Annotated in this window: 54 protein-coding genes (1 of these 54 only partly in view); 14 read left to right on the plus strand and 40 right to left on the minus strand. The window is 55.4% G+C overall.

Translation table 11 applies throughout. The features are described 5' to 3' along the window. The 5 genes from nagA to KVT38_RS02345 all read right to left on the minus strand — a co-directional run. Positions 1–674: the 5' portion of an N-acetylglucosamine-6-phosphate deacetylase gene (nagA, locus tag KVT38_RS02325; RefSeq protein WP_217592078.1), read on the minus strand. It extends 484 nt beyond the left edge of the window; 674 of the gene's 1158 nt are visible here — the first part of the coding sequence; it begins with the start codon at positions 672–674; its stop codon lies beyond the left edge, outside the window. Between the two features lie 28 nt (positions 675–702). Beyond that, positions 703–2148, minus strand: a complete 1446-nt coding sequence (gene nagE / locus KVT38_RS02330; protein WP_217592079.1) for an N-acetylglucosamine-specific PTS transporter subunit IIBC — start codon at positions 2146–2148, stop codon at positions 703–705. Positions 2149–2427: 279 nt separating this feature from the next. After that, the gene (locus KVT38_RS02335; protein WP_217592080.1) at positions 2428–3423 is read right to left on the minus strand and encodes a hypothetical protein; all 996 of its coding nucleotides are present in this window, start codon (positions 3421–3423) and stop codon (positions 2428–2430) included. A 20-nt stretch (positions 3424–3443) separates the two neighbouring features. After that, on the minus strand, positions 3444–4175 hold the full coding sequence (locus KVT38_RS02340) for an MBL fold metallo-hydrolase (RefSeq protein ID WP_217592081.1): 732 nt from the start codon (positions 4173–4175) through the stop codon (positions 3444–3446). Between the two features lie 174 nt (positions 4176–4349). Then, entirely contained in the window at positions 4350–5171 is an 822-nt protein-coding gene (locus KVT38_RS02345) for a copper amine oxidase N-terminal domain-containing protein (protein WP_217592082.1), read from the minus strand. Between the two features lie 229 nt (positions 5172–5400). On the opposite strand from KVT38_RS02345, the gene KVT38_RS02350 reads away from it, so the two are divergent. Next, entirely contained in the window at positions 5401–5733 is a 333-nt protein-coding gene (locus KVT38_RS02350) for a hypothetical protein (RefSeq protein WP_217592083.1), read from the plus strand. A gap of 71 nt (positions 5734–5804) precedes the next feature. Here the strand turns inward: KVT38_RS02350 and KVT38_RS02355 are convergent, their stop codons facing one another. Beyond that, entirely contained in the window at positions 5805–15524 is a 9720-nt protein-coding gene (locus tag KVT38_RS02355; protein ID WP_217592084.1) for an S-layer homology domain-containing protein, read from the minus strand. A gap of 770 nt (positions 15525–16294) precedes the next feature. On the opposite strand from KVT38_RS02355, the gene KVT38_RS02360 reads away from it, so the two are divergent. The 5 genes from KVT38_RS02360 to KVT38_RS02380 all read left to right on the plus strand — a co-directional run bounded on the left by KVT38_RS02360 (position 16295) and on the right by KVT38_RS02380 (position 21554). Further along, positions 16295–16978 (plus strand): FadR/GntR family transcriptional regulator, encoded by a 684-nt coding sequence (locus tag KVT38_RS02360; protein ID WP_217592085.1) that lies wholly within the window; start codon positions 16295–16297, stop codon positions 16976–16978. A gap of 184 nt (positions 16979–17162) precedes the next feature. Then, positions 17163–18524 carry an ABC transporter substrate-binding protein gene (locus KVT38_RS02365; RefSeq protein WP_217592086.1) on the plus strand — a complete coding sequence of 454 codons (1362 nt, stop codon included), beginning with the start codon at positions 17163–17165 and terminating at the stop codon, positions 18522–18524. Between the two features lie 92 nt (positions 18525–18616). Then, a complete protein-coding gene (locus tag KVT38_RS02370) occupies positions 18617–19492 on the plus strand; it encodes a carbohydrate ABC transporter permease (protein WP_254638918.1) in 876 nt (291 codons plus the stop codon). Then, positions 19492–20322: a carbohydrate ABC transporter permease gene (locus KVT38_RS02375; protein WP_217592087.1), complete on the plus strand. Its 831-nt coding sequence runs from the start codon at positions 19492–19494 to the stop codon at positions 20320–20322. Before KVT38_RS02370 ends, KVT38_RS02375 begins: the two co-directional genes overlap by 1 nt. Positions 20323–20354: 32 nt before the next feature. Next, positions 20355–21554 (plus strand): trans-sulfuration enzyme family protein, encoded by a 1200-nt coding sequence (locus tag KVT38_RS02380; protein WP_217592088.1) that lies wholly within the window; start codon positions 20355–20357, stop codon positions 21552–21554. An 88-nt stretch (positions 21555–21642) separates the two neighbouring features. Here KVT38_RS02380 and KVT38_RS02385 read toward each other — a convergent pair whose 3' ends face one another. Next, the gene (locus KVT38_RS02385) at positions 21643–22491 is read right to left on the minus strand and encodes a helix-turn-helix domain-containing protein (RefSeq protein ID WP_217592089.1); all 849 of its coding nucleotides are present in this window, start codon (positions 22489–22491) and stop codon (positions 21643–21645) included. A gap of 105 nt (positions 22492–22596) precedes the next feature. On the opposite strand from KVT38_RS02385, the gene KVT38_RS02390 reads away from it, so the two are divergent. Beyond that, positions 22597–23739, plus strand: coding sequence for an epoxide hydrolase family protein (locus tag KVT38_RS02390; RefSeq protein WP_217592090.1), 1143 nt, complete (start codon positions 22597–22599; stop codon positions 23737–23739). A gap of 333 nt (positions 23740–24072) precedes the next feature. Continuing rightward, on the plus strand, positions 24073–25008 hold the full coding sequence (locus KVT38_RS02395; RefSeq protein ID WP_217592091.1) for a cation diffusion facilitator family transporter: 936 nt from the start codon (positions 24073–24075) through the stop codon (positions 25006–25008). An 83-nt stretch (positions 25009–25091) separates the two neighbouring features. Here KVT38_RS02395 and KVT38_RS02400 read toward each other — a convergent pair whose 3' ends face one another. From KVT38_RS02400 to allC, 12 genes are all read right to left on the minus strand, one after another. Then, positions 25092–26168, minus strand: coding sequence for an alpha/beta hydrolase family protein (locus tag KVT38_RS02400; RefSeq protein ID WP_217592092.1), 1077 nt, complete (start codon positions 26166–26168; stop codon positions 25092–25094). Positions 26169–26211: 43 nt separating this feature from the next. Further along, entirely contained in the window at positions 26212–28326 is a 2115-nt protein-coding gene (locus KVT38_RS35330; protein ID WP_217592093.1) for a beta-galactosidase, read from the minus strand. Between the two features lie 89 nt (positions 28327–28415). Continuing rightward, positions 28416–29249, minus strand: a complete 834-nt coding sequence (locus tag KVT38_RS02410) for a carbohydrate ABC transporter permease (protein ID WP_217592094.1) — start codon at positions 29247–29249, stop codon at positions 28416–28418. Positions 29250–29261: 12 nt separating this feature from the next. Next, entirely contained in the window at positions 29262–31178 is a 1917-nt protein-coding gene (locus KVT38_RS02415) for an ABC transporter permease subunit (protein WP_217592095.1), read from the minus strand. Positions 31179–31293: 115 nt separating this feature from the next. Then, positions 31294–32931: an ABC transporter substrate-binding protein gene (locus KVT38_RS02420; RefSeq protein WP_217592096.1), complete on the minus strand. Its 1638-nt coding sequence runs from the start codon at positions 32929–32931 to the stop codon at positions 31294–31296. A gap of 245 nt (positions 32932–33176) precedes the next feature. Next, a complete protein-coding gene (locus KVT38_RS02425) occupies positions 33177–34280 on the minus strand; it encodes a GntR family transcriptional regulator (RefSeq protein WP_217592097.1) in 1104 nt (367 codons plus the stop codon). A gap of 113 nt (positions 34281–34393) precedes the next feature. Next, entirely contained in the window at positions 34394–36778 is a 2385-nt protein-coding gene (locus KVT38_RS02430) for an alpha-L-rhamnosidase-related protein (RefSeq protein WP_217592098.1), read from the minus strand. A 211-nt stretch (positions 36779–36989) separates the two neighbouring features. After that, the gene (locus tag KVT38_RS02435) at positions 36990–45401 is read right to left on the minus strand and encodes an S-layer homology domain-containing protein (protein ID WP_217592099.1); all 8412 of its coding nucleotides are present in this window, start codon (positions 45399–45401) and stop codon (positions 36990–36992) included. Between the two features lie 248 nt (positions 45402–45649). Beyond that, on the minus strand, positions 45650–46192 hold the full coding sequence (chrA, locus tag KVT38_RS02440) for a chromate efflux transporter ChrA (protein WP_217592100.1): 543 nt from the start codon (positions 46190–46192) through the stop codon (positions 45650–45652). Further along, the gene (gene chrB, locus KVT38_RS02445; RefSeq protein WP_368859043.1) at positions 46189–46773 is read right to left on the minus strand and encodes a chromate efflux transporter ChrB; all 585 of its coding nucleotides are present in this window, start codon (positions 46771–46773) and stop codon (positions 46189–46191) included. Before chrB ends, chrA begins: the two co-directional genes overlap by 4 nt. A gap of 18 nt (positions 46774–46791) precedes the next feature. Continuing rightward, on the minus strand, positions 46792–48021 hold the full coding sequence (locus KVT38_RS02450; protein ID WP_217592101.1) for a pyridoxal-phosphate-dependent aminotransferase family protein: 1230 nt from the start codon (positions 48019–48021) through the stop codon (positions 46792–46794). Then, positions 48022–49269 carry an allantoate deiminase gene (allC, locus tag KVT38_RS02455; RefSeq protein WP_217592102.1) on the minus strand — a complete coding sequence of 416 codons (1248 nt, stop codon included), beginning with the start codon at positions 49267–49269 and terminating at the stop codon, positions 48022–48024. 195 nt (positions 49270–49464) lie between these two features. Here allC and KVT38_RS02460 point away from each other — a divergent pair, with 195 nt between their 5' ends. Both KVT38_RS02460 and ggt read left to right on the plus strand, forming a co-directional pair. Beyond that, positions 49465–51102, plus strand: a complete 1638-nt coding sequence (locus KVT38_RS02460; protein ID WP_217592103.1) for a PucR family transcriptional regulator — start codon at positions 49465–49467, stop codon at positions 51100–51102. Positions 51103–51276: 174 nt separating this feature from the next. After that, positions 51277–52881 carry a gamma-glutamyltransferase gene (ggt, locus tag KVT38_RS02465; RefSeq protein ID WP_217592104.1) on the plus strand — a complete coding sequence of 535 codons (1605 nt, stop codon included), beginning with the start codon at positions 51277–51279 and terminating at the stop codon, positions 52879–52881. A gap of 15 nt (positions 52882–52896) precedes the next feature. On the opposite strand, the gene KVT38_RS02470 is transcribed toward ggt, so the two are convergent. Further along, on the minus strand, positions 52897–54711 hold the full coding sequence (locus KVT38_RS02470) for a family 43 glycosylhydrolase (RefSeq protein ID WP_217592105.1): 1815 nt from the start codon (positions 54709–54711) through the stop codon (positions 52897–52899). A 228-nt stretch (positions 54712–54939) separates the two neighbouring features. Here KVT38_RS02470 and KVT38_RS02475 point away from each other — a divergent pair, with 228 nt between their 5' ends. Together KVT38_RS02475 and KVT38_RS02480 are read left to right on the plus strand one after the other, a co-directional pair. Further along, positions 54940–55845, plus strand: coding sequence for an AraC family transcriptional regulator (locus tag KVT38_RS02475; RefSeq protein WP_217592106.1), 906 nt, complete (start codon positions 54940–54942; stop codon positions 55843–55845). 105 nt (positions 55846–55950) lie between these two features. Continuing rightward, positions 55951–56784 carry a phytanoyl-CoA dioxygenase family protein gene (locus tag KVT38_RS02480; RefSeq protein WP_217592107.1) on the plus strand — a complete coding sequence of 278 codons (834 nt, stop codon included), beginning with the start codon at positions 55951–55953 and terminating at the stop codon, positions 56782–56784. Between the two features lie 80 nt (positions 56785–56864). Here the strand turns inward: KVT38_RS02480 and KVT38_RS02485 are convergent, their stop codons facing one another. From KVT38_RS02485 to KVT38_RS02495, 3 genes are read right to left on the minus strand one after another with little or no spacing between them, the layout of a single operon-like run. Then, the gene (locus tag KVT38_RS02485) at positions 56865–57521 is read right to left on the minus strand and encodes a cysteine hydrolase family protein (RefSeq protein WP_217592108.1); all 657 of its coding nucleotides are present in this window, start codon (positions 57519–57521) and stop codon (positions 56865–56867) included. A 30-nt stretch (positions 57522–57551) separates the two neighbouring features. Continuing rightward, positions 57552–58919 carry a uracil-xanthine permease family protein gene (locus tag KVT38_RS02490; protein ID WP_217592109.1) on the minus strand — a complete coding sequence of 456 codons (1368 nt, stop codon included), beginning with the start codon at positions 58917–58919 and terminating at the stop codon, positions 57552–57554. A 21-nt stretch (positions 58920–58940) separates the two neighbouring features. Then, the gene (locus KVT38_RS02495) at positions 58941–59612 is read right to left on the minus strand and encodes a FadR/GntR family transcriptional regulator (protein ID WP_254638919.1); all 672 of its coding nucleotides are present in this window, start codon (positions 59610–59612) and stop codon (positions 58941–58943) included. A gap of 299 nt (positions 59613–59911) precedes the next feature. Between KVT38_RS02495 and KVT38_RS02500 the strand changes: the two genes are divergently transcribed. Beyond that, positions 59912–61165: an MFS transporter gene (locus tag KVT38_RS02500; RefSeq protein ID WP_217592111.1), complete on the plus strand. Its 1254-nt coding sequence runs from the start codon at positions 59912–59914 to the stop codon at positions 61163–61165. A 59-nt stretch (positions 61166–61224) separates the two neighbouring features. On the opposite strand, the gene KVT38_RS02505 is transcribed toward KVT38_RS02500, so the two are convergent. The 3 genes from KVT38_RS02505 to KVT38_RS02515 form a co-directional block, all read right to left on the minus strand. Then, entirely contained in the window at positions 61225–61713 is a 489-nt protein-coding gene (locus KVT38_RS02505) for an SRPBCC family protein (RefSeq protein WP_217592112.1), read from the minus strand. Between the two features lie 316 nt (positions 61714–62029). Next, entirely contained in the window at positions 62030–62740 is a 711-nt protein-coding gene (locus KVT38_RS02510; protein WP_254638920.1) for an SIR2 family NAD-dependent protein deacylase, read from the minus strand. Positions 62741–62770: 30 nt separating this feature from the next. Beyond that, complete coding sequence (locus tag KVT38_RS02515; protein ID WP_217592113.1) at positions 62771–62965, minus strand: hypothetical protein; 195 nt, start codon at positions 62963–62965, stop codon at positions 62771–62773. Positions 62966–63090: 125 nt separating this feature from the next. On the opposite strand from KVT38_RS02515, the gene KVT38_RS02520 reads away from it, so the two are divergent. Next, a complete protein-coding gene (locus KVT38_RS02520; protein ID WP_217592114.1) occupies positions 63091–63849 on the plus strand; it encodes an ankyrin repeat domain-containing protein in 759 nt (252 codons plus the stop codon). On the opposite strand, the gene KVT38_RS02525 is transcribed toward KVT38_RS02520, so the two are convergent. The 14 genes from KVT38_RS02525 to KVT38_RS02590 all read right to left on the minus strand — a co-directional run. Continuing rightward, positions 63850–64824, minus strand: a complete 975-nt coding sequence (locus KVT38_RS02525; RefSeq protein WP_217592115.1) for a helix-turn-helix transcriptional regulator — start codon at positions 64822–64824, stop codon at positions 63850–63852. 29 nt (positions 64825–64853) lie between these two features. Further along, positions 64854–65756 (minus strand): hypothetical protein, encoded by a 903-nt coding sequence (locus KVT38_RS02530; protein WP_217592116.1) that lies wholly within the window; start codon positions 65754–65756, stop codon positions 64854–64856. Between the two features lie 303 nt (positions 65757–66059). After that, complete coding sequence (locus KVT38_RS35500) at positions 66060–66188, minus strand: helix-turn-helix transcriptional regulator (RefSeq protein ID WP_217592133.1); 129 nt, start codon at positions 66186–66188, stop codon at positions 66060–66062. A gap of 279 nt (positions 66189–66467) precedes the next feature. Further along, positions 66468–68102, minus strand: a complete 1635-nt coding sequence (locus KVT38_RS02540) for a hypothetical protein (RefSeq protein WP_217592117.1) — start codon at positions 68100–68102, stop codon at positions 66468–66470. Between the two features lie 197 nt (positions 68103–68299). Continuing rightward, positions 68300–70108: a UvrD-helicase domain-containing protein gene (locus tag KVT38_RS02545; protein ID WP_217592118.1), complete on the minus strand. Its 1809-nt coding sequence runs from the start codon at positions 70106–70108 to the stop codon at positions 68300–68302. Continuing rightward, the gene (locus KVT38_RS02550) at positions 70109–72067 is read right to left on the minus strand and encodes an ATP-dependent nuclease (RefSeq protein ID WP_217592119.1); all 1959 of its coding nucleotides are present in this window, start codon (positions 72065–72067) and stop codon (positions 70109–70111) included. Positions 72068–72195: 128 nt separating this feature from the next. Further along, positions 72196–72534: a hypothetical protein gene (locus tag KVT38_RS02555; protein WP_217592120.1), complete on the minus strand. Its 339-nt coding sequence runs from the start codon at positions 72532–72534 to the stop codon at positions 72196–72198. Positions 72535–72918: 384 nt separating this feature from the next. Beyond that, positions 72919–74433, minus strand: coding sequence for an ABC transporter substrate-binding protein (locus tag KVT38_RS02560; RefSeq protein WP_217592121.1), 1515 nt, complete (start codon positions 74431–74433; stop codon positions 72919–72921). Positions 74434–74472: 39 nt separating this feature from the next. Further along, positions 74473–75372, minus strand: coding sequence for a carbohydrate ABC transporter permease (locus KVT38_RS02565; protein ID WP_217592122.1), 900 nt, complete (start codon positions 75370–75372; stop codon positions 74473–74475). Positions 75373–75388: 16 nt separating this feature from the next. Further along, positions 75389–76348 carry an ABC transporter permease gene (locus KVT38_RS02570; protein ID WP_217592123.1) on the minus strand — a complete coding sequence of 320 codons (960 nt, stop codon included), beginning with the start codon at positions 76346–76348 and terminating at the stop codon, positions 75389–75391. A gap of 221 nt (positions 76349–76569) precedes the next feature. Beyond that, the gene (locus tag KVT38_RS02575) at positions 76570–80364 is read right to left on the minus strand and encodes an Ig-like domain-containing protein (protein ID WP_217592124.1); all 3795 of its coding nucleotides are present in this window, start codon (positions 80362–80364) and stop codon (positions 76570–76572) included. A gap of 141 nt (positions 80365–80505) precedes the next feature. Next, a complete protein-coding gene (locus tag KVT38_RS02580; protein ID WP_217592125.1) occupies positions 80506–82878 on the minus strand; it encodes an AraC family transcriptional regulator in 2373 nt (790 codons plus the stop codon). 200 nt (positions 82879–83078) lie between these two features. Next, on the minus strand, positions 83079–83519 hold the full coding sequence (locus tag KVT38_RS02585; protein ID WP_217592126.1) for a carboxymuconolactone decarboxylase family protein: 441 nt from the start codon (positions 83517–83519) through the stop codon (positions 83079–83081). A gap of 54 nt (positions 83520–83573) precedes the next feature. Then, positions 83574–84404 (minus strand): sigma factor-like helix-turn-helix DNA-binding protein (locus tag KVT38_RS02590; protein WP_217592127.1); only part of this gene is annotated, 831 nt, incomplete at its 5' end.

Genomic DNA, 84404 nt, shown 5'->3' on the forward strand with positions numbered 1-84404 from the left:
ATGCCGTTGAAGCAATGCGTAATATGGCTCGCTCCTGCGGCAAATGCCGTTTTGGCCTGCTCATAGGTAGCGTCGGAATGGGCAACCGCGACGACAATGCCTTTGGCGACCAGCCTCTCGATCATTTCCAGCCCGCCAGGCAGCTCGGGCGCCAGCGTTACCATTTTTAATTGGTCACCGGTAGTCGCGAGGATCGTCTCCAGCTCATTCAGGTCGGGATGGCGTAAATACGCCTCGTTTTGCATCCCTTTGCGCTTCGGATGAAGGTAAGGCCCTTCCATATGGATGCCCGCAATCGCCGCGCCGGGCTCGCGTCCGGCTACCTCCCCTACGCTTTTGGCCATTCCGAGGAATTGCTCCAGCGTAGAGCTGACGGAGGTGGCCAGGAAGGAGGTACAGCCCGTCTCCACGCACGCCCGGGATACTTCCTCCACGCTTCGGGTCGAACCGTCCATCATATCGAAGCCCTTGGCGCCGTGTATATGCACGTCGATCATCCCGGGAATGAGCAGCTGTCCTTGACCGTCCAGATGCTGCAGGGCGGAAGAAGCTGCGCCGCCTTCCATTTTTTCCGAAATGCCGACGATTTTTCCGTCCTCGATCAGCACCTCCGCGTCTTCGACGATTCGGTCGCGCAGGACGGCCCTCACATTCGAAATCAGCCATGTCGTCATTTTCGTTTCCTCTCCTTCATCTTGGGCGCTATATGATTTTTTTGATTTCATCCTTCAACATTTCGGACTGCACGCCGAACACAATTTGCACGGCGCCCTGCCCCAGCCGCATCACGCCGCTTGCTCCCAGTCCCTTTAGCTTGCGGTCGTCGACGGCCTTCTCGTCCTTCACCACAAGGCGCAGCCGCGTAATGCAGGCATCGATCGCATGAAGGTTGTCCGCCCCGCCCACGGAAGCCAATACGTCGACCGCTTTAGCCTGCAAACTTCCCGCGGCCGTATCCCGCGGTTCGGATTGTTCCTCGGCGTTCTCGCGTCCGGGCGTCTTCAAGTCGAATTTTACGATGATAAAGCGGAACATCGCATAATACACCAGTCCGAAAGCGATTCCGACGGGCAGGATAAGAATCGGCTTTGTGCCGAGCGGGAAATTGATGAGGTAATCGATCAGCCCTTGGGAGAATCCCGCTCCGAGCTTCACGCCCAGGGCTGCCATAATAAGTCCGCTGACCCCGGTCAGGATGGCATGGATCACGAACAAAAACGGTGCTGCAAACATAAAGGCAAACTCGATGGGCTCCGTAATCCCAGTGAGGAAGGACACGAGTGCGGCCCCTCCGAAGACGGAAGCGATATCTTTCCTTCGCTCCGGCCTGGCCGTGTGAATAATCGCCAATGCGGCGCCCGGGAGCGCAAACATCATGATCGGGAAGAAACCCGTAATAAACATGCCTGCCGTCTTGTCGCCGGCAAAGAACCGCGTCAGATCGCCATGGACGACATTGCCAGCCGCATCCGTATAGGAGCCGATTTGAAACCATGCAATGGAGTTCAGAATATGATGGAGACCGAATGGAATGAGCAGACGGTTCGAAGTCAAATAGATCATGGATCCGATGCCGCCCAAATCGACGACCCATCTGCCGAAGACGTCCAGGCCTTGTTGAATCGGGATCCAGATGACGCCCAATACGAGACCGACGATCACCATGACGAACGAAGTCACGATGGGCACGAACCGTTTGCCGCTGAAAAATCCGAGCCAGTCGGGCAGCTTGATTTTGTGATACCGGGCGTACAGGAAGGCGGATACAAGACCTGCTACAATACCGCCGATCACCCCCATATTAATATCGGCATCTTCGCCAACGAATGAGAAAGCTACAGGCACGGCCTTTAGTACATTCGCCAGCACTTGATAAGCAATGACCGCCGCCAGCGCGGCGACGGCGTCCCCCGCTAGTCCGATCGCCACGCCGATGGCGAAGATCAGCGGAAGATTCCCGAAGATCGCCGAGCCTCCGGCATTAAGGAATGGCGCAAGATAATGGTTCAACCATCCCCCGACATTGCTGCCCAGACCCAGATCCTTGACGTAGTCGATATTTCCGAACCTCAGCAAGAGCGAAGCTGCAGGCAATGAAGCGATGGGAAGCATAAGGGCCTTTCCGATTTTCTGCAAAAACACCAGCACGTTCTTTCATCCCCTTTCCCCGATCTGTCATCCGATTTCTCTATCTTGTTCGTGTCTTCGGCCTCGTGCCGACACGGATCTCCAGCGTCCCCTCTCTCATCAATCCCCCATGCAGGAAACAAAAAAAGCCAAAGACCCAAATCCCCCGGAGGAGATTCGATCCTTGGCTCATGCCCGTAAAACGGTAACACGCCGATGCGTTTATAATTAATATTACTATATCTTATCTCATTTAACGTAGTCAATACAATTTTGGATCGCACTTGTTATCTTTCCGATCTACTTGCCAAGATTGAAGTTCGTCACTTGCAGCGAATTCGTGCCCTGGAAAGCGTTAAAGTTCCAGTCCCTCACAACGTTGTTTTTTACGGTTATGCCCGCAAAATAACCGGCGGACGCGGCAGGAGCCTTAAATGTCGTTTTGGAAAGCACTTTAAAATTTTCGTCTATGGCTTGAATGGAAAAAGGATCGCTGTATTCGCGAGCGTAGAATCTTCCGCTGTCATAAAATGAAATCCCCCGATAGATCCAATCGTATCCCCGCGCATCGTATTGCATGTCTTTTTTCTTGATATTGAAGACGGTTGTAACGGTCGGGCTGGCGAAAATAAGACGGTCTCGTTTGGAGGTCAAAACGAATTCCGAGCCGATGTTGTGTTTGATCTTATTTTTTGGATCGTCTATCTTTAAAGGCTTCGAAAGCTCACCCTCAAAGACAATCTCGTATTTCCCCTTTTCAGTTTCATAGATGACGCCTGAACGGTCGTTCGTTTCGATCGGGAAAAACTTCCTCGTCGTGGCATAGGAACTTGCAGGCTTATCCCAGACATGCAGCGTTTTTTGGCTAGTGAGCTGACCATCTTCCAGATTAATCGTTGCGACTTGAAGGCTCTTTTTATCGCCGAAAAAAATATAGTTGTTCGCGAAAACGATCGTTTTCGATGGACTGTCGCCGGCTTTACTAAAGGTAAGCACCTCTTTCCCGCGGAAGAGCCACTTATTATTTTTCGCCACGCTCATATAGATATGCTGACCGTCGGGCGAGTATATTTTCGACCAGGTCACGATGGTGTAGTCGCCTTTTTCCTGTACTTTTAACTCCGTGTTATTCTCTTGGAACGTCCGCTCGGGATCAAAAGGCGCCCCGCCGAACTGACGGCTTGTCGAAGAGGACTTGATAACCGCGGATTGAGCCGCATATCCATTGGCGCTTGCCGCTAACGAAATAAAGAAACAGATCAATAGCAGTATCAGGGTTCTTGGACGGGTCTTCATGCGTTTCTTCTCCTTCACGTCTAATAGCGACTTGCCAAATCCCTCAAAGCCTCCTGTACGTCCCCTTGGAAGCATCCGCCATGGTAACAGATCAGCGTATCGATCTCATAAGACATGAGCCGTCGCACCGATGCGACCGCTTCTTCCAAGTCTAGGGTGTACTGCGGATTGGCAATGCGAAGCTCGCCTTCTTCGATCACGACGGCATCGCCCGCGATCATCGTCCTGCTAGCAGGCAAATAGAGCGAGATATGGCCCGACATATGACCGGGCGTATGAACGACCTCGACGCCGCCGCACCACGGCAGCACATCGCCATGACGAACCTGGCGATCGACCGCCGCCTTCTCGACGGATGCGAGCAACGCGATGAATTGCTCTGCCCCGGGCACCGCCTCCCGAGGCAGTTCATGCAGCGTCGATTCTGCTTGGGCTTGTCGTTGAGACTTAAGCGTCCCCTCGAGATAAGGAGCTTCGATTTCATGCGCGATAATGTCGGCGTTAGGCAACATTCGCTTTAATGCCCCGAGCGACCCGATGTGGTCGATGTCATGATGCGTCGCTATGATCTTCGTAATGCGTTCCAACGTGAATCCGGCGTCCGCCACCGCTTGTGCAAGCTGGGGAATGGAATCCGGGTACCCGCAATCGACAAGAATACATTCATTGCCGTCCTGCAGTAATACAGGTGTAATCATTTGACTCGCGCCGTAAGTGATTACTTCAATCGACAATAGGTGACAGCCGTGCATGATTTTCCCTCCTGAATTTTGATTCATCTTTGTCTGTAGTTAATGATAGATAGAGCGAAAACAATCATACGCAACGCCAAGCGCAGCGAACTCCTTCCGTTAAAATAACCGCTGGCGAGTGTCGACCTCGCCAGCGGCTCTCTGTCATTGACGCCGTTCATTCTTTACGGGGTCTTAGCGGTCCAACAAACGACCTTTCACGAGCAAATAATTCACGTCTTCCCCGATCGCTCCGTTCTGGATGCTCTCCGTGACGATACCGTCCTTTTTGACGGCCGGCCTTTCCCGCTTCGGGTTCAGGAACTGAACGCCCGCGTCGGTGACAAGGTAAGCGGCTACGTCTGCCTCGCCCTTCGGCACATCGGTACCCGTGATGTTCTTGGCTTTAATCGTGAAGCTGTCCTTTTTATCGTCGTACGTGTAGGAGACGGGCGCAAACGCGTTGTTGCTCGCAATTTTGCCCGGAGGCGTGACCATCGCACCGGTCTCGGTGTCTTCGAGCGCGTATTTGATCATATCGGTCTGCATGAGGTTATCGCCCGTCATCGAATAAATCTTGGTCTTCGGATCGATGCTGCTCTTGATGCCGAGATGTTTGGACAGCACGCTGACCGGGATAAAGATCGAACCCTTGTCCAATACCGGCACGGTATCCATCTGAGCGGAACTGCCGTCGACCGTGACCGTCTTGGAGCCGATCGTAAATTGAACCGTCTTGCCGTTTAGAACGATGGTCGCCTTTTTGGCCTTGGCCTCATAGCCCACCTTGGCGCCGACTAACTCGCTGATCGAGCGCAGCGGGATCATGATGCGCGACTGCTTGTCCACATACGGCGCCTTCGGCGACGTGTAAAGCACGTAATAATCATTGATCTTAAGCAGAGCCGGATACGTTTTGGCCGCCGCCTGAGCCGGTTTCGATTGAATGCCCGCAGCGCTTCCTACCGCCAACAACGCCGCAAGTCCGAGTGTCAAGAGCTTCGTTTTCTTTTTCACGATGATACCTCCCATGATGAATTTCAACTCTTAGACGTACCTGCATATTAAAATGTTCCATATTTTAAAATATTTTCTTTTCCTATATACTGAATCAAAACGTTGTGCGACATCGTTTTTTTAAGTACCTTAATCGTACTGAGCAAGGCAGAAAAAGGTCAACGGACTATAAGTATCATTAGGCAGATTCGCAAACTTTTCATATCAATAATTAGCGAGGTTGATGATCGTGAGGCATTTTCTTTCCATCCTGCTAGTGATCGCTACAATTGCCGGGATTGCGTTCATGTGGTCAATTTTCGCGGCGTTTTTAAAGGAAGCGAATATCCCCGACATTAACGAATCGGAATATCGGCAGCTGCAGAAAGGAATGACCCTAGAAGATGTGACCGAAGTGGTCGGCAAGAAGCCGGAGCTGCTCTCCCAGCGCAATATTCACAACACGCGGTATCAGGTATTTTTGTATAAAGAACGGTTTCGTCTCTTTAAAGAAGAGGCGAGCGTCCATCTCTACTTCTTCTCGGGACGTCTGATTCTGGTTAATCTGAACGGCAGTTTCTAGGGCGATTGGGTTCTGTCCAAGCCCATGAAGAAGCCTGCGGCACCATATCCGGTCCGCAGGCTTTTCGTTTCTTAATGCTTTATCAGCAGGCCAAGCGCGTCGAGCTTCCGCGCGATCACCGCCGCCGCTTCCGCCCTTGTGGCGGTCGAAGCCGGCTTCAGCAGCCCGCCGCTCCCCCGAAGCGTGCCGCTCTCGACTTCGTAAGCGACCGCTTCGCGGGCCCACGCGGACACCTTGGAGCCGTCCCGATATTGGCTCAGCGGAGCCGTGTCCGGATTTGCGGCGCCGCCAGGAACGCTCGCGCGGTAGAGCATAACGGCCATTTCTTCGCGCGTAATCGAGTCGTTCGGTCTGAACTTGCCGCCGTTGCCGACGACGATACCCGCCGCTCTCGCCCGGGCGACCGCTTCGGCATACCAGGCATCCGCCGGTACGTCGTCGAACGATCCGGATGCCGCGGACGGATTCGCATCGATGAGCGAAGCAAGCAGCTTCACGAACTCGGCGCGCGTGACGCTGCCGTTCGGGCGGAACGTTCCGCCCGGATCGCCGGTCACGATGCCATGGGCGGCCAGCGCTTCGATATCGGCGCGTCCCCAATGGGCATTCAGATCGCTGAAGCTGTACTCGGCGATCAGGACCGCATACACGCCCGGCTGAGCCGTCGCAAGCTCCACGGCGCCTCCTCCTGCGTCTACGATGCCGCCCGCATAACGCCAGACGGCGCTCGCTTGGTCCAGCCGATAGACGCCCAGCTTGCGCGGATCGCCCGAGCCGAGCGCGGCCTTGTCGTACGTCAGCGACAGCCGTCCCGGCTTCGCCAGCGCGCCGCCGTTGTCGAGCTTCCACTCATATGCATCCGACAGCAGGCGCAGCCGCTTGTCGCTCGGCTTTGCAGGGTCGGCGATGCGCAAGGCCGTCAGCTTGCGCGCGGTTCCGGCGCTGCCCGCCGGCAGCTCGAATCGAAGCTTGCCGTCGAACAGGCTGAAGGATGCCGCCTCTGTGCCGAGCGCCGCGTCATCGGCATCCGGGTCGCCGACAGGGCCGGTCGGGCCGTTAGGACCGGTTGGGCCTGGGCCTGGCGGGTCCGTCGGGCCCGGCGGTTCTGTCGGGCCCGGCGGGTCTGTCGGGCCCGGCGGGTCTGTCGGGCCCGGCGGTTCTGTCGGGCCCGGCGGATCTGTTGGGCCCGGCGGATCTGTTGGGCCGCCTCCGCCATTCCTCGTCATAATGACCAGCGTTTCCGCAGTGGAGGCATTGCCGTTCGCGTCGACCGTCCAATGACGAATCTCGTATTTGGTGGACGGGGCCAACCCCGTTATCGCGTACCGGCCTACGCCTTTCTTCACTTCGGCGGGTTCGCCTTCGAACGGCTGCCCTGCCTTCGTCCATTGCAGCCTCACGGCGGCAAGATCCGGATCCTCCGGGTCGCTCCAGGTCAATTCCACTCCTGTGGAGGCGAGCTCCGCAGCCAGCTCCCGAATACCGTCAGGGGGCGTCCTATCCGGTCCGACGTTCCCCGGACTGCCCGTGCCTGCGGTGATTTCCGCCGTACTATAGTTGCCCGCCGCATCGTAAGCGCGAAGCTGGAATACATATTTCGTCGATTCGTTCAGCCCCTCGATCAGCGCGTATGACTGCCCGTCTGGAATCTCGAACGTCGTCCCCTCGCCCGAAACGGCTTGCTCCTTGTAGCGCAATTCTACCTTCGCAAGCTCCGGATCCCTGGGCAACCGCCAGGTCAGCAGCGCCCGCTCCGCGTCGGCTTCAGCCCGCAGCCCTTCAACCCGGACCGGCGGCGCCGTATCCTCGGCGGTCACGGTAACTTCGGCTTCGTAGCGCTCGCCCATCGGCACGCCGGCGTACGATTGCAGCGCCGCCTCCGCCGTCACGCGATAGACCGCGCCAATCGCCAGCGGCTCGTCCGGCGTAAACCGGAGCCTTGCGGAAGCCTGCGTCCCGTTTGCGTCGACCGGCTCCAGCGCCTGCCATTCGCCCGCCGCTTCCTCGCCCGAGTCCGCAGATACGACCGCCAGCAGACCGCTCTCCGCCGCGTCGATTCGCACGGGACGGTCGAACAGCAGCTCGATTCCCTCCCCGCCCGGCGCGGCCGATACCTTGATCGGCTTCGCCGGAAGCGTGGATATCATCGCGATGTTGACGTCGAAGTGCGGCGGCAGCACGACGAGCTCCTCGCTCTCGGCCGGCAGATAGCCTTCCTTTTCGTAGAGCACCTTCCATTTGCCTTCCGGCACATCCCAGGCATAGCGCCCCTGCGGATCGGTATATAGCGGATTCGCCTGCCCGTAGGGTCCGGCATCCCAGACGTTCCAGCGCTTCGCCGCCTCATCCCAGCGCAGCACGGTCGTTTTAACGCCTTCGATCCGGTTGTCTTCCGTCACCTCGTACGCATACCCGCTAGGATCGTAGATCCACTCCGGATCGGCAAGCGGCTTCTTCGGCTTCTTCTCGATCTCGCATATCTCGTTTACGTTCGCATCCAGCTTGGCGATAGAACCCGCCACTGAAGCGTCCAGCACCTTGCCCATCATATTCGTCGCGAGGAACAGACCGACCGTGCTCAACCCGAACGTGGCGGGACCGAATACCGCGCCGGCGACCATCATGCCTGCCTTCAGCAGCTCCGCAACGATAAGCTTGTTCCGGATGTTCATGACCCAATCCAGATAAATCGGGACAAGCTCGGGACGGCAGTTCAACGCGATCTTGTCCATCAGCTTCTCGAGATCCGCCAGCGTGTCGTTGACGCCCATCCCGTCGACCAAGCTATAGGCGGCGTCGATCGTTTTCCACGTATTTTCGCCGGCTGCCGAACGCATCGCGAGATTCACGGTCACTTTGACTGCCTGCATCGCGTTGGCAACCGACAGCGCGCCGACCTCTCCTTTCGAAGCTTTGCCGGACGATGGCATGGGAACGGCGTTCAGCTCCGCCGCCGCCATCAGATCCGCGATCGCTCTTCTCGCATCCAGCCCGTGACCGAACCGGTCGGCCGGCAGGTAACCCGTCAACTCGGCACGCAGCACCCCGTTGCTGAAGTCCACGCTGTTCGTAAAGCCGTAGAGGGGGATGCCCGTACGCTCGGCCTGATCCAGGTCGGCCTGGGTCGGCGTATACTTCATCTCCTCCAGCGTCGCATGAATATCCATTCGCGCGTCACCGTTCGGATTCGGGAGCGTGCCGTTGTACGAAGCCGACTGCTTCGTCCCGTTATTCTGTCGCGGCGAGATGGAGATGTCGCCGGTCACGGCGTCCCTGAAGCTGGGCGGCAGCTGCTCCCTGATCTCCTCCGGCGGCGGAGGCGGAGCGTCGATGCTGTCCATCGACTCCTTCTCCGTATAATCGAGCCCGATCGGACCGCCCTTTGTTTGAACAGGGATCACCGCTTGGTAAACGCCGTCCTGCAGGCTCGCCGGGATGCGCTGCTCGCCGAACAGGAATGCGACATCGCTCACCAGCTGCGGATCGGTGAACGCGACCGTCAGCGTAAACGGCATGCCCGGCACGAACACGTAGGGGAATCTGGCTTCGCCGCCTCTCGGATCCAAGGTCATGAGGCGCCCGTCCGCCTGACGCATCGTGAACGAGACCGGCTCAGGCAGTCCCTTGTCGTAGCGGACGCCGACGACGCTGCTGCTCCACCTTCCCGCCTCGCTCTCCGCATCGGCGCGGAGCCGCCAGACGGCGGTCGAGCCTTCGCCCGGAATATGAACGCTAACGTCCCATTGCCCGGTCGGGGACGCTTCCGTCTCGCCGAGGACGACGCCGCCCTCATACAAGGCGACATGGCTGCCCGGCGGCGCCGTGCCGGTGACGGTCAAATCGCGCCGGCCCGTCCGGCCGGGGGCCTTCATCGTCACCGGCGTCAGATCGGCCTCTGCCCGCCCGATCGTCTCCTCCCTTTCAGCGCCGCCCAGCTTATAGCCAATCGACGGCTCGAACGTCATTTTTTCCGCCTTGGGAGCGGCGGCGATGCGCAGCTTATACTGCAGCGAGCCCCCTTTCCCGCCCCCGATCGTGCCGAGCTGCACGGTATAGCGTCCATCCTGAAGCTCGGGCTCGACCGCCGCTCCGTTCACAATGACCGTGCCCGGGATCAGCTCCGCATCCGCCGGCACATTCAGCACGGCGACCGCGTCGCTTAGTTGATCGTCGCTCGAATTGGAATAGGTCGCGCGGACCTGAGTCGTGCCGCCGGCCATCGGATTGCCGCTGCCGAGCCAGACGACGTTGCCCGGCTTGCCGGCCAGAATGCCCGCCGCGCCGAGCGGCAGCGCACCGAGGTCCACGCGGCTGCCCGCCAGCGCCTCGAAGCGCCGCACGAAGCTCTGGCTGCCGTCCGGGCTTCTGACCTCCAGCTCATAGGCGGGGCTTCCCTTCACCTTCAGCGAAAACGCCGGGTTATAGAAGGAGCCCGACCGCTCGGCTCTTCGGCGGCCCTCATCCGTCACCTCGTAGAGGGTGTAGTCATACCGGTCGATGCCTTCCGGCAGGTTGGTCAGCCTGCCGCCGACGGTGGCTGCCGTATCCCGGAGCCTCAGCTCGACCGTTCCCCTACGATCTTCGCCGACGACCGTCTCCGCGCACGATTGCGAATAGCCTCCCTCATTCCCATCCGCACAAATGCGAACCTTCTCGCCGGGTTCGGCGACCAGCTGCATCGTGCCGTTTTCGGACTGCGACCAGATTGGCTTGTCGGCCTGGAGACGGAAGTGAATCCGTTCCGTCCAGTCCAGCGCGTAAGGTCCGACCCACGCATCGTCTCCGGATTGCGTATACAGGTCGACCTTGACGACCGCCGGCAGCTTCGCGCCGACTTGAATGTCGACCGTTTGCCGGCCGGGCACGATGCTTACCCACTGCGGCGCGGACGGAAACGCGCCGTCGGCCGCGGCCTGCACGTACGAAGCAAGACTCGGAACGCTAAGCGCGTACGCGCCTTCCCCGTCGGTTGCAGCCGTATACCTGGCCTCGCCCTGAACGACCGTGACGACGGCACCTTTAACGGGGCTCCCGTTCGCTTGATAGACTTTGCCTTCCAGCACGGCATTCATGGTCCGCGACAGTGTAATCTCCTGCCGATTGATCCCGGAAGCCAAGGGAACCGCGAGTTCCGCAGGCTCGTCGTATCCGTCCTGCCGTTCGACCCGAATAACCGCCGTCTTGCCGACCATGCCTCTTAAAATGCCGAGGTCCAGCTGGCCGCTCTCCGGCGTGACGCCGGACGCAAGCGGGCGCCCGCTTTTATCCGAGACCAGCACGTTCACGCCTCGAAGTCCCGTACCTTGCGGATTGACGACCTGGACGCTGAGGCTGGCGGGCTGCATCGGCTCCGCGTCGACCTCGGCCGCTTCTCCCCAGGATACGGCGATTGGCGGTACGCCGGCTTCCTCCAGCATGTCCGCGCCTTCCGCCGACAGCAATCGGAGCGAATAATCGTCGCCGGCAGGGAGACCGACGAACGTGAATTGCCGCGCCTCTCCGACCGTTGCCGTCTGATAGGCACGCTGTCCGGCGCTGCCGATCGTCAGCGTCGCGTCGCGTGGCAGCGCGAGATCGCCGCTCAAGGCAACCCGGACCGAGCCGCCGACCTGAATCGGCGCCTTCAGGCTGGATGCCTCCGCCGATTCGCCGTCGCGCTCCGCGAAGCCCCGGATCTGCAGCAGCCGGACGGCATGCGCGGGTATCGCCGCTTGGCCGGCGAACGTGTCTGCGCCCGGCTGGGCGGCCAGCTCGGCCTTCACCGTCGTCTCGCTGCCATCCTGCAGCTCAATCGAGAGCTCCGCTCGCGCCGCGTCGGCTCCTTTGGCTTTCATCGCGAGTCGCACCTGATCGCCGACCGCCGCGTATTTGCGGAAATAAAGCGGCAGGGTGTGGGAAAACGAATCGATGACGAAAGAAGACAGCGTAACGCTTCGTTCGACCGAATACGGCGACTCGGACCCGCCGGCGTCGAGCGCCAGAACGGCGTAGATGTACGACTTGCCCGGCTCCGCCGTTTCGTCCGTATAGGTTCGGACCGCAGGGTCCTTAATCGTAGCCAGCGCCTCGGCCGGCTCGTTCGCCGTTCTGCGAACGATGCGGAACCCGCGAATCTCGGCGGATCCGCCCGCGCGTTCTCCCCATACGAGAACCGCCTTGCTTCCCTGCTGCGTCACCGCAAGCTCGGCCAGATCGGTCGCCCCGGGCGTCGAGAACGGGACGGACGGTCCGTTCGTCGTCCACAAGTCGTCCTCGTCCATCGCCTCTACTTTAAAGAGGTAGTCCTTGCCCGGCGCCAGTCCCGTGATCGTCTTCTCGAGGACATCCGCATCCAGGTCGACAGGCGAGCCTGCACCCAAGATCCGGTACGCTTTGGCGCCGGTCGCAGACGTCCACGACAAGGTCACGAAATCGTCGCCGGAAGCCTTTACGGTCAATGCGCTGCCTGCCGGCCAGGAGGCCTGCGGCATTTTCTCGAGCGCCTTCTGCACGTAGAGACCGGGACGGTAGCGCTCCGTCCCGCGCACAAGATTGGCGGCGTTGCTGTCGTACGCGATCCACTTGCCGTCGCCGCTGATCCGCGCCCGGCTCGCAAAGTCGTTCGGAGCGACCGCCTGATCGTAGGCGCGGCTGGCCAGCCTCGTCGTTCCCTCGGTCCGGTCCCGGATAAAGATGCTTTGCGGCTGGCCATCGTGCTCCAATAGTCCCGGTTCGTCCGAATGGAAGGCAACGTACCTGCCGTCGCCGCTGATGTCCGCATCCGAGCTTAGCATCGAAGCCTGGCTGTCCGGCCGCACGACGCTGATCAGCTCGTACTTCGCATCGCCGGCCGCCTTGCGGTCGTAGACATAAACCTGCGTATACGGCCGGGCATTGCGATTGACGGTAAAGGCCACGTAACGGCCGCTGTCGTCGACGGCGGGACGCTCCGCGGAGGCATGGCCCAGCGCGCCCCGATCCGTCACCAGCTCAAGCGTGGACGCAGGCGTATCGCCCGACATGTCGCCTTCCGTATCGTATAGATAAATATCGTCGTCGCCGTTGTTGTCCTCCGGCAGCAGGTCGTCGTACGCGGTGAACACCGCCACCTTGCCGTCGCGGCTCAGCTCCAGCTCCTGCGCGGAAAGCGGCGTACCGTTCGGCAGCACGATCGGCGCCAACGCTCCCGTTTCCATATCGTAGCTGACGTTGTAAGCCGTGCTGTCCGGCGGCGCAGGAAGCAGGTTCGTGGCTCGTGTGAAAAACACGACCTTGCTTCCGTCGCCGCTGATATCCGGGCCGTAGCTGTAGCTGTCCGCTTGCTTGCCGTCCCAGGTCGTGCTGATTCGGCTGAGCGACGCTTCGCCCTCTTCGTCAAACACGCCATTGCCGTTCGTATCCCGGTCGTACAGGAAAACGTCGTACTGACCGTTCGTATCGGCGTCCGCCGTCAGATCGCTCGCGTTCGAAGTGAAAACGACGTAACGTCCGTCGCCGCTGATCGAGGCGTCCCGGCTCTCGCCGTCGCCGGCCGCTCCCGACGCCGTGCGGCTGACGAGCTGCGTCTTGCCGCCGAGCCGGTCGTACAGGAACAAGTCCCGCTTGCCGTTCGCGTCCGATGCGACAAGGTCGCTCGCGTTCGACAGAAACACCGTGTATCGTCCGTCATCGCTCATGTCTTCGATAAGGGCTTCTCCTGGCGCCGCGCGGCCGTCTTCCGCCCGGGTATCGATCCGGACGATCGCAGGCCCCTGCGGAATGACGACCGGCTGCCAGTCGCCGAGCGAGCGGTTCCCGTCGCCGTCGAATACCGCGACGGCCACCTCATAGCGCTCGCCGTTCATCGCGTTCGGGATCGTCGCCCCGGCGACGGAAGGCGGATACATGGCGGATTGACGCTCGGACTGCCCCGGCATTCGCCAGATCAGCCGCGCGCCGATGACGTCCGGATCGTCCGGCAGCTGCCAAGCCGCTTCGATCGCGCCGGGCAAGGCGGTCGCCGTCAGGCTCCCCCTGCCCGGCGGCGTCGTCTCCGGCTCCGCCAGCGTTCGCACGGCCGTCTCGTCCGACCAGTCGGACCAGCGGTAGTCCTCGCTTCCCGCCGCGACGCGATACGTATGCGCCGATCCCGGCAGCAGGCCCGCTGCGGCGAACCGCGGTTCCTTCGCGATGCCGGCCAGCTTGCCGTCCTGCAGCACCTTGTAGTACGCAGCGCCGGGAACCGCCGGCCAGCTCAGCGCGACATAAGCCGCGCCGGGCTCGGCAGCCGGGACGGTCGCGGCCGGCCACGCCGGCGCCGAACCGCCCGATCCATCCAACGCGGCGACATAGATATCGGAGAAGGCGTCGGCATCCGCCGTCTCCAGCAGGTTCGTCGCGTCGGATTCGAAGGCGATCGACCGCCCGTCCGCCGCGAGCGTCGCCCGTGCGCTCTCCCCGTTCGCGCTGCCGCCCCCATGCGCGAGGCTGACCCGCTTGGTCGTGCCGGTCAAGCGATCGCGCACATAGACGTCCGTCGCGTCCCCGGTATCGTCCTCTTCGTAAGCGCCGTTCGTATGAAACGACAAAAACCGCCCGTCGCCGCTAAGCGAAGCGCCGAACGCGTCGCCCTGCGCTTGCATGCCGTCGCTGCTCACGCTGCCGAGCTCCGTCGTACCTAGGACGCGGTCGTAGACATAAACGTCCAGCTTGCCGTTCGTATCCGCCGGTCCCAGATTGTCGGCCAGCGATTGATAGGCGACGAATTGCCCGTTCGCGCTGATGACCGGGTACTGGCTGTTCTCGCTCGCGCTCTCGCTTGCAGGCGAACGACTGATTCGCTTCAACTCGTCCAGCGCGGTATCGTACAAGAAAATATCGCGGTAATTTTCATGATAAGGACCGTAGTCGTCCAGCGTCAGCTCGCGCTGGAACGAATCAAACGCGAGGAATCTCGCATCCGCGCTCATCGAGATGCGCGCGCGCGAGTTGTCGTACAGGTAGGTCTGTGCCGCGACGACCTTGACCGTTCCCGTACGGAGATCCTTTAGCAAAATATCGTAGCCCGCGGTCTGGGCGCCGCGTGAGCCGACATACGCCGCATAACGGCCGTCCTCGCTGATCTGGTAGGGACTGCCTTGTCCCGCGTATTCGGAGCCGGGTACGCGCTCCGCGACAAGCCGGATCTGCTCCGTCGTAGCATCGTACAGGAACAGATCCTCCTGCAGATTCGTATCGCCGGCCACCAGATTCGTCGCCTTCGAGCTGAACAGCACGTACGTTCCGTCCATGCTGATCATCGGCGCGTAGCTGTCGCCGTTCGCCTGTTCGCCGAGGGCGCCCAGACTGATACGTTTCGTCGCGCCGGCTGCGCGATCCCTCACGAATATATCCTGGAAGCCGTTCGTATCGCCTTCCGCCAAAGAAGCAGACGCCGACGCGAAGGCGACATAACGGCCGTCGCCGCTCACCGAGGCTGCCCGGCTGTCGCCGCTTGCTTCGGCGCCGCTCCAGCCGACGCTGATCTTCTCAGCCTCGCGAAGCGCAAGCAACGCGGCCAAGCCGGCTTTTTCGGTCCCGTATACGGCCTCGGCAACGGTGTCCTTTTCCGGCGCATCGCCAGCCGTCTCCGGCAGCTCGCCGCTCGCGACAAGCTGCTCTATCATCGCTTGAAGCGAATGATCCAGTCCTTGTCCTCCCTCTTCAGTCGCCGACTCCGCAAATACGGACAACTGAAAGCTCGTGGCCAGCACCGCGAGCGTCAACAGCGCGGCAAGCTTTCGCCGCCATGAGGGCCGCTTCCGTCGATTCCATATTCCATTCCACCATTTCACGCGCTATTACTCCTTCCAGCATGCTATCCCTCCTACCTTAATAAAAGGCCGAAATCTCAACCAGAGACGTAGAGTCATCAAGCATGGACCTCTAGCGGCCAAAGACCCGGAATTGCGGCGGGAAGGAGCAAGAGAGCGCTGTCAAAGAAGACTTTCGCAGGATCATGTCGAAAAAATCACCCTAAATACCCGTTCGATTTTAGAAAAAAACAACTAAAGTCTTACGGCTTCAAGCATTATTTTTGTCTCTGATTGATTAAGGCGCCAACTTTATCGGAAAAACTGTCCCAGTCGCCTCCGTATCCCGCGCCCGGCCCCCATCCGACCGATTGGAGAGCGTCCCCCAGATCCTTCAGCTTTTTCCTGCGATCGCTGTCCAATGTCGGATTTGAAAAATCTGAAGACGTCGCATACTTCAGAAAAAGGTTGCTCAATTTCCACAGATCGTCTTCCTGGGATTTGGTTATGATTCCGATGGCCAATTGTTATTATTTTGCTCTTCGATCGCGGTTGCCAGTTGGACTAAATCGCCTTGCAGTCCAAAGGAGAGATTGGAATAAACGTTGGCCAGATGCCTGGATTGAAGATATCCGTAAGTAATCAAGACAAGGTTTAATAAAATCGAAACGATCAACGCTATTTTCTTCATCTGTCTACCCCTTCGCCATGGATATTCGCTTGTGTCGGTGCCCATTTTGTCATTGACATTAAACGGTCTTTTAACTATGATTGACCTGTCTGATAGGTGAATAGGGAAGAAGGAAAGGTTCATGAAAAAAATACAGAAAATCCATCTGTATGAGCAGGTGTCTGAGGAGCTTCAAAACTATATTCAGGAAAAAGAGCTGAAAGAAGGCGACAAGCTCCCTTCGGTAGAACGATTGACGGAAATGTTCGGCGTCGGCCGCTCCTCGCTTCGCGAAGCGCTTCGTTATCTGGAAGCGAACGAAGTGGTCCGAATCGAGAACGGCAAAGGCGTTTTCGTGAGAGACATGGATACGTTCCGTTTCTCGGGCAAGATCAAAATCGAAGTGGAGCGCAATTCGCTCCTCGCGACCCTCGACGTCCGCCGCGCGCTCGAAGGCAAGGCGATCGAATTGGCCGCGAAGCGTATAACGCCGAAGCAAATCAAAGAAATCGAAGCATGCCTGAACGAGTATCGCAGGTTAAAGGAACTAGGCGTAAGCACGTCCAAAATTGATTTTACCTTTCATCAGCTCGTCAATAAAGCGGCGGCGAATCCGATTCTGGAAAGCGTCTTAGAATCTTTTTCCGTTCTCTACAATAAATTTTTCGATATGCCGCTCGGGAATACGAAATTGTTCGATGCGACCTACCCCTTCCACTTTACGATGTTCGATGCCATCAAGGCCCACGACGTACCAGGAGCGCTGTCCGAATTCAACAAGCTGATGGATTCCCTGGAAGAGATTATTAAAAATTACGAAACCTAAAACGGCATGAACAGGCGCGTCAGCGATCGCAAAATTTTTTGTAAGAATTATTAACACACAGGTAACAAAAGTGTTGACAAAAAATAGGTCTGCACATACCATTATACCTATCATACAGGTTGATAGTTAGATAGTGAGACAGCTAGCCTGCCGGTATGATATCCATAGAGGGAGGGGAATTTAAATGTCTACGCAAAACGGAATGAAAACGATTTCAAAATTGGCAGTATCGTCGGTTGCGCTCGCTCTGGTGCTGTCCGCTTGCGGCGGCAATAACAACAACAATTCGTCGGGCGCTTCGGCCGGCGCTTCGGCGGGCAGTTCTGCCGGCGGAGAAAAGGTGAAGCTTCGCATGATCGAGAGCTTGACCTCGGACACCCGCACGGCTGAGCTTCAGAAGATGATCGACGCATTCAAGAAAGCCAATTCCAATATCGATGTTGAATTGCTCTCGCCTCCGTTCGACCATGTGGACAACAAGATCCGCACGATGCTCTCCGCCAAGGAAGATATCGACATCGTCGAGGCGCGCGACCTGAACGTAGCGGAGTTCGTCAACAACGGCTACCTTGAACCGCTCAACGAGTACACGAAAAACTGGAGCGAATTCTCCACGGTAACGAAAACGGCCCTCGACGTCGGCAGCATCGGCGACAAGCTGTACTTTATCTCCAACGGCCTGTATCAGCGTCAAATGTTCTACCGCGCCGATTGGCTGAAGGACGCAGGCATCGCGGTGCCGAAGACCTACCAGGAGCTGGTCGATGCCTCGATCAAGCTGACCGACAAGTCGAAAAACCGTTACGGCTTCTCGTTCCGCGGCGGCTCCGGCGCGAACTCCGTACCGGACACGATGGTGCTGGCTTACAACGGCGCCAACGTTAATACGAGCGATGCCATGTTCCTGAACGACGGCAAGTCGATCTACTCTTCTCCGGAAGCCAAGCAAGCGCTCGATCTGTACCTGAAGCTCTTCAAGGAAGGCTCGCCTGCCGACTCCGTCGCCTGGGGCTTCTCCGAGCAAGTACAAGCGTTCACATCCGGCGTGACGGCCTTCCTGCTTCAGGATCCCGACGTCATCAACACGCTGAAGGACAGCATGGAAGAAGGCACCTGGGCAACGGCGCCGATGCCGACCGGTCCGAGCGGCGTCGCGCTGATCAGCGCAGGCGGCGCAGGCTGGGGTATTACTTCCTTCTCCACTAAGAAGGAAGCGGCTTGGAAGCTGATCGAATTCCTGAGCTCCAACGAACAGAACATCGAATGGTCGAAGAGCTACGGCACGATTCCGATTCACAGCACCGCCACCCAAGACCCATACTTCAACGACGGTCCGTACAAGACGCTGCTGGATATGACGGCAGACGCCAAGACATTCGTCAACTACAAGCCTCCGTTCAACTACCCGGCGAACAGCAAGTTCGGCACGGTGTCCATGGAGACCGGTCAGCAAATGCTGCTCGGCAAGGCGACGGTAGAAGAAACGCTTGCGAAATGGGACAAGTTCTGGGTGGATGCCAAGGCAGAGCTTGGAGCGGCTAAATAAGAAACGGCCATGCATCGGTTAAACACAAGCGAATATGGCGGACAGCGCAGGCTGTCTGCCATGTTCCCTGCATCTAAAGGCGGTGAATCCGATTGAAACAGCGTACATTTATCTGGCTTAGCCTGTTCCCCGCTTTTCTGCTGCTTGCGGTCTTTACGTTTTACCCGTTTTTGCGGGGCGTCGTTATGGCGTTCCAGCATTACGAATTGTTTAACCTCAACGACACCTCATTCGTAGGCTTGGATAACTTCGAGGCCGCGTTCAAAGACAGCAAATTCCTCTCCGCCCTCGAGCACAGCGTCTACTGGGTATTTTTCTCGCTCATCTTTCAATTCATCATCGGACTTGCGCTCGCGCTCATGCTCAAAAAGCAGTTCCGCGGAAGAGGCGTCTATCAGGGCTTCGTGTTCTACTCCTGGGCGCTGTCCGGATTCCTGATCGGTCTGATCTGGAAGTGGTTGTTTAACTCCCAGTACGGCGTTATCAACGACTTGCTGCTCAGAATAGGCCTCATCGACGATCGAATCGGTTTTCTCTCCGACCCTTCCTGGGCGATGTTCTCGGTTATCGTCGCGAACGTCTGGTACGGCATCGCTTTCTTCGCCATCATGCTGCTGGCCGCGTTGCAGCCGGTGCCCGGCGAGCAGTACGAGGCGGCGGATATCGACGGCGCGAACGCGTTCCGCAAATTTTTCAATGTTACCTTGCCTTACATCATGCCGACGATCATCGCCACGACGCTGCTGCGGGTCATCTGGATCTTCAACGATCCGGCGCTCGTCTACGGCATGACCAACGGCGGACCTGCCGGCAGCACGCACGTCCTGTCCTCCCTCTTGATGGAAAGACTGCTCGCGGGCAACTACGGCGCAGCATCCTCGATCGGCGTCATCATGCTCGTCATTCTGATGCTGTACACCGTATTTTATCTGTTCGTGACGAAGTCCGAGAAAGTGGGTGACTTCTGATGGCCGCCAAAGCGACGCTTAAAGGCTTAAAAGTTTTGTATCTGACGCTCCACCTGGTCGTGATGGTGTTCCCGCTGTACTGGATCGTGATCACGGCGTTCAAGCCGAAGGGCGATATCTTCAAGCTGCCGATTTCGTACTGGCCGAGTCATTTTTCCTTGAGCAATTTCGACCGCATCTTTACGGTATCCAAGTTTCACGTATATATCATGAACAGCTTGATCGTATCCATCGTGTCCGCCGTCGCCGTCATTATCATCTCGATCTTGTGCGCGTACGTCATGGCGCGATTCACGTTCCGCGGTCACAAGCAGATCATGCTCGCCTTTTTCCTCACGCAGATGCTGCCGGGCTTCGTATCGCTGGCGCCGCTGTACCTGATGATGTCGAACATGGGGCTGACGAACACCCGACTGTCGCTCATCCTGCTGTACACGACCGGCTCCATCGCCTTTTCGACCATTATGCTCCGGGGCTTCTTCCAGCGCATACCGGCCAGTCTCGAGGAAGCGGCGATGATCGACGGCTGCTCGCGGATTACGTCGCTGTTCCGCATCATCATCCCGGTCATGCTGCCGGGCATCGCTTCGACATTTATTTTTGCCTTCGTTCAGAATTGGAACGAATTGTTCCAGGCGGTCATGTTTATCGATACGAATTCGCTTAAGACGCTTCCCGTCGGGATGAACTCCTTCGTCTTGAAGTTCGATATCGATTGGGGATCCATGTCGGCCGGAACCGTTATCTCCGTCATCCCTACGATCATCATGTTTGCCTTCGCCCAACGGTACATCGTTGAAGGCCTGACGCAAGGGGCAGAGAAAGGCTGAGCAAGTTTCTTGCGGGATAGGAGCAGGTAATCATGACAACTAGCGAAAGAGACAAAAATCGTTTTTATACGGAAGTATCGCACGACGCCGTCGACAGCCGCCATCAAGGCGCCATCTCGATGCCGGTCTACCAGAGCAGCCTGTTCGCGTTCGAGACGCATCAGAAGTTCGACGAAGCGATGAAGGATGTGCTCGCCGCCTCCGTCTACTCGCGGGGCAACAACCCGACGGTCATGTACCTGGAGGATAAAATCGCACGGCTCGAAGGCGGGGATAGCGCACGCTGCTTCGCCTCCGGCATGGGCGCCATCTCCGCCGTGATCTTCGCCCTGGCCGGCTCCGGCGATCACATCGTCTGCGTCGACCAGGCCTATGGACCGACCCGCGAGCTGCTCGCCGATCTGTCGGCGCGCTTCGGCGTCGAAGTCTCCTTCATCGACGGCAAGGATACGGAAGGCTTCGCGAACGCGATCCGTCCCAATACCAAGCTGTTCTACCTGGAGAGCCCGACCTCGGGTATGTTCGAAATGCAGGACATCCCGGCGCTTGCCTCCCTGGCCAAGGAACACGGCATTGTCACGGCGATCGACAACTCCTGGGCGACGCCGTACTTCCAGAAGCCGCTCGCGATGGGCATCGATCTGGTCATGCACTCGCTGACGAAATACTTCTCCGGCCACAGCGACAGCCTCGGCGGCGTCGTCGTCGGCAGCCGCGAGCTGATCGGCCTGATCGGCCACCGCAGCTACCTGAATCTCGGCGCCGCGATGGCGCCGCAGACTGCGGCACTGATCACGCGCGGCCTGCGCACGCTTCCCCTTAGACTCGAGCGTCACAATGCCAGCGCGCTCAAGATCGCGGCGCATCTGGCGTCCAAGCCGGACGTCGCCCGCGTCAACCATCCGGGGCTGGAGGGCTACCCGCAAAAGGAGTTGGCCGACCGCCTGCTGAGCGGGTACGGGGGATTGTTCTCGTTCGTGACGCGCCACAGCGTCGAGAAAATGAAGCAATGGGCGACCGACCTCGACTACTTCCGCATCGGCGTCAGCTGGGGTGGCTACGAAAGTCTCGTCACCGTCGGCTCCGCCCCCGCCAAAGATGTCGAAGAAGGCGTCGCGCTGGCGAGCGTGCGCCTCTATATCGGCATCGAGGACCCGGACGAGCTGCTCGCGGATATCGAGCGGAGCTGGGCCAAGCTGCACGAGCCTGTATTGGAAAGCCACTCTTTGTAAAGCACGCGTACAGCAAAAAACGGGATGAAGCAGAGTCGTTTCTGCTTCGTCCCGTTTTTGCGTTGTGCGCTTGCTCGCCCGCGACCGCTCATTGAACCTCGCTATATTGTCGCGACGATATCCGGTACGTCGTGGGCGACATCCCTATTTTAGCGGTAAAGTGCTTAATCAAATAGGTGTCATACTCATATCCCGTCGCTTGCGCAATCTCATTCAGACTCATATCCGTATGCGTAAGCATCTCGCTTGCCATCTTCACTCGATAAGACAGCAGGTACCCCATCGCCGTTTTTCCGCATCTTTCCTGAAACAACTTGTTCAGCGTCACCCGATTCAGATGCGCGCAGTTCGTCAAATCCTGGAGCGTTATTTTGCGCGCGTAATTGGTGTGAATATAATCCAGCACAGCCTCTACAGGCGAATGTTCATGCGTCCGACTCAGCTCCTCCAGCAGCCCCATAATTTGAATGAGGTACTTTTTGATCCGGCATGCCCATAGCGTGTCGCTTTGCGCCTGCACTTCGGTGCCCAGTATGAAGAACCATTCAAACAATAAAGGATAAGCTTTTCCCGTTACGCGCGGAATGCCGTCATGTTTCCCGTTGCGCTGAAACAGGGAAAGACCGATCTGTATGCGGGAGGCTGCGGAAAAGGGAGAATCGGTGAGCTTGTTCGACTTTAAAAAATCGTCATGAAAGCAGAAGGACTGCGCACATAGGTCGCTTGCATCCGTCACCTGCAGCCGATCTTCCCCGGTCAGGCAGAAAATAGCAGGGGCGTCGACGGCGATGGGCCGCCCGTTCAGTCTCCCCTTTAAGCTGCCGGAAGTGATATATGTCAGCGTATACCGTTCCGGATACGGAAAAAACCGAAACGCCTCCACGGGAACAAATTCAATGTTTACGACCCGCTTCTTGTGCCGATCCAGCTGCGGCATTCGATCACCCGTCAAATAGTATAGTTAACTGTTGCACATCTATCAGTGAAATTCAGAGGTGTTCACCTTAATATATCATTATAAATCGGATAGGAGGAAACGAAGATGCCTGTTGAAAGATTCCATATTCAGATCGCCGACGACATCCTTAACGACCTGAAAGCCAGACTTCAACGTACGCGTTGGCCGGATGCCATACTGGGTTCCGGCTGGGAACGAGGGACAGACATGGGCGAGCTGCAGTCGCTGCTCTCTTATTGGAAGGATCATTATAAATGGCGGGCGCAAGAGGCTGAGTTGAACCGTTTTTCTCAGTATCGGTGCAACATTGACGGCGTAGACATTCATTTCGTCCATGAGCGCGGCAAAGGTCCTAACCCGATCCCCATTCTTCTTACGCATGGGTGGCCCGACAGTTATCTTCGCTATCAAAAGTTGATTCCTTTGCTCGCGGATCCCGCGAAATATGGCGGTCGTCCGGAGGACGCTTTCGATGTGATCGTCCCTTCGATTCCGGGCTTTGGCTTCTCGGGTCGTCCCCTTCGTTCTGGCGTCAACAATTTAATCGTATCCGACATGTGGGCCAAACTCATGACAGCGGAATTGGGCTACAGCCGCTTTGTAGCAGCAGGCGGGGATCTCGGCTCCGGCGTTACCCGGTATTTGGCCTTTCGTCGCCCGGAGCTGCTGTACGGCATCCATCTGACGGATGTGGGCATTTTAAGGAGTTTGCTCTCCTCCAGCGAACCAGGAACCGATGAAGAGGAGCAATATAAAAAAGAAGTCTCGAAGTGGATCGCGCAAGAAGGAGGCTACATGTCGATTCAATCGACGAAGCCTCAAACGCTTGCTTATGGGCTTACCGATTCTCCGGCGGGTTTGGCCGGTTGGCTTCTGGAAAAATTCCATGCTTGGAGCGACTGTAAAGGCGATCTGTTCCAAAAGTATAGCAAGGACGAACTGGTAACTGCGATCATGCTGTATTGGGTAACGAATACGATCGGGTCCGCCAATCAAATTTATTATGAGAATACCCATACGCTGCCGCCGATCGGTCGAATCGAAGTTCCTACCGGCATCGCCATTTTTCCGGCCGATGTCGCGCTGCCGCCCAAATCATGGGTTATGCGCAATCTGAATGTCGTTCGCTGGAGTGAGATGTCTGCGGGCGGTCACTTCACGGCAATGGAAGAGCCCGAGCAGATGGCAGACGACATTCGTGAATTTTGCAGGCCCTTCAGAGAATAGCAGCAGCATTGTCACAATGCTATCCTGAGCAAGTTAACTCCTTCGCCTCGCGCGCGACACCGGAACCGCACAAAAAATGTGCGGTTTTCGTATGTTGTCCTCCGCGCTGCGACATCCTCGCTCCCTCGCCACGTCCGTGACGCGACGTCCTCGCTCCCATCGCCTCTCCCGGCCGCGCCTGCACTTCAGCCGCGGCCTACTTCGCCCTATTGATAATGAAAATCTTTTATAGGATCCATAAAATGTTCATTTGCGCGCAGGAACGAATCGTGATAAGTTTTAATTAATTATTAGATAATAATTATTCTAATGTAGAACGAAAGGAAGATGGGCATGAACCAATACGATTTCCATCACCTTGACCACGTCAAAGAGCAAAACACCTCCAAAAAGACGCTTTGGATTACGCTGACTTTGACTTTGTTTTTCACCATCGTAGAAATTGTGGGCGGGCTTGTGTCCAACTCCCTTGCCCTGCTCTCCGATTCGGCGCATATGATCTCGGACGTGCTGGCTCTGGGCCTCAGCATGGTCGCCATTTACATGGCCACCCGTAAGCCCAACCGGAAGTACACGTTCGGCTTCCTCCGGTTTGAGATTATCGCGTCGTTTCTGAACGGGCTGGCGCTCGCCATCATTGCCGCCGGCATTTTCGTGGAAGGGATCAAGCGCATCGTTCATCCTCAAACCGTCGATATGCCCATTATGTTAACGATCGCATCCATCGGCCTGGTCGTGAACGTCGTTCTGACGATCGTACTCAGCCGCAGCATGAAGGAAGAAGACAATCTGAACGTAAAAAGCGCGCTATGGCACTTTATCGGCGATCTGCTTAGCTCCGTCGGTATTATCGTTTCCGCGATCGTCATCCACTTTACCGGCTTCTTCCTGTTGGACCCGCTGATCAGCATGGTCGTGGGCGCGATTATTTTCACGGGAGGGTCCAGGATCATTCGCGAATCGTATCTCGTACTGATGGAATCGGTCCCCGACAAGTTCGATCTGGACGCCATTCGCCAAGATCTTAACGACCTGGACATCGTCGTGGACGTACACGAGCTTCATCTGTGGGCGGTGACGACGGAGCACTACTCGCTGACCGCGCATGTTTTCGTGAAGCAAGGGATCGAGCCCTTCTGCGCCATTTTGGCGATCAATGAGATTTTGAAAAATAAGTACGGAATCGAGCATTCGACGATCCAGATCGAACACCCGATCCTGCACGATCACGGAGAATACGGCAAAGCGTTTATGCTGAGGCAGGCCTAAGCCTGCCCGGTCACGCGAAATGGCCCGCCTGTCGGCGAGCCACGATTTACGATCTTGCGGAATGAGCCGACTTCGACTCCTCCTTATTCGCCGAGCCACCGATCCGCGAAAGCGTACGTTTTTTCGCCGTCCCACACATGCCCGCCTTTAAATACATGGTGAACGAATCGTTCCTCCGCCTCCATCAGTCTATAGGCCCCCGCAGCGATCTCGACCTGTTCGGTCACGTTATCCAATCCCCGTTCGCCGTTGAGCGGATCTTGATCTCCGGTCTCGATCAACAATGCGCGCGGGGCGATCAAGGCCGCAATATCGCCCATATCGACGTTTTCCCACAAGTGGGGCACGTAATTGCACGAGCAGTTGTATAGATTCAACAAAGCGTCCTTGTAGCCGTAAAAATAGCCGCTGACGACCGCGCAGCTCACCCGCTCGTCGAGAGCCGTCAGCCAGAGCGTTTGCAGTCCGCCACCCGACAAACCGCAACACCCGATTCGGTCCTGCGCGCAATCTTCGCGGGTCTCGATGTAGTCGATGAGACGCATCAAATCCCATGTCCACATCCCCGTAAGAGACAGTCCAAGACCGATCGCCATGACGTTCAAATGATTGCAGGTGCTGGAAATGAACACATCCTCCTCATCGCCTTGTCCCGACGATTCCCGGCGCTCCCCGAACCCCCGGGCGTCGGGGCAAAAAACGATATAACCCCTGCGTACAAATTGAACGCCGTAATCGTAACGATCGTTTTCGATCTTTTCTTTAAGAGCCGGTATATCCGTTCGGCCTGCCGGAGAAAATTTCCCGGCACTGCCGTGACCGTGCGCTGCGATCATGCAGCGTCTTTTCTCGTCCGGCTGCAGATCGTCCGGTATCAGCGTATAAAAAGGCATCCACACGCCCGGTTCCGTCTGGATGAGCCATTTCTCGCGACGATACCCGTCCAGCTGTACGGTTTCCAGCCGTTCAGGCTGCAAGTCGCACGTTTCCATCCTCGTCAGGCCGGTGATATCGCCAAGCTTGGATCGAACGCTCGTCTTCCAAGCTTCGTGCGCCTTCAGATCCGCGGCATTGTATCGCAGCTTGCGGGCAACCCGATCGAACCTGTCCGCCAAACTGGCCATGGCCGTATAGTACTTATCGATATGCGCTGTCTTCATGGTTTCCACCTCGAATGCTTGTGCTCGCTTCTTTTTTGAAGTCTTAATCTGTAGTTAAAGGCAAAGCGTAAAGCCTGCCCTCGCCGGGAGCGAGCGACGAAGTCAACATTCCCGTCGTTGCATTATAATCCGTACTCGTCTCCAAACCGGTCGATTTGGATACTTCGGCAACGTTGGCCGGTTTCGGCGATATCGCAAACGAGACGGTTCTCGCGTTCGCGTAATCCCGGTTGACGACCATCACATATTTCCTTCCGCTCGCGTTTTTAAAATAGCCGATAATCAACGGCTGCGTCGTATCGACGGGCCTCCAGAAAAAGTTCGCCGGCAGCGCCGATCCCGACGGCGGCAACGTTCCGGTATGATATACGGCCTGGGAGACGAGCGTCTTGAGCGTGGGGCCGAGTTTAAGCAAGCCCCCGTTTATCGTTTGCGCAGATGCGTATAAGGGGCCTTTGGAACCGTCGGGGAGAATGATTCCGTCATGGAACGACTCTCCCTGCCCGCTCGGCGTTTCGTACGTAAAATAATTGATTCCTTTTGCACCGTAAGCAAGGCTGGTATAGATCTGATACCTAAGCTCGTTCTCGGTCGGCAGACGCAGTGCCCCCGTTATCCCGACCGACTGGATATAGGTCCAGAAATCGATCGAAGCTGCCAGCGTTTGCCGCCGGATGATTTCCAGATTCGTATAGTATTCGTTGCTAAAACCGCTGCCTGCATCAAATGGATAATGATCGTAGATGAGAAAGTCGGGTTTCTTGCTCGCCCATCGGTATACGTAGTCTTCATAAGAGAAAGGGTTCAGGCTCTGATTCAGGGCGAACCAATAATCCCCGTTGATCGGGACGCCGGACGCGTAAGCGGTTACGTCCTTTTCCAATTTCACGCCGCCTGTGGTGCGAATGACCCAGCCAACGGAGTTGTCTCCTCCCCCGCCATGCGTCAACTCCCAGTAATATACCGTATTTGGACTGACCGCCGCATTAACCGTAAATATAGGAAAATTCGTTGACGAGCCCGATAAGGTACTCTGGCCCAAAAGCGTCGTTTTAGCTGGCGAATTCCATAGTTTAAGCGTCAACGGTTCATTGCTTCCCCACTGGCTCTTGTCGATATAAAGTTGAATCGTCGAAATATGAGTCGTACCTGAATTCGTCTTGAACGATTGACCCAAGGCGCTGCTTGTGGTGACGTAATCGCCGGCCTGGGCGCCGAAGCCGAGATTTGAAGCATAGGTCGGCAGCAAATTAACGTAAGTCAAATGATTCGGATCGGCCTGCCTGAACTTTTCCATCGTCCCTTGCAGTCCGACCATCGCCGCCGCGGAAGGTTCGTCCATGAGGCTGTAACCCAGCACACCCGGGTTCGCGGCGTAATGTGCCGCAATATCGTTTATTAACGTCGTCGAAGGCTGCGTGCCGCCGCTGTACATTTTCTGTCCATAGTTCAGCCTGAACCAGAAGTCGTAATTGGCCAGCGCCGTACCGTTCTGATACGCCGTTCCTCCGGCATATACGTTCGAGGTTTGGCCGACGACCCAGCCAATATTTGAAGCGTTATCGCTCGTCAGCTCGAAATAATAAGTCGTGCCGGGCGTGAGCCACTGATACAGCTTAAAAACGGGGTAATCGTCCGCTACCGGTCCCGTGATGGAGGATGAGCCGAGCAAATTGGTTTTGCTGGGCGAAGTATAGAGGCTCAATGTAAGTTTTCTCCCCGCCGTCCATTGTGTCCTGTCGATATAAAGCTGAATCGTATCGATCGCAATGTCCGGATCGGCGGGCGTCGTAAACGTCTGTCCCAGTGAATTGCCGCTGGAGACGTATTTGCCGTCGTTGCCGGCTGTTTGGCCGAACGTGAATTTATACGAGCCGAGCCTGTCGTCCTGGACGACGCACTTCAAGCCTTTTGCCGCGCATTGCGCAAGCGACGCATCGTTCTCCGCATAGGTGTCCACGCCGTTGGACAGCAGCACGAAGGTCGCGTTCATATCTTTAATCTCCTGGTACTTGGCGCTCGTCGTTTCCGTAGGGCCAGGCGACCAAAAAATTCCGATCGGAAACGGATCCACGGCGGGGACCGCGGCTTGTGCGGATGCCCCCCCTGCAATGCTGGCTAGCGCAACCGATAATAAGGCCATTTTCTTGATGTTCACGATCGCATCTCCCTTCGATTGTCAAAGCGGAAAAGCCCTTAAGCATGCCGGTTTGCTTCCATTTCATGTCGATCGGAACAAGAAAGCAGTTACATCTTCAGGGCGCCCTGCGTCATCCCCTGAATGTAGTACTTCATGCCGAAGGAGAAAATGAACAGCAGGGGAACGGATGAGATCGCATATGCCGCAAACCGCGTTCCGAGATCGGTAACCCCGAACTGCTTGGTGAAGAGCGTGAGGCCGACGGAGATGACCTGGAGATTGCTGTCGCGAATCGTGAGCAGCGGCCAGATGTAATCGTTATATACGCCTACGGATTGCATAATAAAAAGCGTGGCGAGAATGGGCAGCGAGAGCGGCACGACGATCTGAAGGAAGACCCGCCTCTCCGTCGCTCCGTCTATTCGAGCCGCTTCGAACAGCTCGCCCGGCAAGCCCGCCATATACGTTCGGCAGAGGAAGGTTCCGAAGATCTGCCCGCCCGCCGCGCTGGAGACAATGATTGCCCAGGGCGTATTTGTGAGACCCATGTTTTCGTACAGCACGTAAGAAGGAATGAGGGTCAGAATGCCCGGTATCATCATGATTGCGAGCATCATCAGAAAAAGCATTTCCTTGCCGGGAAACGTCTTTTTGGCGAACAGATAACCCGACACCGAAGACAGCAGCATAACGCAGACGCTGCCGGCGACCGCATAGCCGACCGTGTTCACGATGTAGCGCCAGACGACGCGGAATGCTTCGGCATAGTTGCCCCATCTCGCGGGGGACGGCATCCCCCAGAAGTTGCCGAGAATCTGAGCGTTGCTCTTCAGGGAGCTGATCATCATAAAGAGGATCGGCACAAGCGTAAGGAAAACCAGCAAAGCAAGTATCGCGATGATGCCTATCTGTCGAAAGTTGAGGTGCTGGCGAATATTCATCGTCGTGCCTCCCTAATCGCTCGCCGATTTGATGAGCTTCATATTGATGACGGTAATGACCAATATGACGGCGAACATGCTGACGCCGAGCGCCGACGCGTAGCCAAGATCGTTGAACTTCGTAGCGGCATAGTACATTTGCAGCGCGGGAACGTAGGTCGAATCCATGGGACCGCCGCCCGTGACGATCAAGATCCCGTTGAAGTCCTGGATGATGCCGATCAGGCCAAGAATAATCAGGAACTTGAACTGGCTGGACAGCATCGGCAGATGAATCGAGCGAATGATCCTCCACAATCCCGCACCGTCCATCTTAGCCGATTCGGTGAGTTCTCCCGGGATGGCCAGCAGGCCCGCATACAGAACAAGCAATTGAAGGATACCTACAAACGGAAAACCGATAAAGATCAGCGCCCAGAGCGCCGTATTCGGATCGCCCAACCACCCGTGCGTCCAGGAACCGAGCCCGATCAGCTCCAGGAAGTTGTTAAACAGTCCCGTGTTCGGATCATAGAAGTTCTGCCATATGAGCAACCCTGCGACCGAGGGAATGACCATCGAAGCCGTAAAGGCCGTCCGCGAGCCGTACTGGAGCCTTTTGCTTCTCAGGTGGTAGATCAGTTCGGCGACGACAAGCGGAGGAATGAGCGTCTTGATAAGTCCTGTCACGATCAGAATCAGCAGGTTGCCGAATCCTTTCGTTACATAAGGGTCGTCGATCATGCGCTTGAAGTTGTCCAGACCGATGAAGGTCGTCGTTCCGCCCGGCTGCCACTTGTACAGCGAGTGGAACAGTCCCGAGGACGCCGGGAAGTACAAGAACACGAAGAGGAGCAGGAAGCTCGGAGCGAGTCCCACATAAATCCATTTGGCTCGCCACATGTCTTTGAATATCCCCAGCCTATTGCGCTTCTTCATATAAAGCAGGAGCAGCAGAAAGGCCGCAACGACTGCAGCAGCCAACGCCGTCCACAGGATGTTTTTTAATCTCGCTTCGCTCTCCGCGCTTTTCACGACGCTGCCGACGTCCAGCTTCAGAACTCGGCCGACGTCCGTTCCCGCGTAGAGGGTCTTGCCGTCCGGGGCGAACTCCACGGCACGTCCAGCCTTGCCTTCCTTCGCTTCCCACAGTTTCTTGCCGCCACGGTTGTAAATATAGAAGTTGCCCGACAGATCCGCAGCCCCCACAAGCTCGCCGTCCTTCGAAAAGGTAACGGCAGAGACGCTGTCCCGCGTGTCGTAGGCTTTCGCCTTATTCCCATTCGCGTCGAATAGCTCGACATGGTCGGCGTTCGTCCCGACGGCCGTGTAGCCGTCGTTCGTCACGGCAATGGAAGCGATCTGACCATCGGCGCCGAACTTGCGCAGAACCTTCCCGTCCTTCGCGACCAGATGCACATATTGGTCCGCAGTCGCAACGGCGATCCATTCCCCATTCCCGGATATCCTGACCGTCTTCATAACCGTGCCGATCTCGGCCGTGCCCGTCGTCTCTCCGGTTAGCGCATTCACGAACAACAGATCGTTGCTCCGCTGAATGACGACGGCCAGGACCGAACCGTCGCTCGAGGCCGAGACGCTCTTCACCTGACGCTTCATATCGACGTCCCAACGAAGGCTGCCTTCGGCATCGTAGGCGTAAAGATGCCGATCGTCCGAAGCAACGTACAAGGTACCGTCATTTAGCAGCGAAACGTCGGTGACGACATTTTTCGCCAGCGTCTCATGCAGCAGCTTCCCCTCTTGATTGTAGACATTCGTCTTGGAGCCATGGGTGCCGACCGCTAACCGGCTTCCGTCCTCCGAGGCGCTGATGGATGTAATCCCTCCGGCACCTTCGATGGTCCATTCTGAATTCGCAGAGACGGCGCTCGGCACGAGTCCCAACAGGAGCAACAGCGTCAATAGGATCCAAGGGATTTTTCTCATCGTGCTCCTCCTTGCCTGTGCTTGGCCTTCCATGTTCATAAAAAGGGATGCTCCTTCGTCAACGTGCAAACTCAACCGCGCAGGCTCGGCGCCTGCGCGGTTGAAACTCATTGTCTTACTTGCGTTCGGGCGGTCTTCTCTCCGGCGTATCCAGATCGGACAGCTCCTTCTTGCTCTGCTTCAGCATCGGCTCGAGGTACTTGTCGATATTGGCTTGAAGCTCGCTCAGGTATTGCTCCGTCGTAAGCTTGCCCGCGAAGAAGCGCTGCACGCTGCCGACCCAATCCTGCACGGAAGGCTGGTAATCGTTGATGCCGCGCGCCAGATTGTTGCCCGGGCTCTCATAGCCTTCTGTATTGCCGATCGGTTCGAAGTTGGCGAACGCGGCGGTCATCTCGGCCGGAAGCGTGATGTCCTTTAGCGCCGGCGCTCCGGAGAGTGACGCGTCCTTACTGTTTTGAATGGCTTCGGCATAGACCTTGTACCCTTCGGGACTAGTCAGATACATCATAAAATCCATGCCGAGCGCGTTCTGCTCTGCATCTTTGCTTACAAGACCGTAGAAACCGATCGGAATCTGGATCGTGCGGGCCGGGGCGATGACGCCTTCGCCTTCCATCGACGGCATGTTGAAAAATCCATAGTCGAAAGCCTTGACGCCGCCAGTGGCGCCCGTCTTCGCCTCATCGGCGAAATCCTTCGGCAGCTGCCAGTAGGAAGCGGGCGTAGAGACCATCGTCGCCGCCTTGCCCGTCAGGAACATCTGGTATGCCTGGTCATCCTTTACGCCGAAGAATCCGTCCGGCGTATAGGAGAACAGCTTCTTCAAGTTATCCGCATAGGCCGTCCACGCCGGGTTGCCCGCGATCTTGTACGGTCCCGTCTTGTCTTGTACGGCTTTCCATTGGCGAAGCGGGTTCTTGGTGACGTTGCTGTTTGCATCGTTGAACGGATCCGTCGGGTCGTACTTCCAAATGCCGTCTACGCTCGGCAAATAGGTGTAATCCTGTTCTTGCGACCGAATGACATTAATATAATCGCGCAAGTATTGGTCGGCATAGATCCGCACGAGCCAGCCGGCCTGACCGCTCCACATCGAGTTAGCGTCCCCTGCCAGGGCAAGCGGCGTGTAGCCTGCGGCCTTGATCTTGTCAAAGTCCGCCGTCAGTTCGCTGAAGGTCTTGGGCACTTCCGAAATGCCAATCTTGTCGAAGATCTCCTTGTTGTACATCCAGACGATCTGCACAGATTCGAAATTCAGATTGTACAAGTGGTCTTCGGTTCCCACGCTATCCAGGTTGATGCCCATCGCGCCGAGATCGAGCGAATCCTTCCAGGGCTTGTTGGTATAAGGATTCACCTGGTCTAAGTACGGATAATAATCGACGAATTTCTTATCCGCCAACAGGTTCGCCACTTCGTTGTTCGTGACGAGGTCGGCATCCGGCGTCCCCGCCGCGAACTGGGCAGTCAGCCATTCTTTGTAGTTATCCGCCGGTTTGATGTCGACGTTAACCTTCACGCCGGGATTCTTTTTCATGTAGGCGTCTGCGACCGCGTTCCAAACGGCGGACGATCCGTTCGAAAGCGAGATGTTAAACGTGCCCGACAGCTGGGAAGCCGCCGATTCGGTCGAGCTTGCGGACGCACTCGACTCTGGCTCTGCCGCTTTGTTGTTGTTGCTGCATGCCGCCAGCACAGTCGCGGTTAACAGCGCGCTAGCGAGGATAGCCGAGCTTTTTTTAATGTTCATGTCAATCTCCTCTCTCATTTCAAACGTTTTGAAGCGCTGATTTCCCCCATTAAAAGGACTTTCTCGGCAAAGTATTATTATACTAAATTAATATACTTTACTTATCAAAGTATACAATAAATTCTCTCCGCCGTGCAATAGCCTTTTTGAAAAGTTGGCGAAAACACAAGAAAAGGCTGTCGTCTTGAGCCGACAGCCTTTCCTTTAATTAACGAATATAAAATCTCTTTTTATTGGTCCGGCCCTTACTTCACCACCGGTCCCGTGCTGTTCCGCAGCTTTAAGGTCGGTACGATCTCATCCTTAAGAAGCTGATTCTGTCCGTCCTTCAATTCAAACAGCAGGATCTCCGCAGCCCGCTGACCGAGCTTCTTCGTATTCTGATTGACGGTGGTAAGGGGCGGATACGTATACTGGCTCACCTGAATATCGTCAAAACCGATGATGCTGATGTCGTTCGGCACATTCAGCATCATCTTCCTGGCCGCCTCCATCGCACCGATTGCCTTGTAGTCGCTTGTGGCAAATACCGCGGTCGGCGGATGATCCAGGCTCATTAATCGCCGAAAGCCATCCGCGCCCATCTCGGTCCGCTCCTGACTTCCGCTCACAACGGCGACGAGCTCAGGCTCAAACGCGATCTGGTGCTGCGACAGCGCTAATCGGTACCCTTGCAGACGGAGAGAAAACTCCTGATTCATGTCTAGAACGGAGTTGCCCGTGAGGATGACTCCGATTCGCCTATGCCCCAGTGAAAGCAAATGCTGCGTAGCCAGATAACCCCCGGTCAGGTTGTCCACGATCACATACGGGATGCCCAAATGCGGATAATAAAAGTGAACCGTCGCAATCCGCCTGCGCTCTTGCTGCCATTTGCTCAGGCGCATTAGATCGAAGTCCTCCTGCCCTGTCAGAAGAATGATGCCTGCCTGAGGATCATCGGGAAGCACATAATCTTTGCCGATATTCCAAAGATAGAAGTCGACTCCGTTCTCCTCGCATACCTCTTTGATCCCGTCGAACATATCGTTAAAGAAAGGATGATTAAAGCTGTCGGTCTGAATCTGGTATACGAAATAAAGGGTGCGAATCGGTTTGACGCCGCCTTCCGCGTTCGCTTTCTCTTGAATGAAGCTCCCCTTGCCCCGGATTCGATAGACATATCCTTCCTGCACGAGCTCCGACATCGCCCGGCGGGATGTAATCTCGCTCGTGTTATATTCTTTTGCCAGTTCGATTTGCGTGGGCAGCGGATCGTGAGGCTTGAGCTCGCCTCTTTCGATCTTACGCCTGAGATCGTTCACGATATATTGGTACATGGGCATTTTGTCAAATTTGTCCGTATCCATATGAATCCACTCCCCTGAATGGATTAAGTATACTTAAGCTCGCGATTTTTCGCAACACAAAAAGGCGGCTCGCTTCCTTGAGAACCAGCCGCCAAAACAAAGGAATTATTACATTATACGGTTGTAATCCAAGCCGCCGCCGCATTCATTGCCGGCAGCGTACCTGTAATGCGAACGCCGTCTTCGTTCGCCGAAGCAGTCGCCGACTCTACGCTCGGCGCCGACCAGAAGATCCCTTTCGGCAGTTCCGCCTGGTAGCTGATCTCTCCATTCGACTGCCGCCCCCACCGGACGCGGATCTCTCCGCGCTTGGTGGGAACGACGCCTTCAGCCCAGTCGATCCCTTGGGCCGCGATCGGCTGCAGCACGACTCTGTTCGCTCCCATATGGGAGACATCGATGCCCAGCAGCTCTTTGCTTAACAAGTACGTAGGCGAGGCCCCCCATCCGTGGGACAGGCTGACCGGAATGAAATCCTGAAGATACGTAGGCGTATGGCCCATATATGGACTCGGCGTCGTCGAGAACGGCAGAGAAGGATCGAACGTTTCCCACCAAGTCGTCGCTCCCCGGTCCAGCATGGCTCCCCAATACGACCGAATAATGCGAATCGCGTCTGTCGCGTAGCCATTGTCAAATAGCGTCTCCAGCACGATATGGTAGAAGAAGGATCCGCGAATCGGAGGCAGCCTGCCGGCCAAAAACTCGCCCTCGACAAAGGCCATGACCTCGCTCTTCTCCATAATGCCGGACCAGGCTGCAGCGAAATTCGTCTGCGCGGTGATGCTGGACGATAAACCTTTGTCTGTCCGGCAATCGACGTACATTCCCTTATCCGGCTCCCGGAGCATTCTTCGGATCGATGCTTTCGTCCTTTCCGCTCTCTCCTGCAGCTCCTTCCCAAAGCCGGACTCTCCCGCAGTGTCGGCCAGGGACGCTGCCGTCACCAAAAATTTATAGTAGAAACAGGAGAGCGCCGTCACCCGGTCCTTCCGCTCGATATCGTCCGACCAATCGATGAAACACCACCAGCCGTCGCGGTCCGCCCTGGCGAACAGCCCGGTTTCGTCCTCCTGGTCGGCGAACCACCTGGCAAGGCGAACGATCGTCGGCCAGATTTCCTCCAAGAAGGACTTGTCATGGCTGTAATCGTAATACGCCTTCACGCCAAAAAGCCAATGCGCGCAAAAATCGGGCAGCATAAACGAGTTACGCACGGGGCCGTTGCCCGGAATCGAGCCATCCTCGTTCTGGATTCGCGCCCCTTGCAAGAGAGACTTGCGAACGAGGGCGGAGTCGTCGGAGACCTGATAGACGACCTTCGCCATAATCACGGCATCTGCGACCCACAAAGCCGCCTCGCGGTACGGACAATCCTCGAAGTGATGCTGGCTGTTCACGAACGTCGTATAGCGGCCCGTCTCCCATATTCGGTTTAGCCTCTCGTCGCTGCAGCGGAACGAGCCCGCCTCCGTAAACGGATAACGCACGAATTCCATCTCTAAGCGTTGAACGCGAAGCGGTACCGGCGTTGCCATCGCCGCCAGCTTCAGATAACGGAACGCGCGGCGGCCGAACGGTTCGAGGAGATTCTCCCCCGGGCGCAGCAGATACGTATCTGTCAGCGATACCTCCAGCGACTCTCCGCAATAAAGTTGAAGGACGCCCCCTTCCGGCGCTTCAACCCTAAGCTTCGGGTAGCCGACCACTTCCGCACCGAAGTCGTAGGTAACCTGCGGAAAGCTCCCCGGCTTCGAAGCATCCATCGTCAGCGCATTTTCAGGCGAATCCGTCAACACAGCTTCAGCGAACGCAAGCCCGCCAAGAAACGGCTCCGACGAGACGACCGAAGCAGGTCGGACGAGCGTGCGCCGCAGAAACGGAATCTCGCGCGGCAGCAGCCGCGGCCAGGGAGAGCCCGGTTCCTCCGCTCCGGCGACAACCTCGGCATCGGGCCAATCGGAATCGTCGTAATCGATCCGCTCCCAGCCATCCTCCCGAGCGACATCGAAGATCTCCCGGTAGCCGCCCCAGAGATGCAGCCGGCTCGCGTTCGCCTTCCAACGCGGAGAACGCCTGCACTTCCACTCGGTTCCGCTCGCGATCGTCTGCAACGGCTTCTTGTGCGCCGCTTCGGAATCGTACAGATCCAACTGGCAGATGAGCCCGCCGGGTCCTTGAAGCTGATTCGTCACGATTTCTCCCGCACCGAAGTTATTTGCCACGATCGCGAGCACATTCGACCCTCTGGAGAGGCGGTCCGCAACCTCATACGTGTCGAACGACATCCAAGCCAGGTCCGAGGGGGCAGGGCCCCTTCCCAATTCCTCGCCGTTCAAATAAAGCTTGTAGGCCTGGTTCGCAGAAATCCGAAGCCTCGCGCGCTTGATTGACGGTCCGACCTCGAAAACCTTTCTAGCCTCTGCGTAGACGTCGTTTAGATCCTTTGCTCCCGAGACCCATATCCACTTTGCCGTCCATTGTTGTTGTGAACGCATGCTCTTCTCCCCGCACTTGATTTGAATGAATGTTCTTTCGTTTATGGCAAATATAAAAGTATTCTTTCATTCTTTATATAATATACTTTATTAGAAAATACCACAACTAAATATACTTTTTATGCCTGAAACGAAAAGCCGCTCCTCCTCCCATTCAGGGAAGAGAAGCGGCTCCGTGCCGTCAATGCCGGCAGGGTATGATTGATCCGGCTTACCACTTATAAGACTTGCAGCCTTTGGCCTTCAGGGCCAGCTCGGGTTTACTCGGCGTGAAAAGATCGAGAATATTTTTGCCCAGATTCTCTTCCTTTCCTTTCACCGAAAATTTCTCTAACGGATTGAACAGGTCGGTCTTGAATGGCCCCGCTTCGAATTTTCCGATCGGCTCGACCTCCAAGCACCCGCCTTCCCATCGATCCTTCAGCTTGACGCCGACCGTCAGGGCCAACGGTCCTTTGACGATTTTGGCGGTCGCTTCGACCGACAATCCGTCTGCGGTCAAGCCCTCGAGCGGCGCAATATCCAGACCGCCCCCTACGCCAAAGCCTGCCTCCAGGCAGGAGGAAAAACCTTCGTTGTTAATACAAACGCGCCCGCCCCCGCCGATTCCGTCATAGGCGGTTGCCCCGATGCACATGGTCCCGCACGGATCGCGGTACTGCACCGGATTGTTGTTGACATAGGCATACAGATTCGCCTGGCCGCTCTCGAACAGAATTGGATCGCGCGCCGTCCACCTGCCCGACAGCGTATCAAGATCCCGCGCACCGAACCTTACAAGTCCCGTGCCCCTGTCCTCCAATCCGCCCGCATATCCGATCGCCAGCGCGAAGCCCGGATTCGAATCCGACAGCACGCCGCCATAACTGTCGTACTTCAGCCGCTTGACGACCTTCCCCTGAACGTCCAGCACCTGCTGCGGCGTCCCGACGCCGTCCGTGATCACATAATAGCGTACGTTGCCCCGCTCCAGCCCGATTAGCAGGCCGTCTTCGTCGTACAGATAATTCGTCAGCTCCCCGTTTTCGTTCACCGTGCTCGTCACCAGCTGCAGCGAGGTCGGGTCTCCGTAAAAATACTGGGTTGAATGCCCGGCGCCATCCTCGCGGTACGTTTGTCTGCCCAGCGCGTCGTACGCATAACTGTAAGTTACGCCGCTTACCGACGCTGTCAGCAGCTCCCCGCGAGCGCCGTACTTGAACGTGTCCGCGCCGCGCTGACGAAGATAGCCGTCTTCGTCGAAGCTGTACGCCGTACCGCCCACAGCCGTCAGTACGTCATGCGAGCCGTAGCTGCTAGCCATCCGTTCCGAACCCGTTACTTCGCGGACGATCCGGTTTTTGTTCGCATCGTATTCATACGTCTCCGCCGTCGCGCCTTCCGGACCGCTGCGCTGCGCATTCGTCAGCTGTCCGTCCAGATCGAACGTATAGACGGTCGTCTCCGTGCCTTCCGGCGTCGTCACCGTCAAGCGCGTGATGTTGCCGCTCAAATCGTATTCAGGCGCGATGCGGTAGACTTCCCTACCAGCCAGCGTATAGATCCGCTCCTTCTGCCGGCCCAGCTCGTCGTAGGTCTGCGTCACCTGCAGCTTGCCGTCGTTCATCCCCGCTACGCTTCCGTTCGGGCCGGTTCGGTCGAACGTGAACGGTCCGTACTTGACAAGCCGGCCCATGTCGTCCCTGCGCATATCGGTTGTCACGTTAGCCGTCTGCGACACGCCATAGACCATTCTGGTCACGGAAGTCTGGATCTTGGTCAGATTGGCCAATACGTCGTACGAGTAATCGTAAACGCCTTTTGCCTTGCCCGTGATCGTCTGCCTGCTCACCAGATCGCCGACATACGCGAACTCGTTGGTTTGCGGCAGCGATCCGGGGATTTGACCGACGCTTTCCAGTTTTTTCGCCCGGTCTGTATTGTCCGCATATTCGAACGTGCGCAGGATATCCGCATCGTTCATGCCGGCAATCCGCTTGCCGCCTCCTGTATCGTAGACATAGTCGATCTGACGGCCGCCGCGCAGCGTCGACCGCTCCAATTTGCCGCCGTCGCCATGCGCCAGGCTGATCCAATCCGGCCCTTCCGCGGACGCAAATCCATCAAACTGGCCCAGTTCATTGTAGCTTTGCCGGTAAGTCGTGCCGTCCGGCATCGTCAGACCGGTCAACTGCCCCAGCTCGTCGTACGAGCTGCCGTATACTTTGCCGCCCGGCGTCGTCGAGGAGATCAACCGGTCGGCTTCGTCATAAGCGAACGACCTTGTCCGTCCGGCCGCATCCGTCAATGCGGTGAGCCGATTCCGTTCGTCGTACGTATACTTGGCGAGCTGTTCCCCTTGCGTTGACTGGGCCAGCCGTCCTTTCTCGTCGTACGTGTATACGATTGGAGCAAGCTGCTGCCCTGGCCATTCCACCTGTACGACCCGGCCGTATTCATCGTAGGTGAAAACCTGCTTCAACCCGTCAGGCCCCGTCTCGGTCAATTGCCGCGTCGCCGCTTCGTACTTCGACTCGGTTACGGAAGTCCCCGTTTTGTTCGTATGCGTCAACGATTTCAAGCTGCCGTCCTCATTCCACTCCACCGCGCGGGATTCGTTGAAGGTCGCCTTCTTCCCGTCAGGCTGCGTCAGCGTCGCTTCCTTCATGACCGGGACATCCATATCCCAGCGCGGATCGCCCGTCATCGTCTTCGTCATGACGCTTCCGTCCGGAAGCTCGATCCGTTCGCTGCCCGGCCGTACCGCAGCGACCAGACGCGTGCCGTCCGGACCGGTCGTCGTCCGCTGCACGCCGCCTTCGATCCGCTTCGTCTCGTACACGGTCGCACGGCCCTCCGCATCGGTAAAGGTGACGATCGTCCCGTCGGCCGTGTCGGCGCGGCTCAGCGTCTGCACGCCTCCCGCCCCGTTCTCGGCACGAATCAGCAGTCCGTCTTCGTCATAAGCGTAGGTACTGGTCTGCTCCAGCGGATCGACGAAGGTTTGCAGCAGTCCGCCGGCATCGTACGTCATCCGATACGTTTCTCCGGCCGGACTTGTCACCGCAACCAGACGCCCTTGCTCATCCGTCGTCAGCTCCGTCCGCTGCCCGCCGGCTCCGATAATCGCCAACGGCTTGCCTGCGCTATCCCGTTCGATCGACATCTCGTTGCCGCTCCGGTCGGTAACTCGCACCAGACGGCCTTCCTCGTCATAATCCAGCTTGGTCAATACAGCACCCGTCAAGGCGTCCGTCGTTTGCGCATGCGTTTGGTCTCCGGCCTCGAACTCGTAGACGACCTGGCCGCCTTCGTCGGGCGTCTCAAGCAGGCTATCAGCCTCTTTCACCAGAAAATAGCCGACCCGATCATTCTGTGTTTCAACTACACGTCCGCCGTCGGCGGTAACGGCCGTCAGGTTAAACTTTTGCGTCGCCTGGTCCATGACCCATGACGGAGTCTCCAGCTTCTCCATAAGTCCGTCCTGCGCAACACGGTAAACGTCCCTGCCTCCGGCTCTGAAATAAAGCCGGTCCTGCGCGTCCAGGAAAAGCCTGCTAAGTCCGCCCGCATAGTAACTCGAAAGGAAGAAAAACTCGGCTTCCGTCGCCTTCATGCCATGAGCGGCCGGCCTGCTCCCAGGCTCATCGAGCAACACGCCCGCCACCCGGGACAAGGTGCCGTCCGGGCTTAGCTTGCGTATCCGCGTGAACGCGCGATAGTCGCCAAACAACGTAGCCGCATTCGTATCTGTCATATACAGAGAGCCGTCGCTGCCCATCCGGATCTGCTCCACCGCGCCGATCCCCGCCTTGTCGCCGGGACCGCTATCCTTGCCTTTGGCCGTATGATCCCCCAGCGTCTGGAGGATGCCGTCCGGACCGATCTTGTACAGGGTGGTTCGGTACGGAACCAAGTTTTGATCGCCCGGTCGAGTCGGGTAGGACGTGAAGTAGACGGAACCGTCCATACCCGCAGCCAGCTCGATGATGCCTGGCAGCGGTACGTTCTTCGCCTCCGCGCCGTCCGGCAACGGGGCTTGCGGACCTCCTCTGCCCGTGCCCGCTATAACCTCCCAGTCGGTCTGCCTCTTCGTTTTGCGAAGCAGCTGGTATTTATCAGGATTGTAGCAATAGATCGTCCCTTGCGCGTCAACCGCGATGACGTTCCAGTTGGACAGCGGAACATCCGCCACCTTGACGACTTTTCCGCTCGGATCGAGACCTAAAATCACTTTGCTCCGAGTGAAGAAGTTGACTGCGGCATAATAGATCCACCCGTCCATGCCGGTTGTCATTGTACCGTATTCTATGGTATGCCCTTCGAACGAGAAGTCCACTTCGCCACGCATCGACCTGGTCTTGGTCTGTGTCGTGCCGTCTCCCAGCAGCAGTCTCTTCGAGCCGTCATCGTAAATATGATGCGGATCAAGACTCCAGCCTGCAACGCCGGCGGATGCGTATGGATTCCGCGGACTCTCCAGCGCTCCGTGCCATTCCTGGCCCACGCTGACCTCGGAGGTGTCTCTCATCTGCCCGTATACGGAGGATGGAGCGGCCGAGATCCGGCCGAAGCTGCGCTCGAATTCGCCGTTTGACGGATAATACTGAGCCTTGTACACATAATCGACGCGGACCGTGTAAGGATGAGAGCCCGTCAGCTCGCGGCCGTAAGCGTCCTTGCCGTCCCACTCGAACGTATACGTCTTGTTCGGAGACGGGGCGAAGCTCGCCCGGTGCAGCTTGCCGCCGATCTGGATGCTCACGTTCATCCTCCGCAGCGAAGCCGGCAGCGGCTCGCCGTCGCTCACCGGAATTTCCAGCGTCGACTTCGCCTTGTAGCCTTCCTCCCGCTCGCTCATGTAGTTCAGCATATACGGCGTTCCTGCGATCGGAATCTGCTGTCCCAACGTCTGATTCTGGCAGCCGATGATCGAGCCCTTCTTCTTGCACGGATCGTCTTCCTTCTTGCGCTTCTCCCAGGGCTCCCGATCCGGCGGCGATTCGGCGTCTCCCGGAGGTCCGTACGGCCAGTTGTGGTCATATGGCGTGAAATGGGTGATCGGCACCCGCCACAGCGTTTTCCCCGGTTCATACAGCTCCGCGAGCTTGCGCAGCTCCTCCTCCGTCACGCCCAGCTTCGCCAACTGCTCCTCGCCGTCCGCCTCGCCGTCTCCGTCCGCATCGATCCCGGCCAGGCCGTTCTTCACCGAGACGATCTCGATCACCTTGCCGTTCGGCGCCGCGATCCATTGCCCTTTCTCCCGGTCATAGTATGCATTCGGCACCGCTTCCCCGACCGGGAAGCCAATGAAGTTGTCCAGGTAATGGTACACCTCCCGGTCGAAGGTCACCTCCGTCGCTCCCGCCTGCACCGCTTCGTCCGCCGACAGCTCCACCGCATACGTATACGCCACGTACGGCGGCAGCTCGCCCGGCATCGCCTTCGGTCCTTCCGGACCGGCCGTATACTCCGTCGAGCGGAAGCTGATGCTCGGCAACGGCTGCTGGGTCCCGTCCGGCAGCCTCATCGTCGCCGTCGTCCCCACCGGGAACAGCACCGTCGACTGGCGGGTTCCATCCTCATCCGTTACCGGCGTACCCTGCGCTGCCTGGATCTCCGTGCTGTCCTCCAGCTGCACCTGCGTCACCTTGCTGTCGTACGCCGTCAGCACGACGTCTTCCAGATGCTCGTAATCTCCCGGCGTCGCCTGCTTTTTCCGCTGCACGGTCATATATCCGTCCTTCTCGTATTGCAACGTCCAAATGCCGTCGCCGTTCACGGCCAGGTCGAACATCCCGTCCGCCCGGCTCAGCGTCTGCCCCCATTCCGGATGGTCCAACACTGTGATGCGTACGCCGCCGACCGGCGCCTGGGCCGTGTCCAGTACGCGCCCTCTCAGCACGCCTGCGCGCTCCGCTTCGATCGCGCCCGGCTGCACGCCCGTCTGAATCGGATTCGGTCCCGTGTACAGGAAGTCCGTCATCTCCTGGAAGCTCGCCTGGCCCGAGGCCGGCAGCTCCGTCGCTACGCTGCCCGGATCGGGCGGCAGATTGCTGCCGTCACCGGTCGGCGTCGCTTGCACCGCGCCCGACTTGGCCGACTCGTTGCCGCTCTCGTCGTAGGCCGATACGGCCAGCTCATAAGCGATGCCGCCCGTCAGGCCGGTCGCCGTGTAAGAGGCAGTTTTTCCGGCTTCAAGTGCCGCGCCCCACGAGCTTGCCCCTACCGCCCGAACGTAGACCCGGTAGCCAGCCAGATCGTCCTCCCCGTTCGCCGTCCAGTTCAGCGCGATCCGTCCTTCTCCCGCGCCGGCCGTCAGCCCGGCCGGCACGGCCGGCGGCGTCGTGTCCGGCTGCTCTTCTTCAAGCGGCGTCGCGCTGACGATCGCCGACATGTGAGAGCTATTGCCGCTCGTGTCGTACGCCGCAATGGCGAGCTCGTACGTCCGGTCATGCCAGACGTCAAGGACTGTATACGTCGTGTCCAGGCCGACGTCGACGCCTCCGCTCCACGTTTGGCTTCCCTGTACGCGGCTGTAGATCCGATAGCTGTCCAGATCGGCTTCGGTGTTGGCCGTCCAGCTCAGTTCAATTTTACGGACGCCCGGCTCTGCCTTCAGCCCGCTCGGCACGGCCGGAGGGTCACGATCCTGCGTCTGATCGTCCCGCGGCGTTTCGCGCCTCGTCTGGGATTTGGCCGACTCGTTGCCGCTCGCATCGTAGGCGGTCACGGCAAAATCGTACGTCGTGCCGTTCGTCAGTCCGGTAATCGTATATCCGCTCTCGCGTCCAGGCTTGTCGAATTGGCTCCAGGCCGCTCCGTCGGACACGCGCCAGTAGATTCGGTAGCCGGCCAGATCTTCCTCTGAACTCATATCCCAGGTCAGGATTACTTTGCCGTCCCCCGCCTCTGTCCTCACCCCGCCCGGAACCGCAGGCGGCGTCACGTCCGGCGGCGGAACGCCAGCTTTAGGCTTCGCCCTAACGAGCTCCGACCTCGCGGACGCATTGCCGCTTTTGTCGTAGGCCGCTACCGCGAATTCGTAGGTCCGGCCGTTCGTCAGCCCTTTCGCCGTATACGACACGGATACGCCCGCATCGGCCTGGATGGTCCATGCCTCGGTCCCTTCCTCGCGCCCGTAGATCCGGTAGCCGGCCAAGTCGCTCTCCGCGTTCGCCGTCCAGGCCAGCGCGATCAGGCCGTCTCCGGGCTCCGCTCTCAGTCCGCTCGGCACCGCGGGCGGCGTCACATCCGGCGTTTGCGTGCCGCCTCCACCTCCGCCGCCCCCACCGCTTGGCACTCCTCCGTTCAGGCGAAGCATGCCCAGATCCAGCTTGGCTCCCGCCTTGGGGGCCGTGTAGCTCCCCGGTGCGTCCGTTCGGACGCATTTGCAGCTGTCCGACTTCGCCGCCTCGCTGTCCAGCAAGGCCAGCGCCTGCTTCGCCTGCTCGGTCTGCAGCAGCTCCGGCTCGGCCGTCCCCGCCTTCGCGGCCGCTTCGCGGATGCTCTCGTCCGCGATATACGACAGCTGGTACGTACGCTCCGGCTCGACATATGCGGTGAAGGAACCGTCGGCCCTCGTGATCGCATAATAAGTCGGATTGGTCGTAAACGCCAGCACAATGCCGCCCGCCGCCTTGCCGTCGTCCCCCGTCAGCTTGCCTTCCAGCACGGCTGCCTTGCTTGCGACCAGATCATAAGCGGGCGTACCCGGCATCCAATCCACGCTTCGGAAGCCGGCGACGCCGTCGCTTGTCGCATAGATATCGTACGACCCGCTCTCCCACGCTCCAGGCAGCTCAAAGCTGCCTTGCGCATCCGTCCGCCCCGCGGCGAGCTGAGCCCGCTTGCCCTTTGCGTGAACGCGCACGAGCGCATGGGCCAGCGGCTGCCCTTCGTCCGACTTGACTGCAACTGTCAGCGGAGCCGCCTGGTCCGGACCTTTCAGCAGCTTCAAGGTGCGATGGAGCGCCACCGCCGCTTCCGCGCGGGTGAGGCTCTTCTCGCCGCGGAATGCGCCGTCCTCATAGCCTCGAACAATGCCGGCCTCATGCAGAGCCGAGATCGCCGGAGCCGCCCAGGCCGGAATCCGGCCGCTGTCGGTGAATTCGACCGCCCGTTCAGCCTTCCGGCCCGTCAGCCGTCCCAGCATGACAGCCGTCTCCTGGCGGTTCAAGAGCGCCTGCGGCCGGAAGGCGCCGGTCGCATCCCCCTGCACCAGCCCGAGACGCGCCGCCTTTTTCACGTCCTCCGCAAACCATTCATCCTTGACATCGGTAAAAATCGCTTCCTGCGACTGATCGCCTTCGACCAGCCCGTTCTTCGGCAGCTGGGCCAGCAGCCGGTTCAGCATCACGGTGAACTCCGCCCGGGTCACGGCCCGGTCCGGCCGGAAGGTTCCGTCTTCATAGCCGCTCACTACGCCCGCGTCCGCCAGCTCCTCAACCTCGGCCGAAGCCCACGCGGGCAAGCTGTCGCTCCATCCCGCAGTGCCGCTGCCTGCGCTTTCGCCGCCGCTCGCGCTTTCCATGCTCCCCGGCCCCGCCGCAGTCTCCACAGCGCCCGCCGGCACGAGCGGCTGCACGACAAGCACCGCTGTCAGGAGCAGCGGCGTACACCGTTTGATCAGCTTCCTAACCATTTCCGAGCCTCCTCACCCCAACTGTTTGACATAGTATAGCGGCCGCCCCCCCCCGCGCGTAAGCATCCATCCGACTAGACGCGTCACTGGAATTGTCACCCATTGTTGTCACCCCCTATGACAGGCTGCGTCATATTCGTCCCGGACGCCCGCCTATGCGCCTAAAAACAAACCAGCCGCCGCTCCTCCCATTAGGGGAGAAACGGCGGCCGGTTTGTTTTTGGCCATGGCGCTAGAGTGCCTCCCATTCATTTAATATGAGGGAGTATAAGCCCGCCGTAAGCAAACGCAGCTACGATAAGCAAAGCAGGGTGCACCTTCCACTTGACCAGTGCCAGAAAAGAAAGGAGCGCAATCCCAAGAGATTGCCAAATGCCCAGAGAGGCGATCGAATCCTCCCCCATTTTCCAGGTCAGCACCAACATCATTACCGCGATGACAGGCTGCACAAATAAAGTCATCCCTTTGACGACGACCGATTGCCGATGCCGCTGAATGACTTTCAAAATCAAAATAAGGGCAACCGCGGATGGAAAGACGGCAGCGAACAACGCAAGGAACAAACCGGTCCATCCGTAAACATGGTACCCCACATAGGCTGCAATTTTAGTTGCTATTGGCCCCGGCAGCGCATTCCCGAGCGCGAGCATATTGGAAAATTCGCCGTTCGTCAGCCAGCGATAATGATTCACCACCTCTTCGTACATCAGAGGGATCGATGCAGGGCCTCCGCCGTAGCCGAGAACGTTCGCCATAAAGAAACCCAGAAGGATGCTTATCCAGATCGTCATGCGGACGTCCCCTTATTTTTCGTCTTCAGACGAGCCATTTTATTTTTTAATGGAAAATGGCTAGCGCCGTAGGCCAGGAATATTAAAATGACGATAGCCGGATGAACGGATATCGTTTGCAGCAGGAGAAAGGCTGCGACAAAAAGCAGGCAGCCCGCCAGCTTGCCCAACCCTTTCACCGCCTTCTCGGCAAATTCATAGGCCATCTGACCGAGCATGACCGCAATAACAGGCGTGACGGCAGCGATCATGTCGGCAACTGTATTGGAGTAATCGACTACATTAACAAGCGCGAGCAGCGCGACCATGGCCAGGCATGTCGGCAAAATATGCGCGACCACGCCGACGATCGCCCCGACCGCCCCCTTCAGTTTATATCCTAAATACGCGGCCATTTTGGTGGCGATCGGACCAGGCAGCGCGTTGGCAATCGCCAACGTTTCTCCGAATTCATCGTCCTCCAGCCAGCGATAACGGGAAACCGCCTCGTAGCGGATGAGCGGGATTACGGAAGGACCGCCGCCAAACCCGAATATTCCGGTTCGCAGCATGCCGATGATCAGCTCTTTAAAGGCGCCCACGCTTATCTCCTCCTGTTCTCAAGCTTGCGCATGATAAATATCCAATGCCGCTTGAACAGCCCGACCGGCCTGAAGGGAAGCTCCATGTCGCAGAAGTACTGCTTCAAGCGCCGCCAGGACGTGGAGCACGTTTTTCTTTCGGCAGCTGTATCCCATCGTACCGATTCTCCAGATTTTACCCTTCAGCGGACCGAAGGAGCTCGCGATTTCAATATCAAAATCATTCAGCAGCATGGCACGGACAGATTCGCCGTCAATCCCTTCCGGAATGGCAATGCAGGTAACGACCGGGAGCTTGCAAGCCGGATTCCCGTATATGTCCAGCCCCATCGCCCCGATGCCGTGAACGAGCGCTTTTTCGTGCAGCCGGTGCCTGTCGATCCGATTTTCCAAGCCCTCCTCCAAAACAATGCGCAGCCCTTCGCGCAGCGCATAAAGCATCGAAGTCGCTTCTGTATGATGATTTAAGCGGGCGGGGCCCCAATAGTCCATCAATTGGCTCAGATCGAAGTAGTTCGTTCGAATGGCCCGCGCATGGGCGCTCTTTGGCGAACCCGGATCGACCAGTCCTCGTTCGATTTTTTTTCGTTCCAGAAGAAGCGCCTCTACGCGCGAATTGAAGGTGATCGGCGCCATGCCGGCCGGTACGGACAAGCATTTTTGCGTACCGCCGATGGCGGCGTCGATTTTCCATTCGTCCACCCTTACATCGGCTCCCCCGATGGAGGCGACCGCATCGACTACAAAAAGAATGTCGCGTTCGCGGCAAGCTTCGCCGATTTCTTTCAGAGGCTGCATGCATCCCGTAGACGTTTCCCCATGAACCACAGCGACGATTTTGGGTTTGACGCGATCGATGGCACGGAGGATCGCCTCCGGTTGAAAAACAGTTCCCCATGACGTTTCGATGTTATGAACTTCCGCGCCGTACCGTTCCGCGATCTCGGAAAGAAGATGTCCGAACCTGCCGTAAATAGGAATCAGCACCCGGTCTCCCGGCTCGACGATACTCGCCAATACCGCTTCGATTCCGGCGCGCGACGTTCCGTCGACCGGAAACGCCCAACGGTTTTTCGTCCGGAACAGCTCGCGGATCATCTCCATCGTTTCATTCATGAGCGTGGTGAACTCGGGATCGAATTGTCCCAGGATCGGCGCTGCCATCGCGCGGAGCACGCGGGGCTCCGCCTCCACAGGACCGGGCGTCATAATGGTTCGCGTCGATGGATTGAGGTCTCTGTATTTCATTTATTTCGCCTCCTTTTCGTAGCCCAGCTCGTATAGCAATTGAATCAGGACGCGCACGCCCGCCGCCAAGTCTTTTTCTGCCGTATATTCGGCGGGATGGTGGCTGAGCCCCCGATGACTCGGCACAAAAATCAATGAAGAAGGGTACTGTCCGGCCATAATTTGCGCATCGTGCCCCGCGCCGCTTGGCATCCGCTTATAAGAAAGACCTTGCTCCCGACAGATCGCTTCAATCCGGCGAGCGAGCGCTGCATCCATGTCTATCGGACGCGCATCCAGTTGTTTTTCAACCTGCAGCCGCAAGCCGCGATTCCGGGCAATCGTATCGCATGCTGCGATCGAAGCTTCGCAGAAAGCGTCCAACGCATCGCCTTGCGGATGCCGGATATCCAGCGTGAAGGTCGTTTTGTTCGGGATTACGTTGGATACGTTCGGTTCCGCTTCGATCTTCCCCGCCGTGGCGACCAGCGGCGCACCGACCCGGTCTGCAGCATCCATGATCGCGACGATCATTTCGCTCGCTCCCCGCAAAGCGTCGGCCCGCCAGGCCATCGGTGTCGTCCCTGCATGGTTCGCTTCCCCGATGCACGAAATGCTGTAGCGTTTTTGTCCTACGATCTGTTCGACAATGCCGATCGGTATGGACTCACGCTCCAGAATGGCGCCTTGTTCGATGTGAAGCTCAATGAACGATACAATATCTTCTCTCCGGGGGTTCCGGTATCGCCCCAGACCGAAGCCGGCCTCGTTCATCGCCTCCACGAAGGAAATCCCCTTTTCATCGCGGATCTGCTTGATTTTATGGAACGGGGCTGTGCCCGTAATATTGGTCGATCCCCAGAAGGTGAGCGGGAACCGGCTGCCTTCCTCCTCGCACAACGACACCATTTCAATATTCCGCGCGGGAGGCCCATAGTTTTCTTTTAAATAACGCAGCGCCAATAAACCTGCGACAATTCCGAATGCGCCGTCGTATTTTCCGCCGCGCTTGACCGTATCGACATGCGATCCGGTTAGAATCGTCCCTTCCTCAGCATCCGCCGAAGCCAATCTGCCGTATAAATTCCCCGCCTCGTCGTAATAGGTGTCCAGTCCGTTTTCTTTCATTTTTTGCTCCAATGCCTGCTGAGCCTCCGCCCAGGAGGCTGTATATAATAGCCGTGTCACTCCGCCTGCCGGATCAGCGCCGTAAGCCGCCAGCCAATGCACCCATTCTTCGACCTGCTGCTGGAGAACCGGTATGTTCATCCGAGAGCCCCTTTCCATATCGCTTTGTTGACGCTGCGGGAGAATTCACTTGAAAGATAATCCCCATTGTAGTGAATCCTTTTTCAGAAGTCATTGTATGCTTTGAATAAAATATAGCTATATATTCATGCGCGTTGTACAATCGGATATATTCATTCAGGGGAAACCTATCCTGCACAGTGGGGGGACACGGTTATGAAAATGGCGGAAGTCATGCATATGCCTCTTCTCAAGCATGCCAAAATCGCCGCAGGTCAGCTCGGTATGAACAGAAGCGTAGCAAGCGTCAATATGATGGATGCGCCCGATATTATCCATTATTTGAAGCCGAATGAATTATTGCTGACGACCGCTTATGCCATTAAGGAATCGCCGAACGACCTGCTGGAATTAGTGCGGCAGATGGCCGACAAGCAATGTGCCGGACTCGGCATCAAAACCAAACGCTTTATCTCCGAGATTCCCGCCTCCGTCCGTCAATTGGCCGATGAATTGAACTTCCCGATCGTTGAAATCCCGCTCGATTCTCCGTTAGGCGAATTGACTACTCAAATTCTCAGCTATATTTTAGAAAAGCGCACCGACGAATTACGTTACGCGCTGGAAACCCACCAAGCCTTTTCCCGAATCGTCATGGAGGGGAAAGGGATGACCGGCGTGATGAACAGCTTAAGCACGTTAATTCAGCACCCGGTCCTTCTTATCGACCACTGGGGACAGGTGACGGTACAATCGCGCTCCCCCCATCCGATCTCCCAACAAAAAAAGAAGACGTTATCCGACCTCTCGAAGTCGATTCGCACGAATGGCGCCCGCTATTTCTCGCTGTTGGCCGACCAAGAACCAGTGAGCGCATTTCCCATTGAAATCTATCGACAGCGTCAAGGATTTATACTCGTTCTCGGGGCGATGCTGGACGATCCCTTTTCCGTGTTAGCCGTCGAACAAGCGGCCAATGTGGCGCGGTTTGAGTTTATGAAGCAGTATGCGTTGGAAGAAAGCTCGAGACGGATTAAAAACGAGTTTTTTGCGGATTTTCTGGATGAACAGATCACTTCGGATGAGGAAATCATCAATCGCGGAAAGTACTACGGCCTTCAAAAAAGGCAAGCTTACAAATGTATCGTAGCGGGAATCGACGATAGCACGGAAATTTACAGCAAGAAGTTTGTGGGCCAGGAAGACTCCTTTAATCAGTTCAAGGATCAAATCTACGAGTATCTGGACGATCGGTTTACCCGCTTAAAAAAGCCGTACATACTGTTTACGAAAGCCCATCAATTTGTGATGCTGCTTCCGGTCGAGGACGCACATGCAGAACCGGAATCCGAGGAGCAGGACTGGAACGGGATCTTGCGGAGCATTCAAGATCGGCTTTATGAGGATCTGGAGGTAAGCCTGTCATTTGGCGTGGGCAATTATGCCGAACAATTAACGGATATTCCGGCATGCTTCCATAAAGCGCTGGAATCGTTGCGGTCCGGCTACGAATCCAGGAAAAAACGATTTGTTCAATCCTATCGCGTTAAGGAACTGGCCGAATTGCTGCGGATGATTCCGCACAAAAATTTAAAGCAATTTTACGACAATACGCTCAAAGGTCTGGCCGATTCGAACGACAGGGAAGATATGAATTTAATTCAAACGATCGCCGTTTATATGGAGAACAACTGTCTGATCTCGGAGACGGCGAAGCAGCTTTATATTCATCGAAACACCGTGTCCTATCGGTTGAACAAGTGCGAGGAGATTCTCGGCAGAAGCTTGAAGGATCCGAATGAAGTGTTGAAATTAAGGGTCGCGCTCATGGTTCGCACCCTGTTGAAGACGTAAGCTAAGCCATCCGATTATTCAAAGTGCATAATAGATCGACTCATCTTTATTTGTCATGTCCAATGACTTCCTCATTCGCAACCACTAATATACCTTCTATACAGTAAATCGATATTACGCGGAAATTAGAGGGCTGAATGTCACAACAGTTGGTAATCTTAGGGGGAACTGAACATGGCGGATCGGCCATCGGGCAATCGCAAACAAACCCGCTCTGTCGTGCATGCGCAAAATGGAATGGTGGCGACCAGCCATCCCCTGGCCGCCATGGCCGGGCTGCACATTTTGCAGCAAGGAGGCAACGCCTTTGATGCGGCAGTCGCAACCGCCTCCGTGTTATGCGTGGTCGAGCCCATGATGACAGGCTTGGGCGGGGACATGTTCGCCTTGATTTACGATGCCGACAACCAGGAGGTCAAAGGCCTGAATGCCAGCGGACGCGCTCCGCGGGCGGCGACCCCCGATTTTTACGAACAAAACGGCTTCTCCAGCATCCCCTCCACCGGTATCCTGTCCGCTACAGTCCCAGGCGTCGTCGATGGCTGGTCACAGTTCCTTGAAAACTATGGAACGCTTACCTTTAAAGAGGTATTGGCCCCCGCCATTCGATATGCCGAAGAAGGTTTTCCCGTCACGGAGATGGTCGCCTACTATTGGAAAAAGGCGGAACGGCTTCTTCTGCAGTCCGAGGAGGCCAGCCGAAACTACTTAATCGACGGCAAGGCCCCCGCAGAAGGAACGCTTTTTAAGCAGCCCGGCTTGGCTCGGTCCCTCCATCGAATCGCCAAGGACGGCAGAGACGCCTTCTACGAGGGCGATATTGCCGCTAGAATCGACGAATACATGAAGAGACACCAGGGACTGCTGCGCAAGGAGGACCTGCGGGAACATCGTTCCCAATGGGTGGCGCCGATATCGACCAATTACCGCGGATACGAAGTCCTGGAGATTCCCCCGAACGGCCAGGGCCTTGTCGTGCTTCAAATGCTGAATATACTGGAGAACTACGATCTGAAAGCGATTGGGCATAATTCTGCAGAATATATCCGGTTGCTGATTGAAGCCAAAAAGCTTGCTTACGCCGATCGGGACCGGTATATTGCCGATTCGGAATTTTCCGACCTTCCGGTCGACCGTCTTCTCTCCAAGGCATATGCCCTGCAATTAGCCGATTCCATTCAATCCGGATCGAAGAACAACGAACCCGGCATTCAACTGGGCGGCGATACGGTCTACTTGACCGTGGCCGACAAAAAAGGAAACATCGCTTCTGTGACCAACAGCATCTTCAGCTTGTTCGGCAGCGGAATCCTCATTCCTGACACCGGCATATTTATGCATAACCGCGGCTCATTATTTTCGCTGGACCGCAATCATCCCAATGTCCTTCACCCCGGTAAACGTCCTTTCCATACGATCATCCCCGGAATGGTGCTGAAAGACCGGAAACCTTTAATTTCTTTCGGTGTAATGGGTGCCGACATGCAGCCTCAGGGGCAAGTCCAGACGCTGGCGAACCTGATCGACTTTGGCATGAATATTCAGGCGGCGGGCGACGCCCCCCGATTCCGCCATTACGGGCATGGCGTCTTCCTGGAATCGGAGATCGGCCAATCGACCCGCCAAGCGCTTGCCGATCAAGGGTATACGCTCCTGGAACAGTCCGACGGCGACGACTTCGCGGTTGGCGGCTACCAAGGGATATTCGTCGATCCGGAAACCGGACTGTTCCAGGGCGGATCCGATCCGCGGAAAGACGGATGCGCGATCGGTTACTAGTACGATTAATGCCGTTTACGAATTCAAAGTAACGATCACCTTCGTAACATTCGCCCCGCCCGCGCCGCCGTTAAACCGGATGACGTTGTTCGTCCCGGCGGCGAGTACGACTTGCTTGCTGACGCTGCCGGTGTAATTGCTCCAGCCCCCGGTTCCAGGCAAAGTCAACGAATATGTGTTGCTGCCGATCGCCATGCCGAACGTCGATGTCGCGTCTGCAGAGCCGTAGACGACGGTCACTTGCGCATTGCCTCCCATGCCGCCGTTCACGCCGGACACCTGGAAGTATGCGCCCGAAAGGTGCATGTTCTCGATGCTGGAGCCGCTCTTCGTCGCCCCGCCTCCCACAGTCACATTGCTGCCGGTCACCGGATATTCCGTCACCGTCTGCGGGACAGACGATTTGAGCGAAATGCTCACTTTGGATACGTTGACCCCGCCCATGCCCCCGGTCAGCTTCACCACGTTGTTTGCGCCCGGATTGAGGTCGATGAGCCGCTTTGCGACGCCGGTATAACTGCCCCAGCCCCCCGTATTGGACATGCCGAGATAGTAGCCGTCGCCGTACGGATCTCCGCTGGCGTCGACCTTGAAGGCGGGCCCTCCGTCGGCCGATGCATACTCCACCGTTAACAGCGCCTTCCCTCCGCTCGCGCCTCCATTAATGCCGTTAAGTTGAATATAAGACCCCGTTAGATGCAAATTTTCGATCGTGCTGCCCGACCGCGTCGCTCCGCCTCCGAAGGTCACGTTGCCCGCGTTCATCGCGTAATCCGTCTTCTGGGTATATTCGCTATAGTTCGCATTGACGATATCGTAGTACTTGACCTCGGTTGCCGTCGAACGCGGTCCGACCGCCGGCACGCCGCCCTCCGTCTGCACGACCTTCTGGATCGTGCCGTCGGCGTTGAAGTACAGCCGGTCCACGCTCGTGCTGCGCAGCGTGCCGTTGTTCGACACTTTGGCGGTATGGTAGAACAAGTACCAATTGCCTTTGTACGCCACGACCGAGCCATGCGTCGTCTCGCTGCCCGCGACCGGATCCAGCAAAACGCCGCGGTTCGTCCACGGGCCGAGCGGATTGGCGCTGGTCGCGTACCGCATCCGGTTCGCGCCCGGATTGCCGTCGGCGTAAGTCATGTAGTACAGGCCGTCCTTTTTGAATACCCACGGCGCCTCGTGATAATCCTGAAGCTCCGTGAACTGCGCGATCGGGCCGTCGATCGACATCATGTCGGCCCCGAGCTTCGCCCCGTAGCTGACCCCGCCGCCGCCCGCGTACAAGTAGTAGGTGCCGTCGTCGTCCCGGAACACGTTCGGATCGATCATGTTGCTGCCCGGCAGCCCCGGTATATAGCCTTGCACGGTGAAGCCGGAGTCGGGCTGGCTGCTCGTCGCGACGCCGATCTTCCATGAGCTGTTCCAGTTCGTGTCGCTCGGATGCGGGAAGTAGAAGTAGTACGTCCCGTTCTTGTACGCCGCGTCCGGCGCCCACATGAAGCCGCCCTCCGGCCTTCCCCACGGCACGTCGTCCGCGCTCAGAATCTCTCCCTCGTCCACCCAGTCGACCATGTTATCCGACGAGTAGACGTGATATTTGTCCATCAGATCGCTGCCCCGGGACGGGAAAATATCGTGCGACGGATACAGGTAGATTCTGCCGTCGCTCCAAACATGGGCGGAAGGATCCGCCGTGAAGATGCTCGTAATGATCGGATTGCCCGACATGACAACGGGATCCGCGGCCGACGAGGCCGATGTGAAGCCGAATAAGACCGATGTCAACATCGTTCCGGACAGCAACAGCTTGCCGAGCTTCGTCTTCTTCATAATTACCTCCTCAAGTGGTTGATATGGTAATATTTTTAACCCTAGCGTACCTCAGCGATGCCCCTCGCGGCGACGAGTCGATACAAAACTTTTCCTGACGATCTTAGCGTAGTTGGCGGGCAGACGACGCCTTCTCTATCAACTGCCGGGGAACATTCCATCTTGCTCGTCCGACTGGCCGAAGCCTATAATTGAACCGCTGAACCTCACGACTAGGAGGGGACCGGGATGACCGCACATCAAACGCCGCTTTCCGCCTCGCGCCATGGCAGCCAGGGCTCTTCGGAACGGCGGGAGGAACGGCCTTTTCAGCATGATTTCGACAACCTTTCGTACATCGGCATCCAGATGCTGAGCACCTGGCAGGTGGACAGGCATACGCACGAGCACTTCGAGCTGTGCTATGTGGATGAAGGGCAGGGCTGGTTCTCGATCGACGGAGATATGTATCGCGTGCGTGAGGGGGACCTGTTCTTGACGAAGCCGGGAGAAGGACATCAAGGCGCCTCCCTCGGAGCGTCCTACCGGTTGTACTACACCGGGTTCCGGCTGGCATACCGTCAGAAGCTCGAAGCGGATTTTTACCGGCTCGGTCGGGCCCGCACCGTAAAGGACATCAGCGGCGAGGTGAAGCGGTTGTTCGATGCCGTCTTCGCCGAGATCGAAGATCCCGGCCCGCATTCGGCGCTGATGGCGGAGAGCCTGTTCCAGCAGCTGCTCGTTCGCGTCATCCGTCTTTATCGCGCAGCCGCCCTGCCTGACGGCGATCCAGGTGGCGATCCGGGTGGCGGTCCGCTCGCTCCGGCGATGAAGGAGCTGCTTCGATACCTTCACGAGCATGCAAGCATCGACTTCAACGCGACGGACCTGGCCAAGAGACAGCATCTCAGCCGGACGCATCTGGAACGGGAATTCAAGCGCGCGTTCGGCATACCGCTCGGCAAGTACGTCCGCATGCTGTGCACCGACCGCGCCAAGTATTGGCTGGCCGAGACGAGCGAGACGATCACGTCGATTGCGGAGAAATTAGGATTCTCGTCGCTGCATGCCTTCAGCGTATTCTTCAAGCGGCAGACGGGAATATCGCCTTACGCCTATCGGCATCCCTCGTCGCCGAATGACGAAAAACGTTAACTTCCGGTGGAAGCCGAACAAAGCCGGCAGCCGATCTCCCGCGTTAAGATGGAAGCATCGCACGGGAACAACGTGCGGCAACCATCCTAGCGGGAGGCATCGGACATGTCGGATCGGAACCACTTGCTGCCGACGGAGGCAGACATCGCTTTTTACGAACAGAACGGGTACTGGATCGCGCCGCAGCTCATCGACGAAGCTCGGCTGGAACGGCTGCGCGAGCATATGGAACGGGTATTTGCCGGCCAATTCGAGACGGGACGCGCGCCGTTCGACGGCTATTGGACGCCTGAGAAGGGCAACGGACTGCGCAAAACAGACAATTCCCACTGGGCCGACCTGGAGCTTCGCGCACTGGCCACCGATCCCGTCATCGGCGAGATCGCCGCTCTTCTGACGGGGGCCGACGCCATTCGCCTGTGGCATGACCAGCTGCTGTTCAAGCCGGGCAACCCCGACCGCAGGGCGGGCGGCAACGTAGGCTGGCACCAGGATTACGCCTATTGGCAGTGCGCGGCCGAGCCGACGCTCATCACCGCCTGGGTCGCCTTCGACGACGTCAATCCCGACAACGGCTGCATGCAAGTCGTTCCCCGAAGCCACCGCTGGGGCTTGCTGAACGTGAACGACTTCTTCGAGCAGGATATGGAAAAGCAGCGCCAGGGCATGGACCTTCCGGAGGATGCCTCGTTCGAGCCCGTCCCGATGGCCATGAAGGCCGGCCAGGTGAGCTTCCATCACGCGCTCGCCATCCACGGCAGCGGTCCCAACACAACCTCGCGGCCGCGCCGCTCGCTGGCCGTCCATCTGATGACCGGAGACACGCGTTACAAGTCCGGCACGCGCAGCGACAGCCACATGAACGTGGGCCTGCTGGGCGGACGCGACGGAGATCTGTTCGCGGGAGAAGCTTTCCCGGAGCTGTTCCGGAGGGGCTGAGCTGCGCAGCGCGAAAACCCCTTATTCCGGGGATTGAGTGGAATAAGGGGTTTTGTATTTTTTGTTATTGCCGCTTTCCGTCAAGTCGCCTGCTTCAGCCGCGTCTTCGACCGGATCTCCTTCACGATCTCGGCGGTCGGAGACACTTGGCCGAATTCGTAGGCGATGACGGTCAAGGCGACACGCTGGATCTCCTCAGCCGAGATATCTCCCCATCCCAGGTCAGGATAATCCATTGCCGCGTTCGCGTCGCTCAGAAAGATCACTTTGTATTCAAGATGAGCCCCGTCGCGTACGGTTGTCTCGCAGCATACGTTCGTGACAGTCCCGCAGATGATGATCGTGTTGACGTCATGCTTGCGCAGAATCGTATCCAGGTCGGTGTCATGGAAGCCGCTGTAGAACAACTTGTCGACGATAATATCCTGCGGAAGCGGCGCCAGCTCGTCGATAATTTCAACGCCGGGCGTTCCCCGCTTCAAGATTTCGTTCACGTTCGGGTACATGTCCCGCATTCTGCCCGTATCGCTGCCGTCGCCCCGCACGATATGCCGCAAATAGACGACAGGCATGCCGGCCTCCCTCGCAGCTTCGCTGAGCGCCTTGATGTTGCCGACAATTCCTTCGGCGCGAGGCACATAGAGCGCGCCGTCGGGCTTGCAAAATACGTTTTGCATATCGACGACGATAACGGCTGTTCGTTCGGGCTGAATGTCCCATTTTACGCGTGGTTTCATCGTAGCGCCTCCCTGAAAGTTATAGTTGGTTTAGACCGCTTCTGCGGTCACTTCGGTCTGCGCTGAATGCCCGGCCTCGCGCTTCGCAAGACGAGGACGCACCCAGACGTTGACGATCGTATTGAGGACGATCAGCATGACGACGCCGATCAGCATCGGCTGCGTGACGACGCTTTGGACGGCCAGCGGGAGTCCGGCCGTGAGGTCGGCGGGCAGATACATCGTCCCGAGCGAGATAATGAAGGAAGAACCCGCCACTACGAGGTTCAGTTCGTCCCAGACGACTTTGCTCACCATTTGGATACCGCTGATGGCGATGATGCCGAACAGAATAGTGGAGGCCGCCGACAGTACCGGTCCCGGCAGGGAGGCGATAAACATGCCAACCTTCGGGATCAGGCCGAGGATCACGGCCATGATACCGGCCGTCATCGTTACGAAACGGCTGCCGATTCCGGATACGCGGACGATGCCGATATTTTCCGGATAGGAGGTGGTGCCGAGTCCGCCGAATACCGCGCCGAGCGTACAGCCCAGAAATTCGCCGAACAGACCGCGGTTGACGCGCTCGGGATCGAGCTTCTGCTTGCCCCACTTCGTCAGCAGCGTATACATGCCGACCGCTTCGGCCGACGCCTGCAGAAAGGCTAACAGCATCAGGATGACGACGGGTACGGATACGCCGAATCCGAACGGGAACAGGTCCGGCAGGCTGAACCAGCCGGCATGCGATACAGCAGAGAAATTGGCGGAGCCGAACAGCGCATAAAAAATCGTACCTGCGATAATGCCCCACAGCAGCGCCCCGCGCCGCATAATCGTTTTACCGCCGAATATCATCAAGGCCAGCACGCAGACGACGGTGACGACGGATGCGGCGAAGTTCATGCCGGAGTTGGCGCTTCCGAACCAGTTTTTTAAGCCGATGTCGGCGAGCTGCGCTCCAATAATAATAAGCAAGGTACCGTACACGATCGGAGGCGCGATAAACCGGTTCACATAGCCGATCAGTCCGAACCGGCGGATCGGAATCGCGAGCAGCATGAAGATGATGCCAGCTACGGCCATCGAACCGAACGCGGTTCCCAAGCCAACGCTGGCGCCCGCGGACATGACGGCCACGAAGAAGGCGGCCGTAGGCCCCTGAACGACGGGGAGACGCAGCATCTTCCCAGACTGCAGAATCGTCACGATGCCGGTCGTCAGGAAGCAGGCCTGGATCATATAGCCGATCTTGCCGGAATCCAGCCCCAGCGCCTGCCCGATGAGTACGGGAAACAGAAAGATGCCCGTCAGCGCAAGCAAATGCTGGATACCGTAAGTAATGTTGGCCCCGATCGTAAGCTTGTCTTCGATTCCGACTTGAAGCTGCTGTTCCTCGGAATGCGTATCTTGCATGCCCCATCCACTCCCTGTTGACTATTTGTTATCCCGATCCGCTTGCGTATGGGTGGCGGCCGCGACCGTATCCAGGTTCTGCACCGTGTACTTCCTGGCCCCTTCGCTGTCGCCGGCCTTGATCGCCATATAAATGGCCTCGTGGTAAATCGTATTGTCCTGATAACGGCTCGTATCCAGAATCAGCTGGCTCAGCAGCTCCCGAAGACCGGAGGCGATCATTTTGTAAAATGCGAGGAACACATCGTTATGGCTCGCCTCGGCTACGGCCAAGTGGAAGGCAATATCCGCTTCGACGTATGCCGAGTACTTCCCGTCCCGAAGCGCCTCACTTCGCCGGTCCAGACTATCGCGCATCGCTTGAAGATCGTGCTCGGTTCTTCGGAGAGCGGCGAGGCCAGCGGCTTCAATCTCGAGAATGCGGCGCATTTCGAGCATTTGTCCATCGTTTTGAGGGATCAAGGCAGTTTGCAGCGTCGCCATCGCTCCGGACATCGACCTTACATAAGTGCCGTCTCCCTGCCGCACCTCCAGCAGGCCGGCATGCACCAATATTTTGACCGCCTCCCGTACGGTCGATCGGCCGACCGACAGCAGCTTCATCAGTTCCGGCTCCGGCGGCAGCTTCTCTCCGCTTCGGTATTGACCGGACTGAATCAGCGCCTGCAGCTGGTCCAACACTTCGTCAACCAATTTTCTGCCTTGAATCGGTTTGATTCCCGTTAGCGGCTGCGAGCTTATGACGTTGCACCCCCTATTTGATGTTAGATTAATCGACACAATCGTCAAACATCTGATGTTTGTCATGTTATGTTACACATTATATAGGCGTGTTTTCTGAAAAACAAGCACAAATTTTAAATATACGTTATGTTATATGACATAGAACTTGACTTCTATAGTAAAGACCCGTTACGTTGATAGAGCCAAACATCTGATGATCTAATGTTTACGTCATGTGCCACTATGTCCCGATCGATAAAGGAGCAGTCATGAACAAGAGCAAGCCTTCTCCTTCAAGTACGCCGGCCAACGACCGGGCGACCATCGCCTTGCTGTTCGCTGCGGCGCTGTTGATTCTCTCATCGCTCTATTTGACCGTACCCTTGGTCCCGATACTCGCCGAACACTTTCGCCTCTCTACCGGACGGGCCTCCTGGGCCGGCAGCGGATTTTCCCTCTTTTTCGCTTTCGGCTGTTTGGTTTTCGGTCCGTTGTCGGACCGGTTGGGAAGAAAAAGAGTAATGCTCGCCGGGCTCGTCGTTCTCGCAGCCACCACATTGGCTGCGGGGTTTGCGCAGAGCTTCGGCGCGCTGCTGGCGATCCGTTGTCTGCAAGGCGCGGCTGCCGCCACCTTTTCGCCGGTCGCGCTCACCTATGCAGGCGAAGCCTTCCCGCCCGGCCGAAGAATCGCGGCGATCAGCATGATCAGCACCGGGTTTTTAATGGCCGGTATCTTCGGCCAGCTGTGGGCGGGCTTCATCTCCGAGCTGTTCGGATGGGTGGCCGTCTTTATCCTGCTCGCCGTTCTGTACGCTGCCATTGCGATCCTGATGGCCTTCTATTTGCCGGCCGCTCGCGTCGTGCCGGGAACCGGAGCTATGGCTGCCGGCAATCGCAAGAGCCGGCTTCTGCCTTGGATCCGCCCGTTGTCGAATCCGTATTTATGGCTGTGTTATATCATTGCTTTTTTGTTGCTGTTTTGCTTCGTCGGCATGTACAGCGTGCTGGGCGAATTCCTTGGCCGGTCGCCGTACGCCTTGACCGGCATGCAGATTATAGGAGTACGGGCCTTCGGATTAATCGGGATGGCGGGCTGTTTGATCTCCGGCAAGCTGTGTGCGGCATGGGGGAAACTGCCCGTGCTTCGGGGCGGGCTGCTGCTGGCCGCGGCGGGGCTGGTCTCGCTCAGCCTGGCGCATTCGGTCGCCGCCTATATCGTCACCAGCATTATTTTCGTGGCCGGGATCGCTGTAGCTGTTCCCGCTCTTATCGCGCTGATCGGCGAGATCGGCAGCGCCTATAGAGCCGCCGCAACCTCGCTCTATACGTTTATCTTATTTATCGGAGCAAGCGGCGGCCCCATCGCTTCCACTCGGCTGATCGAGCTTGGCTCAGCGCCACTGCCCTTCCTCGTCTTTGCGGGAATGATGGCCGCAGGCGTGGTGAGCGCCTTGCTCATCCAGTCACCCGGACAGTCGATTGGCGAGAGAGCCCTGGCCATGCCGAAAAACCCGGCGCGTTAACAGCGCCGGGCATCGGTAGCGTAGCTTTATTCTGCGAGTCCGTGGCTCGGGAGCGAATCTCACAAATTAGAGACCTTGGCCTTATGCCGCCTTGCCAGCTCTCTATCGAGGCTCTCCTTACCGCGATCCATCGCCCAGTAGTGGTTCGACCGAAATACCGGCTTCAGGATCGGCGACAAATATTTGAGCAGCGGCTTATCGGCGTTCACGTACCAATCGAAGCGTATGTTCACATATTCGCCGTCCTGCTCGAACTTCCAGGTGCCGCGGCCCGCCAGATCCCCCGCTGCCTTCAGGGACAAGGCATGCGGGGCGTTTTCGGCCGTCTTGCACGATGTCCAGCGCAGCTTGTACGGCAGCTTCCCTTTTGACAGAATCGCGAACACGTCGTTGCCCGTCTCCGCATCCTTGCCGGCAACGTGAATGCCCAAGTAGACTTCGGGCCACCAACGCGCATAGCCCTCGAAGTCGGAGCAAATCTCGTATACCTCCCATATATCCGCCTTCACCCGCCAATTCGTCGGCATGTAGTATTCGTGTGCGGCCATCGCTTCGCTTCCTCCCGGTATCCGAATTTAGTCACATTACGCTGCATTGTACAGGACCGCATTCACAAAATCCTCCCAAACACAGGCGCGGGTTAAAAGTCTTGAATCCCCACTTTGTAATTGTTATTTATGACAAGACCTTGATCCCATATAATAAAAAAAACCGCGTGGCTGCGGCTTTTAATGGAACGATGTTTTTAACATTCGAGATTCTTCTACTTTGACCGCCGGACGGTTAATTTTACAATGCTATTCTTTTAAATAAATCAAAGGTTACCATTCGCGCACTAGCAGCACCTATCTGCGCTCTGCCCTCCTACAGTAAATCATCGATCGCTCTGAGCGAGGCGCCGGCCTTCCCCTGAATAAAGACATCAAAGGCGGACTCCTGTCCCGTCGGTTCCGCATTGATGAGGATCAGATGACCATCCGTCAGCGACGGCAGCGAATTGACGGGATAGACCTGCAGGCTTGTGCCGATTACAATCACCAGGTCCGCTTCTTCTATCGCCTGCACGGTCGAATCCCAGGCCAACTGCGGCAGTGATTCCCCGAACAATACGACTTCCGGCCGGAGCGGCCCGCCGCACGAACAGTTCTCGCGGCAAAGAAACGATGTCCTATCCGCCCTTGCCCTGCACAAATGACAACAAAAACCAGCGATCGAGCCATGCAGTTCCTTCACGTTCCGGCTACCGGCTGCCTGGTGAAGACCGTCTACGTTTTGTGTCGCAGTGAGTGCGACTCGCCCCGCCAGTTCCCAGTTCGCAAGTATAACATGTCCCGGCGTAGGAACGATGCCTTCTAATCGCCGAACGCGGTCGGCATAAAAGGCATGAAACTGATCATAGTTCAATTCCACCGCATCCGGCGTGGCGAGCGTCATCGGATCGACCTGATTCCACCAACCCGCTTTCGAACGAAAATCCGGGATGCCCGCTTCGGTGCTCATTCCCGCGCCGGTTAACACAACGGCTTTGCTCGCTCCCTTAACAAACCTTGCCGCTTCATCTATCCCTGATCTCAAATTCGCAAACCTCCTCTTCACCCTGTCGCACTAGCGGTACTTGTCCCACTCGCTGCATGAAGCGCCCTCGTTAAGCGTGAGCCCCCTGAAGCTGCCTTCCGGCCCGTTGCACCTTCCTTCCGGCTCTATCGCCTCCAGATGGCTGGCCGCGAAGTCCATCTCGCGTCGGCCCGACCAATACCTGCACGAAGCACACACTTGCTGACTTCCTCCCCATATCCCCATCGCGATACCTCCCTCTAATCGAACTGAATTTCATTTTAAAAGGGAATCGCGACTTATTATGTAGCGGATACGCGATATAATAAGTCGCGATGTTCCGAAAATGCGAAGGAGGGCGAATGAATCCCGTGAGAGAGAATCCAATACTCGTCTCCCTGTTCAAGGTGGCCGTACAGAAGAATAACGCCGTTATCATTCGGCACATGCTGGATCAAAAAGCGGTGTCCAATCGGGAACGCAGCGTCGGGCTACATAAAGCGATCACGGCGGGACACGAGCCGATCGCCAGGATGCTGCTGGAGGATCGGCGAACAGACGGAGCAGACGTGAATCTGGATCATTACCTGTGTCTGGCGCTTAAAATGGGTCGCGAGCCGATCGCCGAATGGCTGCTCGAGCAAGGTGCCAGCCCCTCCGGAGCCAATATCTGCGGCTTCTCCGCCTTGGGCTCGGCGATTCGGTCCGGAAGCCTGGCCATGGTGCGGCGTTTGTTGGACTGCGGAGCAGACGTCGGGGCTATCGATCGGAACGGCCATTCCGCGGCGATGCTCGCAGCGCGCGAAACATCGACGGAAGTGTTGAAAGCCATTCTTGATTCGGGCGCCTGCATGGATCTGGCCCTGTCCAGCGCCGTTCGCAGTAACCGTTATGCTCATGCCCAGCTGCTGCTCCTGCGCGGTGTGGATGCCAACGAATCGAATGAAGCGGGCATTACTCCGTTGATGTACGCGCTGCTGCATGGATCGCCGCGTATGATCCGTCTGCTGATGCGATACGGCGCGAAGCCCGACCAGCAGGACTGCGACGGCGAGAGCGCGCTGACCTATGCCTCCCGGCACGGCAAGCACGAGCTGTACAGCCTGTTGAACGGGCGCAGCGCGCCTTGATTAATCGTCGCCGTACAGCCGGGCCATATCGGCGATCGTCTCCTTCAGCTTGTTTCGCAAGCTCTGCGGGGCGAGCACCTCTGCCCAGGTGCGTTGTGGAAGCAGCCAGAACAGCAGGCTATCCTCATGCGCGACTGTCACCTTGTACACCAGGCAGCCGTCTTCCTCCCGTATCAACCGATGTGTTGGGAAAGCCGGCTCCAGATACTGCGCGATAGATGGTTTAATTCGGATTGTCGCTTCGATTTCGGCACTTCCGGAATGCATCAGATAAGACTGATTGTAATATCGGCCCGCCTCGAAAAATCCGCTGCCGCTCTGTTCCTTGGCGAAGCCCCTTCGCAATTTCCGGGGCCGTTGCATCCGGTCTATCCGATAGTTGCGCCGCTCCGCATGGTCCGCGTTCAGGCTCTTGCTGGCGATCATATAAAAAAATCCTCGGTCGTAGGCAATGGATAACGGCGCAACCATGGCCTCGGTTTTCTCCATTCCCGACGTCGTATACTCGAATTGCAGCACCCGCTGCTCGAGAATGCAGTCAAAGATGACGCGAATCAGCGGCAGCAGCTCCTTGTCAATCATAGGGACATAGTTGACGGCGTAAGACTCGGTTACTTTGCGGGCGCTCCTGCGATTCGAGGAATCCAGCCTATCGAAAATTTTGCCGGCAAGCTTGTTCAACTCTTCCTTTTGCAAGCTTCTGGATCCATACAGGATGATAAGCATCATAAAATTCAAAAAGAAATCGTCAGCCTTTGCATCCCGTTCCATCCGGTAGATCTTGTGGATTCTGTCGTACCGGATATCGGGCCCGTTCGGCAGCGCATTGCGTATCGCCTTGATGTCCCGCTTGATCGTCTCTACGGATTTGTCATATTTAAGCGCCTGTTCACGTGCATCCACTTCTCCTTCAGTGAGAAGCAGCTCATAGAGCTCGATTATACGCGTCAGCGAATTGGGAACGAGTGCGTTCAAGAGGATTCACGCTCCTTTGCTGCATCCGCCTATTGCGGCATTCCCTCTGCATCGCCCTCTTCATCTAGCTTCTTCTTGTGACGTATGACGTCGTCGAGCATATCCTGAATTTGAATGTGCGTATTAAAGGCCCCTCCCTGCGTGTTCAAAAAATGATAGAGCATAAGGACCTTTTTCCCCTTATAAATATGGAATGCGTACTTTCTCCCGTCGGAAGCCGAAATCAGTGTCGTTACATCGCTTTCGTTGTTTAAAATCACTTCAAAAGCGCTGCAGGCGCCCTTCCCGTTGCATATAATCCAACCGTCATCCGTCGTATCGGTCAAGATCGTGTCCAGAAGGGCACGCAAATAACTGCGGTACTCATCCACTTCGTTGATGAGTCGCTTCAATTTGTCCTCGTCCACAGATATCTTTTTAGAAGCGAATGGAATTAACTCCGCCACGCCGATCGGCGTTTTTTCGATCATTTGAATGTATTTTTCTGTTATAGCTGGCTTCCCTCTCAGTCCCTCTCGGAATTCAGACCACCTTACATACCTTTCCATTTCTAGAGAATGAATTAGTATGCCAATTCTCCGATAGTAGGGCACTACAGTCGGGGACAACACTCTGTTAAAAATATGGTCGCCGGACAGCGCGGACGGCGTATGATACTTAGCCAGTTCCTCCCAAGTCTTCAGGTGATTCAGGTCTCCCTTTTCCCCGTCGTCGTGCGGATTTAATCCAAGGATTATGTATTTCATTCGCGCTCCCGAGCTGACCAGCGGACATACTTTATGAGAAACCAATCTAAACGCTTCATTATCTTTCGGATTGAGTATGGGATCCATTCGCCGCACAACTTCTTCGAAACTATTAGCGCCGTTAATGCTGCCTTCCAGCGGCTCTGTTGAAAAGTATTGAAGAAGCTCCATGAATTTGTTTTGCATAATGAAAACCCTCCTATTTTACATGCGATATCATCAACACTATATCGGCTGCCTAAATGGAACCGATTATCCCTTTCCAGAAAGGGACCGCTGATGGTAGCTTCGCCACCTAAAAAGAATAGCACGCAACAACGACATAATATGTATCGGAAGCAAGACTGTTTCATGACTATCCGTGCGGTACCAGAGATGAAGCTAACGTCTCCCGTTATTTCTACAATTTTAAATTAGGGGGTAAGTATCATTTACGGCAAACGAACTGGTAAATTACACATTTTGATTAGCCCTATTTCCTAAAAGAAGCTATAATAGTGTTTCTACAGAAGGATAAAACTTGTTGCTCTCTAATTCACTTAGCGTTCCTTGTGAAATACCAATTGACTGAGCAAATGCTACTTGATTTAGTTCCCGCCGTTTTCTGACGTACTTTATCCGTTCACCGTGGTATCCATATTTCCTCCGCTATAAAAATGGTCCCGAATGATTAATCATCGGGACCACTTCTAAATAATATTCATTGGCTCCAGATCAGCAATGGGACACCAACATTGTTGGCTAGACACCAACTTTAATGTCACAGAACACAATTGATATTCGGGATTAAAGTTGTGTACTCAGATCACCGAATTATCAGCAATATTGCTGCGAATCTATATTTCGAAATACTGAAACATAAAACATAGCAGTCCCATGACCAAGCCTTTCCTTACTTCATGCACTCCCAGAAGTAATTAGCCAATCATTAAGTTCAGAAAAAGAAAGGACTCTAATGCCATTTGTACTAATATCCGATTCTTCTATAGCGTTATAATGCTTAAATACAAGAACTGGAACTATATCATTGAACGGTGATCCAAAGAAATGCTCAATCTCTTTTTGGTATCTACGAATCTCAATTAATTTATTTGAAATTTTGTTTATAAACTTCATTGTTTTGTTTATATCATGCCTTAATCCATAAGAAGTAAATTTGTGTGTTACATCTTTACATTCGAACACATATAACTTTTTATCTTTCAATGCTACAATATCGAATTCGTACTTTAAATTAATCTCTATACTTTTTTCACTATTCGTGAATCTAAGGCGCCTGAAATTAAGTGCAAAATGATCCATATAAGGTGTCACGGCATCAAAAACTTTTTTCTCGAATACAGCCTTTATTTTCTTCTTGATAAATTTTGAGTTTGGATTATTTTTCAATTCGATCAAATCATATACCATCTTATGTTTTAAAAGCGTAATAGCATACATCATTAAATAGAAAGAAAATAAATAATGATTAGCATCATAGTCTACAACAGGTTGTTCGAGTAGTCGACTCTCGTAGGTCTCAATTGAACCAAACCTATTATTCCCCACATTATCGCGTAACTTTAAATACGCTATTGCCTTTTCTGCTTCCTGCCTAGAACAATTCCCCTCTCTCCTTAACAAATCAACAAACTTTTTATGTTCAATTATCACCACATCTGCTTTTACTACCCCTAAGTCCAAGGAAGAGAATTTCCCACCAAACGCCTTGTCAAGCATCCTCACCCTAAAACCGTACTGATTGAATAGTCCAGCATCTAAAGCACTTAAAAGCTTAATATCATTATGGATAGATTCAACTTCATAGTGGCTATCGCTGGCATTTTTTAATAAATTGTTTATACGAGTTGCTTCGTCGACCCCTATAATTTCAATCTTATTCTCTTGAACACTTAAAACCGGGTTTTGATAGTATCCACTTGTCACAAATTCTCTTTCGTTCACCAACGATACCAATGCCGTTGCATAGTTATATATTTCCGTTAAATAATCCATATTAATGGTAGTGAGGCCCTCATCTTTATTTAAACCCTGATGATAAAATAATGTTTGTATTACTGCCTTGTCTAGTCCTCTCCATGTATAGAATACATGTGACCATTTATCTTTATTAGCAAAAACATAAAATAAAATATTTTTTTCTTTTTCATCAAAACTTTTAGCCGAGTAAATTCTTTCAGCACTTAATTGTCCTCGCACGACAAAATCCATATAATAATGTAGTTTTGTCATATACGTAGCTAAAGAATACAGGCATAATGCCATATCTCTTCTTTTTGTATTTATAATTTTATTTTCCAACTTCTTCGAAACCCATTCTATTAGTTTATTAAATATATTTTGTATCTCTTGTCTATTGTTCGTTTCTATTTTAGATAAAGCTAATTCCTGAATGGGAATAGAGATAATTTCTTGATATACTTTTAATAAGAATTTCCCCTCTGACTGCAAGCGGTATAAGAGAGTGGCTTTATAAAAATCAATCGGTGTGGCTGCCAGTGACTGATTGCCTAAGGCACCTTTATATACCATACTCACTTCTCCTTAACGACCCAAGAAAATATAATAGCCAGCCAGACTTCAAAATTTATTTATTCCATGGAATGCTCATTGAGACTTTACAAATCTCAAGTTAATACGTCATTATCCTAAAGACCTTTCCAATAGGATGAACAATGATTAGGCCAACTTGAACATTACGAAAATGGAATCGGCTAAGACACTTTTACTTACATAATATCAAAAACTGGATCCGTTTCTTCAAGACCATCATATGCAAATTCAATGGTCCAACCTTTGTTTTTGAAAATCTGAATTTCATTTTGATTTACAAGATTATGATCCATACCAAAAGCAAACAAATGTGTTGGCCTACTCATCGCAACGTAAAGCAGGTTACGAGCAACCCATTGATTTTCATAGTTAGCACCATCAAGACAATAAAATGATTTTAGCATTTTAGTATGTATTCGGTCTGAGTCATCAGAGTCGATCAATAAAACTGACCTGTGCGTTTCACCCTTTGCAGAATGTATGCTACTAAACTCTGGAGAAAAATTATCAGGCTCTTTAGTTTTAACTTGAGAAGGACTATTTATTATATTTATTATGCTGGCAATCTTTTTAAAAAGAGAATTGGCAGAACTCACTAACTCTGAGTCTTTTTCTTTCAAAATAGAATTTATATTGTCTTTTAAACTAGCGACATTTAACTGCCCACTCTTTATGCTCTTTAACAAACTCTTCTTAAGACTATCTTGTTTCGGATGCTCCCTTATCCACTTTTTAACATCGTAACCAATGGTTTCTCCATAGGAAAGCCTTTGAAATAAAAGATCATACACTAATTTAATGATATGAGTCGTATAGGACTCGTTCATTTTAATTCTATATCCAGATTCTTGTCGCTTTTCCTCAAGTTCATATGCATTAATAGCAACTTTCCTTATGGATAAGATGCTATCTTTTTTTGTATTTTGTGAGAATGTTTCATCCTTCTTTAGATGACTTAATACTATTTTTTTGTAATGAGGTAACAGTTGCTCCTTCTTCTTATAAATAATTAATATTGGATTGTATGACTTATTTTCTTTAATACATTCGACCTTTATTCCCTTGATAATATTAGGAAGATGGCTTGCAAGTTCGATCCCAAATCTATTACATACATTCAGTTCAAATATGTTATCTTCTAAAACTGGCATTTCGCCATCAAAGTCTAGTGTTTGATTGGGATCACCTACGACCTGCATTATATTCGTATCGACGGCGTAAATTTCTTTTAATATAGATAAACTACTTAATTGTGTATCTTGAAATTCATCGATAAATAAGTATTTAAATCTTTTTCTTAGAAGCGATATGGTTCTTTTATTTCCCATAGCTGCTTCTGCAAACAAAAATGTGTCATTAAAAGTAAAGTACCCTAACCTCTTCAACTCCCACATAATATTAAACATATGGGTACTGTGATTTTCAAACCGGCTCCAATTTGGTGTGTTTTCTAAAACTATTTTATGAGAATCTTTATCGTAGACCAAATTACATCTCTTTATTATTCTGATAACAGCTTCCTTGGGTCCGCTACTCCAACCGCCGAAGTAAGAGCTTTTGTGGACCAATCCAGAAATAACTGATGAATAATCCTCCTCATCGGCAAATCGCAAACTGATAGGGTTGAGATGCTTTTTTATATAAGGAATAGCAAGAAAAGTATTAAAAAATTGATGAACCGTTCCTACAAAATGAGGATGGTTGATTTGTGAAAGTCCTAATCTCCTAAGAATCCTATTTATCTCATCTACTGCAACGTTAGTTTGAGTAATTATACATATTGTATCTTTTGAATTTTCACTTGCCAGCTTCATTAAAAGCAGAACGATTTTAGCGGCCAAACAAGTTGTCTTTCCAACTCCCGGCCCTGCAATAATATATTTCGATTCCATTAATTCAATAAAATCTCGTTGATTATCATTAAAACTTTTTCCATTCAGCATAGACTTCTCAACTAAATTAAAATCAGCCTTATTAAAAAACATTTACTCACCGCCTGTAACATGCAATATTGCCTTTACTAAGTAACTTAGTTTTGGGTCATTAATGATTTTTTTTGATAGCTCCTCTTTTCTTTCAAGTATCTTTGCAGAAAGGAGTTGTGATACTACAGTTTTAGACACTTCGTTGTCCAGCATAAATTGGTATATTGATACAGCGCGTTTTTCACTATCCAAAATCTTTTCCCACTTATTCTTTCTTAACTTACGATTTTTTTCTTCTTTATATTGTGCTTCAAGTATTGAATCTTGTAACAAAGATGATATTCCACTTTCGGCTATAGCAAACTCTAGGGTCCACGGAGAACTAAGGAATACCATAGTTTTTTCTACTTCATTAAAATAGTTTTTATTTAGCAATTCGGTTCTATCCGTTAGGAATTTTCCATACTTCTTGGTATCTTTACTAACTAGAATGCTTTCTATTTCTAACTCCTTTTCTAAACTTAATTTTGTTCCAATAGTTTTGTTTATTTTCTTTATTAAATTCTCAAAATTATTATAGAGTCCTACTAAAATTTCATTTTTCAGTGAAGAACCAAGTGTTTTATTTATTTCTTGTATATCCTTCTTATCAACTTCAAAATAACACAATTGCTCATCTGCATAATATGCTTTTGGTTTTAAATCTAAATCAGTAACAATAGAAATTGGAAAGTTGAGTTTAAATTCCTCTTTTCTAAGAAAAATTGAAGCATATCTCTTAAACGCTAAATTACCTACATTAATAATCGAAACTCCATAATCATAAAGCGGTCTATTTAATACCTCTGCTAAAGTCGGAATTAATAGATTTTCTGCATCACCTTCCACGCAAATAATCCCCTGAGCAAAAAACATATTTGATTTAGTAGCATCCAAGAATCGTTCCAGAAATTTGTAGTCGTCTTTTTCTAAACAAGTTAAACCCGATCTCATGGGGAATGAGGCGTTATTATAAATTAATATTATATGTTCAAGGGATATGGATGAAGCTAGTATCGGACTATGGGAAGTTAAAATATACTGAACCCCTTCATCTTTACTCTTTTTTTCAAAATATTTGATCAATCTTAATTGAGATTGAGGATGTATATGGGCTTCTATTTCTTCTATTAATGCAATCTTTGCCCCAACTGTATTTTCACTTAGCAATAATAATTCTGCTGCCATAAATAATAAGTTAGAACTTCCTAATCCCGTACCTATATCACCCAATCCCAATTCTAATTTTTTTAAAGCCTCTTCAAATTTCATTGTTTTAGGATTAATTCTTGGAGTCTTTCTTCTATTTTTCTCAAAAAAGGAATCAATAATTCCACTCATTTTGCCAAGAACAGGTTGATCGATAATCTCTTGGACATCGCCAAAAGCCTTTGAAAGGATTTCTTCAATTTCTTTTTTTGCAGCCCCACTATCCTTTTGAAAATAATTTAGATTCTTCAATATCTGAGCCAACCTAGATTTATTCCCTGAGCTCAATTCTAACTCGGCGTCCCTCAACGGCTTCAAATAAGTAACTGCTAAAAGTTGCTTTACATTATCACTTAAAGCTTGCTCTCTCCCTTCCTCTCCCCCTGTTACAGTCCTACTTATTTTTGACTTCTTATTAATATCTATTGTTTGTTCCGCTTCTAATAATAATCTCAGGTGGGAAATACCATCTTTAAAGTATATCCATTCAAAAAAGTAAGCCTCTTCGTCTTCCGAAAGACCTTTAAAAATATATTTAATTTTTATCGGTTTATTGATATTAAAAAAGTCTGTCTCTCTAATCCATAATGAATCCTGACTATTTGTATTCAGTCCAAGCTTTATTGCGTCAATAATAGCTGTTTTTCCAGAATCATTCTCTCCTACAATCACATTTAAGTTGGCATTAAAAGTGATAGAGAGCCCGGGTTGCTCGTTCGCGCGCTCTCCGAACTTCCTCCAGTTTGTTATATTCAAGGTATCAAGATACATTTAACTCATCCTTCTAATTTTGTTTTGCTTTAAGCAAATTTAATTCATATTTTTTATTATACAAAATATTCCTTTAAGATATAAGACTGCATAAGAAATCCGTTAGGGGAAATCACCCTGACGGTCTTTTAGGTTTGGCGGATATCCGAAATGTTGTATTCAATCTCATAAATACCTTTGTAATGCTCAGAATACATCTTGCCTCCACAGGATTCACATGTAAACTGCGGCGGCACACAAGAATCCCTAGCGTTCATACGATCGAAATCTCGCACCACTTTTAGGGGAACAAGTTCTTTTTCATTGCAACTCAAACAGATGAACTGAACTTGCCCGGTTGTAAGCGGGCGGTGCTTTTTCTTTTTGGCTGGTTTTCTTTTTGGCTGGTTTTCTTTTTGGCTGGTTTTCTTTTTGGCTGGTTTTCTTTTTGGCTGGTTTTCTTTTTTAGATACCGGTGAAATGGTCAATCATCCTCTCCATACAGGCGTGAGCGGTCCGAGAACGGGCAAGAGGGTCTTCTCTCGTCATCTGCCTCACGTGTTCACGCCAGTTCCTCCGCTTCCGCAAACGCTCCATCAGCACCACCCATTTCCGGCTGACTTCCTGCCACGCGCGAATGAATCTCTTGCTCATTCCCTTGGTTCTCCGAGAATAGATGCCGTAATAACGAAGGGTCTTGAATTGCTCGTCCGGAATATGACTAATCAGACGGTAGATTCGCCATGTCGCGTCTCGAGCGGGCCTTAAGCAGCCGGTCAGTCCGGCGGGCGCAGAAGGACGGACGCCAGAAAAACGGCCCATGCACGATACGCATGGGCCGCATGTTCATATTCGGATTTATCCCCGCATCCTCACTGCTGCTTCTTCTCCGCCACCCAGGCGTCCAGCTGCTTCTGCAGCTCGGCCTGCACTTTGTCGCTGCCCGCCTTCTTCAGCTTGTTCAGGTAATCCGGCAGATACTCCGCGGGATCCACCGTGCCCGTGAGCAGCAGTGGCTCGTATTCGGCCTTGAGCGCCGCGATGTTGGCCGCCTCCGCCTTCACCGCCGTATCGTCGAAGTTAAACCCGAACGTCGGCTGGACGACGGCGGACTCGTTCAGCTTCCGCGTCACTTCCCAAGTGTCCGGCGCCTGGCCTTCGATCAGATAGCCGTTGAACACGTTGCCGAACACCCAGTTGGGGGCCGTATAGCCGCCGGCGGGATTTACTCTGACCGTATTTTCGTCCAGCTTCTCGTAGTGCTTGCCTTCCAGGCCGAAGCTAAGCAGGTTGTACAGCTCACGGTCCTTGTTGACGAGCTCGATGAGCATCATCGCGCGCTCCGGATTTTTGGACGTGCGGCTGATCGCCGTCAAGGTCGTGATGTTGGAAGTCCGGTTGGTCGTGACGTCCGCGAGCGGAATGCCGACGATCTTCCGGCCCCCGTTCTTGGACTCGATCTCGGCCTCGTATCCCGGCTTCATCGCGTATTCGATAGATACGGCGAATTTGCCGTTATAGCTCGCGTCGATCTGCTTCACCGTAGACGCGTCCTCGTTGATGTAGCCCTTCTCGAACCAGCGGTGCATCATCTCGGCGAACTGCTTGTATTCGGGCGATTGCTCGAGCGGATTCGACTTGTACGAATCGTCCCCGATCTTCACGCCGTAGTCGTCATAGCCGTAGGCGATCGGCTGGAACTTGGTGAGCGGGCCGACGAGCATAAACGGAATGATGCCGGGTTCGTTCTGCTTGATCTTCTCGAGAAACGGCTCCAGATCCTCGAACTTTTTGACCGCATTCACGTCCAGTCCGTACTTGTCCGCATACTCCTTGATCACGTTGACGCCGTAGTGGGAAGTGACGGTCTGGTAATTCGGGACCGCGTAGATCTCTCCCTTGTACTTGGTTGCGTCCCAGGTGAAATCGGGAATGGCTTTCTTCGCTTCCGGCGCGTATTTGTCCAGCAGTTGATCCAGGGGCAAGAACGCGCCTTTCTTAACGTTCTCGTCATAGTTGAACGCCCAGTTGGCCGTCCACACCAGATCGTATTCCTCGCCCGCGGCGCTCGCCGTGTTAAGCTTCGTCGTATAGCTGCCGAAGTCGATCGGCTTCAGCTTGACGGTCGCGTTGATCTTGGATTTGACGATCTTATTCACTTCGTCTTCAATGAGCTGCTGATCCGGCGGCACCTGGGCCACGCCGTAATACCAGGTCAGCTTGACTTCGGGGAGTGCCGCTTCCCCGGACTCGCTTGCGGAAGGCGACGAAGCCGGTTCCGACGATCCGCCGCTTGCCGCGGGTTTCGGGTCGCCCCCGCCGCTGCATGCCGCCAGGAACAACACCAGGCCTAATGCCGGAAGACCCATCTTGCGCAATCTTTTCAATACAAACCCCTCCATCTTCTTAATATAACATTAAAGGGATTATCCCTTTAACGAACCGACCGTCATGCCCTGCACGAAGTACTTCTGGAAAAACGGAAAGATGAACATCATCGGACCCGCGACCAGAATGACCAGCGCCATCCGCATCGACTCGCCCGGGAGCTGGCTCATGTCGAGTCCCAAACTCTGAATGTACTGGCTGTTGTTCCGGAGGAAATCGAGCGTGTTCATGATCCGCACAAGCAGCAGCTGAAGCGGTACGAGCTTGTCGTTGTCGATGAACAGCAGCGCGTTAAACCATTCGTTCCAGTAGTTGAAGGCGATGAACAGGCCTAGCGTCGTCAGAGCCGGCGTAGACAGCGGCAGGATCATCATGAAGAAAATGCGCCATTCGCTGGCTCCGTCCACCTTCGTGGATTCGATCAGCTCGTAGGGGATTTTGCCCATGAAGCCCTTCATGATCAGGACGTAGAAGGGGGACAGCATCCCTGGCAGGATGATCGCCCAGAGCGAATCCTTCAGATGCAAGTACTGCGTCATCAAGATATAGAAGGGCACCAATCCGCCCGAGAACAGCATCGTGAAGAAAATGTACACCGTGAGCTGCACCCGCCACTTGTAGTCCCTTCGCGAGATCACGTAGGCGATCATGCTGGTGAGGAGCAGGCTGAGCAAGGTGCCGACGATCGTGATGAAAATGGTGTTGCCGTAGGCCCGCAGCAGAACGCCGGGCGACTGCAGAATGAACTCGTAGGCCAGAACGCTGAAGCGCGCCGGGATGAACGAGTATCCGTGCTCCGCAAGCGCTTTCTCGTCCGTCAACGAGACGGATACGATCAAGAGGAAAGGCGCGATGATCGCGACGGAGAGCAGAACGAAGAACAGATGGATCACGATATTGCCTTTGCGGTTGCTCAGCGACGTCGTTGCAGTGTTCATGAGGAAGCTCGACCTCCTACCATAGCGAATTCTCATCGTTTATTTTGCGAACCGTATAGTTGGCCGCCACTACGAGCACGAACCCGACGAGCGACTGGTACAGTCCGACGGCCGCCGCCATCGAAGTATCCCCGCTGACGCTGAGCGCCCGGTATACGAACGTGTCGATGATGTCCACCGTGTTGTACAGCAGCGGCGAATTGTTCGAGACGAAGAAATGCAGGCCGAAATCTCCCCGGAACATGCTGCCGATCGTCATGATGAGCAAAATCGTGATCAGCGGGGCAAGCATGGGAATGGTGATTTTGCGCACCATCTGGAACCGGGTCGCCCCGTCCATCCGTGCGGCTTCGTAATACGACGGATCGATCGCCACGATGCCCGCATAGTAGACGAGGGCGGAGAACCCGATCGATTTCCATAGATGCGCCAGCGTCAGAATCCCCGGCCAGTATGCCGGCTCCAGATACCAGCGCACCCGCTCCCCGCCGGTCGCTTCCAGCATCCGGTTGACGAATCCGTAATCGTGGTTCAGGAACATCTGTACGAGGAACATGATGACGACCCAGGAGACGAAGGTCGGGAGAAACATGACGGTTTGGTAGTACTTGCTCCATTTGCGCGAGATCTCATTCAGAAGAATGGCGACGAGCAAGGCGCAGAATGTCGTGATGATCCAGAACCAGATGTTGTAAAGAACGGTGTTGCGGGTCACGATAAACGCTTTCTCGGAGATAAAGAAGAACCTGAAATTGTCGAGCCCGATCCATTCGCTCCCCCAGATCCCCTTGTCGTAACGGTAGTTCTTGAACGCGATGATAACCCCGAACATCGTCAAATAGCTGAAGACAAAAATATAGACGGCAGCCGGAAGCGCGAGAAGGCTGAGCTCTTTGTCGCCGCTTCGGAGCTTGCGTCGGACTTTTCTTTTGCCTTCCTTGGCGGCGATGCGCACGCCGGCTTCGGATTGCTGCATGCGGTCTGTCCCCCTGTCTGATGGAATGATACGGAATGATACGGAACCCCGTCGATCCGTATCCCCATCATGGCACGTACCGGAACGCCGCCGAAATCCCAAAATACGAACATCGTATCAATTTCGATTGCCGGATTTGCTTATTGCATCAATAATCGTAGCGGAGCGATAAAAAGGAGCCGCCCTGCGATGTACGCGCTGGAACGGCTCCTTGCCTATGTTTACTTGGATTTGCCCTTGGCTGGCTTGAGCACGATCGCATTGTTCTTCCCGGCGTAGTTGTAGACGTTAAAATACCCTTCCGCCGCAATCGGATTGTCCGGTTCGGCATCCCACTCGTTCAGGACGACCGTGGAGCCCGACTTCAGAATAAACCGATTCCCTCCCTCGCCCCGGATGACGCCGATCTCGATCTCGTATTCATGACCGGCCTTGAATGCCGTGTTCGGAACGATCCGGACCATCTTCTGCCCCGGCTTCCAGGTCTGGAACTCGATCTGGTCCTCTTTAATAACGACGAGATATCCCTTGTTGCCGTTCACCCATGTCGGATCGCCGGTACGGTCGGAACGCAGCGCGAAGCCGTACCAGCCGCCGTCGTACGCTCCGAACTTGGCTTTGAACTTCAGCAGCTTGCTGCCGAACTTCTGTCCCTCGTAGCCATACACGCCATCTCCCTTTATGCGTACCTCGCCCTTGTGAAAATCAACGGCGTCCGAGTCCGTCCAGCGCTTCTTGTCCTTTAATGCCTTCTCCAGCGACTGAACCGGATAGTTCGGCCAAGACCGGACCGTAACGGCGGCCTCCGCCTTGATCCCTTCATTCTCGGCGGAAGCCGCCGTAATGACCGCCTTGCCCTTCTTATGCGCGGTAACCGTGCCCGTATCGCTCACGCTCGCGACGGCCGTATCGCTGGAGGTCCATTTAACGCTTCGGTTGGAGGCGCCCGGCGGCCCGACCATGGCCGTCAATTCCCGGCGCTCGCCCATATCCATCGTCAACGCGGTTTGATTCATCTCGATTCCCGTGACCGGCTCCCGTACAAGCGACAATTTGATGTCGTCGAACTGCATCGCCGTGAAGCCCTCCACGTAGAAGCCGACTTTGCCGCTTGGACTGTGGGTCGGGTTAGCGCCCTGCAGACGCAGCTCTCCGTCGATGTAAAGGCTGACGCTCGCGCCCTGGACGACGAGCTTGATCGCATATACCCGGTCGGGAAGCAGATCGTCCGCCGGGAGATCGACTTGCTTCATCGTTTGCCATTGCGAGTCGAAGAGTGCCCACTGGGAGCCGGCCGCTGTCTTCTTGTAGAAAACATATCCGCTTCCGGCCGCTCCGCTTCGCTCGTACATGAGGAAGTTCGCGCCGATCGGCATATCTGTCGGCGTCTTGAGCTTATACTCCAGCATGTAATCGGCATACTCCCGCGACGATTGGGCATTCGCTCCTCCGACTATGCGGTACCAATGGTTGCCTTCGGCATCCTCGGCGATGCTTCGATTGGGGTCTACCGGCCAGCCGTTGCCGCCATTCTCGAAGTCGGTGAAGTCCATGACCCCGTCCCCGTCCGCGACGGTCAATTCATACGAAGCCGCAATCGCCGGATTCGCGGCCGATACCGCCGTGATCACCGTCGTACCCGGGGCGAGCGCCCGAACTTTGCCCGCGGCATCCACGGTCGCCACGGACGGATCGCCGCTCTCGTACGTCACCGCGGCGTTCGTCGCGTTCCACGGAATCGCCTCGGCGCGGACGATCTTCTCCTGGCCCAATTCGAGCGTCACCGCGCCGGAAGGAAATGCGATATCGACGACTTCCACCACATCCGGCGCATGGGAGATGCCTACCTTCCCCTGCGTGCCGATCTGTTCGAACGGGATGTCGACGAAGCCCGGGATATGGCTGAATACCGCGGCATCGTCCCGCAGGCGAAGGTCGCCGGCGGCCAGGTTCTCGAAGCCCGGGTCCGAAGCGGTCACCCAGTTGCCGGCGTAATTCAGCAGATCGTGCACATCCCTCGCGCCTTGCGCGTTCACCTCCGAAGACCGCTGCAGCGACGGATTGTACACGACGTTGTTCGTGAAGTCGTTGCTGTCCGGGTAATACCGATTCTCCGTGAAGAAGTTCGCCAGCTCCGGATACTTGGTCAAATACGGCGTGCCGACAAAATCGTCGTAGCGATCGAACAGCGCATGCCATTGCGGCATGTAATCCGTGTCGATCTTGTTGCCGGGCGCGTTGCCCATGAACATCTCCTGGTTGTCGAACGGCACGTAGGTATCGATGAACAGGTTGTTGTCCGCCTTGATGTAGGAGCCTGCGTTGCTCTTAATGGCGGCGTTCCCCATCTTGTAGAAAATGTTCTGTTCGATCTTCAGCCCCATGGTGAGGTTGTCGGGGTATACGCCCTCTACGCCGGGCTTGTTTTCCCCAATATGGTGAAAGTAATTGCGTCGGATGACCGTTCCCCTCTCCTGCGGCGTAGAGCCTGCGTTCATATAGATCGCGCCGAGATCGGAGAACATTTTGCAAATGTCGTAAACTTCGTTGTTTTCCACCAAATGGTCGTTGCCGTAAATGAGGAAGGCCGGGTGCGGCGCGTCGTGAATCTCGTTGCCGATCGCCTGGTTGCCGACGCCCCGCAGGGCGATGCCGGGATTGTAGGCTTTGTTGTAGTAAGCGAAATCGTGAATATGGGAATTGGACACCTTGTTGTTCCCGGGCTGCAGCGTCGTCGCGCTGCCGCCGTTCAACGTAACGGCCAGTGCGCCGATATGGTGAATGTGGGTGCTGTCGATCAAGTGGTCGTGACCGTTCAGCTCTGCGTCGGGCACCGGGTCCATGTAACGGGACGGGACGTTGACGAACACCGCGCCGCCCGAGAAGTTCGAGATATCGGCGTGCGAAATCGTCACATGGCTGCCCCCGATGATAACGGCAGCCGTGTCCCGGCCGTAAGTCATCGTCAATTCCTCAAAGCGAACGTAGGACGCGCCGCGGGTGACGATCATCGGGTCCTTCAGCGTCGTCACCGTGATGTCGCCATGCCCGGCCGCAAAAGCCGCATTCGGCAGCAAATACAGCATGCCGTTCGTCCGGTCGATGTAATACTCGCCCGGCGCATCGATCTCTTCCAGCAAATTTTCGGCGAAATGGAAGTCGGGATACCAGTTCTTCTGAATGCCGGACATCTCCCCGTACCTCAACGTAATCGTCTTGTTCGCGGGATCGATGGAAGCGATCTTATTATAGGACCATTCCCAGCTGTATCCGAAAATACCGTCCAGCCAAATATCGTCCGCTTGCGTCCAGAGCGCGGGACGATCGTATCCGTACTTGAACGTGCCTCCTCTCTCCTGCAGATCCGGATCGTCCACGGTAGGTCCGGGGTCGACGATATCCCCCATCTGCACCGTGCTCTCGTTCGGCCAGCGTGCCAGCGTCATGCCTTGCCCGTCGATATACAGCTCCATCGGAGGCAGCAGGCTGATGTCGCTCGCTTTCCAGTATCCGTGCCTGCTGATTTGCCCGTAATCGGTCAGGCCGTGGGCGGCCAGATCGAACGCCACGACCTTGCCGCGCGCGACCGGATCGATGATTCGCTCCAGCACGGATGGATCGGTAACGGCCGCGAAGCCGGACCGCTCCAGATTCGTGCCCCCGGACAGCGTGACGGTCTCGCCGGGATAAGCGCGGTACACGATCGGGGAATCGGCCGTGCCCGAATCCTGTTCCGTCAGCTCGAACGTCGAGCTCCTCGGGTACGTGCCTTCCCGCAAATACACCGTTACGCCGCCGTCGGGCAGCCCGCTGCCGCTCTTGAGCGAGCGAACGGCGTCCCGCGCCGCCTCGAGCGTCCGGAACGGATCGCTCTCTCCGCCGGAGTTGGAATCGCTTCCATTCGGCGCCACATAAAACGCCGTTCCCGCTCCCTCTTCCGCATGCCCGCTCGGCGGCGGCCACACCCCGAATAACAATCCGACAGCCAAACAAAATGCCAGAATCCGCTTGCTCATCACCTTCACACCTTTCCGTGTTTTAGTGCGGCCTTGCGGTTTTTATTCTGGCAAATGAAGGCTTTGCAAACTATGCTAAAAACGCGATATCGTCACAAGCGGCGTGTCAGATTCCGAACATCGTATCAAAACCCCGCCGCTTCACGACGACTTCTCCCCTTCCAGCGTCGCATTCATCCGAAATTCCTTCGGCGTGATGCCGAATCTCTTCTTGAACAAGGTGATAAAATAGCTCGCATTGTTGAAGCCGAGATAATCGGCGATCTCCTTGACGCTGAAGTCGCTGCCAAGAAGCATATCCCGCGCCTTGTCCAACCGGTATCCCGTAATGTAATCGCTTACGGATACATGCTCGCACTGCTTGAAGATACGACCGATGTAGGCCGGCGACATCTTGAAGTTCGCCGCGATGGACTGCAGGCTGATATTAACATCGAGCGCGTTTTTCTCTATGAATTCCTTCATGGCGGCGACGACGATCTTGCTCTTGTCTTCCTTCTGCGCTTCCCGCTCCGCCTGGCATACTTGCTCCAGGAAGCGCTCGATCTTCTGCCTCATCTCCGCCAGCGTATCGGACCGGATCACTTTGTCGCCCAGCGTCTGCATCTCCACCGAGTTGAAGTGCGAAGCGAAGACGGGCTCGCGCAGCACCCGCTTGATGACAAGGACCAGTTGTTGAACCGCGAATGTCATATAGTCGTAAGGAAACGTGGCGATCGCTTCGAACCACTTGTCCAGCGCGGCCTGGATCGCTTTGAGATCGCGCGCGCGTATGCCCTCGCCCAGCTTCTTCTCCCATTCCAGCGGGATGGCGGCGTCCTGACGATACATATTGTCCGCGACGTCCGCAGAAGTGATGATGGAGCCCGCACCGAACAGCAGGCGGTACATCAGCTGCTGCACCGTGGCGTGATAAACGCGGCTAATGGACGTTCCGTCTGTCACGGGATCGCTTACGGCCGCCGAGAATGTCCGCCGGTAATATTGGCGGCATGTCTCGATCGCTTCGGCCAGACATTCGCGCAAGGCGGCAGAGTCCGCGCTTCTCGCCGAGACGCGGGTGATCACGACCATAAAATCGTTCTTCATATCGAGCACGCGAACCGGACACGACCGCGCGAGCAGCTCCTCTGTAATGTTGCCGACCGCGAATCGGTACAGATCGTCCGCAACGGCCGGCAGGCCGCCGGACTGCGGCAGCGGATCGAGCGCGAGCACGGCCATTTGCCAAATCCGTTCCTCCCCGCCGTTCTCCTCGAACAGGCCGGGATACGCTTCGCCGCACGTTTTAAGCTCCTCCTCGGTGATGGATTCGCTGTCGGTGAGCCACCGCCTCAAATAATAATCGTTCACGATCTGTTGATTGCGGCTCTCGTCCCGATAGGCCAGTTGAAGCTTATGAAGCGTCAGCTCGTACACACCGGAGATGAAGCTCATCTCATCCTGCGTCTTCGAAATCTCCGACCCCGCCCCCGAATCGGGCGAATTCCGCTTGAACAGCTCGGTCAACCGGCCGATCGGCTTGTACAGCCGGTTCGCGATGGCGGCGGACAGCACGATCGACGCGGCTAGCGCCAGTCCGATCAGGATAAACGAGATATCCCGGAAAGATTCCACGCGGCCCATCACCTGGTCGTACCGCAGCGCGCTCACGATCCGCCAATCGTTGAAGCCGATGCCCGTCTCGGAGATGAAGTATTTCTCTCCATTCAGCCGTCGGACCGAGAAGGGCGCCAGTTCGTCCGGCTGCCCGGCCGCGATGATCTCCGACAGCTGCCGCCGCTCCGTCTCGCCGAGCGCCGCGGCGTCCTCGCCGCTGTAGGCCAGCGCCTGCCCGTGTTGAACGAGCAATACGCCCCCGTCGCGATGGTCGGCAAGTTCGTTCAGATTGGTAATATTGTCGAATATCCACTGGGGCCGGATGTTGACGATAACGGCGTTCGGCATGGAACCGTTGGACGGATGCCCCTCCAGGACGAAGAAGGAGAACAAATCCACGTTCGGACTCGACTTGTCCGTCTTCATCGGGACCAGCCGGCCGCTCGGGGAACGTTCGGCTTCCTGCAGCCGGTCCAGCGTCATCTTTTTCAATTCCGGCAGATGATCCCGCGTCCAGGGACCGGAACCTCCGACATACAGCTGGCCGCTTGCGCCGCTGTACACGGAGATCGAATCGACGAAAGAGGTCGAATCGGCGACCGTATCCAGCATGCGCAGCGTCTGGAACTTCGTGAACGGGTCGGGCTCCCGGGCGTTCATCAAATAGATCATGCTCTTGTCGAAGCTGATCATGATCGCGATATTTTGCACGATTTGATTCAAATAATTAATGTTGTATTTGATCTGGGACAGTACTTTCTCGTTGGCTTCCTTCTGGGTTTGCAGCACGATGTCCTTGGAATAGAAGTAATACGAGAAGGAAAAAAGAACGAGCATCCCGACGACGGACAGATTAAAGTAGAGCAGAATGCGCTGCAAATAGCGGCGGCTTCGGAGCAGACGTAGGATACCCATAAGAGGGGACGCCCCCTTATTTTTGTTTGACCTTATCATGGTAGTTTGGGGAGGGGGTGTCAAGATACAAAAAATGCGAATCATACGAAAAAACGCATGCGGAGGCGTTCCGAATGCGTTTTTTTGTGGATCGGGCAGTCGGGATTACAGATTCTGTTGCGTAATGTAGAGCGACTGGACCGCCTCCCCCATGCTATCCATTATGCCGGAGGGGTCAAGCCTGTCGTGATTGCGATGCGGTTCCAGCCGTTGATCGTGATAATGGCTATCAGCAGCTCGCTGATCTCCTGCTCGCTGAAGTGACGGGCTGCTTCTTCGTACACGTCGTCCGGAACGTGATTGGATGCGACCAATGTCACGGCTTCCGTCAACGCCAGCGCCGCGCGCTCTTGCGGAGTGAAGTAAGACGTTTCGCGCCAAGCGTTAAGCGTGTAGATGCGAACCTCCGTTTCACCCAGCTTGCGGGCGTCGGTTGCATGAATTTGGAGACAGAAGGCGCATCTGTTGAGTTGCGAAGCGCGAATTTTTACAAGCTCCTTCAGCTTTTTGTCGAGACTTGCGCCATCCAGAAATTTTTCGAGTCCGACCATCGCCGCGAAAGCCGCAGGGTTAACCTCCTTCAACAACATCCTTGGTTCCATTGCCAATCGCTCCTTAAATAGTAGTGCCGACCTGCTTGCATCGACTTTCGCTATCTAAGACCAATCGGTGAATCGGTTTGTGACACCCGCAAGCTTGTCAGGGTTCAAAACAATAAAAATGCGCGAGATCCGCTTTTCCACGTCCCAACCGAACACCATGACCATGGCCGGCTTGCCGTTCCGGGTAACGATAAAGCCGGGTTGGCCGCTCACGTCGACCGGCAAGAACGAATCGCCCAGCGTGCCTTTGCGCGCGTTACCGATAAAGAATGCTGCGATGCGCTCGCTGCCCTCGATCGGATTGATCGCCGCGCGAGCTTTGTCGCCGCCATCGGTTACGAGTACGGCGTCATGCGCCAGCATGTCCACGAGCGCGGACGAATTTCCGGTCTCGGCCGCCTGCATGAACGCCTTGGCGATAGCCCATGCTTGTTCCTCGTTGCGCCGCATGGGATCGATCGCTTCCGCGCCGCCGTCTTCTTCCGCCGATCCTTGAAGCTTTTCCTTTGCCCGGCTCAAAATTTTGCGGCAATTCGCTTCGGACTTCTGAACGATGTCCGCGATTTCACCATAGTTGAAGTCGAGTGTCTCGCGAAGCAGGAAAACCGCGCGCTCGACGGCAGTCAGCCTCTCCAGCATGACGAGCATCACATACGTGATGTTCTCTTGCCGCTCGATGTAATTGGCCGGATTTCCGTTCTTTCCGGTTGCGGATCCGAGCGCGGCGGGCGCACCGCCGACCCCTCTATCGGAAATGGCAGGCTCCGGGAGCCACTGCCCGACGTACAATTCGCGGCGTTTGCGCGCGGATTGCTTCAGTTTCAAGCTTCTGTTGGTGACCATCCGAACCAAATAAGCTTTTTCGTGCCTGATGCTGTCGCGATC

Origin of the sequence: Cohnella sp. GbtcB17, assembly GCF_019091135.1 — a bacterium.
Taxonomy (GTDB): Bacteria; Bacillota; Bacilli; order Paenibacillales; family Paenibacillaceae; genus Cohnella.

What these genes read in the sequence shown, in the direction of transcription:
- KVT38_RS02480 (WP_217592107.1), top strand. Translation starts at nt 55,951, where the DNA reads ATGTCGGATCGGAACCACTTGCTGCCGACGGAGGCAGACATCGCTTTT.
- KVT38_RS02490 (WP_217592109.1), bottom strand. Translation starts at nt 58,919, where the DNA reads ATGCAAGATACGCATTCCGAGGAACAGCAGCTTCAAGTCGGAATCGAA.
- KVT38_RS02430 (WP_217592098.1), bottom strand. Translation starts at nt 36,778, where the DNA reads ATGCGTTCACAACAACAATGGACGGCAAAGTGGATATGGGTCTCGGGA.
- KVT38_RS02530 (WP_217592116.1), bottom strand. Translation starts at nt 65,756, where the DNA reads ATGCAAAACAAATTCATGGAGCTTCTTCAATACTTTTCAACAGAGCCG.
- KVT38_RS02585 (WP_217592126.1), bottom strand. Translation starts at nt 83,519, where the DNA reads ATGGAACCAAGGATGTTGTTGAAGGAGGTTAACCCTGCGGCTTTCGCG.
- KVT38_RS02485 (WP_217592108.1), bottom strand. Translation starts at nt 57,521, where the DNA reads ATGAAACCACGCGTAAAATGGGACATTCAGCCCGAACGAACAGCCGTT.
- ggt (WP_217592104.1), top strand. Translation starts at nt 51,277, where the DNA reads ATGGCGGATCGGCCATCGGGCAATCGCAAACAAACCCGCTCTGTCGTG.
- allC (WP_217592102.1), bottom strand. Translation starts at nt 49,269, where the DNA reads ATGAACATACCGGTTCTCCAGCAGCAGGTCGAAGAATGGGTGCATTGG.
- KVT38_RS02340 (WP_217592081.1), bottom strand. Translation starts at nt 4,175, where the DNA reads ATGCACGGCTGTCACCTATTGTCGATTGAAGTAATCACTTACGGCGCG.
- KVT38_RS02450 (WP_217592101.1), bottom strand. Translation starts at nt 48,021, where the DNA reads ATGAAATACAGAGACCTCAATCCATCGACGCGAACCATTATGACGCCC.
- KVT38_RS02365 (WP_217592086.1), top strand. Translation starts at nt 17,163, where the DNA reads ATGTCTACGCAAAACGGAATGAAAACGATTTCAAAATTGGCAGTATCG.
- KVT38_RS02435 (WP_217592099.1), bottom strand. Translation starts at nt 45,401, where the DNA reads ATGGTTAGGAAGCTGATCAAACGGTGTACGCCGCTGCTCCTGACAGCG.
- KVT38_RS02570 (WP_217592123.1), bottom strand. Translation starts at nt 76,348, where the DNA reads ATGCAGCAATCCGAAGCCGGCGTGCGCATCGCCGCCAAGGAAGGCAAA.
- KVT38_RS02385 (WP_217592089.1), bottom strand. Translation starts at nt 22,491, where the DNA reads ATGCCGCAGCTGGATCGGCACAAGAAGCGGGTCGTAAACATTGAATTT.
- KVT38_RS02515 (WP_217592113.1), bottom strand. Translation starts at nt 62,965, where the DNA reads ATGGGGATATGGGGAGGAAGTCAGCAAGTGTGTGCTTCGTGCAGGTAT.
- KVT38_RS02410 (WP_217592094.1), bottom strand. Translation starts at nt 29,249, where the DNA reads ATGAATATTCGCCAGCACCTCAACTTTCGACAGATAGGCATCATCGCG.
- KVT38_RS02500 (WP_217592111.1), top strand. Translation starts at nt 59,912, where the DNA reads ATGAACAAGAGCAAGCCTTCTCCTTCAAGTACGCCGGCCAACGACCGG.
- KVT38_RS02415 (WP_217592095.1), bottom strand. Translation starts at nt 31,178, where the DNA reads ATGAGAAAAATCCCTTGGATCCTATTGACGCTGTTGCTCCTGTTGGGA.
- KVT38_RS02420 (WP_217592096.1), bottom strand. Translation starts at nt 32,931, where the DNA reads ATGAACATTAAAAAAAGCTCGGCTATCCTCGCTAGCGCGCTGTTAACC.
- KVT38_RS02360 (WP_217592085.1), top strand. Translation starts at nt 16,295, where the DNA reads ATGAAAAAAATACAGAAAATCCATCTGTATGAGCAGGTGTCTGAGGAG.
- KVT38_RS02565 (WP_217592122.1), bottom strand. Translation starts at nt 75,372, where the DNA reads ATGAACACTGCAACGACGTCGCTGAGCAACCGCAAAGGCAATATCGTG.
- KVT38_RS02540 (WP_217592117.1), bottom strand. Translation starts at nt 68,102, where the DNA reads ATGGTATATAAAGGTGCCTTAGGCAATCAGTCACTGGCAGCCACACCG.
- KVT38_RS02475 (WP_217592106.1), top strand. Translation starts at nt 54,940, where the DNA reads ATGACCGCACATCAAACGCCGCTTTCCGCCTCGCGCCATGGCAGCCAG.
- chrA (WP_217592100.1), bottom strand. Translation starts at nt 46,192, where the DNA reads ATGACGATCTGGATAAGCATCCTTCTGGGTTTCTTTATGGCGAACGTT.
- KVT38_RS02425 (WP_217592097.1), bottom strand. Translation starts at nt 34,280, where the DNA reads ATGGATACGGACAAATTTGACAAAATGCCCATGTACCAATATATCGTG.
- KVT38_RS02395 (WP_217592091.1), top strand. Translation starts at nt 24,073, where the DNA reads ATGAACCAATACGATTTCCATCACCTTGACCACGTCAAAGAGCAAAAC.
- KVT38_RS02400 (WP_217592092.1), bottom strand. Translation starts at nt 26,168, where the DNA reads ATGAAGACAGCGCATATCGATAAGTACTATACGGCCATGGCCAGTTTG.
- KVT38_RS02380 (WP_217592088.1), top strand. Translation starts at nt 20,355, where the DNA reads ATGACAACTAGCGAAAGAGACAAAAATCGTTTTTATACGGAAGTATCG.
- KVT38_RS02550 (WP_217592119.1), bottom strand. Translation starts at nt 72,067, where the DNA reads ATGTATCTTGATACCTTGAATATAACAAACTGGAGGAAGTTCGGAGAG.
- KVT38_RS02375 (WP_217592087.1), top strand. Translation starts at nt 19,492, where the DNA reads ATGGCCGCCAAAGCGACGCTTAAAGGCTTAAAAGTTTTGTATCTGACG.
- KVT38_RS02460 (WP_217592103.1), top strand. Translation starts at nt 49,465, where the DNA reads ATGAAAATGGCGGAAGTCATGCATATGCCTCTTCTCAAGCATGCCAAA.
- KVT38_RS02575 (WP_217592124.1), bottom strand. Translation starts at nt 80,364, where the DNA reads ATGAGCAAGCGGATTCTGGCATTTTGTTTGGCTGTCGGATTGTTATTC.
- KVT38_RS02545 (WP_217592118.1), bottom strand. Translation starts at nt 70,108, where the DNA reads ATGTTTTTTAATAAGGCTGATTTTAATTTAGTTGAGAAGTCTATGCTG.
- KVT38_RS02580 (WP_217592125.1), bottom strand. Translation starts at nt 82,878, where the DNA reads ATGGGTATCCTACGTCTGCTCCGAAGCCGCCGCTATTTGCAGCGCATT.
- KVT38_RS02505 (WP_217592112.1), bottom strand. Translation starts at nt 61,713, where the DNA reads ATGGCCGCACACGAATACTACATGCCGACGAATTGGCGGGTGAAGGCG.
- KVT38_RS02390 (WP_217592090.1), top strand. Translation starts at nt 22,597, where the DNA reads ATGCCTGTTGAAAGATTCCATATTCAGATCGCCGACGACATCCTTAAC.
- KVT38_RS02470 (WP_217592105.1), bottom strand. Translation starts at nt 54,711, where the DNA reads ATGAAGAAGACGAAGCTCGGCAAGCTGTTGCTGTCCGGAACGATGTTG.
- KVT38_RS02335 (WP_217592080.1), bottom strand. Translation starts at nt 3,423, where the DNA reads ATGAAGACCCGTCCAAGAACCCTGATACTGCTATTGATCTGTTTCTTT.